This is a genomic window from Streptomyces erythrochromogenes (assembly GCF_040684695.1).
Classification (GTDB): domain Bacteria; phylum Actinomycetota; class Actinomycetes; order Streptomycetales; family Streptomycetaceae; genus Streptomyces; species Streptomyces erythrochromogenes_C.
Window position 1 is genome coordinate 226,743 of sequence record NZ_JBFBGM010000006.1, and the last position, 92,725, is coordinate 319,467.

Sequence of the window (92,725 nt, forward strand, 5' to 3'; positions counted from 1 at the left end):
GTGGCGGGAATGAGCTGTCAAGAGGCTGGAATTGCCACAATAGTTGACACTCGAATGAAGTCGGTAGCAGGATCGCCACACGGAAATGAAGATCCAGACCGGAGGAGGGGGAGCTCTCAGTGCCACATCTCGCAGCGGTGGGCCCGTCCGATGGACTCGCCCGAGCCGGTGAAGAACGCCTGGCGGGCGAGGAGTCCGCGCGCGGCGCCGTGCGGTCGGAGCGACGCAAGGAGATTTTGCGCCAGCGCCGCGAGGAGCTGGGGCTGAGCCAGGAGGACCTCGCCGCCCGGCTCCGCATCAGCGTGCGCGCGTACGGCAACTGGGAACGCGGACTGGTCAAGGAGTGGACGGACCGCAAGCTCCTCGCCCTGGCCGAGGCCCTGGAGATGAGCGAGCGCCAGTGCTTCTGGCTCTTCCGCGTCATGGTCGACCGCGACCCGCCGCCCACGTGGCGGGCCTCCGACGAGAACCGGCTCCCCGAGGACCCGGCGCAGCGCGACTACCTGTGCGACTACGCGGCCCTCATGGAAGCCGTGCCCTACCCGAGCTTCCTGGTGGACCACCGGTGGGACGTCGCCCTCACCAATTCGGCCTTCGACCAGCTCTTCCAGACGGTACGGCCGCACCCGACGGCCCTGCCGGACGACAACTTCCTGCGCTTCGTGCTGTTCCACCCGGACGCCGCGGCCGTGCTGGAGGACCACGAACCGGCCTGGTGCGTACCGCTGCTCGCGCAGTTCGCGGCGGCGCTGGCCGAGGCCCCGGAGGACGAGGGGCTGTGCAGCATCCGCCAGGAGGTGGCCCGTGACCCGTTCATGGAGGCGGCCTACCGCTACGGGGTGCCCCACTGGCTGAGCAAGCGCGGGCCGGAGGCCGCCGAACAGGACGGGGCGGTGCGCACCGTGCGCCACCCCGACCCGCGGTGGGGCCTGGTGCGCTGCCGGATGGTGGCCGAGACCAGCCGCATGCTCGACGCGATGGGGCTCACCCGGATCACCCTGATCCTGTCCGGCCCGCTGGGCGTGCCGACGGGACCCGCGCGGGGCGGCGTCACGGCCGTCCCCCAGCAGCAGGGAGCCAGACTGCGCGCCGTGCCGTCGCTGGGAGAGTGACCGGGCGGGGCAGACTGGTGCGGGCGGACGTCGGCCGCGGTCCCGCGCCCCGGCCGGTGCCACAGCCGGCGCCAGAGCTCGTGTCACCGATCGTGGCACGGACCGTGGCACGGGTCGTGGCACCCGGATCCGGGCGGGCATCCGTCCGGGCGGGCATCCGCACCGGCACCTGCACTGGAATCTGCGCTGGCGAAGGGCGGTAGGGGCGTGCGGCTGACGATCCTCGGCGGAGGCGGCTTCCGCGTACCGCTCGTCTACGGAGCACTGCTCGGGGACCACGCCGAGGGGCGGGTGTCCCACGTGACGCTGTACGACGAGGACCCCGCGCGGCTCGACGCCATGGCCCGGGTCCTCACGGACCTCGCCGCGGCCGCGAAGGTGCCCGACGCCCCGGCCGTCACGGCCACCCGGGACCTCGACGAGGCCCTGCGCGGGGCCGACTTCGTCTTCTCCGCCATCCGTGTCGGCGGCCTCGACGGACGCGCCGCGGACGAGCGCGTCGCCCTGGCCGAAGGCGTCCTGGGCCAGGAGACGGTGGGCGCGGGCGGGGTCGCGTACGGTCTGCGGACCGTCCCCGTGGCCCGCCGCATCGCCCGCAGGATCGCCCGCGTCGCCCCCGGGGCCTGGGCCATCAACTTCACCAACCCGGCCGGCCTGGTCACCGAGGCCATGGCCGAGGAGCTCGGCGACCGGGTGATCGGCATCTGCGACTCGCCCGTGGGCCTCGGCCGGCGCATCGCCCGCCTGCTGGGCGCCCGGCCGCAGGACGCCTGGATCGACTACGTGGGCCTCAACCACCTGGGCTGGGTCCGCGGGCTGCGCATCGGCGGCCGCGACGAACTGCCGAGGCTGCTGGCCGACACCGAGGCACTGGAGTCCTTCGAGGAGGGCCGCCTCTTCGGCGCCGAGTGGCTGCGCTCGCTCGGCGCGATCCCCAACGAGTACCTGCACTACTACTACTTCAACCGTGACACCGTACGGGCGTACCAGGAGGCCGCGCAGACCCGCGGGGCCTTCCTGCGCGACCAGCAGCGCGGCTTCTACGCCGAGGCGGGCCGGGCCGGGCTGCCGGCCGGCGCGGCCCTGGCCGCCTGGGACCGGACCCGGGCCGAGCGCGAGGCCACGTACATGGCCGAGAACCGCGAGGCGGCCGGAGTGGGCGCGCGCGATGCGAGCGACCTGGAGTCCGGGGGCTACGAGAAGGTCGCCCTCGCGCTGATGCGGGCCATCGCCCGGGACGAGCGGGCGACCCTGATCCTGAACGTCCGCAACGGCTCGACGCTCTCCGTCCTGGACGCCGGAGCGGTCATCGAGGTGCCCTGCCTGGTCGACGCGAACGGCGCCCACCCCATGGGCGTCGAGCAGCTGCCGCTGCATGCGGTGGGGCTGGTGACGGCCGTCAAGGCCGTGGAGCGGGAGATCCTGGCGGCCGCCGCGAGCGGTGCGCGGGCGGACGCCGTGAAGGCCTTCGCGCTCCACCCGCTGGTCGACTCGGTGGCCGTGGCCCGGCGGCTGGTGGACGGCTACGCGACGGCCCATCCGGGCCTGGCCCACCTGCGCTGACCCGCCCCGCCCGTCCCCGGCCCGGGCCGCGGGCGGGGCCGTTCGGGGGTCCCTCCGACGGCCCAGCGCCGCATGCGGTGCGGCGGACGTGCTGTGAGAGTGCGAGGTGTGACCACTGCCCCCGCCGCAGCCGCGGCGCCCCCCGTGCTCGACCGGCGGCGGCGCAATGTCGTCTTCGGCACGATCATGCTGGGCGTGCTGCTGGCGGCCCTCGACCAGACGATCGTCGGAACCGCCCTGCCCACGATCGTGGGGGACCTGGGCGGCGGGGACCACATGTCGTGGGTGGTGACCTCCTACCTGCTCGCGGAGACCGTGGCGACGGTCCTGGTCGGCAAGTTCGGCGACCTCTTCGGCCGAAAACTGATCTTCCAGATCTCCGCCATCGTCTTCATCAGCGGCTCCTTCCTGTGCGGCCTGTCGAGCAACATGACGCTCCTGATCGTGTGGCGCGGGGTCCAGGGCGTCGGCGCCGGCGGCCTGATGGTCACCGCGATGGCGCTGATCGCCGACGTCGTGCCCCTGCGCGAACGCGGCAAGTACCAGGGCGCGATCGGCGCGGTCTTCGGCGTCGCCACCGTGATCGGGCCGCTGCTCGGCGGCTTCTTCACCGACCAGCTGACCTGGCGCTGGTGCTTCTACGTCAACGTCCCGATCGCCATCCTGGTGGTCGTCGCGGCCGCCAGGACGATCCCGTCGGTGCGCGCCTCGGGCAAGCCGGTCATCGACTACCTCGGCATCGCCCTGGTGGCCGTCGGATCGAGCGCCCTGATCCTGGCCACCAGCTGGGGCGGCAACGAGTACGCCTGGACCTCGCCCGTGATCATCGGCCTGTTCGCGGGCGGTGCGGTCGCGCTGGCGCTGTTCTGCCTGGCCGAGACGCGGGCCGTCGAGCCGATGATCCCGATGCGGCTCTTCCGCAACCCGGTCTTCGCCGTGTGCTCCGTACTGAGCTTCGTCGTCGGGTTCGCGATGCTCGGCGCGCTGACGTTCCTGCCGACCTACCTGCAGTACGTCGACGGGGACTCGGCCACGATCTCGGGCGTCCGCACCCTGCCCATGGTCTTCGGCCTGCTGATCGCCTCCGTCTTCAGCGGCAACGTCGTCAGCAAGACCGGCCACTACCGGATCTTCCCGATCGTCGGCAACGCGGTCATGGGCGTCGGCCTGTACCTGCTGTCGCGGATGGAACCGGGCACCAACAGCCTGCTGGAATCGCTCTACATGTTCGTGCTCGGCACCGGCATCGGCCTGTCCATGCAGGTGCTGACCATCGCCGTGCAGAACACCGTCGACTACGCCGACCTCGGCACGGCCACGTCCGGAGTCACCTTCTTCCGTACGCTCGGCAGCGCCTTCGGGACGGCCGTCTTCGGAACCATCTACGCCAACCAGCTGGGACCCGCCCTGAAGGAGGCGGTCGCGGACGTGGCGAGGACGACCGGGGCGGACCCGGCGGAACTGGCCAGGGCCGCCTCGACCCCGCAAGGGGTGCACAAACTCGATCCGGCCGCCGCCGCGCCGGTCGTCGACGCCTACGCCGACGCCCTGCAGACCGTGTTCCTGTGGACCGTGCCGGTGGCGGTGTTCGGATTCGTCGTGGCGCTCTTCCTCAAGCAGGTCAAGCTGCGCGACAGCGCCCGGGCCGCGTCCACGGACATGGGCGACGGCTTCGGCTCGCCGGCCACGGCCTCGGGCGACTCGGCCAAGCTGCTGGAGCTGGCGGTCGGCAAACTCGTACGGAACATGGGGGCGGACACGGCGCGGGGGATCGTCGAGGCCTCCGACACCCGCCTGGACATCGCGGGCGCGTGGACGGTGATGCAGGTGGAACTGATGACCAGGACGATCGGCTACTCCAGCATCGGCCTGGTGGCCGGGCGGCGTTCGCTGCCGCCGGAGGTGCTGCTCCCGGTGTTCGACCGGATGGTCGAGGAGGGCTTCCTCAGCCGCGACGGCGCCTTCTTCAGCCTCACGCCCGCCGGTCAGCGGGAGGCCGACGTCATCTCGGCGGCCTGGGGCACGTGGCTGGGCGACCAGTTGGAGAAGGACCGGGGCCGGCCGCGCAGCGCCGAACTGCGGGTCGCGGCGGACGCGATCGCCAAGCGGCTGCTGGCCGAGGACCTGGGCGAGGGGAGCTTCGCGCCGAAGGTGGTCGTGCGGCACTAGCGGAGGCCCTGTCGATCATGCCGGTCGTGCCGGTCGGGTGCGGAACTCCGGTGCGGTCTCCGGTCGTCATACCCTTCGAGATGCACAATGACCTGGGGGGACGCACATGGGGACGACGATCACGCTGGCCGAGGAGCTCGTGCTCCTGTCGCTGGACGACGAGTCCGGGGCGGTGAGGCAGCGCCAGGCGCTGGCGCCCGCCCTGGCGGGGGCGATCCTGCTCGAACTGGTCCTGGCGGAACGGGTGTCGATCTCGGGCAAGCACCTGGAGCTCAGGAGCACCGAACCGATCGGGGAGCCCCTGCTCGACGGCCGGCTCCGGCTGATCGAGACCTGGCTGCACCGCCTCGGCCGGCGCCGGGTGGCGGACTGGCTGATGAAGGACTACATGAAGGCGACCACCCCCGTGCTGGAACGCCTCTGTGAGCGGGGGCTGGTGGCGGAGCAGGTGCGCAAGGTGCTGGGGGTGTTCCCCCAGCGGCGCTACCCCGAGGTCGACGGCACGGTCGAGCGCGCCCTGCGGGAGCGGCTGGCCGCGGCGGTCCTCGGTAACGCCCGGCCCGACGACCGCACGGCGGGCCTCATCGCCCTGCTCCACGGAGCGAAACTGCACCGCCTGGCCTTCCCCGACCACAGCCCCGCCGCGGTGAAGCCGAGGATGGCGGAGATAGCCGACGGCCAGTGGGCGGCCGAGGGCGTCCGTGCGGCCGTCCGCGACATGCAGGCCGCCATGGTGGTGATCATGGCGGCCACGGCCGCCGCGGTCAGCTGAGCCGCGTCCGACCCCCGGAAGGCGCCGTTCCCCGGCCGGGGCCGGGGCCGGGGGAAGGGTCTGGCTGTCCGGCGTCCGGCTCCGGCCTCAGGTACCGGCCCCAGATCCGGGCCTTGCGGTAGGGCCCTTGCCCGTCGCTGTCGTACTGCGGGTCGTCGAAGGCGACCCAGTACAGCAGTTCGCCGCCGAGCGCCTGGGCGTGTTCGTTGGGTTCGGGTGCGCCCATGGCATCGATCGTTCCGCGGAACTCCACCTGCCAGGGGCCGTCCCAGTCCGGATCGCGGACCACGGTGACGCGGCTGCCCGGTGGGAGGGCGTCCGAGGGCCAGGACCGCGCCAGAGGCCGGCCGAGAACGTGTTCCACCGCCCGGCGGGCGTCATCCGTGGCGGTGCGGGAGGGGAGCGAGTCGTCCGTCATGGGGCCAGCCTGCCGCACCGCGGCGGACGGGAGCGGGCCGGCCGGCCCGGTGCGGGTCAGTGGGCGCCGGGGAGGGAGAGGCCCGCGTAGACCTGGTCGAGGACGGTCGGCACCATGGCGTTGGCCGTCGTCCGCCCGTCGGGCGCCACGGGCAGGTTCGTCCAGACGACGAGCGTGACGTCGTTGTCCGGGTCGTGCCCCACGAAGGAGTTGAAGCCCGGCAGTTCACCGCCGTGGAAGTACATCGCCGCCTTCGGGCCGAAGCGCTGGTAGGCGATCCCGTACCCGTACTTCTGTCCGTCCGGTGCGGCCGGGTCCTGGGCGCGGGGGCTGTCGAGCCACTGCTTCTGGAGGGCGGGACCCAGCACCTTGCCCGTCGTCAGGGACCGGATCCAGGTGGCCAGGTTCTCGGCGGTGGAGACGGCGCCGCCCGCGGCGTACGCGTAGGACGGGTTCTGGTGGGTGTAGTCCAGCGGCTTGAGCTTCCCGGACTCGGCCGCCTCCCGGACGTCGGCGGGATACGGCTTGTCCGTCAGCGCGTAGGCCGTACCGCCGTACATGTAGCCGTGGGAGGAGGGCGCGGGCAGGGAGGTGTCGTGGATGTCCGGCAGGGAGGTGCCCTTCAGTGCCAGCGGGCCGGTCAGCCGCTCCCGGAACTGCCGCGCCAGGGGCTGCCCGCCCGCCTTCTCCGCGACGAGCCCCAGCAGCACGTAGTTGGTGTTGCTGTACTCGTACGCCGTTCCGGGCGGGAAGTTCGGCGGACGAGAGAAGGCGATCGCCAGCATCTCCCGCGGTGTGCGGGCCTCGGCCGGTTCGGCGTCCAGGGAGGCCGACAGCTGCGGCGCGTCGGTGTAGTTGTAGAGCCCGCTGCGCATCGTGAGCAGCTGGGCGATGGTGATGTGCTGCCCGTTCGGCACACCCGGGACGTAGTCGGACACGGGGTCCGCCAGTCTGAGCCTGCCGTCCTGGGCGAGCAGCAGGACCAGCGCCGACGTCAGGGTCTTGGTGTTGGAGGCGATCCGGAAGCGGGTGTCCGTGGCGGGCGGGTCGGCGGCGCCGAGTTCGGTCGCGCCGACGCTCGCCCGGAAGGTGCCCTGCGGGGTGCGCAGCAGGACCATGGCACCGGGGACCTTCAGCTCCTCGGCCGCGCGTTCCACAGCGGCCTGGAGCGCGTCCGGGTCGATCTGCTTCAGCGCGGACCCGCCGGGGTCCGGGGAGGGGGCGGCCCCCGTCGCCGCCGGTGGGGCGGGCGACGCGGCGCGCGCCTCGGACGGCGCAGCGGAGCCGGGGTCCGGGGGGAGCGCGAACCCTGCCACGAGCAGCGCCGCACACGGCGTCAGCAGAAGGGTGCGGCGGGCGGCTGCTCGTGGTTTCCTCATGTCGGCGTCACGGTCCTCGTGCTCGACGATGAAACGACCGGACAATTCGCCCATTTTATCAGCGGACGGGCCGGCGGGCCCGAGCCGGCCGGCGGGCGTGCGGTGGCTTCCGGCTTCTGGTTTCCGGCCTCTCAGGCGGTCGGTGCCGGGCCCGCCGTCGGGTAGTCGTACGAGGGGACGTGCGGCAGGTCGGTGAGGTCGGGGCGCCAGGCGCGGAGGACCGCCGCCGAGGGGGCGTACAGCGCCGGCGGGATCTCGGCGGGCGAGAACCACTCCCAGCGGGCGATCTTGTGGGGCTCGGTGACGGCGGGTACGCCCTCCGCCGTGGTGGTGACGGCGGCAGCCGTCAGCCGGGTCAGGCCGGACTTCGCGTCGATCTGGACGCACAGGACGCGGACCCCCTCGGGGGCCACCCGCAGGTCCGTCTCCTCCGCGAGCTCCCGGGCGGCGGCCTGCTCGAAGCCCTCCCCGGGGTCGACCTTGCCGCCGGGCAGCTCCCAGCGGCCGTCGTGCGCCTGGCCGAGCAGCACCCGGCCGTCCCGGCCGATGACGACGAGGCCGACGCCGACGACGGCGTTCGGCTGCGGAACGGCCCGCTCGGGCCGCTCGGAGCCGTCGGGCCGCTCGGAGCGTTCGGGGCCTTCGGGGCTTTCGGAGCGTGCGGCGCCGGTGGTGGTCATGGACGTCCTTCCGGAGGAGTGGTGGGCCGGGCGCGGACATGGATCCGCTCGCCCTGGGGGCCGAAGAGGCTGAGGAACTCCGCGGGCTGCGGTCCGGCGTTGCAGAAGGCGTGCGGGGTGCGCGTGTCGAATTCGGCCGCCTCTCCGGGGCCGAGCACGAGGTCGTGTTCCCCGAGGAGCAGCCGGACCCGCCCGGACAGGACGTACAGCCACTCGTAGCCCTCGTGGACCTTCAGCTCGGGTACCGGCGGCGTGCCCTCGACGGGCGGCAGGATCTGCTTGAAGGCGTGCACCCCGCCGAAGTTGCGGGTCAGCGGCACGTAGGTGTGGCCGTGCCGGACGAAGGGGCGCGGGCGGATCCGCGGATCGCCCGTCTCCGGCGCGCCGACCAGCTCGTCGAGCGCCACCCGGTGCGCCTTGGCCAGCGGAAGCAGCAGCTCCAGCGTCGGCCGGCGCTGCCCGGACTCCAGCCGCGAGAGCGTGGAGAGCGAGATGCCGGTGGTCTCGCTGAGCTGGGCCAAGGTGGTGCCGCGCTGCCGGCGCAGGGCCCTCAGCCGCGGGCCCACGGCCGTGAGCACGTCGGCGAGTTCCTCGTCCTGCTTCTCCTGGGCCATGGGTCCATTTGCCGCTTCGGCAAGAACATTTGTCAAATGGCGCATTCGGGCAGACCCTCGCAGACATGGACAACGCAAGGGAAGACTCGTTCGACGTGGTCGTCGTCGGTGGCGGTGCGGCCGGGCTGGCCGGGGCGCTCACCCTGGTCCGTGCACGCCGTTCGGTGCTCGTCATCGACTCCGGCAGCCCGCGCAACGCCCCGGCCGCGCACATGCACGGCTACCTCGGCCTGGACGGGGCGAGCCCGGCCGAGCTGCTCGCCCGAGGACGCGCGGAGGTGGAGGGCTACGGCGGACGGATCCGGCCGGGCACGGCCGTCGCCGCGGACCGGCTGCCCGACGGGAGCTTCCTGGTCCGCTGCGGGGACGGCTCGACCGTGCGGGCGGGGCGGCTGCTGGTCGCCACCGGCCTGGTGGACGAGCTGCCGCCGGTTCCGGGGCTCGGGGAGCGCTGGGGGCGGGACGTGCTGCACTGCCCGTACTGCCACGGCTGGGAGGTCGGTGACGGGCCGGTAGCGGTGCTGGCCGACGGCCCCATGGCCGTGCACCAGGCGCAGATGTGGCGGCACTGGAGCGGGCGGACCACGCTGCTGGCGCACACCTGGCCGCTGGGGGAGGAGGACCGGGAGCTGCTGGAGGCCCTGGGGATCCCGGTCGTCGAGGGCGAGGTGACCGGGCTGGCCGTCGAGGACGACCGGCTGACCGGGGTGACCCTGGCCGGCGGGGCCGAGGTGGAGTGCCGGGCGCTGGTGGTGGCACCGCGGTTCGCCGCCCGTTCGGGAGTCCTGACGAGCCTTGGCCTGCCGACCACGGACGTGACGCGGGACGGCCATGTGATCGGCCGGTGCGTCGAGTCCGATCCGGCCACCGGGGCCACCGCGCTCCGCGGGGTCTGGGCGGCGGGCAACGTGACCGCGCCGCTGGAGAAGGTCGCGGGGGCGGCCGCCCAGGGCGCGCAGGCGGCCGCTGCCATCAACGCCGACCTGATCGAGGAGCGGACCCGGCGGGCGCTGGAGGCCCACCGCGCGGGCGCGGCAGCGCGTGCGGGGGAGGGCGCGGGTGCGGGCGGCCGTGCGGCGGGCTGAGAGTAGGCCGCGGCTGAGGGTACGGGCCGGGGCTGAGGGTACGGGCCGGGGCTGACGGTTCGGGCCGGGGCTGACGGCTCGGGCCGCGGCTTACCGTGCGGGCCTCGGCAGGGCGCGGACCACGCCGCGGCAGCGGCGCGCCGGACAGGTGTGCGGGTTTCGGCCCGCCCCCGTACGCGCAGGCTCTGGGCGGTGTGATCGTCGTACGGTCCAACGGTTCGGGGGGACGTTCCATGGCACATGTACTGGTCATCGGCGGCGGTGTCGGCGGGCTCGCCACCGCCCTGCTCGCGGCGCGGCGCGGACACACGGCAGAGCTGTTCGAGCGCGATGCGCGCGCCCCCGGTACCGCGCTCGACCGTGACTTCTTCGGCTGGCGGCGGCCGACCGTACCGCAGGCGGCCCAGCCGCACGCGCTGCTGGGCGCCGCCCGCAACGTCCTGCGGGACGATCTGCCCGACGTGTACGCCGAGATGCTCCGGCTCGGCGCCCGCGAGCGCCACGAGCTGGACTGGTTCGAGGCACGGCCGCCGGCACGGCCCGGTGACGAGGACCTCGTCATGCTCCAGGCGCGGCGCATCGTGCTGGAGAGCGCGCTGGCCACGGCGCTGCGCGGGGAGCCCGGGGTGGTCGTCCGCCACGGTGAGCCGGTCACGGGACTCACCACCGCGTCCCGGGCCGGGGGTGACCTGGCCGAGGACGCCCCTGGTGCGGGCGACGCGGGCGACGCGGGCGACGCGGGCGACGCGGGCGACGGGATCCGCGTGACCGGAGTGACCACGGGGGCGGGGAGCTACCAGGGGGACCTCGTCGTGGACGCGGGCGGCCGCCGCGGCGGCATCGAGCGCAGGCTCGGCGCGGTGGGCTGCAGGCCGCCCGTCGTGGAACGGCACCGCACGGGGCTCGCCTACTTCTGCCGCTGGTACCGGCTGCCCGAGGGGTTGGACGAGGGGCCGCGGCGGCCCTGGGCGGTGACGGGTGGAGCCTTCGCCGGGTGCGCGGTCTTCCCGGCCGACAACAGGGTCTTCGCCGTGACGCTGTTCGTCCACACCGCCGACACCACGCGCTCGGCGCTGCGCGACCCCGCCGTCTTCGAGCGGGCGGCCCGTTCCTTCCCGCCCGGCGCGGCCTGGCTGGCGCTGGGCGCCGAGCCGCTCTCGGGCGTACTGGCCACGGCGAGCCTGGACAACCGCTGGAGTGCGCTCGTCGACGAGCGCGGTCCGGTGGTGACCGGGCTGGTGCCGGTCGGCGACTCGATCACGCACACCAACCCGACCCTCGGGCAGGGCACCTCCCTCGCGCTGTGGGCGGCCCGCAGGGTGGCCCGTACAGCGCACCGGGACCCGGGGTCGGACCGGTTCGCCGTGGACCACCACGCGTGGGCGGTGCGGACCCTGAAGCCGTGGTTCGACTTCCAGGTGGTCGCCGACGCCGCCATCGGCGAGCGCTTCGCGACGCGGGCGGGGCGTACGGGAACGGCGCGCGAGGTGGCCGCGCTGTTCGACTGCGCGCTGGAGGACCCCGAGGTGATGCGGGCGCGGGCACGGGTCCGGCACCTGGCGGAGCCCCCGGAGCGGGCGTACGCGGATCCGGAGATCCGGGCCCGGGTGGCCCGCTGGCTGGCCGCGCGGCCCGACTACGCGCCGAACGAGGTGGGGCCGGACCGGGAGGAGTGGGAGAAGCTCACGGCGGGCTGACCCGCCGTGCCGGGGGCCGGCGCCCGGCACCCGCTACCCGGCGCCCGGCCTCAGCCGTCCCCCGCCGCCCGCGGGCCTCAGCCGCCCTGTCCGAGCACCTCGGCGAGGTCGTAGCCCACGACCTCCTCCAACTGGGCGTACGTGCAGCTCTCGGGCGTCCGGTCGGTCCGCCAGCGCCGGAACTGCGCGGTGTGCCGGAAGCGGTCCCCCTCCATGTGGTCGTACGCGACCTCGATGACGCGCTCCGGGCGCAGCGGCACCCACGAGAGGTCCTTCTTGCCCGTCCAGCGGCTCTGCGCGCCGGGGAGCCGGGCGCTCTCGTGCGCGGACTCCTCGGCCCAGGCGGCCCAGGGGTGTCCGGTCGGGTCGGGCATCCGCAGGGGTTCGAGCTCCTCCACCATCTCGGCCCGGCGCTTCATGGGGAAGGCGGCGCAGACGCCCACGTGCTGGAGCGTGCCCCGGTCGTCGTGCAGGCCGAGCAGGAGCGATCCGACAATCGGACCGCTCTTGTGGAAACGGAAACCGGCGACGACGACATCGGCGGTACGTTCGTGCTTGATCTTGTACATGAGGCGGGCATCGGGCCGGTAGGGGAGATCGAGCGGTTTGGCGATCACCCCGTCGAGCCCGGCGCCCTCGAACCGCTCGAACCACTCCTGCGCGAGCGCGGGGTCGGTGGTCGCGGGCGCGAGGTGGACGGGGGGCCGTGCGGTGGAGAGGGAGTCGACCAGGGCGGAACGGCGGTCGGTGAGCGGGGCGTCGAGGAGGGCCTTGTCGCCGAGGGCGAGCAGATCGAAGGCGATGAAGCTGGCCGGGGTCGTCTCGGCCAGAAGGGCGACACGGGACTGCGCGGGGTGGATCCGCTCGGTCAGCCGGTCGAAGTCCAGACGTCCGTCGTGGACGATCACGATCTCGCCGTCCACGACGCAGCGGGCGGGCAGATTCGCCCTCAGGGCCTCCACCAGCTCGGGAAAGTACCTGGTCAAGGACTTGCCCGTGCGGCTGCCCACCTCGACCTCGTCGCCGTCGCGGTGCACGACCGCCCGGAAGCCGTCCCACTTGGCCTCGTACTGCATGCCGGGCGGGATCTTCGCCACCGACTTGGCGAGCATGGGCTTGACCGGAGGCATCACTGGCAGATCCATGCCCTCGATTCTGCGGTGGTACGTCCGGACCCGCCCGGTATGCGCCGACGGTCCGGCCCGCCTACGGTGGCGCACATGGGTGCTGCTGGCAATGCGATCGAGCTGGAGGCGGCCGGGCGGACGGTCCGGCTGTCCAACCCGGACAAGGTCTACTTCCCGGAGCGCGGGCTCACCAAGCGGCACGTGGCCGAGTACTACCTGGCGGTCGCGGACGGCATCCTCCGCGCTCTCCGCGACCGGCCGACGACCCTGGAGCGCTATCCCGACGGGGTGGAGGGCGAGTCCTTCTTCCAGAAGCGGGCCCCGAAGAACCTCCCCGACTGGATCCCGACCGCCCACATCGCCTTCCCGAGCGGGCGCACGGCCGACGAGATCTGCCCGACCGAACCCGCCGCCGTGCTGTGGGCGGCCAACCTGGGCTGCCTCACCTTCCACCCCTGGCCCGTACGCCGTGCGGACACCGACCGGCCCGACGAACTGCGCATCGACCTCGACCCCCAGCCGGGCACCGACTACCACCACGCGGTGGCCGCCGCCCACCAACTGCGCGCCCTCCTGGAGGAACTGGGCCTGCGCGGCTGGCCCAAGACCTCCGGCGGCCGGGGCCTGCACGTCTTCGTCCCGATCGAGCCGCGCTGGACCTTCACCGAGGTGCGCCGCTGCGCGATCGCCCTCGGCCGGGAACTGGAGCGCCGCATGCCGGGCAAGGTCACGACGGCCTGGTGGAAGGAGGAACGCGGCGAGCGGATCTTCGTCGACTACAACCAGACGGCGCGGGACCGCACGATCGCCTCCGCCTACTCGGTCCGCCCCCGCCCGCACGCCCCGGTCTCGGCGCCGCTGCGCTGGGACGAGGTGGACGACGCGGAGCCGCGGGACTTCGACATCGTCACGATGCCGGCCCGCTTCGCGGAACTGGGCGATGTGCACGCGGACATGGAGGACCACGCCTTCACCCTGGACGCCGTCCTGGAACTCGCAGCGCGCGACGAACACGAACACGGCCTGGGCGACATGCCGTACCCCCCGGACTACCCGAAGATGCCGGGCGAACCCAAACGAGTCCAGCCCAGCCGCGCCAAACACAAGGACTGACCCACCCGCCGCGGGGGGCCGTTGTCAGTGCGGGATGCGATGCTCCGGAAGGGCTGCATACGGCATGTTGATCAGGCGTATAGCGGACGTCCATCCGCGCTGACCAGTATCGGCGGCATGTCTACGAACACCTCTACCGCAACCACCGACACCTCCGCCTGGTACGAACTCGCCCTGTGCGCCCAGACCGGCCCGGGCTTCTTCTTCCCGGAGCCGGGCTCCTCATTGCGCGATGCGAAGCGGTTGTGCGGGGCGTGCGAGGGGCGGGCGGCATGCCTGGAGTACGCCCTGGCCAATGACGAGCGCTTCGGAGTCTGGGGCGGCCTGTCGGAGTCGGAACGCCTCGCGCTGCGCCGCCGCTGACTCAGGTCCGCGTGGCCTTCCCGCTGGCACGGACCAACCCCACCCGCCGCGCGAGGTCGAACCCCTCGCCACCACACTCCTCGCGCCGCGGCGTGTGGGGCACGACCCGCACGGGGTAATGCCCCCCGACGGGCGACACGACCCCACCGAAACGGGGGTCGCCCGCGAACCAGATCCGGTCCGGGTGGTCGTTCTCCAACTGCGCGAGCGCAATGGGGAACGGAAGGATCCGCAGCGTGGCTGTGAAGTCCTCCCGAAACGGAATGGCGATCGTCGCCGGGCTCCCGGTCACATAGCGGGGATACCGGCACGGCCACTCGCACCAGGGGTAAGCCCGTAGTACGGCCTTGACACGGTGCCGTCTGAAGTAGGCGATGCCCACCCACGGAAGGAAGGTGACCCCGATGATCATGATCATGAGGAAGACGGCCGTCGCCTGGCGCAGGGTTCCGAGTAGAAGGCACGCCAGCGCGATGAGGAAGGGCACGCCGATAGCGCCGAACCAGAGAGCCCTGCGGGTCGTCAGCCGCTTGTACCCGCTTGCTGTTGCGGGGTGATCCCATGCAGCTTTGGCACTCATGAGCTTCACAGGAGCACCTCCAGGATCCGTGAGGCCTGCGGCATGACGGCAGGACCCGGGTTGGGATCGGAGAAGCTGATGGTGTGGGTGATCGCCTCAATGATGTCGGTGTACGCGTCCGCTTGATGGACTGCCGCGCTCGTCAGGTCGAGGACCAGGGCGTGCTGCCCATCCGCATGCCCCGTGACCACTTTGGCTTGAAACAGCTGCTGACCCGTGATCGGGAGGGCGATGGTTCCCGCGGTCAAGTAACAGGGGAGCGCGGAGGGCAGGTCCATCAGTTTCCGCACCGAGGCGGTCCACAACGAGGAATTGGCGACGGCGAGTGCCGTACGGGCCAGGCTGGGGTTGAAATCGCCCCGCCCGGCGGATCGGATCGTCAATGAGAAGAAGGACGTACACACCCCGGTCGGATCGTCCGGGTGCAGTCCGAGCGCAGTGTGCACGACATGATGACCGGTGAGTTCCTCCAGGTCGTCCATGAGCTGCCCGATTGCTCGTTGAGAGTCGGGGTTGCCCAGTGCGCAGACCATCTCGTCCAGGGCTGCTCGATCGTTTGGTGAGACATCATGGAATCCGGGTGGGAGCCGGAACCACACAGCCGGCGGCGCGGCGTCGGGTGTCATGGCCTGACCACCGACCAGGCGAGCTTGGACTTCGCAATGGCAGAGGGAGTGTCGTCCACGACGCCTCGGATGCCGTCCGTTGCGGTCGACGCATGTTCGACGGTCTCGCTGTCAGGGCCATAGTCGAGCACGGCCGTCGTGAACCCTGCAGCGGGCGCTGCCATATTCACAGAGTTCCTCGCAGTGGCGTTCGTCGTATCACGCAGTGCCCAGGTGGCCAGCGGGCTTTCAACTTCCTGAATGGCGAGGCCCGTCGACCACGTCGTACTACGGAAGGTCGTCGCCCCAGCCCCCAGACCCGTCAGCGCACTGGCCTCGGGCGCTGCGGCCATCGCCGCACGGGCGGCTGCAGTGCCCGCCTTGGCGCCGGAAGCGACAGCCGCCACTCCCGGCACTGCTCCGACGGTGTCCCCGAGAAGCGTCACGCTGCTCTTCCAGAAGTCCGCGTCGAACTGGCCCTTGGTGAAACCGTCGGTGAGGGACTTCCGAAATTTCGGGTCGGACGCATGCATGGTCAGCGCCGCCAGGCTCAGGCCTCCCGCAACCAGCATCACGGCGAGGCCAGCCGGGGGGAAGAAGAGGGCTACGCCGGCGCCGATCGCGCCCAGGATCGCCGAGGCGTTGGAGAGGGCGTCCGCCGGGTCTTCGGTGATCTTGTGCCAGATCGAGGCCAGGAGGCCCGGTTCCTTCGGGGCCAGTTTGTCCGTCGCGGCGTTCAGCGTGGCGGCCACGCGGCGGGCCGCCGCCGCGTGTTCGGCGGCGAGTTCGCGGGCCAGGCGGCGGGTGTCGGCGAGGGCCTCCTCCGTCTTGGCCGCCGCGGCGCGGGCCTCGTACCGCGCGGCCAGTTCGCGGTGCGCGACCAGGGTGTCGTGCCAGCCCGTGAGCCGGCGGGCGGCCTCCGCCAGGGAGGTGTGGGCCGAGGCCAGGTAGCGGGGGAGGTCCCGGGAGAGGGAGGCACGGAAGGCGGTCGCCGCCTCGCCCTGCCAGGACGAGCTGTGCGAGACCAGGTCCGTCACCACGCGGGCGGCCTCGTCCAGCGACTTCGCCGACGCGCCGAGCTTCTTCGTCAGGGCGAGGACCGCGCCGGGGTTGCCCGGGGCCGGGTCGAAGCCCAGCGCCGCGTGCTCAGCCATGGGCGGCCGCCGCCCGGAGGAAGGCCGCACGGACGGCCTGCTCCAGCTCGGCGTACTCCGCCGCGCTGCGGTCCACGCCCTCCCGTACGGCCTTGACCCGCTTGGCCAGCTCCCGGGTGCCGTGGGCCCACCGCTCCTGGAAGCCGTCGCACGCCGCATCGAGGTCCGCCGTGCCCAGCTGGTCGGGCCGTACGTGGTCCAGTGCCCGCCGGGCCTCCCGCAGGGAGCTCAGCGAGGAGTCCAGGGCGCGGGTCAAGCGGGTCAACTGGTCGATGTCCACCTGCAGTGACGTCATGACGCGAAACCCTGGCAGAGCGCGGCTCTGCCAGGGCAATCGGCGTCACTCGCCCGAGCGGGCGGAAATCGGTCAGCCCTTGCGGGCGGCGAGACGCGCGGCGCGGGCGGCCAGCTTCTCGTCGAACTTGGTGGCCTCGGTGTTCAGACCGTCCATGAACAGGCCGAGCTCGTCCTGGGCCTTCTGGCCCTCCGGACCGAGGTCCGCGATGTCCATGACCTTGAGGAAGCGCAGGACCGGCGCCAGCACGTCGTCGTGGTGGATCCGCAGGTTGTAGACGCCGCCGATGGCCATCTGCGCGGCCATGCGCTCGAAGCCGGGCATGCCGTGTCCGGGCATCCGGAAGTTGACGACGACGTCCCGCACCGCCTGCATGGTCAGGTCCGGGGCGATCTCGAAGGCCGCGCCCAGCAGGTTGCGGTAGAAGATCATGTGCAGGTTCTCGTCCTGCGCGATGCGCGCCAGCATGCGGTCGCAGACCGGGTCACCGGACTGGTGGCCGGTGTTGCGGTGCGAGATGCGCGTGGCGAGTTCCTGGAAGGCCACGTACGCGACCGAGTGCAGCATGGAGTGCCGGTTGTCGGACTCGAAGCCCTCCGACATGTGCTGCATGCGGAACGCTTCCAGCTTGTCCGGGTCGACGGCGCGCGAGGCCAGCAGGTAGTCGCGCATCACGATGCCGTGGCGGCCCTCCTCGGCCGTCCAGCGGTGCACCCAGGTGCCCCACGCGCCGTTGCGGCCGAAGAGCGTCGCGATCTCGTGGTGGTAGCTGGGGAGGTTGTCCTCGGTCAGCAGGTTCACGACCAGCGCGATCTTGCCGATGTCGGTGACCTTGGACTGCTGCGGGTCCCAGGCTTCGCCGTCCTCGAAGAAGCCCGGGAAGTTCCGGCCCTCGCTCCACGGGACGTACTCGTGGGGCATCCAGTCCTTGGTCACCTTCAGGTGGCGGTTGAGTTCCTTCTCGACCACCTCTTCCAGCGCGTACAGCAGCTTGGCGTCGGTCCACGCCTCCGAGCTGCCGAGGTGGGGAGAGGTGATCGTCACGGGTACTCCTGGGTGCAAAGCGAATTACCTACGGTTCCGTAGCCTACGGAGTCGTAGGTTAAGCGCGACATCAAGGCCAGCCAAGCCCCCAGTGTCTCTATGTCCAGTTACGTCCGGTTATATATGCAGTTTAAGGGGGTCCGTGAGGGGAAGCGACAGGGCGGAATCACGCCAGGAGGTGGTCGGCCGCCCCCGCCTTGACGGCCGACACCAGCGCGCGGAGGGCCTCGACGGAGTCGGACACGTGCGCATCGGACCCCGTCGTTCCGATGTACGCCCGCCCCGCCGCGTCGCGGCCGAAGCGGAAGCAGTTGGCGCCCTCGCTGCAGAACGGCTCCGACCAGGCGATGTCCGTACGGGCGGCCGCGGCCGCAGCCACCTCCGCCTCGAACTCGAAAGTTGTCATGCTCGCTCTCTGGTCTCCTCGGTCTGGCTCGCCGGATGCGGATGCGCACCCGGGTCCCGTCACAGGTCCCGCACGACGGAGTGGATGAAATCGCGGGAGGCGTCCGCCGGCAGCGCCAGGGACCGCAGCCGCCCCAGCAGTCCCCGGTAGCGCGTCAGCTCCGGGTCCGAGCCGACCAGCACCGATCCGTGCGCGCTGTCCAGCTGCACGGTGTCCAGCCGGCTCAGCGCCGCCGCGGCGTACGTGAAGGACTGCCCGGACCCCGGGAGGCCGCCCGCGCTGAACGGGATGACCCGCACCGTCGTGCGTTCCCGCTCCGACTGCCCGAGTACGTGCTCCAGCTGCTGCCTGACCACGCCGGGCCCGCCGAACCGCATCCGCAGCGCCGCCTCGTGCACCAGTGCCTCGTACAGCGGCGGCCGCTCCCGCGCGAACACCTGCTGGCGGCCCATCCGCAGCGCCAGCCGGGCATGCAGCTCAGACGCCGGCAGCGGCGGGTCGGCGGCGCCGAAGACGGCCCGCGCGTGCGCCTCGGTCTGGAGCAGTCCGGGTATGTGCGTGGTCACCGCGGTGTGCAGCCCCGCCGCGTGGTGCTCCAGCTCGCAGATGTCGAGCAGCCCGGGTGGCAGCCCCGGCCTCCGGTGCGGCTCCCACCAGCCCTTCTCCCGCTCCCGCGCCATCGCCGCGAGCAGGTCCACGAGCTCGGGGTCCGGGCAGCCGTAGTGGCCGGCGAGGGTGCGGACGCGTTCGGCGCTGATGCCGATCCGGCCCGACTCGATGTTCGGGATCCGGGTGCGGTCGACCCCGAGCAGCACCGCGGCCCGCTGGACCGAGGTGCCCGACTCCTCGCGGAGTCTGCGCAGCTCCGAGCCGAGGCGCCGCTGCCGGGCGGTGGGTGTGCTCCTGGGTGGCACGGTTCCCCTTCCCGCTGCACCGAGTTCCGCTACGACCTGTAGCGTAAGTCTCACACGGGGCGACCGTCGCGCCCCGTATGACTCACCTCGTGCGGGAAGGGAACCCGCGAACGCCACACCCGGTCACCCGGTCACCCGGTCACCGTGGCACCCGGTCACCGTGTCACCCGGCAGCCGGTGACACGGTCGCCCCGTCAGCCGTGCCACAGTGCCTCCCGGACCTCCTCGGCCGTGGTCGGCCGCAGTTCGCCGTCCAGCATCAGCCAGCGCGTGACCCCGATCGACTCCAGGAACGGCACGTCGTGGCTCGCCACGACGAGAGCGCCCCGGTACGACTCCAGCGCGTCGGTCAGCTGCCGCACGCTCGACAGGTCGAGGTTGTTCGTCGGCTCGTCCAGCATGAGCAGCTGCGGGGCCGGCTCCGCCAGCAGCAGTGCCGCCAGCGCCGCCCGGAACCGTTCGCCCCCCGACAGGGTGCCGGCCGGCCGGTCCGCGCGCCCGCCCCGGAAGAGGAAGTGCGCGAGCCGGGCACGGATCACGTTGTTGGTGGCCTGCGGGGCGAACCGCGCCACGTTCTCCACGACCGAGCGGTCCTCGTCCAGCACGTCGAGCCGTTGCGGCAGGAACCGCGTGGTCACATGGGTCTCGGCCGTCCCGGACTCCGGTGCGAGCTGCCCCGCGATCGTGCGCAGCAGCGTGGTCTTGCCCGAGCCGTTGCGGCCCACCAGCGCGATCCGCTCCGGGCCCCGCACCTCCCACTCGCCCCGTACGCGGGCCCCGTGCGGCAGGTGCAGATCGCCGAGGGTCAGGACGCGCCGCCCGGGCGGGACCAGTGTGGCGGGCAGTTCGATGCGGATCTCGGCGTCGTCGCGGACCGCCTCCACCGCCTGGTCCAGCCGCTCCTTCGCCTGGGCCAGCTTCTCGGTGTGCATGATCCGGTGCTTGCCGGCCGATTCCTGTGCCGCGCGCTTGCGCGCGCCCATCACGATCTTCGGCTCGCGCTTGTTCTCGTACATCTTCTGGCCGTACCGCTTGCGCCGGGCCAGTTTGACCTGGGCGTCGGCCAGTTCGCGCTTCTGCCGCTGCACGTCGGCCTCGGCGACCCGGACCATGCGCTCGGCCGCGTCCTGTTCGGCGGCGAGCATCTCCTCGTAGTCGGTGAAGTTCCCGCCGTACCAGCGGACTTCGCCGTCGCGCAGGTCGGCGATCTGGTCGACCCGCTCCAGCAGCTCGCGGTCATGGCTGACCAGGAGCATCACCCCGGACCAGGACTCGACGGCCGCGTACAGGCGGCTCCGGGCGCGCAGGTCCAGGTTGTTGGTCGGCTCGTCCAGCAGCAGGACGTCGGGACGCTCCAGCAGCAGGGCGGCCAGGCGCAGCAGGACGGATTCGCCGCCCGAGAGCTCGCCGACGGTGCGGTCCAGGCCGATCCGGGCGAGCCCGAGCTGGTCGAGCGTGGCCAGGGCCCGCTCCTCCACGTCCCAGTCGTCGCCGACGGCGGCGAAGTTCGCCTCCGTGGCCTCGCCCGCCTCAATGGCGTGGAGCGCGGCGCGGGCGGTGTGGATGCCGAGCGCCTCGTCCACGCGCAGCGCGGTGTCGAGGGTGACCGTCTGGGGGAGGTGGCCGACCGAGCCGGCGACGGAGGACTGACCGTCGGACGGGGTCAGTTCACCGGCGATCAGCTTCAACAGGGTGGACTTGCCGCTCCCGTTGAGGCCGATCAGGCCGGTGCGTCCGGGGCCGACGGCCAGCTGGAACCCGTCGAACACGGGGGTGCCGTCGGGCCAGTCGAAGGACAGGGCGGAACAGGTGATGAATGCAGGGGCGTGGCTCATGGAGGCCTCCAGGTTGCGTGAGTGGTGCGTGCAACGCGGGGAGACAGCCGACGCTCGGATCGCGGACGCGATCGCGACAGGGGTGGTGGCGGGGGCGGGGACCGTGGCCGTGATGTCGAGGATCACGGGGGTTCTTCACGGTCGCGCCGACCGCGGTGGTCGCGGTGTCGCGGGTGGTCGCGGTGGTCGCGCTGGTCGGTGTCTCGGACCTCAGAAGAGCAACGTCCTGCTCCGTTCGACGGCAATGGGGCGTCAACGAAGCTACGGGCGGCCCCGGCCGCCCGCAAACGAATTACGGCGGGTCAGCAGCTGTCGCGCATGAGCTCGGCCAGGCTGTGGTCCATGTCGAGGTAGAGGTGCTCCAGGCCGGGCGGGACCACCGCCGCGGCCCGCTCCAGGAAGCGGTGCAGCTCGGCGGTCAGCATCAGGACGATCGCGACGCCCTCCACCGCGTGGAACTCGATCGTGGTCCGGTCCCCGTCGTACGGCCGCACCCGCACGTCACCGCAGCCGGACGGGCGGTCCAGCCCGGACTCCAGCAGTTCGCGCGAGAACGTCCACGAGACCTCGACGCCCTCCAGCGTGGCCGGGGCGGGGAAGGCCATGCGCACGGCGAACGGATCCGCCCGGTCGTAACAGAGGGTGACGGGAACGGTCTCGACCTTCGGCGCGGTGGCGACCAGACGGGCCTGCGCGGCCTGCTCGATGACAGTGATCAAGGCTCACTCCCTTGCGGCGGATCTGCTGCCGGACGGCGGGGTGGGGCCCGGCAACCCGATAGACGCCGGAATCGGCAAATCCGTGCATGGGCGTTTGAGTGAGCTGTGTCACCGACTGGCCGGAACCCGTCTGTGTGATCGCACAGAGTGACCGGGTGGGTGGAGGTGCGCGAAGGCGGGGCGGCGTGCTGAGCGATGCCCGGGGGCTCGCCAGAAGGGCCGGTTGTCGCTCACTCCACAGGAGCAACGCTCGGCAGGAAGGGCCGGTGCGGGAGTGGGCGGTGAGGCGGAGGCGTGGCGGCCGGGACGCCCTCTGGACGGGCGGATCGGGGGTGCGTTAGCTTCCGGCGCCATGAGACTTCTGGATGCTGGAATTGGCATGTGCGCGGCAATTCTTGCGGTCGGGGTGCTCGCCGGCCCCGCGCACGCCGAAGAGCAGGGCCCGGGAGAACGGCAGGGCCCGGGAGAACGGCAGGGCCTGGGACAGGACGTGCGCGCGGCCGGCTGGGCGCTCAAGGACACCGGCCGGACCGCCCGCTTCCGGGGACTCGCCGCGGTCAGCCGGACGACGGCCTGGGTCGCCGGCTCCCGGGGGACCGTGCTGCGCACGCTCGACGGCGGCCGCAGCTGGCAGGACGTCTCGCCGCCCGGTGCGGTCGCGGAGCAGCTCGAACTGCGCGACATCGAGGCCTTTGACGCCCGCCGCGCGGTGGCCCTGTCCATCGGCGAGGGCGAGGCGTCCCGGGTGCTGCGCACCGAGGACGGGGGCGCCACCTGGACCGAGACCTTCCGCAACCCTGACCCGCGTGCCTTCTACGACTGCCTGACCTTCTTCGACGCCCGGCACGGGCTGGCCATGAGCGATCCGGTGGACGGGAAGTTCCGCATCCTGTCCACGGACGACGGCGGCCGCACCTGGCGGGTGCTGCCCGGCGCGGGCATGCCCGACGCCCTGCCGGGCGAGGCGGGCTTCGCCGCGAGCGGCCAGTGCCTGGTCAGCGCGGGCCCGCGCGATGTCTGGCTGGCCACCGGCGGCGGGGCGAGCGCACGGGTCCTGCACTCCGCGGACCGCGGCCGGACCTGGCGGGTGGCCGACTCCACCGTTCCGGCGGGAGATCCCGCACGAGGGGTCTTCGCGCTCGCCTTCCGGGACCGGACGAGGGGCCTCGCCGTGGGCGGCGACTACCGCACCGCAGAGGCCTCCCCGCGGGCCGCGGCGGTCTCCGCGGACGGGGGCCGCACCTGGCGCCAGGCGAAGACCCCGCCGCCGGCGTACCGTTCGGGCGCGGCCTGGTACCCGTACAGTGCGGGGACGGCCCTCGCGGTCGGGCCCACGGGAACGGACGTGACCACGGACGGGGGCCGCACCTGGCGCCCGCTGGACGCCGGATCCTTCGACACCGTCGACTGCGCGGCCGACACGGGCTGTTGGGCGGCGGGGGAGAAGGGCCGGGTGGCACGGCTGGAACGCCGCTGACCCGCCGACGCCGGATCCGGTCTAGGTGACCGGGTTCTCCCGGACCGTCGCGAGGTCCGCCGAGGTCTTCGTGGCGAGGAACTCGGTGATGCGGTAGGCGCAGACGCCCGCGACCGCGAAGGGGTCCTCGGTCGCGATCTTCTCGATCTCGGCCCGGGACACCCCCGCGGCGAGGATGACGCCCCCCTCGCGCGGGACCTTGCGTCCCGACGCGAGGAAGACGCCGGCGGCGTAGTAGCCGTCCAGCCAGGCGATGTGGGCGTCCATCTGCTCCTCGACGGCTTCGAGGGGCGCGGTGTAGGTGAGCTCCATGACGAACATGATCGCCAGGCTACCCTCGGTCCATCATGACGAGTGTGAAGACCCCCGCCGACGAGGCCGAGGCCCGGGCGATACAGGACGAACTGCGCCACCGCGTCGTGCTCGGCGAGCCCGGCCCACCGCCCGGCCGCGGGCTGGTGGCCGGGGTGGACGTCGCCTACGACGACGCGCGCGACCTGGTCGCCGCCGCGGCCGTGGTGCTCGACGCCGCCACCCTGGAGGTCGTCGAGGAGGCCACCGCCGTCGGGCACGTCAGCTTCCCCTACGTGCCGGGGCTGCTCGCCTTCCGCGAGCTGCCGACCGTACTGGCCGCCCTCGACGCCCTGACCGCCGAGCCCGCCCTCGTGGTCTGCGACGGCTACGGCCTCGCCCACCCGCGCGGCTTCGGCCTCGCGTGCCACCTGGGGGTGGTCACCGGGCTCCCCACCATCGGCGTCGCGAAGAACCCGTTCACCTTCACCTACGAGGAGCCGGGCACCCGGCGGGGCGAGGCCTCCGCGCTGGTCGCCGCCGACGGCGCCGAGGTCGGGCGGGCCCTGCGCACGCAGGACGCGGTCAAGCCGGTGTACGTCTCCGTCGGGCACAAGGTGTCGCTCGACAACGCCTGTGCGCACGCGCTGGCCCTGAGCCCTCGCTTCCGGATCCCGGAGACCACCCGCCACGCCGACTCGCTGTGCCGCAGGGCGCTGCGGGAGGCCTCCTGACCCGGCCCGTCAGCGGGCGTCGGCCACCCGGAAGACGATCCCCGCCTTCTGCAGGCGGTCGATGAGGGCGTCGCCCATCGCGACGGCGGTCGTCACCTGCCCGGCGGTCTCCGGCAGGGCGTCGTGGGCCAGGCAGAGCGCCGACTCCGCCAGCATCTTCGCGGTCTCGCCATAGCCCGGGTCGCCGCCCGACACCTCGGTGAGGACGCGCCGGCCGCCGCCCTCGCCCACGAACCGCACGGTGAACCAGCTGCGCGCCCGCCGCTCCGCGTCCGGACCCCGGCCGGGCTCCCAGCGGTTCATCAGCCACCGCCGGGCCGGCGGCACCTGTGCCAGGGCCGCCGTCGCGCCGACCGCCGCCGTGCCGCCCAGTGCGACGGGCAGGTGCTTGACGGAGGCGTAGTGCCGGTAGCGGAAGTCCGGGCCGTAGCGCTCCAGTGCGGCCGCCGACCGGGTCACGATCCGAGGGTCCAGCGAGGGCAGCGGAAGCGCCCAGGTGCCGGTTTCGCGGCTGAACCGCGGCACGCCCAGCGGGCCGCGCGCCCGGCGCCCCAGCAGCCGCGGCTCGTGCAGGCGGCGGGCCTGCGCGGCCGACAGGGTCTGGGGGCCGCGGCCCAGCGCGGTCAGCGCGGAGGCCAGGGTCCCGCCGGAGAAGAAGGCGTTGGACCGCATGAACCCGTCGACCGCCAGCGGGACCCCCTGCGGCAGCTGCCGGACCGTGAAGTACGCGCCGAGGTCGGCCGGGATCGAGTCGAAGCCGCAGGCGTGCACGAGCCGGGCGCCGCTCTCGCGGGCCCGCGCGTCGTGCTCCACGTACATCCGGTCCACGAACTCCGGCTCGCCGGTGAGGTCGACGTAGTCCGTGCCCGCCTCGGCGCAGGCGGCCACGAGCCCGGCCCCGTACCAGACGTACGGTCCCACGGTCGTGGCCAGCACCCGGGTGGACGCGGCCAGTTCGCGTACGGCGGCGTCCTGGGCGTCGGCCCGCAGCAGCGGCACTGCGGCGCACGCGGGATCGATTGCGGCCAGCCGCTCGCGCAGCCGCTCCAGCTTCGTGAGGTCCCGGCCGGCGAGGGCCCACCGGCAGCCGGCCGGCGCGTGGGCGGCGAGGTACTCGGCGGTCAGCGCCCCGACGAACCCGGTGGCGCCGAAGAGCACGACGTCGTAGGCCCGTTCCGGTCGGTCCTGCGGGACCCCTGCGTTCATGAGAGCTCCTCCGAGTGGTGGTGTGGGGGTGGTGCGGGTGGCCGAGGCTAGCGCGCGGATCGGGCGTCCGCGCGGGCAGGTGTCGGCCAGATGTCGGCAGGTGCCGCACGGCTGCGGCGGGACGCCGGCCGGGTGTGGCGGGACGCCGGACGGCCCGTCACGACGACGGCGCCCCGGGAACGGCCGTGCGGCCGCGCCCGGGGCGCCGTGGGGTCCACCTGTCGGTGGATCAGTGGATCAGTCCTGCTGGTACAGCCCGAAGAGGTCGACGATCAGGTCGACGTCGTCCCAGCCCCGGTTCCAGAGGTCGATGATGCCGTTGCTGCCGGTGCTCGCCTGGACCAGGTTCGGGACGGTGGCGCCCTTCGTCCAGTTCAGGTTGGAGGAGTTCGGCGGCGTCGGCCACATCTCCGTCTCGTTGATGTAGTCGTCGAGGGAGTTCGGGTCCGGGGTGACCGTGAGGTACCCGTCGCCCTCCGGGTTGGTGACCGTGGAGTTCAGCACGAAGCCCGTGATGCTCGGGTCGTCGTACGACAGCGGCATGTAGATGTAGCTCTGGCCCCACAGCTTCCCGTAGACCGGGTCCTGGGGGTCGCGGGTGTCCAGCAGACGCTCGGGCGTGAACGGCCGGAAGGCGCCCTTGCTGTCGGCGCTGTAGTAGCCGACGACGTCGACGATGACGTCGGTGCCCGCCCAGGCGCCGTTGAAGACGCTGATCTTGCCGTCCCCGCTGACGGGGACGATCACCGAGTTGGCGATCGTCTGGCCCGGGGTGAAGTTCAGGTTGGACGCGGTCGGGGTGGCGCCGCCGCCCGGGAAGACCGACAGGTGGCCGGCCTCCTTCGGGTTGGTGACCGTCACGTTCAGCGCGACGGCGCTGATGCCGCTCGGCACGCCGCGCAGGCCGCTGATCTGGGTGGAGAAGGTCTTGCGGCCGCCGAGCTGGCCCCGCGCGGTGCCGAGGCCCTCGCGGGTGTCGACGAAGCGGGACGGGGTGACCGGCGTGTAACCGCTGGACTCGGTCTTGGAGAAGTAGCCGGTGACGTCGGCGATCAGGTCGACCGGGGCGCCGCCGCGGTTGGCGATCTCGACGTAGCCGTTCTTGCCGACCTTCACGATGACCAGGTTCGGAACGCTCTGGCGGGCCTTGTAGTTGACGTTCGACGTGGTCGGACGCTCGGTGCCCTCGGGGAAGGCGGTGATGTGGCCTTCGGTCGAGGTGTTGGTGACCGTGATGTTGAGGACGACGGCGGTGACGTTGGCAGGGATCCCGCCGTTGCCGCCGACCTTCACACGGGTCGAGCTGTACGGCTGGACCATGCCCATCGGCGCGCCGGTCCCGTTGCGGGTGTCCAGCAGGCGGGTGGGGGCGTACGGGGTGAAGTCCGCGCCGACGGTGACGAAGACGACCTCGTTGACGGCCGAGACGTTGTTCGCGGCGTCCGTCACGGTGACCTTCACCGTGTAGGAGCCGACCTCGGCGTAGGTGTGGGCCGTGGTCCGGTTGTCGGATCCGAAGGCGTCGAAGACGTCCGACTTGCCGTCGCCCCAGCTGACGGTGACCTTGAGCGCGGTGTCCGCGCTCGTGATGGCGGTGTCCACCTCGGCACCGTGCGCCGTGACGCCGTAGGCGGTCAGGCCGACCGCGAGGTTCGGGTTGGCGGAGGCGTCGGACTGCGCCGCGGCCGCACCGGTCTTGGCGGACGGGGCGGCGGCCTTGCGGACCGTGCGGTCCGCGGGGCTGCTGAACGTGTTGTTCTTGGACGTCGCCTCCTTGCCGAGGCCGAGGTCCAGGTCCGGCGCGGTGGTGCCGCGTGCGTCCGGCTTGGCCGGGTCTGCCTGGGCGACGCCCGGAATGAGACCAACGCCTGCCGCGATCGCGGCAGCGGAAATTACAAGACGGCGACGGCGCACCGATCCCCCACTTATCTGATTGAACGCTTGATCAGCTCGAAAGCTCGTTCAGAGTACAGAGTCACGGGACGATCTATCAGGGGGGTGCGCCCCCGGATCCCGGGCTCTTCCCGGAGAACTGGAACTGCTGCTTCCGGCCGATCCCGCCGGAGCCCGGCCCGGGGGCTTGTGCTCGGTGGAACACGTTCCTAGCATCACCGGTGTTACATCAGTTGTGTCACACAGCCGCACGCCAGGCGCACCAGGCACACCACCCACACCGCAGACGATGGGGGCTCGATGGCAGTGACAGGGAACGGGGCCGCCACGGGCGCGGGCAAGGGCCCGGACGCGGGCACGGGTGCCGGGACGGCGAGCGCCGGCGGCCCGCTCGCCGGAGTGCGCGTCGTCGAGCTGGCCGGCATCGGCCCGGGACCCTTCGCCGCCATGCTCCTCGCCGACCTGGGGGCGGACGTCGTACGGGTGGACCGGCCCGGCGGCGGCGGACTCGCCGTCGACCCCGCCTACGACATCACCAACCGCGGCAAGCGCTCCGTCCTGGTCGACCTCAAGTCCGCCGACGGGCCCGCCCGCGTACTGGACCTGGTCGAGCGGGCCGACGTCCTCGTCGAGGGCTTCCGGCCCGGGGTCGCAGAGCGGCTCGGCGTGGGCCCGGCCGAGTGCCACGCCCGCAACCCCCGCCTCGTCTACGGGCGGATGACCGGCTGGGGCCAGGAGGGCCCGCTCGCGCACACCGCGGGCCACGACATCGCCTACATCGCCGTCACCGGGGCCCTCGGCATGATCGGCGCCCCCGGAGAGCCCCCCGCCGTCCCGGCCAACCTGGTCGGGGACTACGCGGGAGGCTCGCTCTACCTGGTGATCGGCGTCCTCGCCGCCCTCCAGCACGCCCGGGCCACCGGCACCGGCCAGGTCGTCGACGCGGCCATCGTCGACGGCACCGCCCACCTCACCGCCATGATCCACGGGATGATGGCGGCGGGCGGCTGGCAGGACCGCCGCGGCGCCAACCTCCTCGACGGCGGCTGCCCCTTCTACGGCACCTACGAGACCTCCGACGGCGGGTACATGGCGGTCGGAGCGCTGGAGCAGCAGTTCTACGACACCTTCACGGAACTCCTCGGCATCGCCGAAGGGGCACCGGCCCGCAAGGACGTCGCCCGCTGGGGCGAGCTGCGCGAGGCCGTCGCCGCACGCTTCCGGACCCGTACGCGCGAGGAGTGGACGGCGGTCTTCGAGGGCACCGACGCCTGCGTGGCCCCGGTGCTGTCGCTGCGCGAGGCTCCCGGCCACCCCCACCTCGCCGCCCGGGGCACCTTCACGGACTTCGGCGGGATCGTCCAGCCCGCACCCGCCCCGCGGTTCTCCGCGACCCCCGCCGCCGTCACCACGGGCCCCGCCCTGCCGGGCGCCCACACCGAGTCGGTGGCGGCCGACTGGGACGTACCGGCCCTGCTCCCGAAAGAGGCCTGATGGAACTGTCGATGATGCTCGACTACGCGGGGGACCCGCGCCGGGCCGCGGACGAGGCGGCCGCGCTGGAGTCCGCCGGCCTCGACGCCGTGTGGGTGGCCGAGGCCTGGGGCTTCGACTCCCCGACGATCATGGGCTACCTCGCCGCCCGCACCGAGCGGCTGAAGATCGGCTCGGCGATCATCAACGTCTACTCGCGAACCCCCGGGCTGATCGCGCAGACGGCCGCCGGACTGGACGCCCTCTCGGGCGGCCGGGCGATCCTCGGGCTCGGGGCCTCGGGCCCGCAGGTCGTCGAGGGCTGGCACGGGAAGCCGTACGACAAGCCGCTCGGCCGCACCCGCGAGACGGTCGAGCTGTGCCGGCGCATCTGGCGCCGCGAGACGATCGACCACCACGGCATCACGGACATGCCGCTGCCGCCGGAGAAGGGCGGCCGGCACGGCAAACCGCTGAAGATCCTCACCCGGCCCGTGCGCGACGCGATCCCCGTCCACATCGCCTCGCTCGGCCCGGCCAATGTCGCGCTGACCGCCGAGATCGCGGACGGCTGGCTGCCCACGCTCTTCATCCCCGAGAAGGCCGCCGCGGTGTGGGGCGGCCCGCTCGCGGAGGGGACGGCCCGGCGGTCGCCGGAACTCGGCCCGCTGCAGACCGTCGCGGGCGGACTGCTCGCCATCGGGGAGGACGCGGCCGCCGTACGGGAACGCGCCCGCCCGCAGATCGCCCTCTACGTCGGCGGCATGGGCGCGGTCGGCAAGAACTTCTACAACGACCTCGCGGTCGCCTACGGCTACGAGGAGGAGGCCCGGAAGATCCAGGAGCTCTACCTCGCCGGACGCACGCGCGACGCCGCGGCCGCCGTCCCCGAGGAGTTCTGCGAGCTGATGACGCTGTGCGGGCCCGAGGGCTACGTGCGCGAGCGCGTCGAGGCCTTCCGCGAGGCGGGCGTCACCATGCTCAACGTCACACCCGTCGGCCCCGAGCCGGCCCGTCTGATCGAAACCGTCAAGAGCTGGCTCTAGGGGGCCCCGATGCAACGCCGCATCTTCGACGCCGACCACGAGGCGTTCCGCGAGACCGTCCGCACCTTCCTCGCCAAGGAGGTGCTGCCGCACTACGAGCAGTGGGAGAAGGACGGCATCGTCAGCCGTGAGGCGTGGCGGGCCGCCGGCCGCCAGGGACTGCTCGGGCTCGCCGTCCCCGAGGAGTACGGGGGCGGAGGGAACAGCGACTTCCGCTACGCCGCCGTGATCGCCGAGGAGTTCACCCGCGCGGGTGCCCCCGGCCTGGCCATCGGACTGCACAACGACATCATCGGGCCGTACCTGACCTCGCTCGCCACCGAGGAGCAGAAGCGCCGCTGGCTGCCCGGCTTCTGTTCCGGCGAGACCATCACCGCCATAGCGATGACCGAGCCGGGCGCGGGCTCCGACCTCCAGGGGATCCGGACCACCGCCGAGGACCGCGGCGACCACTGGGTGCTGAACGGCTCCAAGACCTTCATCTCCAACGGCATCCTCGCCGACCTGGTGATCGTGGTGGCCAAGACCACCCCCGAGGGCGGGGCGCACGGCCTGTCGCTGCTGGTCGTCGAGCGCGGCGCGGAGGGTTTCGAGCGCGGCCGCAACCTCGACAAGATCGGCCAGAAGGCGCAGGACACCGCCGAGCTGTTCTTCCACGACGTGCGGGTCCCCAAGGAGAACCTGCTCGGCGAACTCAACGGCGCCTTCGTCCACCTGATGACCAATCTCGCGCAGGAGCGGATGGGCATCGCGATGGCCGGGATCGCCGCCGCCGAGCACCTGCTGGAGATCACCACCCAGTACGTGAAGGAGCGCGAGGCCTTCGGGCGCCCGCTGTCCAAGCTCCAGCACATCCGCTTCGAGATCGCGGAGATGGCCACCGAGGTCGCCGTCACCCGGACCTTCCTCGACCGGTGCATCACCGACCACTCGAACGGCGAACTGGACCACGTGCACGCCTCGATGGCCAAGTGGTGGGCCACCGAGCTGCAAAAACGCGTGGCGGACCGCTGCCTGCAGCTCCACGGAGGGTACGGGTACATGACCGAGTACCGGGTGGCCCGGGCCTTCACCGACGGCCGCATCCAGACGATCTACGGCGGCACGACCGAGATCATGAAGGAGATCATCGGCCGGTCCCTCCTCAGCTGAACCCCTCGCTCCGGCCCCTCGCCCCGCCCCCTCGCCCCGCTCTCCTGCTCCGCCCCTCGTCCCGCCCCGCGGCCCCGCCGAGGGCCCCTCCCGGACCTTCCAGCACACCGAAAGGCTTGACCAGTGAGCACCGAAGCTTACGTATACGACGCGATCCGCACCCCGCGCGGCCGCGGCAAGGCCAATGGCTCCCTGCACGGCACCAAGCCGATCGACCTGGTCGTCGGACTCATCGACGCGCTGCGCGAGCGCAACCCCGGCCTGGACCCCGCCACCATCGACGACATCGTGCTCGGCGTCGTCGGCCCGGTCGGCGACCAGGGCTCCGACATCGCCCGTATCGCCGCCATCGCCGCCGGGCTCCCGGACACGGTGGCCGGCGTACAGGAGAACCGGTTCTGCGCCTCCGGCCTGGAGGCCGTCAACCTGGCCGCCGCGAAGGTCCGTTCCGGCTGGGAGGACCTGGTCCTCGCGGGCGGCGTGGAGTCCATGTCCCGCGTCCCGATGGCCTCGGACGGCGGCGCCTGGTTCGCCGACCCGATGACCAACTGGGACACCGGCTTCGTGCCGCAGGGCATCGGCGCCGACCTGATCGCCACCATCGAGGGCTTCTCCCGCCGCGACGTCGACGAGTACGCGGCCCTCTCGCAGGAGCGCGCCGCCGCCGCGATCAAGGACGGCCGCTTCGCGAAGTCCGTCGTCCCGGTCACCGACCGCAACGGCCTGATCGTCCTGGACCACGACGAGTTCGTCCGCCCCGGCACCACCGCCGACACCCTCGCCAAGCTCAAGCCCTCCTTCGCGGACATCGGCGAGCTCGGCGGCTTCGACGCGGTCGCGCTGCAGAAGTACCACTGGATCGAGAAGATCGACCACGTCCACCACGCGGGCAACTCCTCCGGCATCGTCGACGGCGCCTCGCTCGTCGCGATCGGCTCCCGCGAGGCGGGGGAGCGCAACGGTCTCACCCCGCGCGCCCGGATCGTCTCGGCGGCCGTCTCCGGCTCCGAGCCCACCATCATGCTCACCGGCCCCGCCCCGGCCACCCGCAAGGCCCTCGCCAAGGCCGGTCTGACCATCGACGACATCGACCTGGTCGAGATCAACGAGGCCTTCGCCGGCGTCGTCCTGCGCTTCGTCAAGGACATGGGCCTCTCCCTCGACAAGGTCAACGTCAACGGCGGCGCCATCGCGCTCGGCCACCCGCTCGGCGCCACCGGCGCGATGATCCTCGGCACGATCGTCGACGAGCTGGAGCGCCAGGACAAGCGCTACGGGCTCGTCACCCTCTGCGTCGGCGGCGGCATGGGCGTCGCCACCATCGTCGAACGCCTCTGAACCGTCCTGTATCCCCCGACCCCTCCGACACGGAAGTAGCGAACATGAGCGAGTCCACCACGATCCGCTGGGAACAGGACGAGACCGGCGTCGTCACCCTGGTCCTCGACGACCCGGGCCAGTCCGCCAACACGATGAACCAGTCCTTCAAGGACTCCATCGCCGCGGTCGCCGACCGCGCCGAGGCCGAGAAGGACTCCATCCGCGGCATCATCTACACCTCCGCCAAGAAGACCTTCTTCGCCGGCGGAGACCTCAAGGACATGATCCGGCTGCGCCCCGAGCACGCACAGCTCGCCTTCGACACCGGCACCGAGATCAAGCGGTCCCTGCGCCGCATCGAGACCCTCGGCAAGCCCGTCGTCGCCGCCATCAACGGCGCGGCGCTCGGCGGCGGTTACGAGATCGCCCTCGCCTCCCACCACCGCGTCGCCCTCGACGCGCCCGGCTCCAAGATCGGCCTGCCCGAGGTCACCCTCGGCCTCCTCCCGGCGGGCGGCGGCGTCACCCGCACCGTACGCCTGATGGGCATCGCCGACGCGCTGCTGAAGGTGCTGCTCCAGGGCACCCAGTACAGCCCGCAGCGCGCCCTCGACAACGGCCTCGTGCACGAACTGGCCGCCACGCCCGAGGAGATGCTGGCCAAGGCCCATGCGTTCATCGACGCCAACCCCCAGTCGCAGCAGCCCTGGGACGTCCCCGGCTACAAGATCCCCGGCGGTACGCCGTCCAACCCGCGCTTCGCCGCGAACCTCCCGGCCTTCCCGGCCAACCTGAAGAAGCAGCTGAACGGGGCCCCGTACCCGGCGCCGCGCAACATCCTGGCCTGCGCCGTCGAGGGCTCCCAGGTGGACTTCGAGACCGCGCTGACCATCGAGGCCCGCTACTTCACCGAGCTGGTCACCGGACAGACCGCCAAGAACATGATCCAGGCGTTCTTCTTCGACCTCCAGGCCGTCAACGCCGGCCGCAGCCGCCCGCAGGGCATCGAACCGCGGCGGGTCCGCAAGGTCGCCGTCCTCGGCGCCGGCATGATGGGCGCCGGCATCGCCTACTCCTGTGCCCGCGCGGGCATCGAGGTGGTCCTCAAGGACGTCACCGCCGAGGCCGCCGCCAAGGGCAAGGCGTACTCCGAGAAGCTGCTCGACAAGGCGCTGTCGCGCGGCCGGACCACCGAGGCGGCGCGCGCCGAGCTGCTCGCCCGGATCACCCCGACCGCCGACGCCGCCGACCTCGCGGGCTGCGACGCCGTCATCGAGGCCGTCTTCGAGGACACCGCCCTCAAGCACACGGTGTTCCAGGAGATCCAGGACGTCATCGCGCCCGACGCCCTCCTGTGCTCCAACACCTCGACCCTGCCCATCACCGGGCTCGCCGAGGGCGTCAAGCGGCCCGCCGACTTCATCGGACTGCACTTCTTCTCGCCCGTCGACAAGATGCCGCTCGTCGAGATCATCAAGGGGGAGCGGACCGGGGACGAGGCCATCGCCCGCGCCTTCGACCTGGTCCGCCAGATCAACAAGACCCCGATCGTGGTCAACGACTCGCGCGGCTTCTTCACCTCACGCGTCATCGGCCAGTTCATCAACGAGGGCGTGGCGATGGTCGGCGAGGGCATCGAGCCCGCCTCGATCGAGCAGGCCGCCGCCCAGGCCGGCTACCCGGCCAAGGTCCTCTCCCTGATGGACGAGCTCACCCTGACGCTGCCGCGCAAGATCCGCAACGAGAGCCGCAAGGCCTTCGAGGCGGAGGGCCGCACGTGGACCGAGCACCCCGCCGACACCGTCATCGACCGGATGGTCGACGAGTTCGGCCGCCCCGGCCGCAGCGGCGGCGCCGGCTTCTACGAGTACGACGAGTCCGGCAGGCGTGCCGGCATCTGGCCGGGCCTGCGCGAGCACTTCGCCACGCCGGGCCACGAGGTCCCCTTCGAGGACATGAAGGAGCGGATGCTCTTCTCCGAGGCCCTGGACACCGTCCGCTGCCTCGACGAGGGCGTCCTCACCTCGGTCGCCGACGCCAACATCGGCTCCATCATGGGCATCGGCTTCCCGGCCTGGACCGGCGGCGTGATCCAGTACATCAACGGCTACGAGGGCGGCCCGGCCGGCTTCGTCGCCCGCGCCCGCGAGCTCGCCGGGAAGTACGGCGAGCGGTTCACCCCGCCCGCCTCCCTCGTGGCGAAGGCCGAGCGGGGCGAGACCTACGCCGACTGAGCATGTGCGTACGGACGCCCCGGCCTGCCCGCCCCTTCGGGAGCGGGTAGGCCGGGGCGTCCGCCCTCTAGGCCTTCTCCGCGCGCAGGACCGCGAACACCCCGCGCTGCTCGGCGCCGTCCGCGTCCGTCCAGCGGGTGAGCAGCTGCCCCAGGGCGGACCCGTCGGTGACGGCGGGCCCGGGGGTCAGCACGCGCGACAGGGACAGGGCGAGGGGCAGGGCCGGCTCCCGTCCGGCAGGTCCGACGCCGACGACGGTCGCGTCGGAGGCGTCCGTCACCGCCCCCGGCCCGAGCAGCCCCGCGGGCACGCCCGCATCCCCGGCGAGCACCTCGACCGTCGGGTCGGGGGCGTCGCTCGCGTTCTGGTCCTGGGCGGTCGTACGGCCCGCCAGCAGAGCGAGCAACTGCTCGACCAGGACGACGTCGTGGGCCCCGTCGTAGATCCAGCGGCGGCCCAGCACACCGTGCTCGGAGGTGCCGATCAGGCCGTCCGCGGCGGATGCCAGGGGCGCACCGCGGTAGGTCATCGGGACCTGGTAGGTGACCGGGGAGTCGCCGGAGGTGTCGGTGACCACCATGAACTCGATGCCCACCTCGCCCTCGGGGTCGTCGAGCCGGAAACCGCCGGCCTTGGTGAGCAGCGGCGCGTCCCCACCCCGGTACCAGGGCTTCGACGGCATCCAGGCGGCGAGGAGTTCGAGCTTGCCGGGCGACATGGTGGTGCGGTGAATGACTGCCATGATCGTCAACCTACCCGGGCGGCGCGGGCGTTGACCTGCGGCACGGCCGGGCCCTGCCCGGCCCGGGTCACGCGGGTGCCGTCACGGGGTGTTCCCGGACGGCGATCCTGGCCAGCTTCGTCAGCATCATGCCGTTGCGCACGGCCACGAGGTAGTCCACCGGCAGTCCGTGCATACGGGTGCCGGGACCGCGCAGCGGATGCCAGTCGAGGGTGAAGAGCGTGTTCGCGCCCCACGGGGCCAGGTTCATGGCGATGCGGGCCGCGCCGAAGGGTTCGGCCCGCGCCTCCAGCTCCAGGCGCCGCTGGGGTTCGCAGACGCGGACGACGCACGTGTCGTCGAGGGTGAGCGGACCGACGCCGACGCGGACCCGCAGCCGGGCACCCACCTCGGGCCAGTGCGGATCCGCGGCGAGGACCTGCCGGGTGCCCGTCACCCACTCCCCGTAGCGGTGTCCGTCGGCCAGGAGGCGCCAGACCTCGGCGGGCGGGCTCAGGATCAGGCGGCGGTTGCGCGCCACGGCGGTCACGCTCCTTCCGGACGGTGGCCGGGCCGTCGCGCCGCCCTGCCCACCCCCAGCCTCCCGCCGTACGCCCGCCCCCGCAGTCCGGCAGACCCGAACGGCTGTCACGGCCGCCGCCGGGCAGCCCGGCCGGACCGGTGCAGGACCGGTGCAGGACCGGTGCAGGACCGGAGCCGGACCGGAGCCGGACCGGTGTGGGACCCCGGGCTTATCCGGAGCCGGACCCGGGTCCTGTCCGCAGCCGGACCCGGGCCGGAGCAGGGCTCGCCCCCCGACCCAGCCCGGAACCCGTCACCCCGGCTCCGAGACGAAGGCCGCCCGCAGCTCCTCCCGCAGCGACCGCTGGAACGCGGTCACCAGCGCCTGCACCACCATCGGCTGCATGTGCGCCGACAGCGCCTTCATCGACTCCACCCGCTCGGGATCGCTCTCGCCCTCCGTGAACGGCCCCCACACCTCGTCCCGGAACAGCGCCGTCAGCTCGTGCGCCGCCGACCGCGTGTGCTCCACCAGCACCGTGCGCGCCGCCAGGATCGTCTCGTGCGCGATCGGCACGTCGAGCAGCGCGACCCCCAGCCGCAGCAGCCCCACGTCCACCCGGAACCCGTCGCCCGAGGCGGCCAGCACGTTCATCGCCGTCAGCCGCCGCACGTCGGTGTCCGACAGGCTCCGCCCGGCCCGCTTCTCCAGCTCCTCCCGCGAGACCTCCCGGGCCGCGTCCGGGGCCCAACTGGCCACCATCGCCCGGTGGATCGCGAGGTCGTGCGCGCTCAGGTCGTCGGGCAGCGCGTCCAGGTACCGCTCGATCGCGGACAGCGTCATGCCCTGGTGCTGCAGTTCCTCGATCAGGGCCAGCCGCGACAGGTGCTCCGGCCCGTAGTGCCCCACCCGACGCGGACCGATCACGGGAGGGGGCAAAAGCCCGCGGGTGCTGTAGAACCGTACCGTGCGCACGGTGACGCCCGCCCGGGCCGCCAGCTCGTCGACGGTGAGCATCGGCTCGGGTGCCTGGTCGGCCATCGTCTGCGCCTCGCTCTCTGCTCCACAGCTTGGGTTCAACAGTATTGCTGTCGCACCAACGATGTGAAACGGCCAGGAGCTGCCCATGACCACGAACCTGCGACTGCCCGGACGACCCGAAGAGATCACCTTCTCCACCCTGCTGGCCCGCAACGCCGCCGAGCACGGGGACCTCCCCGCCCTCTCCTGGCGCACCGGCCCCGACGCGGCCGGGTGGACGACGCTCACCTGGAGCGAGGTCCGCCACAAGGTCGCCGTCCTCGCCGCCGGCTACGCGGCCCTCGGCGTCGGGCGCGGCGAGCACGTCCTGATGATGATGGGCAACCGCCCCGAGCACTGGCTCAGCGACCTCGCCCTCTTCCACCTCGGCGCCGTGCCCGTCACCGTGTACGGGACCTCCGCGCCCGAGCAGATCGCGCACATCGCCCGCCACAGCCGGGCCCGCGTCGCCGTCGTCGAGGGCGCCCGCGAACTCGCCCGCTGGGAGCCGCTGCTGGACGCCGCCGACGTCCCCCTGGAGCGCCTCGTCGTCGCCGAGGCCGCGGACGCGGGCCGCCACGGCACGTACGGCTCCCTCTACGCGAGCGGCGCCCGGATCCACCGCGCCGACGCCTTCGAGAAGGCCTGGCAGGAGACCCGCCCCGAGGACCCGCTCACCGTCGTCTACACCTCGGGCACCACCGGAGACCCCAAGGGCGTGCGCCTGACCCACCGCAACCTGATCCTTCAGGCGGTCCGCCTCGACCGGGGCGTGGACCTGCCCGAGCACGCCGAGCACATCTGCTACCTGCCCTTCGCGCACATCGCCGAGCGGGTCCTGGGCATCTACCTGCCCCTGCTGCGGGCCGCGCACGTCATGCTGTGCGCCGATCCCACCGCCGTCTCGGCGGCCGTCCGCGAACTGCGCCCGGTGCAGTTCTTCGGGGTCCCCCGGGTGTGGGAGAAGCTCGCCGCCTCCGTCCGCGCGGTCCTCGCCCAGCTCCCCGAGGAGCAGCGGGCCGCCATCGAGGCCGCCAACGACCTCGCCCGCGCCCGGGCGGGCCACCACGAGCGGGGCGAGGAGGTGCCGGCCGACCTCGAAGCCTCGTACGCCGCGGCCAAGGAACGGACGCTGGACCCGCTGCTGCGGCTGGCGGGCATGGACCGGCTCGCGTGGACGGCCAGTGCCACCGCGCCGATGCCCCTCGACGTCGTCCGCTTCTGGGCCGGCTGGGGCATCACGATCATGGACGCCTGGGGGCTCACCGAGACCTCGGGCGTGTGCACGCTCAACAGCCCCGGGGGCTTCCGGCTGGGCTCGGTGGGCCGCCCGATCGAGGGGCTGGAGCTGCGGATCGCCGAGGACGGGGAGGTCTTCACCCGCGGTGCGACCGTCTTCGGCGGCTACCTGCTGCCGGACGGCTCGGTGGAGAGCGCCTCCGACGCACTGGGCTGGTTCCCCACGGGGGACGTGGGCCGGATCGACGAGGACGGCTTCCTCTGGATCACCGACCGCAAGAAGGAACTGATCATCACGTCCACGGGCAAGAACGTCTCGCCGGCGCTGGTGGAGAACACGGTCAAGGAGCACCCCCTGATCGGCCAGGCCCTGGTGCACGGCGACGGCCGCTCCTACCTCGTCGCCCTGCTCGTCCTGGACGCCGAGCTTGCCCCGGTCTGGGCGGCCGCCCGGGGCATCGAGGCGGGCTCGGCGAGCGCGCTCGCCGAACACCCCGCGGTCCGGGAGGAGATCGCCCGCGCGGTCGAGGCGGCCAACGCCCGGCTCAACCGGACCGAGCAGATCAAGCGCTACCGGCTGCTCACCGAGGAATGGGGCCCCGAGACGGGCGAACTCACCCCCTCCCTCAAGCTCCGCCGCCGGATCGTCCGCGACAAGTACGGCGCCCTGATCGACGGCCTGTACGAGGAGCCGCACGAAACGGCGTGACCCGAACGCCCCTGCCGGCGGGCGGTGTTCGCGCCCACCGGCAGGGACGGGGGAGCCGGCGGGTCAGCGGCCGATCAGCGGGTAGTGGTCGCTGAGGTTGGTGTAGGTGTAGGAGGTGCCCCAGCTGGAGACCGTCCAGGGCGCCGACTCCTCCTTGACCACGTTGTTCTCCCAGCCCGCAGGGCGGGCGTTGCCCTTGCGGTAGAGCACGTAGTCCAGGTCCTCGCGCGGGTCCGTCGGGTAGCGGTACTTCGCTATCGAGTTCAGCGCGGTGTCGAAGGAGTACGGGTGGCCCGTGCGCGTGTCGGAGTCCGCCAGGTCGGCGTTGGCGAGCATGCTCGCGTACTCGGGGGTGCGCGAGTCGACGTTGAGGTCGCCCGCCAGGATGACCTGCTCGTTCGCCGGGATGTTCTTGCCGTCCAGGAAGGCGTCGACGGCCCGGAACTGGCGGGCGCGCATCTCCGCCGCCTCGCCCGCGCCGCAGCCCGGGTCGGTGGACTGCGCGTGCGTGCCGACCACGTGCACCTTCGTGCCGTTCACGTTCAGCACGACGTAGGCGAAGCCCTTGTTGGACCACCAGTCCGCGCCGCAGGCGTCCTTGTAGACGTACTGCTCCTTGCGGACGATCGGCCACTTGCTGAGGATCGTGACGCCGCCGTCCTCCGGGGTGGTGGAGGAGTAGGAGCCGCCCGTGGCGTCCCAGCCGCTCTTGCTGCGGCCGACGACCGGGGTCTGGTACGGGTACTGCGCGGCGGAGTTCGCCTTCAGGGCGTCCGAGGAGCTGTTGTCGAAGGCCTCCTGGAGCACGACCACGTCGTGGCCCTTGTAGAAGGAGGTCTTGGGGATCTCCGCGGCCCGGTGGTCCTGGCCCCAGTTCGGGTAGAGGTTCTTGCTCATCAGGAACACGTTGTACGACAGGACGCTGAGCCGGGGGGCGGCGGCGTTCTCCGCGGCCGTGGCGGCGGGCGCGGTGGTGGTGGCCAGTGCGCCTGCGGCGACCGCGGCGACGGCCGTGGCGGCGGCGCGGCGCGAGCGGGTCGTGGAAAGCAGCATGAAGGTCTCCGTCATTCCTGCGGGGGAAGATCGACGCCGTCATACAAGCAGCAGCAGTTACCTCTGGGTAACACCCGTGCAGAGACTTTCTGTCCGCCAGACGGCCGTCCGGTGCTCGCATACTTGTCATATGACGAAGACGGACTCGGCACACCCCACCGGACCTGCGGCCACGCGCCGCACCGACCCCGAGCCGCCCCCGCCGGGCGGGGTGCTGTGGACCATCGCCGGCGACGTCCGCGCGCTGCTGATGCTGCCCGCCGCCTTCACGATGCAGGTCGCGCACCCGGCCATCGCGGCCGGCGTCGACGAGTACTCCGTCTTCCGCACCGACCCCTGGGGCCGCGGCGAGCGCTCCCTGCGCTCGGTCCAGCTGTGGGTGTACGGCGGCGAGGGCGCCGCCGAGGAGGGCCGCCGGGTCCGCCGCCTGCACAAGGACATCCAGGGCACCGACACCCGCGGCCGGCGCTACCACTCCCTCGACCCCGCCTGCTACGCGTGGGTCCACGCCACCGGCTTCCCGGTCTACCTCTACGCCGGGCGCTACCTGCTGCGCCGCTTCACCCCCGCCCAGGAGCAGCAGCTCTACCGCGAGTGGCTCCAGGTCGGCCGGATCCTCGGCCTGCGCGACCGGGACATGCCGCAGACCATCGAGGAGTACTGGACCTACTGGGGCCGGATGCTGGCCGAGGAGATCGGGCCCACCGCGGTCGCCCGCGAGCTGGTCGCCACCGACGTGCCGCTGCCCCGGCCCGAGGGCGGCCCGCTGCCCGTACGGCTGCTGCTGCGGCTGACCTGGCCCGCGCTGCGGGCCGCGTTCCTGCGCCTGCGGGCCTTCGTCACCGCCGGGTACATGCCGCCCGAGGCGCGCGCGGCGATCGGGCTGGAGTGGAGCCCGGCCCAGGAGCGCAGGCTCCGCCGGTTCAGCACGGCCGTGCGGATCCTCGTACCGCTGCTGCCCGAGCGGCTGCGCTACCTGCCGATCGCCTACCGGGCGCGGGCCGCCTGGCACGCGGGCCGCTGCTGACGGCACCCGGTGCGTGCGCGGCCCCCGCGGGATGCGGGGGCCGCGTACGGGGCGCCGGGCCGGTGCGGACTCAGTGCCGGTGGCCGGGACCGGAGCCGTGCTCGGTGTCGTGGATCGTGTTGGTCTCCGCGATCTTCTTCCAGGACTTGGGCTCCGCGGCGGGCTTCGCCGGGGCGGCCTGCTGCGCCGAGCGGGCCGAGGGCCCCGCCGCCGACGGCTTGGCCGCCGACGGGTTCAGTGCCGAGGCGGCGGGCTTGCCCGGGGTGTACAGCCAGGTCTCGAAGAGCTGCGCGAGGGGCTTCTTCGAGACCTTCTCGGCGTACCGGACGAAGTCCCCGACCTTGGCGTTGCCGTAGGCCCGCTCGGTCGGCCAGCCCTTGAGGATCTCGAAGAACTTCTCGTCGCCGATCTCGTTGCGCAGCGCCTGCAGGGCGATCGCGCCGCGGTCGTAGACGGCCCCGTGGAACTGGTTCTCCGGACCGGGGTCACCCGGCTTGACCTGCCAGAACGCGTCCTCCGCCGGGCGCAGGGAGTAGGCCCAGTCGGCCAGCTCCTGAGCGGTGCCCTCGCCCTCCTTCTCCGACCACAGCCACTGGCTGTAGCGGGCGAAGCCCTCGTTGATCCAGATGTCCTTCCAGCCCTCCACGGACACGCTGTCGCCGTACCACTGGTGCGCCAGCTCGTGCACGACCACCGAGACGTTGGCGCCGTTGCGGAACTGGGCCGGGCCGTAGAACGGCCGCGTCTGGGTCTCCAGGGCGAAACCGGCGGTCACGTTCGGCACGTACCCGCCCAGCGCGTTGAAGGGGTACGGCCCGAAGACCCCCTCCAGCCACTCGGTCACCTCGCCGGTCCGCTCCACGCTGGCGCGCGCCGCGCCCGCGTTGTCGCCGAGGTCCTTGCTGTACGCGTTGAGGATCGGCAGTCCGCTCGCCGTCCTGTCGGTGGTGATGTCGAACTTGCCGACGGCGAGGGTGGCCAGGTAGGTGGCCTGCGGCTTGTTGGAGCGCCAGTTGTACCGGGTCCAGCCGAGCCGCGAGGTCTGCGACTGCAGCACGCCGTTGCTGATCGCCTGGGTGCCGTCGGGAACGTTGACGGACACGTCGAAGGTGGCCTTGTCCAGCGGGTGGTCGTTGCTCGGGAACCACCAGACCGCCGAGTCCGGCTCCTGCGCCGCGACCGCGCCGTCGGGCGTGCGCTGCCAGGCCGTCCAGCCGTCCACCTTCAGCTCCGAGGGCTTGCCGGCGTACGTGACGACGACGGTCAGCGGCGTGTTGCGGGCCAGCGGCTTGGCCGGGGTCACCTCCACCTCGTGGTCGCCCGACGTGGCGAACTTCGCCTTGGCGCCGTTGACCCGGATCTCGCTGACCTTCAGGCCGAAGTCGAGGTTGAAGCGCGACAGGTCCTGCTTGGCGGTGGCGATCAGCGTCGCGGTGCCCTCCAGCAGGTCCGTGGCCGGCTGGTACTTCAGGCGCAGGTCGTAGTGCGACACGTCGTAACCGCCGTTGCCGCTGGCCGGGTAGTAGGGATCGCCGATACCCGGGGCGCCCGGACCGGAACTCGCCGCCGACGCCGGGATCACCAGCAGGAGGGAAGCGGCGAGCACGCTCGGGACGATGACTTTGCGGTGCACGAATGACTCCAAGTGGTAGGGGAGACAGCTCGGTTCAAGGTCGTCGCTCGACCGTATTCACCCCTGGCCGCTCAGGTCATGTCCATGGCCCCTGCTGTCACACGATCGCCATTCGGCCGTCACGCGTACGCCCGCGGAACGCTGCCGGCACCCTCCGCGAGGGGTGCCCGCAGGGCTCTGCCCGCCCGCGGCGCACCCGCCCGGCCTGCGGTCCGGCCGCCCGGGGGCCTCCGCTGCGCCGGCCCGGACCGGCCCCGAGGGCGGCGCCGAGCGGCCCGCCCGGCCCCGGCCGATCGGCCGGATCGGCACGGTCGGTCGCGGCCGGGAGCCGGCCCCGCGGGCGCCGGGCCGCGCACCGCCGCCCGCGAGCCCGCGGAAACCGCCCCCGGACCCGCCCCGACCCACCCCTACCCGGCGTACCGAACAGTCGGTAGCGTGCGGCGCATGATCCTTGACACCCGCGCCGCGCGACGCTGTTGGCACACTGCGATCAACCCGCTGCACTCCACCGTCTACTTCTCGCCGGACATCGCCGAGGAGTTCGCCGGCCTCGGGATAACCGACCCCGTCGCCGTCAACCTGGCGCACCGTTCCGCCGCGATGGGGGCCGTCGGGGCCGGCACGGTCACCGCCGCCTTCTACAACTACCGGCACGACGTCGTCGCCCGGCACCTGCCCGCCGTCTGGGACACCATCACCCCCGAGCAGGCCCTCGCCGCCCGGCTGCGCGCCGCCGACGCCACCCTGACCCGGCTCCTCGGCGCCGACACCGTGAAGTCCCCCGAGGTCGCCGAAGCCGCCGACCTGGCCATGCGCGCCACCGAGGGCTGCACCCGGCACGCCCGCACCCTCTACGCCGCCCACGCCGACCTCCCCGTACCCGAGGCCCCGCACCTGCGCCTGTGGCACGCCACCACCCTGCTGCGCGAGCACCGCGGCGACGGCCACCTCGCCGCCCTGCTCCTCGCGGGCCTGGACCCGGTCGAAGCACTGGTCAGCCACACCGCCACCGGAAAGGGCATGACTCCGAAGCGGATCAAGGGCATACGCGGCTGGACGCAGGACGACCTCGACGCCGCGGCCGACCGGCTGCGCGAGCGCGGCGTCCTCGACGCCGACGGCGAGCTGACCGAGGAGGGCACGGACCTGCGCGAGCGGCTGGAGAGCGAGACCGACCGCCTCGACGCCGCCCCCTACGAGCACCTCGGCGCGGACGGCCTGGCCCGCCTCACCGAGCTCGGCGGCGCCCTCGTCGTCAAGGCCGTGACCGCCGGGGCCTTCCCGAGGGACCTCATGGGCAGGGCCTGACGGGCAGGTCTCCCGCGGTCCGCCGCGACCACCTGCCACAATTGGCAGCCTTCCAGTGCAAACGAAGGCAGGCGGGACCCGATCGTGACGATGTCCATCGAAGGCAGGATCGCCGAGGAGCTCGGCGTACGGGAGCGGCAGGTCCAGGCCGCCGTCGAGCTGCTCGACGGCGGCTCCACCGTGCCGTTCATCGCGCGCTACCGCAAGGAAGCGACCGAGATGCTCGACGACGCCCAGCTGCGCACCCTCGAGGAGCGGCTGAGGTATCTGCGCGAGCTGGAGGACCGGCGCGCGGCGATCCTGGACTCCGTACGGGAGCAGGGCAAGCTCGACGCCGAGCTGGAGGCCCGGATCAACGCGGCCGACACCAAGGCGCGCCTGGAGGACATCTACCTCCCCTTCAAGCCCAAGCGCCGCACCAAGGCGCAGATCGCCCGCGAGGCCGGCCTGGAACCGCTCGCGGACGGCCTGCTGACCGACCCGTCGGTGGACCCGGCCGCTGCCGCGGCCGCGTTCGTCGACGCCGACAAGGGCGTCGCCGACCCGGCGGCCGCCCTGGAGGGCGCCCGCGCCATCCTCACCGAGCGGTTCGCCGAGGACGCCGACCTGATCGGCGAGCTCCGCGAGCGCATGTGGGGCCGCGGCCGGCTCGCCGCGAAGGTCCGCGAGGGCAAGGAGGAGGCCGGCGCGAAGTTCGCCGACTACTTCGACTTCGCCGAGCCGTTCACCGCACTGCCCTCGCACCGGGTCCTCGCCATGCTGCGCGGCGAGAAGGAGGACGTCCTCGACCTCAACCTGGAGCCCGAGGCCCCCGAGGACGCCGACACCCCCGGCCCCTCCACGTACGAGGGCATGATCGCGCGCCGCTTCGGCGTCGCGGACCGCGGCCGCCCCGGGGACAAGTGGCTCGCGGACACGGTCCGCTGGTGCTGGCGCACCAAGGTGCAGGTGCACCTCGGCATCGACCTGCGGATGCGGCTGCGCCAGGCCGCCGAGGACGAGGCCGTACGGGTCTTCGCGTCGAACCTGCGCGACCTGCTGCTCGCGGCGCCCGCCGGCACCCGGGCCACCCTCGGCCTCGACCCGGGCTTCCGCACCGGCGTGAAGGTCGCCGTCGTGGACGCCACCGGCAAGGTCGTGGCCACCGACGTGATCCACCCGCACGTGCCCGCCAACCGGTGGGACGAGTCCCTCGCCAAGCTGGCCCGCCTCGCGAAGGAGCACGCGGTCGAACTGGTCGCCATCGGCAACGGCACCGCCTCCCGCGAGACCGACAAGCTGGCCGGGGACCTGATCACCCGCCACCCGGAGCTGGGGCTCACCAAGGTGATGGTCTCGGAGGCGGGCGCCTCCGTGTACTCGGCCTCCGCCTTCGCCTCGCAGGAACTGCCCGGCATGGACGTGTCGCTGCGCGGCGCGGTCTCCATCGCCCGCCGCCTCCAGGACCCGCTCGCCGAACTGGTCAAGATCGACCCGAAGTCCATCGGCGTCGGCCAGTACCAGCACGACCTGTCCGAGGTGAAGCTGTCGCGCTCCCTCGACGCGGTGGTCGAGGACTGTGTGAACGGCGTCGGCGTGGACGTCAACACCGCCTCCGCGCCGCTGCTGTCGCGGGTCTCCGGCATCAGCGGGACCCTCGCCGAGAACATCGTCGCCCACCGCGACGCCAACGGCCCCTTCCGTAGCCGCAAGGGCCTCAAGGACGTGGCCCGCCTCGGCCCCAAGGCGTACGAGCAGTGCGCCGGCTTCCTGCGGATCCGCGGCGGGGACGACCCGCTGGACGCCTCCTCCGTGCACCCCGAGTCCTACCCGGTGGTCCGGGCGATGGGGAAGACGGCGGGCGGCGAGGTGGCCGCGCTGATCGGCAACACCGCGGTCCTGCGCTCCCTGCGGCCCGAGCAGTTCGTCACCGAGGCCTTCGGACTGCCCACGGTCACCGACATCCTGCGCGAGCTGGAGAAGCCGGGCCGCGACCCGCGTCCGGCCTTCAAGACGGCCACCTTCAAGGAGGGCGTCGAGAAGATCGGCGACCTGGCACCGGGGATGATCCTGGAGGGCGTGGTCACCAACGTGGCCGCCTTCGGCGCCTTCATCGACATCGGCGTCCACCAGGACGGCCTGGCACACGTCTCGGCGCTGTCGAAGAACTTCGTCAAGGACCCCCGGGACGTGGTCAAGCCGGGCGACATCGTCCGCGTGAAGGTCATGGACGTGGACATCCCGCGCAAGCGGATCTCGCTGACCCTGCGCCTGGAGGACGAGGCCGGGGCCGAGCGGGGCGCCGGCGCCCCGCGCCAGCGCGAGGAGCGGCGCGGCGGCGGGCGTCCCCCGCAGCAGCGCGGCGGAGCGGGCGGCCAGGGCGGCGGCAGGAACCAGGGCGAGCGCGGCCAGGGCGAGCGCGGCCAGGGCCAGGGCGGCGGCCAGGGCCGGCGCCAGGGCGGCGGAGCCCCCGCGCCCGCGAACAGCGCGATGGCAGACGCCCTGCGCCGGGCCGGCCTCACCGGGGGCGAGGAGCGCCGCAAGCGGTGACGGAAGCGTCCCGGGTGTGCGGGAGCCTCCCGGGTGTGCGGGCGCGGTCCCGCCCACCCATGGGCGGCCCCCGGCCACCCGGCTCGTGAAGGTCCTCGTACGTGATGGCCGAATCGGTTCCCCACCTGGGGACTTGCCTTGCCAACTCCCGTACAAGATCTGTAGGCATGGTGGAACGCCCGTTCGTCACCCGGCGGACGGGCTTCCGCGTTTCCCCCCTCAGGACTGCATTGCCCGAGGCCGCCTTGAAGGCACAGGACGTCATGCCCATGCCCACACACGCCTACCGACGCTGCCCCGGAAAGGGTCCGAAGAGGGATCACATGCCCCACCGGCAACTCAGCATTCGCAAAAGGTGCGAGAACATTCTCGGCCATCTGGATCTGACCCACCCGTTCTCCCTCGACGTCCTGTGCGCACGGATTGCCGAGCAGCGCGGCCGCCCCATCCGGCTCCACCCGCTCCCCAAGGAGGCGGCGGAATCCGGGGTCTGCGGCCTGTGGGTGGGCACCGCCAGCGTCGACTACGTCTTCTACGAGGCGCAGACCACCCCGCTGCACCGGGAGCACATCGTCCTGCACGAGCTCGGCCACATCCTCTTCGGGCACAACTCGCTGGAGGGCGAGGAGACCGACGGCAACGCCCCCGTCGTCCTCGGCCGCACCAACTACACCACCCGCCAGGAGCAGGAGGCGGAGATGCTCGCCAGCATGATCCGCATCCGGACCGCGAACGCCGGCCCGCGCACCCCCGCCCGGGAGCGGGGCACCCTGGCCCGGCTGGAGTCCGCCATGGGGTACGAGCGGGGCACCGATGGCGGCTGACCTCACCGACTTCGGCAACTGGCTCGCCGTCCCCAGCGTGGTCTGCCTGTGGCTCGCCGTCCTGCTGCGCGCCCCCGGCGCCCTGCGCTCGCCCCAGCAGCGCGGCCTGTGGCTGGCCGTCGCGACCGCCGCCGCCGCGATGACCCTGAACCTGCCGGACGTCGTCACCTACGCGATGACCCGCGGCGCCGCCTACGCCCACACCATCGGGCTCGTCCGCAACCTCATCGGGGTGCTGTCGGCGGGCGCCGTCCTCTACTTCGTCGCCGCCGCCACCCGCGGCCGCCGCCTCCAGCTCGCCTCCTGCGCCGCCACCGCGGCCTGGCTGGGCGCACTCGTCGCCCTGGACGCCGCCGCGCCCGGCCACGGCACCCACACCATGCCCCCGGTCGGCGACCCGGTGCCGTCCCTCGCGTACTGGCTCGTGCTGATCTCGGCCCACGTGATCGCCAACACCGTCTGCGTGGCCCTGTGCTGGCGCTACAGCCGGCGCACCGAGAGCCGGGGACTCGCCGCCGGCCTGCGCCTCTTCGGCCTCGGCACCGCGCTCGCCGGACTGTTCTGGCTGGCCTACCTGCTCAAGGCCCTCTTCGCCAGCACCTGGGCGATGCCCGCCCTGCCGCTGCTGATGAACCTGCACGGCCTGCTGCGCGCCGCCGCGATCCTCGTGCCCACCCTGTTCACCCTCCGCCGCACCTTCGCCGACATCGCCACCGCCTGGCGGCTCTGGCCGCTGTGGCGCGACCTGGTCGAGGCGGTCCCGCACGTCGCCCTCAACAAGCCGCGCTCGGGCCGGGTGACGGAGCTGCTGTGGCCGCCGGTCCCGCGCAACCTGCTCGTCTACCGCAAGGTCATCGAGACGCGCGACGCCATCCTGATCCTGGGGGAGTACGTCCGCCCGGGCGCCCTGGAGCAGGCCCGCGACCACGTCGCCGGCCACGGGATCCCCGAGCAGCGGCGCACCGCGGCCGCGCTGGCCCGGGTACTGAAGGACGCCCGGCGGGCCAAGCTCGCCGGACTGCCCGGACAGACGGGCGAGGCGGCCGGGCTGGAACTGCCCGCGGCCATCCAGAGTTCGAACGAAGGCGGGGACCTGGCGGACGAGGCCCGGTTCCTCGTCGACGTCGCCGAGGCCTACACCTCGCCGGCCACCACCGAGGAAGTGAAAGCGCCGTGACCACCGTACTGATCACCGGAGCCAGCGCCGGACTGGGCGCCGCCTTCGCCCGGGGATTCGCCGCCAAGGGCTGCGACCTGGTCCTCGTCGCCCGCGACAAGGACCGGCTCGACGACGTCGCCGGTGCGCTGGCCCGCGAATACGGCACCGCCTGCGAGGTGCTGCCCGCGGACCTGCTGGACGCGGGCGGCCTCGCGGCGGTCGCCGAGCGGCTCGACGAGCGCGCCCGGCCCGTGGACATCCTGGTCAACAACGCCGGCTTCGGGCTCCCCGCGCCCTTCCCGTACAGCCCCATCGAGGACGAGGAACGGATGCTCGACCTCCTCGTCAAGGTCCCGCTGCGCCTCACCCACGCCGCGCTGCCCGGTCTGCGCGAGCGCCGCCGCGGGGCCGTCGTCAACGTCTCCTCCGTGGCCGGACTGCTGCCCACCGGCACCTACGGCGCCGCCAAGGCCTGGGTCACCGCCTTCAGCGAGTCCCTCCGGGTGGACATGGGGCCGTACAACGTCCGGGTGCTGGCCGTCGTCCCCGGCTTCACCCGCACCGAGTTCCAGGAACGCGCCGGAATGGACGTCAGCGCGCTGCGCGACGCGGTCTGGCTGGAACCGGAGGCCGTCGTCGAGCAGGCGCTGAGGGACCTCGCCCTGCGCCGCCCGGTCAGCATCACCGGCCGCCGCTACCAGGCCTACGCCCTCGCCGCCCGCCACCTCCCGCGCGCCTTCGTCGCCCGGAAGATGGCCCGCAAGCGCCGGCCGCCGGCCGGGCCGGCCACGTGAACGGGCCGGTGGAGCGGGCCCGCGAGGCCCTGGCGTCCGGTCTGCCGCCTGTGGAGGTGTACGCCGCACTCGCGGTCGGTGCCGACTTCCGGGCCACCGCCCTGGCGGTGTGCGACGCGCTCGGCATCCCGCGCGCGGACGCGGAGCACCGGCTGCGCGGCACCGAGGAACTGTGGGGCGACTTCGCCCCCGGCGACGAGGAGTTCCTCGGGGAACTCCTCGACCTCGCCGCCGTGTTCGACGTCCACGTGACGCTGGACGAGCCCGGCGAACAGGTCCGCCGCCTCATGGACCGGTCCATGAGCGCCCTGGGCGGCATCGGCAGCGGCGCTGCCTTCGGCATCAGCCGGAAGCTGGCCACCGGCCGCCTGCCCGAGGCGTACACCGTCCTCGTCGGCCTGCCGGTCCGTGAGCGCGGTGACCCGGCCCGCTACCGGGCGGAGCTGATCGCGGCCGGGGAGCTGCTCGCCGACTGGCTGCCGCCCGACGACCAGGAGGCCGCCGGACGGGTGCGCGAGGCACGCGAGCGCTGCGCCCGGCGGGACGCCTCGGGGCGCCGCCCGGCTTCCGACACCGGCTAGAGCTCGGTGACCCTGCCGCCGGAGACTTCCAGGCGGCGGGTCACCTGGACCGCGTCGAGCATCCGGCGGTCGTGCGTGACCAGCAGGAGGGTGCCCTCGTAGGACTCCAGGGCGGACTCCAGCTGCTCGATCGCCGGCAGGTCGAGGTGGTTGGTCGGCTCGTCCAGGACCAGCAGGTTCACCCCGCGGCCCTGGAGCAGTGCGAGCGCGGCGCGGGTGCGCTCACCGGGGGAGAGGGTCGCCGCCGGGCGCAGGACGTGGGCCGCCTTGAGGCCGAACTTGGCCAGCAGGGTGCGCACTTCGGCCGGCTCGGTGTCGGGGACGGCCGCGCAGAACGCCTCCAGCAGGGGCTCGTCCCCGAGGAACAGCCCGCGGGCCTGGTCGACCTCGCCGACCAGGACGCCGGAGCCGAGCACGGCGGAGCCGGAGTCCGGGGCCAGCCGGCCCAGGAGCACGGCGAGGAGGGTGGACTTGCCGGCGCCGTTGGCCCCGGTGATCGCCACCCGGTCCGCCCAGTCGATCTGCAGGCTCGCCGGGCCGAAGGAGAAGTCCCCGCGCTTGACGGCCGCCTCGCGCAGGGTCGCCACCACGGAGCCCGAGCGGGGGGCCGCAGCGATCTCCATGCGCAGCTCCCACTCCTTGCGGGGCTCCTCGACGACCTCCAGCCGTTCGATCGCACGCTGCGTCTGGCGGGCCTTCGCGGCCTGCTTCTCGCTGGACTCCCCGCGCAGCGACTTGCCGATCTTGTCGTTGTCGGTGGACTTGCGACGGGCGTTGCGCACGCCCTTGTCCATCCAGTTGCGCTGCATCTGGGCCCGGCCCTCCAGCGCGGCCTTCTTGTCCGCGTACTCCTCGAACTCCTCGCGCGCGTGGCTGCGGGCCCGCGCGCGCTCCTCCAGGTAGGAGTCGTAGCCGCCGCCGTAGAGATTGATCTGCTGCTGCGCCAGGTCGAGTTCGAGCACCTTGGTCACGGTCCGCGTCAGGAACTCGCGGTCGTGGCTGATCACGACGGTCCCGGCGCGCAACCCCTTCACGAAGCGCTCCAGCCGCTCCAGACCGTCCAGGTCCAGGTCGTTGGTGGGCTCGTCGAGCAGGAAGACGTCGTAGCGGGAGAGGAGGAGCGAGGCCAGGCCCGCACGGGCCGCCTGGCCGCCGGACAGCGCCGTCATCGGCAGGTCGAGGCCGACCGACAGGCCGAGGTCGTCGGCGACCTCCTCGGCGCGCTCGTCGAGGTCGGCGCCGCCGAGGTCCAGCCAGCGGTCGAGCGCGGTCGCGTACGCGTCGTCCGCGCCCGGCGTACCGTCCACCAGGCCCTGGGTCGCCGCGTCGAGCTCCGCCTGCGCGGCGGCCACGCCGGTGCGCCGGGCCAGGAACTCCCGGACCGACTCCTCGGGCCGGCGCTCCGGCTCCTGCGGGAGGTGGCCGACGGCGGCGGTGGGCGGCGAGAGCCGCAGCTCCCCGGTCTCGGGGGTGTCCAGCCCGGCGAGCAGGCGCAGCAGGGTCGACTTCCCGGCGCCGTTCACGCCGACGAGGCCGATGACGTCGCCGGGCGCGACGACGAGGTCGAGATCGGCGAACAGCGTGCGTTCACCGTGCGCGGCGGTGAGCTTCTTGGCGACGAGGGTTGCAGTCATGATGTGCCGATCCTATCGGCGCGCGGGCCGGGCCCCGGCGTGGCCGGATAGGTGGGAAGCACGTCATTGCGGCCATCGCGGGGGCGGCCCACCATGAAGCCATGGGGTCATCGCCGCGCAACGTCCTCGTCCTCCTCTACGACGGGGTCCAGAGCCTGGACGTGACCGGCCCGGTGGAGGTGTTCGCCGCGCTCGCCCACTTTCCCGGGCGGGCCGGCTACACGATCCGGACGGTGTCGCCGGGAGGGGAGCAGGTCCGCACCGGCAGCGGGCTGACGCTGGTGCCGGACGGGGAGCTGGAGGGCGCCCGCCCGGGACCGGGGACCACGGTGCTCGTGCCCGGGGGACGCCACACCGCCGACTTCGAGCCCGCTCTCACCGACTGGCTCCGTACCCACGGGGGTGGCGCGGAGCGGCTGGTGTCCGTGTGCACGGGAGGGCTGCTGCTGGCCGAGGCCGGGCTGCTGGACGGGCGGCGGGCCACGACGCACTGGAACGCCTGCGAGCGGATGGCGCGGGACTACCCGGCCGTCGCCGTCGAGCCGGACCCGATCTACGTACGGGACGGGCCGGTGGCCACCTCCGCCGGGGTGACGGCCGGTATCGACCTCGCGCTGGCGCTGGTGGAGGAGGACCACGGGCAGGACGTCGCCCTGACGATCGCCCGGCACCTGGTGGTCTTCCTGCGCAGGCCCGGCAACCAGGCGCAGTTCAGTGCCCAGCTCGCGGCCCAGACGGCCCGCCGGGACCCGCTGCGGGACGTGCAGCAGTGGATCACCGAGCACCCGGGGGAGGACCTGGGCGTCGAGCACCTCGCCGCCCGCGCCCGGCTGTCGCCGCGCCACTTCGCCCGGGCCTTCCGGGCCGAGACCGGGGTCACGCCCGGCCGGTACGTCGAACGGGTGCGGGTGGACCACGCCCGGCGGCTGCTGGAGGAGAGCGGGGAAGGGATCGCACAGATCGCCCGGGCCTGCGGGTACGGGACCCCGGAGGCGCTGCGCCGGGCCTTCCTGCGGGCCCTCGGCCAGCCGCCCGCCGAGTACCGGCGCCGGTTCGGTGTGTCCCGCCCCTGAGGGCGGGACCGCGCACACCCCGAAGAAGACCGCGCACACCCGAAGAAGACTGCGCACACCCGAAGAAGAGGCCGCCCCGCCGGGGCCGAGCCGTGTTCCGACCGACGTTTTCGGAGTAGCCATGCAGATCGCCGTACTTCTCTACGACCACTTCACCGCACTCGACGCCATCGGACCCTTCGACACCCTGGGCCGGCTGACCGACGCCGAGGTCGTCTTCGTCTCCGAGCGGCCCGGGCCCGTGCGCACCGACAACGGGGCGCTCGCGCTCGTCGCCGACAAGGGGCTCGACGAGGTCACCCGGCCCGACGTCGTCATCGTGCCGGGCGGCCCGCATCCCGAGCGGGAGATGGCCAATCCCGTGGTCCTGGACTGGCTGCGCACGGTCGACGCCACCACCACGTGGACCACCTCGGTGTGCACCGGATCCCTGCTGCTGGCCGCCGCCGGACTGCTCGACGGCCGCAGGGCCACCAGTCACTGGCTGTACCTGGACCGGCTACCGGAGCACGGGGCCGAGCCCACCGGCGAGCGCGTGGTGTTCGACGGAAAGTACGTCACCGCCGCCGGCGTCTCCTCCGGCATCGACATGGGGCTCACCCTGCTCGGCCGGATCGCCGGCGACCACTTCGCCCGGGCGGTGCAGCTGATGACCGAGTACGACCCCCAGCCGCCCTACGACGCCGGCTCGCCCGAGAAGGCCCCGGCCGCCCTCGTGGAGATGCTGCGGGGGCACCACCTGCCCGCCGTCTGAGGGCCCTCCGGTCAGGGGGTCCAGGCGAAACGGGGCGACCGGCGCTCCAGGAACGCGGCGACCCCCTCGGCGGTGTCGTCGCTTCCGGCCGCCTGCTCCTCCCAGTACCCGTCGCGGTCGGTGCGGCCGTCGGCGAACTCCTTGGCCGCCGCCTGCGTCAGCTGCGAGCGGGCGGCCAGGACCGCCGTGAACTCGGCCACGCGCTCGTCCAGCCGGCCGGCCGGCAGCAGCTCGTTCAGGAACCCGGCGCGCAGCGCCTGCTCCGCGTCCATCAGCTCCGCGGAGAAGAGGAGGTACTTGGCCCAGGCCGGGCCGACCAGGGAGGCGAGCCTGCGGGTGGAGGACGCCGGGTAGACGATGCCCAGCTTCGCCGGGGTCACCCCGAAGGACGCCCCCTCCTCGGCGAACCGCAGGTCGCAGGCGGCGGCCAGCTGGCTGCCGCCGCCCACGCAGAACCCGCGGACGGCCGCCAGGGTCGGCTTCGGGAAGGCCGCCAGGGCCTCCTCGGCCGCGACGGCGAGGGCCCGCGGGTCCTCGTCCCCGGTGAGGGAGGAGATGTCGGCGCCCGCGCAGAACGTCGGCCCGGCGCCGGTGAGGACGAGCACCCGAACGGCCGGGTCGGCCGCAAGGCCGTCCAGCAGCCCGGGGAGCGCCCGCCACATCGCGGCGGTCATGGCGTTGCGCTTGGCCGGGTGCGAGACGACGACGGTGGCGACCCCGTCGGAGACCGTGTGCAGGAGGGTTGCGTCCAGGGCTGCGTCCATGCGCCGGATGCTATCCCGGGCGGCGAAACCTATGATCAAGGGAGTCCGTCGGGGGCCGTCGGGGGTGCGAGGAGGTGGCACGTCCATGGCCGAGGACCGCCGGGAGAAGAAGAAGGTCAACCGCAGCTTCGGGCTGATGGCCGTGCTCGGGGTGCTCCTCGTGCTGGCGGGCCTGGTCGGTCTGGTCTACACGGGCCTGGCCACCCTCACCTCGATGTTCCTCTTCGGCTGGCTGCTGCTCATCGGCGGCGTGGTCGGCCTGGTGCAGGCCGTGCAGTCGCGGGGGAGCAACTACTTCTGGCTCGCCGTCATCGTCGCCGCGATCAACATCGCGGCGGGCTTCGTGATCCTGCGCCGCCCCGAGGCGAGCGCCGAGGCGCTGACCATGTTCGCGGCCCTGCTCTTCCTCACCGGGGGACTGTTCCGGCTGGTCGGCGCGCTGGTGGTGCGCGGAGCCAACTTCGGGCTCGCGCTCGTCCAGGGTGCCTTCGGCGTGCTGCTGGGCTTCCTGATCCTCTCCAACTGGCCCGGCAACAGTCTGTACGTGATCGGAACCTTCTTCTCGCTCGCCCTGCTGTTCGACGGCCTGAGCCTCATCGCGATGGGCATGGGGGCGCGCCGCATCCTGGGGTTGGTCAGGGAAGACGAGCCGGGGGCGGAGGCCGGCGCCGTACGGGGGACGCGCGAGGCGGCCGAGAAGCGCCCGGCAGAAGATCAGGAACAGACCAACAACTGACGCCGTCATACGCCGACGGTCAGAAAGTGTCCGATTGACGCTGACTTCTGGTCAGCAGTCCGGTCCGGACCTACCCCTTCCCCACTCTTGTCGCGTGGAGACGATCGAGCGTGAAGACGGGGGCCGGAAGATGGACGACAGCGGGAGCGGCCCACGGGCCGGGGACGGGGGGCCCGGGGCCCCGGCCGCCCCCCTCGCCTACGAGGGCGTGTGGAGGTTCACCGCTCCCGCAGTAGAAGAATCCGTTCCGCAGGCCCGCCGGGCCGTCCGGGACCTGCTCGGGCGCCAGGGGGTGCCGGCCCATCAGGACCTCGTGTACTCCCTGCTCCTGATCGTCTCCGAACTGGTGACGAACTCCGTCCGGCACGCCGCCCTGCTCTCGCCCGAGGTTGCGGTCGAGGTCGCCATCGGCCGCGAGTGGGTACGGGTGGCCGTCGAGGACAACCACCCCTACCGCCCCAAGGCGCTGGAGGCCGACTTCGGCCAGACCGGCGGCCGCGGCCTGCTGCTCGTCCGGGAGGTCACCCTGGAGGCCGGCGGGGTCTGCGACGTCGAGCACACCTCGACCGGCGGCAAGGTCATCTGGGCGGCCCTCCCGCTCGCCGCCCCGCCGACCGCCCGCTGAGCGCGGACGGCGGGGGAAGGGGCGAGGGCGGCGCAGGGGCTACCAGCCCGCCGCGTCGCCGGTCAGCTCGCGGATCGCGGGCCGCGCCGCGTCCAGCACCGTCATGAACCAGGCCGAGAACGGCACCTCGGCGTGACGCTTGGCCAGCTCCTCGGCGGTGACGAAGGCGGTGTCCTCGACCTCGTCCGGGTCCGGCCGCACGGCGGCCTGCGCAAGTCCCACGAACAGGTGATTGAACTCCTGCTCCACGAGGCCCGACGCGGGGTCCGGGTGGTTGTAGCGAACCGTTCCCGCCTGCGCGAGCAGCGAGGGCGACAGCCCCAGCTCCTCGTGGGTCCGCCGGGCCGCGGCCGCGAACGGCGACTCCCCGGGGTACGGGTGGCCGCAACAGGTGTTCGACCAGACGCCCGGCGAGTGGTACTTCCCGAGGGCCCGCTGCTGGAGCAGCAGACGGCCCTGCTCGTCGAACAGGAACACGGAGAACGCCCGGTGCAGCTGCCCGGGGGCCTGATGGGCGGAGAGCTTCTCCGCCGTGCCGATGGTGTTGCCGGACTCGTCGACCAGTTCGAGCATGATCGGTTCTTGAGTACCGGTGCCGTTGGACGCGCTGTTCGCGGCGGTGGCTGGTGTGGTCGGCATACCCATCCTTCGCTTCGGACTTCGGCCTTCAGTCTGCCGTACAAAAGAGGCTTGTCCCCACTTCGGACATCCGTGCATGTCCGCCCCCCGCCGCGTGCTAGGCGGGGGGCGGACCACTGCGGATCACCTCATACGGCGCTCACGCGCGTCAGACTCCGAACGGGGCCGGATACGTGATCGTGCCCGCCGGGACGGGGACGGAAGCGTCCAGCACCAGTGCCATCATCGCCTCGTCCGGGACCTCGAACGGCGCCCGGATCCCGAACCGCGACGCCGCCGTGAAGCCGAAGCGCGGGTAGTACGCCGGGTGCCCCAGGACGAGAACCAGCGACTCCCCGCGCTCCCGGGCGGCCGCGAGCAGCGCCCGTACGACCGAGCTGCCGGCCCCCGAGCGCTGGTGCGCCGGATCGACGGCCACCGGGGCGAGCGCCAGCGCCGGAGCGCCGCCGACCTCGCACCGGGTGAGCAGGGCATGCGCCGCGACCGACCCGTCGGGGGCCTCGGCCACGTACGACAGCCCGGGCAGCCAGGAGCCGTCCGCGCGCAGCGCGTCCACGAGGTCCGCCTCCAGCGGGGTCTCGAAGGCCGCCAGGTTGACCGCCCGCACGGCGGCGGTGTCCGCCGCCGTCTCCGGACGCGCCGGCCAGGCGTCGCCCTTCCCGGCCTCCACCGGGCGCAGGACGTAGCCGGTGTAGCCGTACTCGTGCCCGTGGCGGGCCCGTACGCCGAGCTCCTCGCGGGTGGCGGCCACCGCCCGCGCCATGGCGGGGGAGTCGTCCCCGCCGAGGTCGCGGACCCTCTCGGCGAGCGGCCCGTAGTACTCGTCCCAGTCGGAGTCGGGCAGCGGGTGCACGCCCAGGACCCGGTAGCCGGCGGCCTGGGCGGCCGCCACGTTGGCGGCGGTGGTGCGCAGGGGGTACTGCGCGTCCCAGAAGGCGCGCGCTCCGGCGGACGGCTCCGCGGTCGTCCACTCGCACTCGGTCAGCACGAGCGTGCCGCCCGGGGCGATCAGCCGCTTCCACCGCGCGAGCGCGGTGTCGAAGCCCGCGATGTAGGCGGATCCCTCCGCCCAGACGAGGTCGAAGGAGCCGTCCCCGACCTCCTCGGCGGGGAGTGCGTTCATGTCCGCCTCGACGGTGCGGACCCGGTCGGCGAGCCCGCGGGCCGCGGCGGCCGTGCGGAGCTCGTCGAGGAAGGGGCCGTGCAGGTCCACGGCGGTCACCTCGGCGCCGCCGTCCGGCCCGTTGCCACCCGCCTCGGCGGCGAGCAGCAGCGCGCTGCGGCCCGGGCCGCAGCCCAGGTCGAGGACGCGGGGCCGCTCGGGCAGGGGTCCGCACAGGGACAGCAGGGCGCGGGTGCTCGCGTCGGAGCCCGGAGCCTGCCGGGGCAGTCCGCGGTGGAGAGTGAGAAATGCCTCGAAGAAGGCATTGCCGGTGTTGTCGGTGTTGCTGGTGTCGTTGAAGTCGTCGGTCAACGTGAACCCTTGGAAAAGGGGCTCCGGCCGATCTGCGGGTCCCCCTCGGCCCGTGCCGGGGGAAACGGTGGATCAGGCCCGGCCGGTCGCCCGGGGGAAATGGGAGATGCACCGGAGTTCGCAGCCCACGGCCGCGACCACTGCGACGGTCATCAACCCACCTCGTTTCCACTCGACACCTTCAGGAGCGTGTCCACCGTAACATCCAGGCCGTTTGTGGTACCGCGCCGTGATCACCGATGATGATCGCGACCCGGCCCGGAGCCCGGATATTCGGCTTATCGGGGCGTAAACGGGTGATGAACCCCTGCTTCCATTCATCCGATAGCCTCTGCCGACGTGCCGCCCCACGGGTGCGCCCGTTCGGAATCCGTCACAAGGAGTGAGTTCGTCTGCCGACCGTCATCCTCACCGGCCTGCCGGTCCCCGGATCGCCGCTCGCGGACGAGCTCCGCTCACTCGGCTTCGAGGTCCGCCCGGCCGCCGGTCCCCAGGACGCCGCCGCCGCACTGGCCGGCGTACCCGCCGACCAGCGGGTGGCCGTCGTGGACAGCGCCTTCGTCGGGCACGTGCACGCGCTGCGGCTCGCGCTGACCGACCCGCGCTTCGACGCCTGCGCCGTCACCGGCGCCCTCTCCGTACAGGCGGGTGCCCGCGAGGCCCTCGACAAGGCCGTCGCCACCGAGGGCCCGCACGGACCCGGCCCCTACGCCGACCGGCTCGCCGCGGCCGTCGAGGCCACCGGGACCGCCGTCCAGCGCCCCGAGCTCGGCAGCCTGGTCGCCGCCGTCCCCGCCGGCGCCGACGAGCGCGCGGCGGCCTCCGCCGCCGTCGCCGCCGTGGACGAGGAGGCCGTCCGGCTGCGCTCCGCCGTGAAGTCCCGCGACGGGTTCTTCACCACCTTCGCCATCAGCCCGTACTCCCGCTACATCGCCCGCTGGTGCGCGCGCCGCGGTCTGACCCCGAACCAGGTCACCACCGCCTCGCTGATCACCGCGCTGATCGCGGCCGGCTGCGCCGCCACCGGCGAGCGCTGGGGCTACGTCGCGGCCGGCGTGCTCCTCATCGTCTCCTTCGTCCTGGACTGCACCGACGGGCAGCTCGCCCGCTACTCCCTGCAGTACTCGACGATGGGCGCCTGGCTGGACGCGACCTTCGACCGGGCCAAGGAGTACTCCTTCTACGCCGGCCTCGCGCTCGGAGCCGCCCGCAACGGGGACGACGTCTGGGGCCTCGCCCTCGGCGCCATGATCCTGATGACCTGCCGCCACGTCGTGGACTTCTCCTTCAACGAGGCGAACCACGACGCCACCGCCAACACGAGCCCGACGGCCGCCCTCTCGGACCGGCTCGACAGCGTCGGCTGGACGGTCTGGGTCCGGCGCATGATCATCCTGCCGATCGGCGAGCGCTGGGCCATGATCGCGGTCCTGACCGCCTTCACCACCCCCCGGATCGTCTTCTACGCCCTGATCGCCGGCTGCGCCTTCGGCGCGCTCTACACCACCGCCGGCCGCGTCCTGCGGTCCCTGACCCGCAAGGCCCGGCGCACCGACCGCGCCGCCCAGGCCCTCGCCGACCTCACCGACTCCGGTCCGCTCGCCGAGCTCCAGGCCCGCCTGCTGCGCGGCCGGGCCGGCTCCTTCGGCTCGGTGTACGTCGCCGCCCTCGGCACCGTGCTGATGGCCGCGGCCGCCCTGTACCTCCCCTTCGGCGACCCGCGGCTCATCGCCGTCGCCGTGATCTACGTCATGACCGCCGGCCTCGCCGTCGCGGCCCCCCTCAAGGGCGCGCTCGACTGGCTGATCCCGCCGCTGTTCCGCGCGGCCGAATACGTGACGGTCCTCGCGCTCGCCGCCAAAGCGGACGTCCCCGGGGCCCTTCCGGCGGCATTCGGCCTGATCGCGGCGGTCGCCTACCATCACTACGACACGGTGTACCGCATTCGCGGCGGCACCGGCGCGCCCCCGCACTGGCTGGTGCGGACGATCGGCGGCCACGAGGGACGGGTCCTGCTGACCACGGTCCTCGCCGCCGTCCTCGTGGACCGCGCATCGGACTTCCCCGTCGCGCTCACGGTCCTGGCCGTGTTCGTGGCACTCGTGGTGCTCGCGGAGAGCATCCGCTTCTGGGTCTCCTCCGGGGCACCCGCCGTACATGACGAAGGAGAACCAGCATGATCGGCCTTGTCCTCGCTGCCGGTGCGGGACGCCGCCTGCGTCCCTACACCGACACCCTGCCCAAGGCCCTCGTGCCCGTCGGCCCCGAGGGCGACGAGGAGAGCCTGACGGTCCTCGACCTGACCCTCGGCAACTTCGCCGCGGTCGGTCTGACCGAGGTCGCGATCGTCGTCGGCTACCGCAAGGAGGCCGTCTACGCGCGCCAGGCCGCGCTGGAGGCCAAGTACGGCCTGAAGATCACGCTGATCGACAACGACAAGGCCGAGGAGTGGAACAACGCCTACTCCCTGTGGTGCGCCCGCGAGGTCATCAAGCACGGTGTGATCCTCGCCAACGGCGACACCGTCCACCCGGTCTCCGTCGAGGAGACCCTCCTCGCCGCCCGCGGCAACGGCCGGAAGATCATCCTCGCCCTGGACACCGTCAAGGTCCTGGCCGACGAGGAGATGAAGGTCGTCGTCGGCGACACCGGCGTCCAGAAGATCACCAAGCTGATGGACCCCGCCGACGCCACCGGTGAGTACATCGGTGTCACCCTCATCGAGCCCGAGGCGGCCGAGGCCCTCGCCGAGGCGCTGAAGACCACCTTCGAGCGCGACCCGGACCTGTACTACGAGGACGGCTACCAGCAGCTCGTCAACGACGGCTTCGTGGTCGACGTGGCCCCCATCGGCGACGTCAAGTGGGTCGAGATCGACAACCACGACGACCTCGCCAAGGGCCGGACGATCGCATGCCAGTACTGACGAGGCTCATCCCCTCGCCCGTCGTCGTCGACATCAGTCGCGGGGCGATGGACGACCTGGCCGGCCTCCTGGCCGACCAGCGGATCTCCGCCTCCGGCAAGCTCGCCATCGCGATCAGCGGGGGCTCCGGCGTGGCGCTGCGCGCCAAGCTGGAGCCCGTGCTCCCGCACGCCGACTGGTACGCCGTCGTCGACGGCACCATCGACTCCGCGGTCAAGCTGGCCGACGACATAAAGGGCCGCCGCTACGACGCCGTCGTGGGCCTGGGCGGCGGCAAGATCATCGACGTGGCCAAGTACGCCGCGGCGCGGGTCGGGCTGCCCATGGTGGCCGTCGCCACCAACCTCTCGCACGACGGCATCTGCTCGCCGGTGTCCATCCTGGACAACGACAACGGCCGCGGCTCCTACGGCGTACCGACCCCGATCGCCATGGTGATCGACCTCGACGTCATCAAGGAAGCACCCGTCCGGTTCATCCGCGCCGGCATCGGCGACGCGATCTCCAACATCTCGGCGATCGCCGACTGGGAGCTCTCGCACCGGACCACCGGCGAGCCCGTCGACGGCCTGGCCGCCGCCATGGCCCGTACCGCGGGCGAGTCCGTGCTGCGCCACCCGGGCGGCTGCGGTGACGACGAGTTCCTCAAGGTGCTCTCCGAGGCGCTCGTGCTCTCCGGCATCGCCATGTCGATCAGCGGGGACTCCCGCCCCTCCTCCGGCGCCTGCCACGAGATCAGCCACGCCTTCGACCTGCTGTACCCGGGGCGCTCCGCGCTCCACGGCGAGCAGGTCGGCATCGGCGCGGCCTTCGCGATGCACCTGCGCGGAGCCGCGGACGCCGCCGGGCACTTCGTCGAGGTGCTGCGCCGGCACGGCCTGCCGGTCGCACCCGAGGAGATCGGCTTCAGCATCGACGAGTTCGTCGCGGCCGTCGAGTACGCCCCCCAGACCCGCCCGGGACGCTTCACGATCCTGGAGCACCTCAACCTGTCCGCCGCCGAGATCAGGGACGCATACGCCGACTATGCCAAGACCATCCGTAGCTGAACTGAGGCCCGTCGTCCACCCCGCGGGCGTGAAGGACCGGGTCAGCGGCGAGCACTGGGGCGGACGCCTCTACATGCGCGAGATCTCCCTGCGCATCACCCGCGTCCTGGTCACCACCAAGGTCACGCCCAACCAGCTGACCTACCTGATGACCCTCGCCGGCGTCCTCGCCCTGCCCGCCCTGCTGGTGCCGGGCATATGGGGCGCCGTCCTCGGCGTGGTCGCGGTCCAGATGTACCTGCTCCTCGACTGCGTCGACGGCGAGGTCGCCCGCTGGAAGAAGCAGTACTCGCTCTCCGGGGTCTACCTGGACCGGGTCGGCGCCTACCTGTGCGACGCGGCGGTCCTGGTCGGCTTCGGCCTGCGTGCCGCCGACCTGTGGGGCACCGGGGCCGTCGACTGGCTGTGGGCCTTCCTCGGCACGCTCGCCGCGCTCGGCGCCATCCTGATCAAGGCCGAGACCGACCTGGTCGGCGTCGCCCGCCACCAGGCCGGCAAGCCCGTGGTCAAGGACGCGGCCGCCGAGCCGCGCGCCAAGGGCATGGCCCTCGCCCGCCGGGCCGCCGCCGCGCTCAAGTTCCACCGCCTGATCCTCGGCATCGAGGCCTCGCTGCTCATCCTGTTCCTGGCCGTCCTGGACCAGATGCGCGGCGACCTGTACTGGTCCCGGGTCGGCGTCGCCGTGCTCGCGGGCATCGCGATGCTGCAGACCGTGCTGCACCTGGTGTCGATCCTCGCCTCCAGCAGGCTCAAGTGAGCGCCCCGATGCGGCTGGGCGCCGTGATCATCACCATGGGCAACCGGCCCGAGGAGCTCAAGGCGCTCCTGGACTCGGTGGCCCGCCAGGACGGCGACCCGGTCGAGGTCGTCGTCGTGGGCCAGGGCGTGAAGGTCTCCGAGGTGGCGGACCTGCCGCCCGGGGTCCGCTCCGTCGACCTGCCCGAGAACCTGGGCATCCCGGGCGGCCGCAACGTCGGCATCGAGGCCTTCGGCCCCGGCGGCCGTGACGTGGACGTGCTGCTCTTCCTCGACGACGACGGGCTGCTGGAGCGCACCGACACCGCCGAGCTGTGCCGGCAGGCCTTCGCCGAGGACCCCGCGCTCGGGATCATCAGCTTCCGGATCGCCGATCCCGACACCGGGCAGACCCAGCGGCGCCACGTCCCGCGGCTGCGGGCCTCGGACCCGATGCGGTCCTCGCGCGTGACCACCTTCCTGGGCGGCGCCAACGCCGTCCGCACGAAGGTGTTCGAGCAGGCCGGAGTCCTGCCGGGGGAGTTCTTCTACGCTCACGAGGAGACCGATCTGGCCTGGCGCGCGCTCGACGCGGGGTGGCTGATCGACTACCGGGCGGACATGGTGCTGCTCCACCCGACAACTGCCCCCTCCCGGCACGCGGTCTACCACCGTATGGTGGCCCGTAACCGGGTGTGGCTCGCCCGCCGCAACCTGCCCGCACCGCTGGTACCGGTCTACCTGGGCGTCTGGCTCCTGCTGACGCTTCTACGGAAGCCCTCGGGACCCGCGCTCAAGGCCTGGTTCGGCGGATTCCGCGAGGGATGGACCACTCCCTGCGGACCCCGCCGCCCGATGAGATGGCGTACGGTCTGGCGGTTGACCCGTCTGGGCCGACCTCCCGTCATCTGACCAGCCCGCGTCTGGGAACATGGCGCGATCACGGGCCTCGAGCCACCAGCCTGATGCCCACCTGGCCGCATCTTGAAGACGAAAGTTTCAACTTGTGAGTGACACAACCCACGACGGCGCCCTCGCCACGAGCAGGCCGCCGTCCGCAGACGCGGGGCTCAGCGCCGCCGAGCTCGCCAGGAAGTACGGCCTGTCGGTCAGCGGCGCCCGGCCCGGTCTGGGCGAGTACGTGCGGCAGCTCTGGGGCAGGCGCCACTTCATCCTGGCCTTCTCCCGGGCCAAGCTGGTCGCGCAGTACAGCCAGGCGAAGCTCGGCCAGGTCTGGCAGGTGGCGACCCCGCTGCTGAACGCGCTGGTCTACTGGCTGATCTTCGGCCTGATCCTCGGCGCGGGCAAGGAGATGCCCAAGGACGTCTACGTCCCGTTCCTCGTGATGGGCATCTTCGTCTTCACCTTCACGCAGAGCTCGGTGATGGCGGGCGTCCGGGCGATCTCCGGGAACCTCGGGCTGGTGCGCGCCCTGCACTTCCCGCGCGCCTCCCTGCCGGTGTCGTTCTCGCTCCAGCAGCTCCAGCAGCTGCTGTACTCGATGATCGTCGTCTTCGTGATCGCCGTCTCGTTCGGCAACTACCCGCGGCTGTCCTGGCTGCTGGTGGTCCCGACCCTGGCGCTGCAGTTCGTCTTCAACACCGGCCTCGCCATGATCTTCGCGCGGATGGGTTCCAAGACCCCCGACCTGGCGCAGCTGATGCCGTTCGTGATGCGTACCTGGATGTACGCCTCCGGCGTCATGTTCCCGATCGGGATCTACCTCAAGGACCACCCGCAGTGGATCAGCGACGTGCTGCTGTGGAACCCGGTCGCGATCTACATGGACCTGATCCGGTTCGCGCTGATCGACGACTACGGGAGCAGCAACCTGCCCCCGCACGTGTGGCTCTTCGCCGTGGGCTGGGCCGCCGTGATCGGCCTCGGCGGCTTCGTGTACTTCTGGAAGTCTGAGGAGCGTTACGGCCGTGGCTGACAACTCCCAGGGGCGCGTCCCCACCGTGATCGCGGACGGCGTCCACATCGTCTACCGCGTCAACACCGGCAGCAGCGGCAAGGGCGCGGCCACCGCCGCGCTGAGCAAGATAGTCCGCCGGAAGAAGGGCGACGCGCCCGGTGTGCGCCGCGTCCACGCGGTGCGCGGGGTCTCCTTCACCGCCTACCGCGGCGAGGCCATCGGCCTCATCGGCTCCAACGGCTCCGGCAAGTCCACCCTGCTGCGCGCCATCGCCGGCCTGCTGCCCTGCGAGGAGGGCAAGGTCTACACCGACGGCCAGCCCTCGCTGCTGGGCGTGAACGCCGCACTGATGAACGACCTCACCGGTGAGCGCAACATCGTCCTCGGCGGTCTCGCCATGGGGATGAGCCGCGAGCAGATCAAGCAGCGCTACCAGAGCATCGTCGACTTCTCGGGCATCAACGAGAAGGGCGATTTCGTCTCGCTGCCGATGCGCACCTACTCCTCCGGCATGGCGGCGCGACTGCGGTTCTCCATCGCGGCGGCCAAGGACCACGACGTCCTGATGATCGACGAGGCCCTGGCCACCGGTGACCGCTCCTTCCAGGTGCGTTCGGAGAACCGAATCAAGGAACTCCGGGAGAAGGCCGGCACGGTCTTCCTGGTCAGCCACAACAACAAGTCCATCCGCGACACGTGCGACCGGGTGCTGTGGCTGGAGAAGGGCGAGCTCCTGATGGACGGGCCCACGGAGGAAGTCGTCTCGGCATACGAGAAGGCCACCAACGGCTGACCTCCGGGCCGCGCGGCGCCCGACCGGGGCGCTTCCCCGCTTCACCGAAGGCCCCCGCCGCTCAGCGCGGCGGGGGCCTTAAGCATGTACGTGGATTACGCCGCATGCGCGTTCTCGTATTGCGCGGCGACATTCGCGGGCGCGGTGAATACCCGAGCGGCCTCCGCGACGTTCTACAGCGTAAGCTGATGCGGTCCTGAATCGCAGCAAGAGGGGACGATTCCCCGCAGGTGAACGGCCCTGGGGCAGCCCCGGCAAAACCCCGGCGGCGTGTCCGAAATAGGATGTAATGGGTCGGCAGTGTAGAACGGGAGATGTGACGGCAATGGCTACGGGAATTCTCCGTCCCCCAGGGACGGCGGCCGTCCCCGCCCCGGGCGGCGGGCGGTGAACCCGGGGCACGGCATCCGACCCCTGTCCGACACGGTCCACGTGAGCGCCACCCTCGACAAGGCGGCGGCGGAGAACTTCCCCGTCGCCCCCGCCTTCCTGCCCCGCGCCTGGCGCGACGGGCTGACGGCCGTCTACGGATACGCCCGCCTCGTCGACGACATCGGCGACGGCGACCTCGCCCCCGGCGGGCACGACGCCGTCCTCCTCGGCCTCGAACCCGAGGCGGTGGACGACCCGCTCGCCATGCTCGACGCCTTCGAGACCGACCTGCTGCGCGTGTTCGGCTCCGCGGACGGCCCCCCGCGCCACCCCCTGCTGCTCGCCCTGCAGCCCGTCGTGCGCGACCACGGCCTGACCCCCGAGCCGTTCCTCGGACTCATCGAGGCCAACCGCCAGGACCAGCGGGTCACGCGCTACGAGACCTACGCGGACCTCGCCGCGTACTGCGAGCTGTCCGCCAACCCGGTCGGCCGTCTCGTGCTGTCCCTCACCGGCACCAGCACCCCCGAACGGATCCGCCTCTCCGACTCCGTCTGCACCGCCCTCCAGATCGTCGAGCACGTCCAGGACGTCGCCGAGGACCTGGGACGCGACCGGATCTACCTGCCCGCCGAGGACATGCGGCGCTTCCACGTGTCCGAGGCGGACCTGGCGGCCCCGTCCGCCGGCGCCTCCGTGCGCTCCCTGACCGCCTTCGAGGCCGAGCGCGCACGCGCGTTGCTGGACGAAGGCGTCCCGCTCGTGGGCAGTGTCCACGGCCGGCTCCGGCTGCTGCTCGCCGGCTTCGTGGGAGGGGGGCGCGCCGCCCTGCGAGCCGTCACCGCCGCCGGCTTCGACGTACTGCCCGGCCCGCCCAAACCCACCAAGAGCGGCCTGCTCCGCGAGGTTGCCGCCGTCCTGCGCACAGCGCCGAGAAAGGGGTGAGCCCGACCGTGGAGGGCCCCACACACGCGTCCGCACAGACCGCGGTCTCCGCACCGGTATCGGCGGCCTACAGCTACTGCGAGGCCGTCACCGGTTCACAGGCGCGCAATTTCGCGTACGGGATCCGGCTGCTGCCCACCGACAAGCGGCAGGCGATGTCCGCGCTCTACGCCTTCTCCCGGCGGGTCGACGACATCGGCGACGGCACGCTGCCCACCGAGGCGAAGTTCACGCGCCTGGAGGAGACCCGCGCCGTCCTCGGGCGGATCCGGGCCGGCGAGGTCGACGAGGACGACACCGACCCGGTCGCCGTCGCCCTCGCGCACGCCGCCCGCCGCTTCCCGATCCCGCTCGGCGGCCTCGACGAACTCATCGACGGCGTGCTGATGGACGTCCGCGGCGAGACCTACGAGACCTGGGACGACCTCAAGACCTACTGCCGCTGCGTGGCCGGGGCCATCGGCCGGCTCTCGCTCGGCGTCTTCGGCACGGTCGCGCCGGGCACGCCCGACGCGGCGCGCGCCTCCGAGTACGCCGACACGCTCGGCCTCGCCCTGCAACTCACCAACATCCTCCGCGACGTCCGCGAGGACGCGGGCAACGGACGCACCTACCTGCCCGCCGAGGACCTCGCCAAGTTCGGCTGCTCGGAAGGCTTCCGGGCCGGCCGGCTGTCCCCGGGGGCCGATTTCGCCGGGCTGGTCCACCACGAGGTCCGGCGCGCCCGCTCCCTGTTCGCCGAGGGCTACCGGCTGCTGCCGATGCTCGACCGGCGCAGCGGTGCCTGCGTGGCCGCCATGGCCGGCATCTACCGGCGCCTCCTCGACCGCATCGAGCGGGAGCCGGAGGCGGTCCTGCGCGGCCGCGTCTCGCTGCCGCCGCACGAGAAGGCCTACGTGGCCGTGCGCGGCCTGTCCGGGCTCGACGCGCGCACCGTCTCCCGCCAGGCCGTCCGGAGGCGGATGTGACGACCCGGACGAAGGCGGCCGCGCCCCGCGCCGCCGCCGCCCGCCGGCACGCCACGGCTCTGCCGACCCCGTGCCCGGCCGGCCCGGCCGCCGCCGCGGCCCGGCCCACCGCCCCCGCGGGCGCACGCACCGGTGAGGGCACCCCCGCGCGCGTCGCGGGCGGGGCCGCGGACCGGCCCGGCGCTCGGGGGACGACCCCGGGAGCCCACCCGGCGTGCGCCGGCGGCGCCCAGCGCCCGGGGGCGGCGCACCACACCGGCCGCACGCCGGCCCGGGCAACCACGCCGACGGCGGGCGCGTCCCTTCCTGCGGACCGCGGCCGGACCGCGCGGGAGCCGGGGGGAGAGGTCCTGCCCGCCCGGGGCCCGCACACCGGCCCGGAGGGCGACCGCACCACGGGGGAGGGCGCATGACGGGCACGGACCAGCACGCCGTCGTCGTCGGCGGCGGACTCGCCGGTGTCACCACCGCCCTCGAACTGGCCGACGCCGGGCTCCGCGTCACCCTGCTCGAAGGCCGCCCCCGGCTCGGCGGGCTCGCCTTCTCCTTCAAGCGCGGCGACCTCGACGTCGACAACGGCCAGCACGTCTACCTGCGGTGCTGCACGGCCTACCGGTGGTTCCTCGACCGCGTCGACGGGGCCGCGCTCGCCCCGCTCCAGGACCGGCTCGACGTCCCCGTCCTCGACGTCGCCCACCCCGGCGGGCCGCGCCTGGGACGGCTGCGCCGCGGCGGCCTGCCCGTGCCCCTGCACCTCGCCGGAGCACTCGCCCGCTACCCGCACCTGTCGCTCGCCGAGCGCGCGAGCGTCGGCCGCGCGGCCCTCGCCCTGCGCCGCCTCGACCCGGCGGACCCGGCCCTGGACGGCCTGGACTTCGCCACCTGGCTCAGCCGCTACGGGCAGTCCGCCCGCACCATCGAGGCCCTGTGGGACCTCGTCGGCATCGCCACCCTCAACGCCACCGCGCAACACTCCTCGCTGGGCCTGGCCGCCATGGTCTTCAAGACCGGCCTGCTCTCCGACAAGAGCGCGGCCGACATCGGCTGGGCCCACGTACCGCTCGGCGAACTCCACGACACCCTCGCCCGCAAGCAGCTCGACGCGGCCGGGGTGCGGACGCGGCTGCGCACCCGGGTCACGGCCGTGACCCGTACGCCCGAAGGGGCCTGGCGCGTCGACACCGAAGAGGAGTCGCTCGACGCCGGGACCGTCGTCCTCGCCGTACCGCAGCGCGAGGCGCACGGGCTGCTGCCCGCCGGCGCCCTCGCCGACCCCGACAAGCTCCTCGACATCGGCACCGCACCGATCCTGAACGTCCACGTCGTCTACGACCGCAAGGTGCTCAGGCAGCCCTTCTTCGCGGCCCTCGGCTCCCCGGTGCAGTGGGTCTTCGACCGCACCGCATCCTCCGGGCTCCCCGACGGCGGCCAGTACCTCGCGCTGTCGCAGTCCGCCGCCCAGGACGACATCGACGAGCCCGTCTCGGTGCTGCGCGCCAAGTACCTGCCCGAACTGGAGCGGCTGCTGCCCGCCGCGCGCGGGGCCAAGGTGCGGGACTTCTTCGTCACCCGGGAGCGGACTGCGACCTTCGCGCCCACGCCCGGAGTCGGCCGGCTGCGCCCCGGGGCGCGGACCGACACGCCGGGGCTCTATCTGGCCGGTGCGTGGACTGCCACGGGTTGGCCCGCGACCATGGAGGGCGCCGTCCGGAGCGGACTGAGCGCGGCCCAGGCCGCACTCGCCGCGCTCGGCCGCCACCGCGAACACCCTCTGCAGGAGGCGGCATGACGACCACCACCACGACGACGACCGGCACCACCGGTGTCACGAGCACCACGAGCACCACGAGCACAGCACGTACAGGAACAAGAGGAGAGCCAGTGAACCCGGGGAATCCGGCTGTCGAGAACACGGATGCCAGTGTGGGCGCAGCCGGAAGGGGCGTGGAGAAGGCCGACACCGTCGCCCTCCTGGAACGCGGCCGTACGATGTCGACCCCCGCGCTCCGCGCGGCCGTGGACCGGCTCGCCGCGCCCATGGACACCGTCGCCGCCTATCACTTCGGCTGGATCGACGCCCAGGGCCACCCGGCCGACGGCGACGGCGGCAAGGCCGTCCGCCCCGCCCTCGCGCTGCTCTCCGCGGAGGCCGCGGGCGCCGCACCGGAGGTCGGCATCCCCGGCGCCGTCGCCGTCGAACTCGTGCACAACTTCTCCCTGCTCCACGACGACCTGATGGACGGCGACGAGCAGCGCCGCCACCGCGACACCGTGTGGAAGGTGCACGGACCGGCGCAGGCCATCCTGGTCGGCGACGCCCTCTTCGCCCTCGCCAACGAGGTCCTGCTGGAGCTCGGCACCGTCGAGGCGGGCCGCGCCACCCGCCGCCTGACCACCGCCAGCCGCAAGCTCATCGACGGCCAGGCCCAGGACATCTCCTACGAGCACCGCGAGCGCGTCAGCGTCGAGGAGTGCCTGGAGATGGAGGGCAACAAGACCGGCGCCCTGCTCGCCTGCGCGGTCTCCATCGGCGCCGTGCTCGGCGGCGCGGACGACCGTACGGCCGACAAGCTGGAGGAGTACGGCTACCACCTCGGCCTCGCCTTCCAGGCCGTCGACGACCTGCTCGGCATCTGGGGCGACCCGGAGTCCACCGGCAAGCAGACCTGGAGCGACCTGCGCCAGCGCAAGAAGTCCCTGCCGGTGGTCGCCGCCCTCGCCGCCGGCGGGCCGGCCTCCGAGCAGCTCGCCGAACTCCTCGCCGCCGACGCCAAGAGCAGCGACTTCGAGAACTTCTCGGAGGAGGAGTTCGCGGCCCGCGCGGCGCTCATCGAGGAAGCCGGCGGCCGCCAGTGGACCGCGGACGAGGCGCGCCGCCAGCACGCCGTCGCGATCCGGGCCCTGGACGACGTCGACATGCCCCAGCGGGTGCGCGAGCAGCTCGTGGACCTCGCCGACTTCGTCGTCGTACGCAAGAGGTGACCGCCACCCGGCAGCGGATATGAATCGCGAGTCGCCGGCCGGCGCCGCCACCTGAGCGTGGCGCGCACCGGCCGACGGCAGACCCCAGCACAGCACAGGACACTGTTCTAAGGGGAAGCCATGACAGCGACGACCGACGGCAGCGCGGAGAGCGCCGGCGCCGGCAGCGAATCCACCCCGGGCGCCCTGCCGCCCGGCCCCGCCGGGACGGCCGTCCCGGGGACCGAGTACGGGCTCGCCGGCCCGCCCGACCCGGCGGCCGCGGCCGGGCCCGCGGCCGGCGGCGCGCCCGCCGCGCCGGTGGCGGTCACGGAGCGGTTCACCGCCCCGCCCGACCCCGCCCGGCGCCCCGGCCCGCCGCCCGCCTACCGGCAACCGGGTGCGCCCGGCGCGGGACGCACCGCCGCGGACCTGCCCGAACCACCGGACGGCAGCCCGCGCGAGGTGTACGAGGCCACCGCGCGCGCGACCCGGCACCTCCTGGACCGCCAGGACCCGGCGGGCTGGTGGAAGGGCGACCTGGAGACCAACGTCACCATGGACGCCGAGGACCTCCTGCTGCGCCAGTTCCTCGGCATCCGGGACGAGGCCACCACGTACGCCGCCGCCCTGTTCATCCGCGGCGAGCAGCGCGAGGACGGCACCTGGGCCACCTTCCACGGCGGACCGCCCGAACTGTCCGCCACCATCGAGGCCTACGTCGCCCTGCGCCTCGCCGGGGACCCGCCGGACGCCCCGCACATGAGCCGCGCCTCGGCCTGGATCCGGGCCCACGGCGGGATCGCCGCCGCCCGCGTCTTCACCCGGATCTGGCTCGCCCTCTTCGGCTGGTGGAACTGGGACCACCTGCCCGAACTTCCGCCCGAGCTGGTGTTCCTGCCGTCCTGGGTGCCCCTGAACATCTACGACTTCGGCTGCTGGGCCCGCCAGACGATCGTCCCGCTCACCGTGGTCTCCGCCCTGCGCCCGGTCCGCCCGGCCCCCTTCGCCCTCGACGAGCTGCACACCGACGCGCGGACGCCCTTCCCCGCACCCCGCCTGGCTCCGCTGACCAGTTGGGAGGGCGCGTTCCAGCGGATGGACCGGGCCCTGCACGTCTACCGGCGGTTCGCCCCGCGCCGGCTGCGCAAGGCGGCCATGGGCACCGCCGCCCGGTGGATCGTCGAGCGCCAGGAGAACGACGGCTGCTGGGGCGGGATCCAGCCGCCCGCCGTGTACTCCGTCATCGCGCTGCACCTGCTCGGCTACGACCTCGGTCACCCGGTGATGCGCGCGGGACTGGAATCCCTCGACCGGTTCGCCGTGCGCCGCGAGGACGGCGCCCGGATGATCGAGGCCTGCCAGTCCCCGGTGTGGGACACCTGCCTCGCCGCGATCGCGCTCGCCGACGCGGGCGTACGGGCCGACCATCCGGCCCTGGTGAAGGCCGCGGACTGGATGCTCGGCGAGGAGATCACCCGCACCGGCGACTGGGCGGTGCGCAGGCCCGGCCTGGCCCCCGGGGGCTGGGCGTTCGAGTTCCACAACGACACCTACCCCGACATCGACGACACCGCCGAAGTCGTCCTCGCCCTGCGCCGGATCAGACACCCCGACCCGGTCCGGGTCGACGCGGCCATCGCCCGGGGCGTGTCCTGGAACCTCGGCATGCAGTCGAAGGACGGCGCGTGGGGCGCCTTCGACGCCGACAACACCAGCCCGTTCCCGAACAAGCTGCCCTTCTGCGACTTCGGCGAGGTCATCGACCCGCCGTCGGCCGACGTCACCGCCCACGTGGTGGAGATGCTCGCCTTCGAGGGCCGGGCGGGCGACGCCCGCACCCGGCGCGGCATCGCCTGGCTGCTCGACGCACAGGAACCGGACGGCAGCTGGTTCGGCCGCTGGGGCACCAACTACGTCTACGGCACCGGGTCGGTGGTGCCCGCGCTCACCGCGGCCGGCATCGCCCCGGGACACCCCGCCGTCCGGCGGGCCGTGCGCTGGCTGGAATCCGTACAGAACGACGACGGCGGCTGGGGCGAGGACCAGCGCTCCTACCAGGACCGCTCGTGGGCCGGGAAGGGCGCCTCCACCCCCTCGCAGACCGCGTGGGCGCTCATGGCCCTGCTGTCGGCCGGGGAACGGGACGGCGAGGCCGTCGAACGCGGCATCGCCCACCTGGTCCGCACCCAGCGGGAGGACGGCTCCTGGGACGAGCCCTACTTCACCGGCACCGGCTTCCCCTGGGACTTCTCCATCAACTACCACCTGTACCGGCAGGTGTTCCCGCTGACCGCGCTCGGCCGCTACCTGTACGGGGAACCGTCGGTCCCGGCCGGCTCACCCGCCGGGGGCCCCTGATGTCCGCCCCGGGCGACCGGGCGGACCGGGCCGGCCCGCTGCTCGTCGCGTGCGCCCTGCGCATCGAACAGGTGGCGCTGCGCAGCGCGGGGCACGGCCGCGCACGCGGTACGGAGCACGCGCGGGCCGGGGCGTACACCCTGCTGCGCACCGGGATGGGCCCGCGCGCGGCCGAACGGGCGCTGCGCAGCGCCCTGGACCGGCCCGCGACGGAGCGGGCCGCCGTCCTCGCCACCGGGTTCTGCGCCGGGCTCGTCCCCGGCATGAGCCCGGGCGACCTCGTCGTCGCGGAGGAGACCCGCGACCCGCGGGGGACCGTCCCCTGCACCGGGACCGCGCTGCTGGCCGAGGCGCTGGCCCGGGCCGTCCCCGGCCGGACCGTGCACACCGGCCCGCTGACCGGGTCCGACCACGTCGTCCGCGGCCAGGAACGCGCACAGCTGCGCGCCACGGGCGCCGTCGCGGTCGACATGGAGTCCGCGGCGACCCTCTGGGCCGCCGTCCGGGGCGGCGCCCGGCCCGTTGCGGCCGTCCGGGTGATCGTGGACGCCCCGGAGCACGAGCTCGTCCGTATCGGCACGGTGCGCGGGGGAATATCGGCCTTCCGTGTTCTGCGTGCCGTACTGCCCGCGTTCTACGAATGGCACCGTTCTTCGCTGCTCCCCAGGAGGTGAGCCAGATGGCCATGCCGCTGCGCCAGACCATCAGGGTCGGGACCTATCTGCTCGAACAGAAGCTCCGCAAGCGGGAGAAGTTCCCGCTGATCGTGGAGCTTGAGCCCCTCTACGCGTGCAACCTGGCCTGTGAGGGGTGCGGGAAGATCCAGCACCCGGCAGGGGTGCTCAAGCAGCGCATGCCGGTGGCCCAGGCGGTCGGGGCCGTGCTGGAGTCCGGTGCGCCCATGGTGTCCATCGCGGGCGGGGAGCCCTTGATGCACCCGCAGATCCACGAGATCGTGCGGCAATTGGTGGCCCGGCGGAAGTACGTCTTCCTCTGCACCAACGCGCTGCTGCTGCGCAAGAAGATCGAGAAGTTCACGCCCTCCCCGTACTTCGCCTTCGCCGTGCACATCGACGGCCTGCGCGAGCGCCACGACGAATCGGTGGCGAAGGAGGGCGTCTTCGACGAGGCGGTGGAGGCCATCAAGGAGGCCAAGAGGCGTGGATTCCGGGTGACCACGAACTCCACCTTCTTCAACACCGACACCCCGCAGACGATCATCGAGGTCCTCAACTTCCTCAATGACGACCTGCAGGTGGACGAGATGATGATCTCGCCCGCCTACGCCTATGAAAAGGCACCGGACCAGGAGCACTTCCTGGGCGTCGAGCAGACCCGCGAACTCTTCAGGAAGGCGTTCGCGGGCGGCAACCGGCGGCGCTGGCGGCTCAACCACTCCCCGCTCTTCCTGGACTTCCTGGAAGGAAAGGCCGATTTCCCCTGCACGGCCTGGGCCATTCCGAATTACTCCCTCTTCGGCTGGCAGCGCCCTTGCTATCTGATGAGCGACGGCTATGTGCCGACGTACCGGGAACTCGTGGAAGACACCGACTGGAACAAGTACGGCCGCGGAAAGGACCCGCGCTGTGCGAACTGCATGGCGCACTGCGGCTACGAGCCCACCGCCGTCCTCGCCACCATGGGCTCCCTCAAGGAATCCCTGCGGGCCGCCCGGGAGACGGTCGGAGGCAACCGGGACAGGTCGGCATGAGTCCGGCGGAAGAGGGGCGGGGCGCCGGGTTCGACCTCGGCGCCCTGCTGGCGGCGCGCGGGGCGGAGCGGTACGAGCTGCACGCCCGCCACCTCAACCACCAACTGCCCCGGATGCTGCGCACCATCGGCTTCGACAAGGTCTACGAGCGCGCCGAAGGCGCCCACTTCTGGGACGCCGAGGGCAACGACTACCTCGACATGCTCGCCGGTTTCGGGGTGATGGGCCTGGGCCGCCATCACCCCGTGGTCCGCCGGGCGCTGCACGACGTGCTGGACGCCCAGCTCGCCGACCTCACCCGCTTCGACTGCCAGCCGCTGCCCGGGCTGCTGGCCGAGAAGCTCCTCTCGTACAGCCCCCACCTGGACCGGGTCTTCTTCGGCAACAGCGGCACCGAGGCGGTGGAGACCGCCCTGAAGTTCGCCCGGTACGCCACGGGCCGGCCCAGGATCCTCTACTGCGACCACGCCTTCCACGGGCTGACCACCGGCTCGCTGTCGGTGAACGGCGAGGGCGGGTTCCGGGACGGCTTCGCACCGCTGCTGCCCGACACCAAGGTGGCGCTGGGCGACCTGGCCGCCCTGGAGCGGGAGCTGAAGCGCGGGGACGTCGCCGCCTTCGTCGTCGAGCCGATCCAGGGCAAGGGGGTCCTCGCGGCCCCGCCGGGATTCCTGCTCGCGGCGCAGGAGCTGCTGCACCGGCACAAGGCGCTGCTGATCGCGGACGAGGTGCAGACCGGCCTGGGGCGTACCGGGGACTTCTACGCGTACCAGCACGAGCCGGGTGTGGAGCCCGACCTGGTGTGTGTGGCCAAGGCGCTGTCGGGCGGCTACGTGCCCGTCGGAGCGACCCTGGGCAAGGACTGGATCTTCAAGAAGGTCTACTCGTCCATGGACCGGGTGCTCGTGCACTCCGCGAGCTTCGGGTCCAACGCCCAGGCGATGGCGGCCGGGCTGGCGGTGCTGTCCGTCATGGAGGACGAGGACCTCGTGGCCCGCGCCCGGGCCACCGGCGACCTGCTGCGCGGGCGGCTCGCGGCCCTGGTGGACGAGTACGAGCTGCTGCACGAGGTGCGCGGGCGCGGGCTGATGATCGGCATCGAGTTCGGGCGGCCCTCCTCGCTGGGGCTGCGCAGCCGCTGGACCATGCTCCAGGCGGCCCGCAAGGGCCTCTTCGCGCAGATGGTCGTGGTGCCGCTGCTGCAGAAGCACCGGATCCTCACCCAGGTCTCCGGGGACCACCTGGAGGTGATCAAGCTGATTCCGCCGCTGGTCCTGGACGAGCAGGACGTGGACCGGTTCGTCGGGGCCTTCCGCGAGGTCATGGACGAGGCCCACGGCGGGTCCGGTCTGATGTGGGACTTCGGCAGGACCCTGGTGAAGCAGGCCGTCGCCGCGCGCTGACGGCCCGCCTCCCCCCGCCCAGGCAACGGGTTCCGGATCAGACCAACAGCCGGTCCCGGAGCCGGTCGAGGGTCTCGGGCGCCAGCCCGAGGCCCTCCGCCAGGTAGCGGTCCACCCCGCCCCAGACCTCGTCGATGGTGTCGAAGGCGGCGGTCAGGTACTCGGCGCGGGCGTCGAAGAGCGGCGCGAGCAGCTCCATCACCTCGGGCGAGCGGGCCTCGGCCGACGCGGAGCTGCGGCGCACCCGGTAGCGGCGGTGCGGGGCGTTGGACTCCAGGTAGTCCGCCACGATCGCCTCGCGCTCGACGCCGAGCGCGAGCAGGGTGACGGCGACGGAGAGGCCGGCCCGGTCCTTGCCGGCCGCGCAGTGCAGCAGGGCGGGGACGCTGTCCTCGGCGATGGCGTGGACGACCCGGCTGTGCTCGGCGGTGCGGGTCCGGATGATCCCGCGGTAGGAGTTCGCCATCCGGGCGGCGGCCTTGCCGTCGCCGAGGATCGAGCGGAGCTGGTCGAGGTCGCCGTCGCGCACCAGCCGCCAGAACTCCCGGCCGTCCGCCGGGTCCGAGAGCGGGATGTTGACGTTCCGTACGCCGGGCAGTTCGACGTCCGGGCCCTCCAGGGCGTGGTCGGCGCCGTTGCGGAAGTCGAAGACGGTGTGGAGGCCGAGCGAAGCGAGGAACTCTGCATCGGTTTCGGTGGCATGTGCGAGATGTCCGCTTCGGAAGAGTCGTCCCGACCCGACCCTTCGTCCATCAGAAGTCGGCAATCCGCCCACATCGCGGAAATTGCGCACTCCGGTCAGCTCCGGCTCCTGTATCTGCTGGGTCACGGGAACTCCTCCGCCTTCTCTTGGGGCGTCTGTCCGAATTGAGATGTTTGGCGCCAACTTGCCATATCCGGAGGCGAGATCGGGCACCGCCCCGTGAGCCAGATCATACGGTGACCGTGAGTGCCTGATCGTCAATGCCGAATGGCCCGGTGGGAACGGCTGTTGACGGAACGGAATGGACGGAGGGTGACCGGAATTCCGGCGGCCCCTCATACCTGTGAATCCGTCAGGGAATTCGCGGCTTGTTCGGCGTGCCCGCAAGGGATTACCTTCGCGATCGATCCGGGTGGATCGCCGAATCCTGCCGCCTCCCGGAAACCGCAACCGAACCATTTCGCGCGGCAGGAGCGGGGGAACCAGGTAAGCCGCTGTGTCGGAGATCTTTTCTCCGACACGGCTCGGGGTGAAGTCGTTCATGTCCCGTACATGTACGGCCGGACATCTCCAGTCCGAACCCGACAGCTCACCTCGCAGGCGCCGGAGAGGAATGCGTCATGCCTGCAAAGGGTAAGCACCGCCGTCCCAAGTCCCTTTCCATTTCCCGCGGATTCGCGGTCGCAGGCACCGGCGGCGCGGCCCTCGCCCTGCCGCTGATCGGCGCGGCCGGCGCCCACGCGGCCGGCACCCCGGCCGCGGCCCCCGCCGTCGCCCCCGCGGTGGCCCCGCAGCTCCCCGCCGCCCTCCAGGCGGCCCCGGAGGCCCCGGCGGCCCCCGTGCAGGCCGCGCCGACCGTCTACACGGTCGTCCCGGGCGACTGCCTCTCCGAGATCGCCGCCGAGCGCAACCTGTCCGGCGGCTGGCAGCGCCTGTACGAGCAGAACCGCGAGGCGGTCGGCAGCGACCCGTCGCTGATCCACCCCGGCCTGAAGCTGACCCTCGGAGGCCGCGGCGAGGCCGCCCCGGCCGACGCCGTCGCCGCGCCGCGCACCGCCCCCGAGTCCGCGCCCAAGGCGGCTCCGAAGGCCGCCCCCAAGGCGGAGTCGAAGCGGGCCGGACAGCCCGCCGCCCCCGAGGCGCGGCAGGAGTCCGCCCCCGAGGCGCCCGCCGCCCCCGCCGAGGCGCCCGCAGCGCAGCCGGCCGCCTCCGGATTCGTGGCCCCGGTCGGCGGTGGCATCTCCACCCAGTACAAGGTCGCGGGCGCCATGTGGTCCTCCGGCTACCACACCGGTGTCGACTTCATCGCCCCCATGGGCACCACCGTCAAGGCCGTCGGCGCGGGCACCGTGGTCTCCGCCGGCTGGAGCGGCTCGTACGGCAACGAGGTCGTCATCCGGCACGCGGACGGCAAGTACTCCCAGTACGCCCACCTGTCCCAGCTGTCCGTCTCCTCCGGCCAGAGCGTCACCGCCGGCCAGAGCATCGGCCTCTCCGGCTCCACCGGCAATTCGACCGGCCCGCACCTGCACTTCGAGATCCGCACGAGCCCCTCCTACGGCTCGGACATGGACCCGATCGCCTACCTCCGCTCGAAGGGCGCCAGCCTCTGACGGCAGCCGCCGACGGGGCGCCGACACGCGTGGGGCCGGGACCCGAGGGGGGTCCCGGCCCCATGTGTACTTATTCCTTATCTCTCGCGTGGTATAGATCACGGCCCGTCAACCCCTCATTACGTTGGCGTAGGTTGGTTACGGGAGTGAAGGATGGGTTCTCGTGGCAGCGACGACGACGAAACTCAAGACCATCGGCTCGTACGCGGCGATCGGGGACAGCTTCACAGAGGGCGTGGGGGACCCGGGGCCGGGGGATTCTTTTCTCGGCTGGGCGGACCGGCTCGCCGTGCTCCTGGCCGATCAGCGCGACGAGCACGACTTCCGGTATGCGAATCTCGCGGTGCGCGGGAAGCTGCTCGACCAGATCGTGGCGGACCAGGTACCGAGAGCCAAGGCCCTCGCTCCGGACCTGGTCACCTTCTGCGCGGGCGGCAACGACATCATCCGTCCCGGCAGTGACCCGGACGACGTGGCGGAACGGTTCGAGGCGGCCGTCGCCGACCTCACCGGAGCCGTCGGCCACGTCATGATCACCACCGGTTTCGACACCCGCGGGGTGCCGGTCCTCAAGCACATCCGGGGCAAGGTCGCGACGTACAGCGCGCACGTGCGCGCCATCGCCGACCGCTACGGCTGCCCGGTGCTCGACCTGTGGTCGCTGAAGTCCGTACAGGACCGGCGCGCCTGGGACGCCGACCGGCTGCACCTCTCGCCCGAGGGCCACACCCGCGTCGCCCTGCGCGCCGCGCAGGTGCTCGGCCTGGAGGTGCCGGCCGACCCCGACCAGCCCTGGCCGCAGCTGCGCCCGCGCGGCTCGGTGGACGTGACCCGCGACAACATCCAGTGGGCCCGCGAGTACCTGGTGCCGTGGATCGGCCGGCGGCTGCGCGGCGAGTCCTCCGGCGACCACGTCGAGGCGAAGCGGCCCGACCTGCTGCCGCTGTAGCCGGCGGACGACGGGGCGGAAGGGACGGACGGAGGGGGACGGGCGCAGGGGACGGGCGGAGGGGACGGAGAGGCGGGCGGAATCCTTCGGGACCGGTGTGCGTTGGGATGGTCGTAGCGATACGACCGCACCGACCCCATCCTCCCTGGAGGCGCTTTGACCGGCTCCCGTCCCCTCCGTCCTCGGCTGCGCGCCCTGCGGCCCGAAGCCTTCGGCGCGGACCCGTCCGGCGCCAGGCTGGAGCGGATCCGCCGCTCGCCGAACTTCGCCGACGGCGTCTTCCAGAACCCGGTCGGGGCCCGGAACAGGCCCTCGGGCTCGATGACGGAGTTCGCGAAGATCTACTTCCACCGCGAGCAGCGGATCCGGCGCAGCCCCGCGGGGGCCATCCCGGTGCACCCGACCACCCTCGCGGACCTGGCGAAGCCTCCCGTGAGCGGTCTGCGCCTGACCTGGATGGGCCACTCCAGCGTGCTCGCCGAGATCGACGGGCACCGGGTGCTGTTCGACCCGGTGTGGGGCGAGCGCTGCTCCCCCTTCCCCTTCGCCGGCCCCAAGCGGCTGCACCCCGTACCGGTCCCGCTGGCCGCACTGGGCGAGGTGGACGTCGTGGTCATCTCGCACGACCACTACGACCACCTCGACCTGCCGACGATCAAGGCGCTGGCCGGTACGGACACGCTCTTCGCCGTCCCGCTCGGGGTCGGCGCGCACCTGGAGCGCTGGGGCGTGTCGCCCGACCGGCTGCGCGAGCTCGACTGGAACGAGACCACCAAGATCGCCGGGCTGTCCCTCACGGCGACCCCCGCCCGGCACTTCTGCGGCCGCGGCCTGCGCAACCAGCAGCACACCCTGTGGGCGTCCTGGGTGGTCGCGGGCGACGAGCACCGGATCTACCACAGCGGCGACACCGGCTACTTCCCCGGCTTCGCGGAGATCGGCGCCGCGCACGGCCCCTTCGACGCCACGATGATCCAGATCGGGGCCTACTCGGAGTACTGGCCCGACATCCACATGACCCCCGAGGAGGGCATGCGCGCCCACCTCGACCTCCAGGGCGGCACCCCGCACGGCACGATGCTGCCGATCCACTGGGGCACCTTCAACCTGGCCCTGCACCCCTGGGACGAGCCCGGCGAGGGCACCCTCGCCGCCGCCGAGGGGTCCGGGTCGGCCGTCGCGCTGCCGATCCCCGGCCAGCCGTTCGAGCCCGGCGCCGAGGGGGCGCCCGGTGAGCCGTGGTGGCGCCCGTTCGTCGCGGGCGGAGCCGCACCCGCTCCCGCCGCGGCCCCCCGGACGACGCTCCCCGGCCGCACCCCGGCGGTCGGCCGCGAGGAGCCCGAAGCCGTCGGGTCGTAGCGGGGCCGCCCGCCGGCCGCCCGATCCGCCGCGTCGGCCCGCGTCTGCCCGCGGCGGCCGGGAAACGGGCCGGCCGCAGGGCCCGGCGCGGGGCGCCGCCGGGCGGCCGCAGCGGCCTGACCGGCGCATTCGGGCTGCTGTACGAGCGCTCCATCGGGAGCGGGAAGCACCCCCGTGAAGTTCCCCAACTGGCAGTCCGGGGCGGGAGAGCGGGGTCTAGCGTGGGTATTCGGTGATCAACACCGGGCCCCGGGAATGCTGGGGGCCGGGCCCCACGTACCGAGGACGCCGATGTCCGGACTCCGCGCCGCCCGCCACGCCCCGTCGAGACACGCCGTCACCGGTCCCGCCCGGCAGATACGCCCCCAGCTGGTGCGCGCCGCCCTCCTGCCCACGCTCGCCGCCGCCCTCAGCGGAGCCGCCGCGGTGATCTTCACTCTGCAGCTCGGCGGCGGGGCCGGCGACCGCGACGCCCGGCTCTGGCCGGTGCTCACCGGCTGCGCCCTCCTCACCGCGGGCGCCCTCGCCGCCGCCCTGCTCGGGGCCCAGCGCGCCGCCAAGGCCGTACGGGACCGGTGCGAGGCGCTGCGCCGCTCCAGCGTGCGCGGCCGCCAGGAGCTGCGGACGGCCGCCGAACGGCTGGAGCGCGGCGAGGCGCCGCCGCGGCCGGTCCGGGGCGGCCCGAACGCGCCGCTCACCGGGGGCGACCCGGCCGGTGTGGACGAGTTCTGGCTGCTCTCCCAGGAGCTGCGCGGCGCCCGCGAACAGGCCCACACGACCCTGGTACGGCTGGCCGGACCGGCCGCCCCGACCGACAGCGAGCGCAAGCTCGAGGTCTTCGTCAACCTCGCGCGCCGGCTCCAGTCCCTCGTCCACCGCGAGATCTCGCTGCTGGACGACCTGGAGGACACGGTCGAGGACCCGGACCTGCTCAAGGAGCTCTTCCACGTCGACCACCTGGCCACCCGGATCCGCCGCCACGCCGAGAACCTCGCGGTGCTGGGCGGTGCGGCCTCCCGCCGCCAGTGGACCCGGCCGATCGACCTGAGCGAGGTGCTCCGCTCCTCGGTCGCGGAGGTCGAGCAGTACACCCGGGTCAAGGTGGTGCCGCCGGCGGGCGGCACCGTACGCGGACACGCCGTCGCCGACGTGGTGCACCTGCTGGCCGAACTCGTCGAGAACGCCACGGTGTTCTCCGCCCCCGACACCGATGTGGTGCTGCGCGCCGAGCGCGTCACCGCCGGCATCGCGGTCGAGGTGGAGGACCGGGGACTGGGCATGCCGGCCGAGGAGCAGCACCGGATGAACACCCTGCTCGGGGACCCCGAGCAGGTCAGCGTCCGGAGCCTGCTCGCGGACGGGCGGATCGGCCTGTACGTGGTCTCGGCGCTGGCCCGGCGGCACGGGATCGCCGTCGAGCTCAAGTCGAACATCTACGGCGGCGTCCTCGCGGTGCTGGTGCTGCCGCAGGAGCTGCTGGGGGCGGCCGAGGCGGCCGATGCGGCCGGGGGCTCGCGGGTGACGCCGCCGCTGGAGCCGGCCCGTATGCCGCTGCCCCGCAGGGCGGGCCCGACCGTTCCCGCCCCCCGCCCCGGACCCGCGGGTTCCTGGGGTGCGACCACGACGGGCACCGGCGGCCCGCCGGGGGAGCCCGGCACCGCGACGGCGACGCTGCCGGAGCCACTGGACGACCCGCCGCCCGGGCCCGTGGCCGGGGTGGATCCCGGGGCCGGGACGGTGTCCGGGGCCCTGGCGGACCCGTGGGACGGGACCGAGAGCCCGTCCGGGCTCTGGGACGCGACCGGCACCACCGGTGCACCGGCGGACGCCTGGCCGGGAGTGCCGGCCGATGCCTGGACCGTGCCCGGGCCGGGGCCCGGTACCGCGGTGGACACCCGGTCCGCGCCGGCGGGCGATACCGGCTCCGTGGTGGACACGTGGCTGTCGGTCGGGTCCGCAGCGGATCCGGGCCCCGATTCCGCGGCCGCGGGCGAGCGGCCCGTACTGCCCCGGCGCCAGGCCCAGCAGCACCTCGCGCCCCAGCTGCGCGAGGCACCGGCCCCGCGGCGCCCCGCGGACACCGAGCAACCCGTGCACGACCCCGGCCTCATGGCCGCCTTCCAGCGGGGCTTCGGGCTCGCGCAGTCGGAGAACCAGGCATGACCTACAGCACCACCGGTACCACCGGCATCACCGGCACCCCCACGACCCCCGGCAAGGAGCGCACCCCCATGAGCGGCGACATGGCGACGACGACCGGCGGCCGGCTCTCCGACCTCGACTGGCTGCTCGGCGGCCTGGTCCAACGCGTGCCGTACACCCGCAGTGCCGTACTGCTCACCGCCGACGGGCTCGTGACCTGCGTGCACGGTATGGACCCCGACAGTGCCGACCACATGGCGGCCCTCGCCTCCGGCCTCTACTCGCTCGGCCGCAGCGCCGGCGCCCGCTTCGGCGACGGGGCCGAGGTCCGGCAGGTCGTCGTCGAACTCGACACCGCGCTCCTCTTCGTCTCCGCGGCCGGATCCGGGACCTGCCTGGCCGTCCTCGCCGACCGGGAGGCCGACGCCGGCGTCCTCGGCTACGAGATGGCGATGCTGGTCAAGAGCGTCCGCCCGTACCTCGCGGCCGCGCCCCGGCGGCCCGCCGCGAACGCGGAGCGATGAGGGCCCACGGCAGGGGGGCGTACGGGAGAGGGCGGGACACACCATGGCTCGACGACTCGGCGGGGCGGGTGATGCGCCCGTACACCGCCAGCGGCGGCCGGACCAGACCGGGCATCGCGCTCGACCTGCTGTCGCTGATGACCGCGACCGGCGTGCGCCCGCGCATCCCGCTCGGGGCCGAGCACACCCTCGCGCTGCGGTTGTGCGCCGGCTCGGCGGCGGTCACCGTCGCCGAGCTGGCGGGCCAGCTGCGCCTCCCCGCCGCGGTGGTCAAGGTGCTGCTCTGCGACCTCATGGACCACGGGGCCGTGATGGCGCAGTCGCCGCGGTTCCCGGGCGGAAGGTCGTTCGCCGCCGATGACCAGTCCCTCCTCCTGGCGGTGCTCGATGGCCTACGCAGACGACTGTGACACCCCCGCGACGTTGAAGGTGCTGGTCGCGGGGGGTTTCGGGGCGGGGAAGACCACCTTCGTGAGCGCGGTGAGCGAGATCGAGCCGCTGAGCACGGAGGAGCTCCTCAGCGACCTCGGCGCCGGCGCCGACCCACTGCACGGGGTCGAGGCCAAGACCACGACGACCGTCGCGCTCGACTTCGGCCGGATCACCCTGGACGACCGCCACGTGCTCTACCTCTTCGGCACGCCCGGCCAGCACCGCTTCTGGTTCCTGTGGGAGGAGCTGTGCGCGGGCGCGCTCGGCGCGGTGGTGCTCGCGGACACCCGCCGCCTCGCCGACTGCTTCCCGGCCGTGGACTTCTTCGAGCGGCGCGGGATCGGCTTCATCGTCGCCGTCAACGAGTTCGACGGCTGCCACCGCTACTCGCCCGACGAGGTCCGGGACGCGGTGGGCCTGGGGCCCGAGGTGCCCGTCGTACGGTGCGACGCGCGCCTGACCGCCTCCGGGACGGTGACGCTCGCCGCCCTGGTCCGTCACCTGCTGTGCACGTCCGCGGCCCGATCACCATCGACCACATCGACGCCGTTGTTACCAGAGTCGGGGGAAACGTGATGCTCTACTACGAATCGACCGGACACCTGCTGCTCACGCCCGTGGACCGGGAGGCGCCCGCGCGCGCCGTGCGGCTGCGCGAAATGGGGCTGGGGGAGCGGGTGGACACCGAGCTGGACGCCTTCGCCCGGCGTGTGGCGGACGTCCTCGACGCCCCTTACGCGGGGGTGAACTTCGTCGGCGAGGAACGCCAGTTCTTCGCGGGCCTGCACCACGCGCCCGATGCCCCCGAGAGCGGCTACCCGGCACGGGTGCTGGCCCGCGACCACGGCTACTGCCCGCACGTGGTGGTGCGCAGGCGTGCGCTGGTACTGGAGGACGTGCGGGACTTCGCCCGCTTCGCCGGCAACGCGGTGGTGGACGGGAGCGGGGTCCGTTCCTACCTGGGGGCGCCGCTGACGGACCGGCGCGGGATCGTCCTGGGCACGGTGTGCGCGGTGGACGTGGTGCCGCGGCGGTGGGGGACCGACGGGCTCGCCACCGTGAAGGAGCTGGCGGCGGAGCTGGTGGCCCTGCTGCACGAGCGGGAGGACCGGCGCGCGTGAGCGCCGTTGTCGGTGGCGGGGGCTACGGTCGTCGGACGAGGAACCACCGGAGCCGGAGACCGGAGAGGAGTCCCGGGGATGGCCACTACCGTGCAGGACGTCCGCCTGATCGCACTGTCCCTCCCGGACAGCACCGAGAAACCGGCATGGGGCATGCCGACCTTCCGGGTGGGCGGGAAGATCTTCGCCGCGCTCGCCGACGACGACACCTCGATCGGGGTGAAATGCCCCAAGGAGGAACGGGCCGAGCTGATCGCGGCGGAGCCGGAGAAGTTCTTCGTGCGCGCGGGCCACGACGACAACTACGCGTGGATCCGGGTCCGCCTGGCAGCGGTGCAGGACGAGGCCGAGCTGCGCTCGATCCTGACCGACTCCTGGCTCCAGGCGGCTCCGAAGCGCCTGATCGCGGCCCATCCGGAGCTGACCACCGGAACCGCCTGACCTGATCGCGGACCGGTGACGGAAAGGCGCGCGCGACCACCCACAGAAATGCGGTATCGTTCTCATGCGCGTTCGGCCAGGGGAAACCCCAGGTCAGCGGGTATCGGGACGTGGCGCAGCTTGGTAGCGCACTTGACTGGGGGTCAAGGGGTCGCAGGTTCAAATCCTGTCGTCCCGACTGTGCTTTTCGCACGTCGGAGGCCGTTCTCTCGTTCACGGGAGAGCGGCCTTTCGCATGTCCGCCGACCTGGGCCACCGCCGCAGACGGGCTCGCAGGCGCCGTACGACGTTCCGCGGGCCGTTCCAGAGCGCTCTGGAACGGCCTCCGGCGTGTCGGGGAACCGGGGTCAGGCCGCGCTGTCGGGGGTGTCGGGGATCCAGGATCCGTGGAGGCCGGCGGTGACGCGGTGGGGGAGGTGGACGGTGGCGACGGTGCTCAGGCCGGCGGCGTCCAGGACCAGGAGTTGCGAGGCGTCCTGCTTGAGGTCGGAGACGACGGTGAGGAGGTAGCCGTCGTCCTCGTTGGTGGCGCCCTGGGCGGGGACGTAGACGGCTTCGCTGGGCAGGCGGGCGTCGCCGACCTGGTGGATGCGGCGGGCGCCGGTGGTGCGGTCGTACTTGACGAGGCCGTAGCCGCCGAGGCCGTTCTCGTCGGGGAAGGCGATGGCGTACTGGTAGCGGTTCTCGGCGCCGAGGTACTCCTCGTTGAGGGTGGGGAACTCGACGGGGAGGTCGTCGATGATGCGTTCGTCGACGGTGCCGGCCTGCATGTCGATGGTCCAGCGGCGGGTGTAGGAGCGGGAGACGGGTTCGCTGCCGCGGCCGGGGGCGCCGGTCCACCAGTTCCAGGAGAGGCGGAAGCCCTCGCGGTCGACGGTGGGGCCCTCCAGGACGATGCGGCCCTGGCCGTCCTCGTAGGCGTTGGAGACGTGGAGCATGTTGCCGGGTTCGATGGAGTACCAGCGGACGTGGTGGTGTCCGTCGGTGCCGCGCGGCATCACGCCGATGCGGGAGGGCTGCTGGTCGCTCCAGCCGTAGGGGATGCCGGAGTGCTCGGTGGGGTCGAAGGTGACGTTGCCCTCGATGAAGACGACGTGCCGGCGGGTGAGGGCGAAGTCGTGCTTGAGGGAGGCGGTGGCTCCCGGGACCTCGGCGGTGTGGACGAGGGTGCCCGTGGCGTCGGCGACGTGGTAGGTGAGGAACGGGGGGAAGGGGGAGGAGGCGAAGAAGTGGAGTTCGCCGGTGACCGGGTCCTCCTTGGGGTGGGCGGTCATGGCGGTGCGGAGCTTGCCGTCGAAGTCGTAGGCGCCGACCGTGCCGAGTTCGGGGTCGAGCTCGAACGGCAGGTTGGCCTCGCACAGGGCCAGGAGCCGGCCGGCGTGTTCGATGATGTGGGTGCCGGCGGCGCTGGCCGTGAGGTCGGGGCCCTTGTCGGTCATGTAGGGGGCGCCGTCGAGGGCGGGGGTGTGGACCCAGCGGTTGCGGTACCACTCGGCGCGGCCGTCCTGCAGCCGGATGCCGTGGACCATGCCGCTGCCCTTGAACCAGTGGGTGGGCGTGACGCCGGGCTTCGGGTTGTGGCTGTTGCGCAGCAGCCGTCCGGACAGCTCCGGCGGCAGGGTGCCCTCGACACGGAGGCCGGTGGCGGTGACCTCCTGCGCGACAGGGGTGAAATGGCCGGTCAGGTAGGGCGGCTTCGCGGTGGTCATGACGAGATCTCTTTCTCGAGGTGGGTGGGCCCGGCGCGTACGCCGTCCACGGCGGGTGCACCGGGGCCGGCCGCGGGCGATGCTCCGCCCCGGGCCGGCTGCCCCGCGTCCCGGCCCCGGGCCGGACCCGGCCCGCGGGGCCGGTCCGGCGCCCGGTCCGTCCGGGTGCGTACGGCGTTCATGGCGCACAGACTCGCCCCGACCGCTGTCCACTCTCCAGGCCCGGCGGGGGCGGGGGGTGTCCACTGCTGTCCGCACCTGTCCACCCCGTCCCGCCGGGCGCCCCTCCACGGGCGCGGGCCTACGGGCGCGGGCCCCGGAGCTCCAGCTCCCACAGCGCCTCGCCGAGCAGGTCGAGGCCCTGGCGCAGATGGCGGCGGTAGGTGCCGTACGGGAGGCCGAGGCGGCGGGCCGCACCCTCCTGGGTCGGCACGCCGGAGAAGTACCCCGTGGTCAGGGCCTCGCGGGCGCGCACCCCGCGCGGGTCGCGGGCGAGGTCGTCGACGGTCCGGCGCAGGAGTGCGCGCAGCTCCTCGACGGGATCCCCGAGATCGGCGGCGAGCCGGGTGCGCATCAGGGCGCAGGCGGCGAAGGCGCTCGGGTCGCGCCAGTGCGCCAGCGCTTCGCGCACGGCCTGGTCGAAGGCGGTGCGCGAGACGGCCGCCGGACCCGCCGGGACCGGGACCTCGGGGGCCGATATGAAGTGGAACAGCCAGGTCTCCACGGGGACCTCGCGCCAGTCGACGCCGAACACCCCGTAGGTGTGAGCGCCGACGCGGGGGCGCTCCCCGGTGTCGCGCAGGGTGCCCCCGACCCGCTCGGCCCAGGCCTCGGCGTCGCGGAAGACGGCGAAGCCGAAGGCGCGGCCGCGGGCCCGGGCCGCCTCCGCCTGGGCCCGGGAGCTGCTCAGGTCGATGACCCGCGAGGGCACCTGGTACTGCTCGGGGTAGACCGAGAAGCGGCTGATCCCGATGTGCTCGCCCGGGCTCACCGGTGCGGTGGACTCGGTGTACCGCCATGCGGCCGCGACCACGGGATCGGCGGCGAGGTCCTCGGGGTCGGCAGGGGCCGGCAGGGCGAGCCGGGCCGTGAAGGCGACGATCCGGCCGGTGCTCACGAGGCGGTAGACGCTGAAGGCCTGCGGCTGGCGCCGCGCCCAGTAGCGGACCAGTTCCGCCGATTCGGGCCCCTCGGTCTCCTCGGCCATCCGCAGGACGACGTCCATGTCGTCCGGGTGCAGGGGGCGGTCGTGCAGTTCCTCGTCGCGGGACCAGGTGCGCAGCCGGGACAGGGTCTCGCCCTCCCGGAAGAGGTAGAAGAGCTCGTCGGTGACGGTCCACACCCGCTCCTCGGGCGCCTCGCGCAGGATGCGCAGGTACTCGTCCGCCAGGCGCCCCCGGATCGCCTCGAAGGCGTTGGGGGCGCGCCAGCGCAGGTCGGCGGCGAGCGTCTCGCGGGCGGCGTCGTGCGGGTGGAGGCCGCGGTGCGTGGACTCCATGAAGGGCAGGTCCCGCAGCCAGGAGAACAGCAGGTGGGCGTCCTCTCCGGGCAGTACGCAGGACAGCAGCTCCTCGGACGTGGAGTGGGCCTGGGCCGCCACTTCCAGGGCGCGTCGGTGGGCGGCCGTCGGGACCTCCCCGACCAGCCCGGCCAGCAGTGTGCGCAGGACGTCCGCCGACGGGGCCCAGATCTCCTCCCGGGCGCAGCCCGCCGATCCCGCCGCGGCGGCGAGGGACAGGGCCAGCGGGTTGCCGCCGGCGAAGCGGAGCACCCGGTCGCGCAGTTCGGGCCGGATCCGCGCCGCGACCAGCAGGCTGCGGGCCTGGTCCTCGGAGAACGGCTCCAGTTCGCTCACGTGCAGCAGCCCGGACCAGGCAGGGTCGGCGGTCCACTGGGGCTGCGGGGCGCGCCGTCCGGCCAGTACGACCAGGGTGTCGTCCGCGGCGCGGGGCAGGAAGTGGTGCCACAGCCAGCTCTCCAGCCACTGGCAGTGGTCGAAGGAGTCCACGAACAGGACCGTGCCCGGTACGTCGAGGAACGGTCCGGCGGCGTGCTCGAAGTCGATCGGGTCCCGGCTGACGAACCGGCCGTCGAGTTCGACGAGCAGCCGCCCCGCCTCGCGGGCGTGGTCGGCCAGCCGCCTCAGCAGCGTGGACTTCCCGATGCCGCCCGGCCCGCACACGTAGAACGCGAACGGGGCCTGCGCATCGCCGTCCAGCGCCTGCCCGAAGAGCCCGAGTTGTTCCTCCCGGCCGATGAAGGCCTGCACCCGGGCCCTGCTGAGTCTTTCCCCTACGGACGCCATGAAGTGTCCCCTCCTCCTTGTTTCCGGCACCGGCGCTCTGTGAGCCCGCGGATGCGGAGAGCGCTCTCTTTCGCTTCGGACCGCCTCGTCGGAGCTCCTGACGGAGCCCCCGTTCGCGTCACTTGACGCTGCCGAGGTTCCCGTCGTCGGGGTGGCCGGTGACCAGGAGGGTGGTCTCCTCGACGCTCTGGAACCGGCCGTCGGGGGCCATGCGGGCGAAGAGGTAGACCTCGGTGCGGGAGGTGCGTCCGTTGTGCTGGGTGATGGTGACGGTGTGGCGGTCGGCATAGCGCGGCCCGTCGCGCAGTTCGTCGTGGACCTCGATGTCCCCGCTGCGGACCAGGGTGCGCAGACGCGTCATGTGCTGGACGAAGGAGGCCCGGTCGCCCCACACGCCGTCGGTACGCTGGCGGTAGTCGGGGGTGAAGTGCCGCTCGACGGCCTCGTCGAGGTCGAGGCCGGGGGTGAACAGCAGGTCGTTGATGGCTCTGGTGATGTCGGTCGTTGTCATCGTCGTCTTCGCCTCGGGGAGTGGGGGGTGTGCGGTAACAGGCCTGTGGAGACCGGGGAGTACGGGGCTTCGCCGCCCCCGGCCGGGGCCGCCCTGCAAGACGGCCGTCAGCCGCGGCGGGTTCCACCCGCGCGGACGGGAGTGAAGTCCAGCGACAGCGAGACCGGGCCGCGCGTGTACAGGCCGGTCTCCCGGTAGCGGAACCCGGGGCTGTAGCGGACCTCGTCCAGCAGGGGCAGGAGCAGCGCGGCGACGGTCTCGATCTCGGCACGGGCGAAGGCCGCGCCGACGCACTGGTGGAGTCCGGCCCCGAACGCCAGGTGCTGGGCGGCGGCGGTGAACGAGCGGGCCGTGCCCAGGTCCGCGCGGTGGATGTCGAAGGTGTCCGGGTCGGCGAACGCGTCCGGATCGCGGTTGGCCGCGCCGATCATGCAGAAGACGGTGGCGCCCGCCGGGACGGCGGTGCCCGCGAGGACGGTGGTCTCCTGCGTCTGGCGGGGGATGAGCTGGACGGGCGGGGTGAGGCGCAGGGTCTCGGCGATCGCGGCGGCCAGCAGGTCCGGGTCCCGGCGGACCTGTGCCATCTGCCCGGGGTGGTCGATCAGGTGCTTGAAGAGCAGGGCGATGGTCTTGTCCGCGGGCTCGGCGGCCGCCACCAGCACGTTGATGATCAGCGCGGTGACGTCGCGGTCGCTCATGGTGACGCCGTCGAACTCGGCGGTGCACAGCTTCGACACCAGGTCATCGCCGGGCCGGCTGCGCCGCCGCCGGATCACGGGGGCGAGGTAGGCCTCCAATCGCTCCGCGCAGTCCAGGCAGTGCCGGCGGCGCTCGGGGGTGAGGTTCAGGCCCGTCACGAACTCGGCGACCCCGGCGTGCCAGTCGGCCACCTGTTGCCAGTCGGCTCTGTCCAGGCCGAGGACGTCCAGGGCCACGTGCACGGCGAACGGCTTGCCGAAGTCGTTGACCAGGTCCACCCGGCCCCGGGGGAGGAACGGGGCGATGAGCTCCGCGGCGTTGGCGTGGATGGCGCGTATCTGGTCCTGGAGGGCGGATCCGGTGAATCCCCGGATGACGATCTTCCGCTTGGCGGTGTGCTCGGCGCCGGTCATCTGGGCGAGGACCCGCCCGCGCATCACGGGCTCCGCACGCACCTGCAGCATCTCGGTCGTGAACGCCTCGTGGTCGGTCAGCACCCGCTTCACGTCCTCGTGGCGGGAGAGGAACCAGCTGTCGATCGCCGGCTCGTAGTGCACCGGAGCCTGCTCCCGCAGCCGGGAGTAGAAGGGGTGGGGCGCGGCGGCGAACTCGTCGGACAGGACGCTGAAGGACGGATGTGCCAGGGGCATGTTTCGGACTGCCTCTCGAAAGGTGCGCATCGCACGAAGCGGGGGGTGGGGGTGCGCTCGGCGATCCGGCCGAGGACGGTGCCGCCGCCCGTCGACCGGCCCGCGGCGCAGGCGAACGCCCATCCGACCACGGCCCGTGCCGCGCGCGGAAGTTCGACGGATATTACCGATGCCGGACGAACGGCCGGTCCGTCGCCGCCTACCGGTGGTCCGCCGCCCCCCGTGGCACTGTGGCCCCATGGCCATCGAAGTCCGCCCCGCATCGGTCATCGAGGACGTGCGCACCCTGCTCGGCCCGAAGTCCCCCGGGGCCAACGTCTGCTGGTGCCTCAGCTACCGGGTCCCCTCGAAGCTCAACAACGCCCTCCGCGGCCCTGCCCGGGGCGAGTACGTCGCCGAGCTGTGCCGCGGCGCGATCCCCCCGGGGGTCCTCGCCCACGAGGACGGCGAGCCCGTCGGCTGGGCGGCCGTGGCGCCGCGCGCCGACACCTCCTTCGCCCGCAGCCGTACGATCCCGCACGTCGACGACCTGCCGGTCTGGTCGCTGTGGTGCGTCCGGGTGCGCCCCGGCCACCGCAGGAAGGGCATCTCGCACGCCCTCATCGCGGGCGCGGTCGAGTTCGCCCGCGCCCACGGCGCACCCGCGATCGAGGCCTACCCCCTCGACAACGGCGAGGCCCGGGCCGACCCGACGATGGCGTACGCGGGCCTGCGCAAGAACTTCGAACGCGCCGGCTTCGTGCACGCCGCCGACACCACCTCCGTACTGGCCGGTCACCCCCGGGTCCTGATGCGCCTCGACCTGCGCTGAGCGGGCGGGAACGGGCGGGGCACCGGACGCCGCCGCCCGCCCCGCCCGCAGCCTCCCGCTAGTGCGGCCGCGCCATCACGGCGTGCGGGGCGGTCCGGCCGGCCGGGCCCCGAGGGGCCTCCCACTCGCGGCGCGGCCGGGCCGCGGGCGGAGGCAGCTTCGACAGGTTGGCGCTGACCATCGCCGCCGTACGGACGGCGGCCTCTCCCAGCGGGGCGACCTGCCTGCCGTCCAGCGAGGTAGCCGCCACGGCCGCCACCACCTGCCCCGTCCCGGCGTACACCGGAGCCGCCACGCACGACAGCTCGCTCACGCAGCTCCCGTACTGGAAGGCCATCCCCTGCTCCCGGGCCCGTGCCACCTCCCGCGACCACGCGGCCCGGGACCACCCCTGCGCAGGGCCCGCCTCGGGAGCCGACGCCGTCAGGACCAGCTCGGCCGCGCTCCCGGGCGGCAGGACGACACCGGGATACAGCGCGAACACGTCGTCCACCTCGCTGCGCGTGCTCCCGACGACCAGGGCGTGCCCCGCCTCGGGCACCGACAGGCTGACGCTCAGCCTCCCACCCCCGACGGCGGCGAGTTCACGCAACGGCCGCGCCGACGCGGCCCGCAGCGCCCGCGCCGGATGCCACGCCTGCCCCAGCCGGAACGTCCTCGGGCCCAGCCGGTAGCGGCCCGAAACGCTCTGGACGGCGCCCAGCGCGACCAGCTGCCCCAGCAGCCGGTGCGCCGTGGCCTTCGGCAGTTCGGCGTCCGCCGCCAGCCTGGTCAGGCCGACTTCGTCGCCCTGCGCGAGCACCTCCATCAGCGCGAACGCGCCCTCCAGAACTCCCCGCCCCTCAGTGCCGGATCTGGCCATGAGCGGATCCCCCTCTCGCACGGACGCCATCGGTCGGATGGTGCCCGTAACTCCCCGTTCGTCCCGGCTCATCAGCAAGAACGGTGGTGCCGCCCTCCGCTTCCGCCGGTCCGTTGAACGGACCCGATCATTGCCCGCAACACCACGATCGCGCCAGGGTGTTGTCACCCAGGGACGAGCGGATCAGCCCCTCACGGAGCACGGAACGCCCGTCCGCCAGGAGCGACACAAGGAGGATCCGATGAGCGCGATCAAGACCGGCGCCAAGCAGTTCAAGTACGTCATGGGCGCCATGACGGCCGTCTTCTTCGGTTCTTGTTCTGCCAGCTGACGCAGATTCGGGGGGTGGGGGGGGGGGGGCCCCCCCCCCCCCCCCGCCCCCCCCGGGGGCCCCCCCGCGGGGGCGGGGGCCGGGGGGGGCCGGGCGGCCGGGGATTAGTTTTGCCCCCAGTGTGGGTCTAGG

85 protein-coding genes, 1 tRNA gene and 1 riboswitch are annotated in these 92,725 nt (G+C 72.9%); of the genes, 54 read left to right on the plus strand and 32 right to left on the minus strand.

The window, feature by feature from the left end:
• The first annotated feature begins 119 nt into the window (after nucleotides 1–119).
• The 4 genes from AB0O53_RS12920 (at nucleotide 120) to AB0O53_RS12935 (ending at nucleotide 5,616) form a co-directional block, all read left to right on the plus strand.
• Nucleotides 120–1,112: a helix-turn-helix domain-containing protein gene (locus AB0O53_RS12920; RefSeq protein ID WP_365195100.1), complete on the plus strand. Its 993-nt coding sequence runs from the start codon at nucleotides 120–122 to the stop codon at nucleotides 1,110–1,112.
• A gap of 207 nt (nucleotides 1,113–1,319) precedes the next feature.
• Nucleotides 1,320–2,675, plus strand: coding sequence for a family 4 glycosyl hydrolase (locus AB0O53_RS12925; protein ID WP_365195102.1), 1,356 nt, complete (start codon nucleotides 1,320–1,322; stop codon nucleotides 2,673–2,675).
• Between the two features lie 72 nt (nucleotides 2,676–2,747).
• Nucleotides 2,748–4,844: an MDR family MFS transporter gene (locus tag AB0O53_RS12930; RefSeq protein ID WP_350992141.1), complete on the plus strand. Its 2,097-nt coding sequence runs from the start codon at nucleotides 2,748–2,750 to the stop codon at nucleotides 4,842–4,844.
• 106 nt (nucleotides 4,845–4,950) lie between these two features.
• Entirely contained in the window at nucleotides 4,951–5,616 is a 666-nt protein-coding gene (locus AB0O53_RS12935) for a GOLPH3/VPS74 family protein (RefSeq protein ID WP_350992139.1), read from the plus strand.
• Here AB0O53_RS12935 and AB0O53_RS12940 read toward each other — a convergent pair.
• From AB0O53_RS12940 to AB0O53_RS12955, 4 genes are all read right to left on the minus strand, one after another.
• Entirely contained in the window at nucleotides 5,609–6,034 is a 426-nt protein-coding gene (locus tag AB0O53_RS12940; RefSeq protein WP_365195106.1) for a ferrous iron transport protein A, read from the minus strand. The genes AB0O53_RS12935 and AB0O53_RS12940 overlap by 8 nt on opposite strands.
• Before the next feature lie 56 nt (nucleotides 6,035–6,090).
• Complete coding sequence (locus AB0O53_RS12945; protein WP_365195109.1) at nucleotides 6,091–7,458, minus strand: serine hydrolase domain-containing protein; 1,368 nt, start codon at nucleotides 7,456–7,458, stop codon at nucleotides 6,091–6,093.
• An 86-nt stretch (nucleotides 7,459–7,544) separates the two neighbouring features.
• On the minus strand, nucleotides 7,545–8,093 hold the full coding sequence (locus AB0O53_RS12950) for a nucleotide triphosphate diphosphatase NUDT15 (RefSeq protein ID WP_350992133.1): 549 nt from the start codon (nucleotides 8,091–8,093) through the stop codon (nucleotides 7,545–7,547).
• A complete protein-coding gene (locus AB0O53_RS12955; RefSeq protein ID WP_350992131.1) occupies nucleotides 8,090–8,707 on the minus strand; it encodes a helix-turn-helix domain-containing protein in 618 nt (205 codons plus the stop codon). The genes AB0O53_RS12950 and AB0O53_RS12955 overlap by 4 nt, the downstream gene beginning before the upstream one ends.
• Nucleotides 8,708–8,772: 65 nt before the next feature.
• Between AB0O53_RS12955 and AB0O53_RS12960 the strand changes: the two genes are divergently transcribed.
• Both AB0O53_RS12960 and AB0O53_RS12965 read left to right on the plus strand, forming a co-directional pair.
• Complete coding sequence (locus tag AB0O53_RS12960) at nucleotides 8,773–9,792, plus strand: NAD(P)/FAD-dependent oxidoreductase (RefSeq protein ID WP_365195112.1); 1,020 nt, start codon at nucleotides 8,773–8,775, stop codon at nucleotides 9,790–9,792.
• A 233-nt stretch (nucleotides 9,793–10,025) separates the two neighbouring features.
• Nucleotides 10,026–11,489, plus strand: coding sequence for an NAD(P)-binding protein (locus AB0O53_RS12965; protein WP_365195114.1), 1,464 nt, complete (start codon nucleotides 10,026–10,028; stop codon nucleotides 11,487–11,489).
• Nucleotides 11,490–11,566: 77 nt separating this feature from the next.
• On the opposite strand, the gene AB0O53_RS12970 is transcribed toward AB0O53_RS12965, so the two are convergent.
• Nucleotides 11,567–12,634 carry an ATP-dependent DNA ligase gene (locus AB0O53_RS12970; protein ID WP_365195117.1) on the minus strand — a complete coding sequence of 356 codons (1,068 nt, stop codon included), beginning with the start codon at nucleotides 12,632–12,634 and terminating at the stop codon, nucleotides 11,567–11,569.
• Between the two features lie 75 nt (nucleotides 12,635–12,709).
• On the opposite strand from AB0O53_RS12970, the gene ligD reads away from it, so the two are divergent.
• Nucleotides 12,710–13,729 carry a non-homologous end-joining DNA ligase gene (ligD, locus tag AB0O53_RS12975; RefSeq protein WP_350992125.1) on the plus strand — a complete coding sequence of 340 codons (1,020 nt, stop codon included), beginning with the start codon at nucleotides 12,710–12,712 and terminating at the stop codon, nucleotides 13,727–13,729.
• 117 nt (nucleotides 13,730–13,846) lie between these two features.
• Entirely contained in the window at nucleotides 13,847–14,092 is a 246-nt protein-coding gene (locus AB0O53_RS12980; protein WP_350992123.1) for a WhiB family transcriptional regulator, read from the plus strand.
• A gap of 1 nt (nucleotide 14,093) precedes the next feature.
• Here AB0O53_RS12980 and AB0O53_RS12985 read toward each other — a convergent pair whose 3' ends face one another.
• The 9 genes from AB0O53_RS12985 to ssgD all read right to left on the minus strand — a co-directional run bounded on the left by AB0O53_RS12985 (nucleotide 14,094) and on the right by ssgD (nucleotide 21,644).
• Nucleotides 14,094–14,681, minus strand: a complete 588-nt coding sequence (locus tag AB0O53_RS12985) for a hypothetical protein (RefSeq protein ID WP_365195121.1) — start codon at nucleotides 14,679–14,681, stop codon at nucleotides 14,094–14,096.
• Nucleotides 14,678–15,298: a hypothetical protein gene (locus AB0O53_RS12990; protein WP_365195124.1), complete on the minus strand. Its 621-nt coding sequence runs from the start codon at nucleotides 15,296–15,298 to the stop codon at nucleotides 14,678–14,680. Before AB0O53_RS12990 ends, AB0O53_RS12985 begins: the two co-directional genes overlap by 4 nt.
• The gene (locus tag AB0O53_RS12995; RefSeq protein ID WP_365195127.1) at nucleotides 15,295–16,431 is read right to left on the minus strand and encodes a hypothetical protein; all 1,137 of its coding nucleotides are present in this window, start codon (nucleotides 16,429–16,431) and stop codon (nucleotides 15,295–15,297) included. Before AB0O53_RS12995 ends, AB0O53_RS12990 begins: the two co-directional genes overlap by 4 nt.
• The gene (locus tag AB0O53_RS13000) at nucleotides 16,424–16,726 is read right to left on the minus strand and encodes a DUF6317 family protein (protein WP_365195130.1); all 303 of its coding nucleotides are present in this window, start codon (nucleotides 16,724–16,726) and stop codon (nucleotides 16,424–16,426) included. The genes AB0O53_RS12995 and AB0O53_RS13000 overlap by 8 nt, the downstream gene beginning before the upstream one ends.
• 72 nt (nucleotides 16,727–16,798) lie before the next feature.
• Nucleotides 16,799–17,770 (minus strand): acyl-ACP desaturase, encoded by a 972-nt coding sequence (locus AB0O53_RS13005; protein ID WP_350992113.1) that lies wholly within the window; start codon nucleotides 17,768–17,770, stop codon nucleotides 16,799–16,801.
• A 166-nt stretch (nucleotides 17,771–17,936) separates the two neighbouring features.
• A complete protein-coding gene (locus AB0O53_RS13010) occupies nucleotides 17,937–18,176 on the minus strand; it encodes a hypothetical protein (protein WP_350992111.1) in 240 nt (79 codons plus the stop codon).
• A gap of 59 nt (nucleotides 18,177–18,235) precedes the next feature.
• Complete coding sequence (locus AB0O53_RS13015) at nucleotides 18,236–19,090, minus strand: helix-turn-helix domain-containing protein (protein ID WP_350992109.1); 855 nt, start codon at nucleotides 19,088–19,090, stop codon at nucleotides 18,236–18,238.
• Nucleotides 19,091–19,284: 194 nt separating this feature from the next.
• On the minus strand, nucleotides 19,285–20,925 hold the full coding sequence (locus tag AB0O53_RS13020) for an ABC-F family ATP-binding cassette domain-containing protein (RefSeq protein ID WP_365195134.1): 1,641 nt from the start codon (nucleotides 20,923–20,925) through the stop codon (nucleotides 19,285–19,287).
• Between the two features lie 302 nt (nucleotides 20,926–21,227).
• Entirely contained in the window at nucleotides 21,228–21,644 is a 417-nt protein-coding gene (gene ssgD, locus AB0O53_RS13025) for a spore wall synthesis regulator SsgD (protein ID WP_350992105.1), read from the minus strand.
• A gap of 379 nt (nucleotides 21,645–22,023) precedes the next feature.
• On the opposite strand from ssgD, the gene AB0O53_RS13030 reads away from it, so the two are divergent.
• Nucleotides 22,024–23,121, plus strand: coding sequence for a WD40/YVTN/BNR-like repeat-containing protein (locus AB0O53_RS13030; protein ID WP_403137089.1), 1,098 nt, complete (start codon nucleotides 22,024–22,026; stop codon nucleotides 23,119–23,121).
• A gap of 21 nt (nucleotides 23,122–23,142) precedes the next feature.
• Here AB0O53_RS13030 and AB0O53_RS13035 read toward each other — a convergent pair whose 3' ends face one another.
• Nucleotides 23,143–23,442: a YciI family protein gene (locus tag AB0O53_RS13035; protein WP_365195138.1), complete on the minus strand. Its 300-nt coding sequence runs from the start codon at nucleotides 23,440–23,442 to the stop codon at nucleotides 23,143–23,145.
• A gap of 26 nt (nucleotides 23,443–23,468) precedes the next feature.
• Between AB0O53_RS13035 and AB0O53_RS13040 the strand changes: the two genes are divergently transcribed.
• Nucleotides 23,469–24,146 (plus strand): endonuclease V, encoded by a 678-nt coding sequence (locus AB0O53_RS13040; protein WP_365195140.1) that lies wholly within the window; start codon nucleotides 23,469–23,471, stop codon nucleotides 24,144–24,146.
• Between the two features lie 9 nt (nucleotides 24,147–24,155).
• Here the strand turns inward: AB0O53_RS13040 and AB0O53_RS13045 are convergent, their stop codons facing one another.
• Nucleotides 24,156–25,352: a saccharopine dehydrogenase family protein gene (locus tag AB0O53_RS13045; RefSeq protein ID WP_365195143.1), complete on the minus strand. Its 1,197-nt coding sequence runs from the start codon at nucleotides 25,350–25,352 to the stop codon at nucleotides 24,156–24,158.
• 237 nt (nucleotides 25,353–25,589) lie between these two features.
• The gene (locus tag AB0O53_RS13050; protein WP_365195145.1) at nucleotides 25,590–27,266 is read right to left on the minus strand and encodes a PKD domain-containing protein; all 1,677 of its coding nucleotides are present in this window, start codon (nucleotides 27,264–27,266) and stop codon (nucleotides 25,590–25,592) included.
• A 279-nt stretch (nucleotides 27,267–27,545) separates the two neighbouring features.
• Here AB0O53_RS13050 and AB0O53_RS13055 point away from each other — a divergent pair, with 279 nt between their 5' ends.
• The 5 genes from AB0O53_RS13055 to AB0O53_RS13075 all read left to right on the plus strand — a co-directional run bounded on the left by AB0O53_RS13055 (nucleotide 27,546) and on the right by AB0O53_RS13075 (nucleotide 34,470).
• On the plus strand, nucleotides 27,546–28,739 hold the full coding sequence (locus tag AB0O53_RS13055) for a CaiB/BaiF CoA transferase family protein (protein WP_365195148.1): 1,194 nt from the start codon (nucleotides 27,546–27,548) through the stop codon (nucleotides 28,737–28,739).
• Nucleotides 28,739–29,764 (plus strand): LLM class F420-dependent oxidoreductase, encoded by a 1,026-nt coding sequence (locus AB0O53_RS13060; protein ID WP_350992092.1) that lies wholly within the window; start codon nucleotides 28,739–28,741, stop codon nucleotides 29,762–29,764. The genes AB0O53_RS13055 and AB0O53_RS13060 overlap by 1 nt, the downstream gene beginning before the upstream one ends.
• 9 nt (nucleotides 29,765–29,773) lie before the next feature.
• On the plus strand, nucleotides 29,774–30,916 hold the full coding sequence (locus AB0O53_RS13065) for an acyl-CoA dehydrogenase family protein (RefSeq protein ID WP_350992090.1): 1,143 nt from the start codon (nucleotides 29,774–29,776) through the stop codon (nucleotides 30,914–30,916).
• A 123-nt stretch (nucleotides 30,917–31,039) separates the two neighbouring features.
• A complete protein-coding gene (locus AB0O53_RS13070) occupies nucleotides 31,040–32,254 on the plus strand; it encodes an acetyl-CoA C-acetyltransferase (protein ID WP_365195152.1) in 1,215 nt (404 codons plus the stop codon).
• 44 nt (nucleotides 32,255–32,298) lie between these two features.
• The gene (locus AB0O53_RS13075; RefSeq protein WP_365195155.1) at nucleotides 32,299–34,470 is read left to right on the plus strand and encodes a 3-hydroxyacyl-CoA dehydrogenase NAD-binding domain-containing protein; all 2,172 of its coding nucleotides are present in this window, start codon (nucleotides 32,299–32,301) and stop codon (nucleotides 34,468–34,470) included.
• A 67-nt stretch (nucleotides 34,471–34,537) separates the two neighbouring features.
• Here the strand turns inward: AB0O53_RS13075 and AB0O53_RS13080 are convergent, their stop codons facing one another.
• The 3 genes from AB0O53_RS13080 to AB0O53_RS13090 form a co-directional block, all read right to left on the minus strand.
• Nucleotides 34,538–35,212: a maltokinase N-terminal cap-like domain-containing protein gene (locus AB0O53_RS13080; protein WP_365195158.1), complete on the minus strand. Its 675-nt coding sequence runs from the start codon at nucleotides 35,210–35,212 to the stop codon at nucleotides 34,538–34,540.
• Between the two features lie 67 nt (nucleotides 35,213–35,279).
• Nucleotides 35,280–35,732: an SRPBCC family protein gene (locus AB0O53_RS13085; protein ID WP_350991470.1), complete on the minus strand. Its 453-nt coding sequence runs from the start codon at nucleotides 35,730–35,732 to the stop codon at nucleotides 35,280–35,282.
• Nucleotides 35,733–36,026: 294 nt separating this feature from the next.
• On the minus strand, nucleotides 36,027–36,755 hold the full coding sequence (locus AB0O53_RS13090; RefSeq protein WP_350991472.1) for a MerR family transcriptional regulator: 729 nt from the start codon (nucleotides 36,753–36,755) through the stop codon (nucleotides 36,027–36,029).
• Between the two features lie 85 nt (nucleotides 36,756–36,840).
• Between AB0O53_RS13090 and AB0O53_RS13095 the strand changes: the two genes are divergently transcribed.
• The gene (locus AB0O53_RS13095; RefSeq protein WP_350991474.1) at nucleotides 36,841–38,682 is read left to right on the plus strand and encodes an AMP-dependent synthetase/ligase; all 1,842 of its coding nucleotides are present in this window, start codon (nucleotides 36,841–36,843) and stop codon (nucleotides 38,680–38,682) included.
• 63 nt (nucleotides 38,683–38,745) lie between these two features.
• Here AB0O53_RS13095 and sph read toward each other — a convergent pair whose 3' ends face one another.
• Entirely contained in the window at nucleotides 38,746–39,735 is a 990-nt protein-coding gene (gene sph, locus AB0O53_RS13100) for a sphingomyelin phosphodiesterase (protein WP_350991476.1), read from the minus strand.
• A 130-nt stretch (nucleotides 39,736–39,865) separates the two neighbouring features.
• Between sph and AB0O53_RS13105 the strand changes: the two genes are divergently transcribed.
• Nucleotides 39,866–40,762: an oxygenase MpaB family protein gene (locus tag AB0O53_RS13105; RefSeq protein ID WP_365195162.1), complete on the plus strand. Its 897-nt coding sequence runs from the start codon at nucleotides 39,866–39,868 to the stop codon at nucleotides 40,760–40,762.
• A gap of 70 nt (nucleotides 40,763–40,832) precedes the next feature.
• On the opposite strand, the gene AB0O53_RS13110 is transcribed toward AB0O53_RS13105, so the two are convergent.
• The gene (locus AB0O53_RS13110) at nucleotides 40,833–42,395 is read right to left on the minus strand and encodes a M1 family metallopeptidase (RefSeq protein ID WP_350991480.1); all 1,563 of its coding nucleotides are present in this window, start codon (nucleotides 42,393–42,395) and stop codon (nucleotides 40,833–40,835) included.
• Between the two features lie 444 nt (nucleotides 42,396–42,839).
• Here AB0O53_RS13110 and AB0O53_RS13115 point away from each other — a divergent pair, with 444 nt between their 5' ends.
• From AB0O53_RS13115 to AB0O53_RS13140, 6 genes are all read left to right on the plus strand, one after another.
• Nucleotides 42,840–43,703: an SCO6745 family protein gene (locus AB0O53_RS13115; RefSeq protein ID WP_350991482.1), complete on the plus strand. Its 864-nt coding sequence runs from the start codon at nucleotides 42,840–42,842 to the stop codon at nucleotides 43,701–43,703.
• Between the two features lie 84 nt (nucleotides 43,704–43,787).
• A complete protein-coding gene (locus AB0O53_RS13120) occupies nucleotides 43,788–46,232 on the plus strand; it encodes a Tex family protein (RefSeq protein WP_350991484.1) in 2,445 nt (814 codons plus the stop codon).
• Nucleotides 46,233–46,555: 323 nt separating this feature from the next.
• Nucleotides 46,556–47,056, plus strand: a complete 501-nt coding sequence (locus AB0O53_RS13125; protein ID WP_350991486.1) for a hypothetical protein — start codon at nucleotides 46,556–46,558, stop codon at nucleotides 47,054–47,056.
• Nucleotides 47,046–48,233, plus strand: coding sequence for an MAB_1171c family putative transporter (locus AB0O53_RS13130; RefSeq protein ID WP_350991488.1), 1,188 nt, complete (start codon nucleotides 47,046–47,048; stop codon nucleotides 48,231–48,233). The genes AB0O53_RS13125 and AB0O53_RS13130 overlap by 11 nt, the downstream gene beginning before the upstream one ends.
• Nucleotides 48,230–49,009, plus strand: a complete 780-nt coding sequence (locus AB0O53_RS13135; RefSeq protein ID WP_365195167.1) for an SDR family NAD(P)-dependent oxidoreductase — start codon at nucleotides 48,230–48,232, stop codon at nucleotides 49,007–49,009. Before AB0O53_RS13130 ends, AB0O53_RS13135 begins: the two co-directional genes overlap by 4 nt.
• Nucleotides 49,006–49,590, plus strand: a complete 585-nt coding sequence (locus tag AB0O53_RS13140) for a hypothetical protein (protein ID WP_365195169.1) — start codon at nucleotides 49,006–49,008, stop codon at nucleotides 49,588–49,590. Before AB0O53_RS13135 ends, AB0O53_RS13140 begins: the two co-directional genes overlap by 4 nt.
• Here the strand turns inward: AB0O53_RS13140 and AB0O53_RS13145 are convergent.
• Entirely contained in the window at nucleotides 49,587–51,224 is a 1,638-nt protein-coding gene (locus AB0O53_RS13145; protein ID WP_350991492.1) for an ABC-F family ATP-binding cassette domain-containing protein, read from the minus strand. The genes AB0O53_RS13140 and AB0O53_RS13145 overlap by 4 nt on opposite strands.
• 101 nt (nucleotides 51,225–51,325) lie before the next feature.
• Between AB0O53_RS13145 and AB0O53_RS13150 the strand changes: the two genes are divergently transcribed.
• Nucleotides 51,326–52,297 (plus strand): GlxA family transcriptional regulator, encoded by a 972-nt coding sequence (locus AB0O53_RS13150; RefSeq protein ID WP_365195173.1) that lies wholly within the window; start codon nucleotides 51,326–51,328, stop codon nucleotides 52,295–52,297.
• 121 nt (nucleotides 52,298–52,418) lie between these two features.
• Entirely contained in the window at nucleotides 52,419–53,051 is a 633-nt protein-coding gene (locus tag AB0O53_RS13155; RefSeq protein WP_365195175.1) for a DJ-1/PfpI family protein, read from the plus strand.
• 11 nt (nucleotides 53,052–53,062) lie between these two features.
• Here AB0O53_RS13155 and AB0O53_RS13160 read toward each other — a convergent pair whose 3' ends face one another.
• Nucleotides 53,063–53,803, minus strand: a complete 741-nt coding sequence (locus AB0O53_RS13160; protein WP_350992047.1) for an enoyl-CoA hydratase/isomerase family protein — start codon at nucleotides 53,801–53,803, stop codon at nucleotides 53,063–53,065.
• Between the two features lie 97 nt (nucleotides 53,804–53,900).
• Here AB0O53_RS13160 and AB0O53_RS13165 point away from each other — a divergent pair, with 97 nt between their 5' ends.
• Nucleotides 53,901–54,551, plus strand: coding sequence for an HdeD family acid-resistance protein (locus tag AB0O53_RS13165; RefSeq protein ID WP_350991497.1), 651 nt, complete (start codon nucleotides 53,901–53,903; stop codon nucleotides 54,549–54,551).
• A 130-nt stretch (nucleotides 54,552–54,681) separates the two neighbouring features.
• Complete coding sequence (locus tag AB0O53_RS13170; RefSeq protein ID WP_403137290.1) at nucleotides 54,682–55,176, plus strand: ATP-binding protein; 495 nt, start codon at nucleotides 54,682–54,684, stop codon at nucleotides 55,174–55,176.
• Nucleotides 55,177–55,215: 39 nt separating this feature from the next.
• Here AB0O53_RS13170 and idi read toward each other — a convergent pair whose 3' ends face one another.
• Complete coding sequence (gene idi, locus AB0O53_RS13175; protein ID WP_350991501.1) at nucleotides 55,216–55,815, minus strand: isopentenyl-diphosphate Delta-isomerase; 600 nt, start codon at nucleotides 55,813–55,815, stop codon at nucleotides 55,216–55,218.
• A 148-nt stretch (nucleotides 55,816–55,963) separates the two neighbouring features.
• Nucleotides 55,964–57,289: a GNAT family N-acetyltransferase gene (locus tag AB0O53_RS13180; RefSeq protein WP_365195179.1), complete on the minus strand. Its 1,326-nt coding sequence runs from the start codon at nucleotides 57,287–57,289 to the stop codon at nucleotides 55,964–55,966.
• Between the two features lie 545 nt (nucleotides 57,290–57,834).
• Here AB0O53_RS13180 and AB0O53_RS13185 point away from each other — a divergent pair.
• The 16 genes from AB0O53_RS13185 to AB0O53_RS13260 all read left to right on the plus strand — a co-directional run bounded on the left by AB0O53_RS13185 (nucleotide 57,835) and on the right by AB0O53_RS13260 (nucleotide 75,431).
• A complete protein-coding gene (locus tag AB0O53_RS13185; protein WP_365195181.1) occupies nucleotides 57,835–59,469 on the plus strand; it encodes a DUF5941 domain-containing protein in 1,635 nt (544 codons plus the stop codon).
• On the plus strand, nucleotides 59,466–60,215 hold the full coding sequence (locus tag AB0O53_RS13190; protein ID WP_365195184.1) for a phosphocholine cytidylyltransferase family protein: 750 nt from the start codon (nucleotides 59,466–59,468) through the stop codon (nucleotides 60,213–60,215). The genes AB0O53_RS13185 and AB0O53_RS13190 overlap by 4 nt, the downstream gene beginning before the upstream one ends.
• Complete coding sequence (locus AB0O53_RS13195) at nucleotides 60,203–61,264, plus strand: iron-containing alcohol dehydrogenase family protein (protein ID WP_365195187.1); 1,062 nt, start codon at nucleotides 60,203–60,205, stop codon at nucleotides 61,262–61,264. The genes AB0O53_RS13190 and AB0O53_RS13195 overlap by 13 nt, the downstream gene beginning before the upstream one ends.
• Nucleotides 61,242–62,021 carry a CDP-alcohol phosphatidyltransferase family protein gene (locus tag AB0O53_RS13200; protein ID WP_365195189.1) on the plus strand — a complete coding sequence of 260 codons (780 nt, stop codon included), beginning with the start codon at nucleotides 61,242–61,244 and terminating at the stop codon, nucleotides 62,019–62,021. Before AB0O53_RS13195 ends, AB0O53_RS13200 begins: the two co-directional genes overlap by 23 nt.
• 8 nt (nucleotides 62,022–62,029) lie before the next feature.
• Nucleotides 62,030–62,911: a glycosyltransferase family 2 protein gene (locus AB0O53_RS13205; RefSeq protein ID WP_435886649.1), complete on the plus strand. Its 882-nt coding sequence runs from the start codon at nucleotides 62,030–62,032 to the stop codon at nucleotides 62,909–62,911.
• A 94-nt stretch (nucleotides 62,912–63,005) separates the two neighbouring features.
• Nucleotides 63,006–63,935, plus strand: coding sequence for an ABC transporter permease (locus tag AB0O53_RS13210; protein ID WP_350991513.1), 930 nt, complete (start codon nucleotides 63,006–63,008; stop codon nucleotides 63,933–63,935).
• Nucleotides 63,928–64,710 (plus strand): ABC transporter ATP-binding protein, encoded by a 783-nt coding sequence (locus tag AB0O53_RS13215; RefSeq protein WP_030763369.1) that lies wholly within the window; start codon nucleotides 63,928–63,930, stop codon nucleotides 64,708–64,710. The genes AB0O53_RS13210 and AB0O53_RS13215 overlap by 8 nt, the downstream gene beginning before the upstream one ends.
• A gap of 432 nt (nucleotides 64,711–65,142) precedes the next feature.
• Complete coding sequence (gene hpnC / locus AB0O53_RS13220; RefSeq protein WP_350991515.1) at nucleotides 65,143–66,027, plus strand: squalene synthase HpnC; 885 nt, start codon at nucleotides 65,143–65,145, stop codon at nucleotides 66,025–66,027.
• Nucleotides 66,024–66,995 carry a presqualene diphosphate synthase HpnD gene (hpnD, locus tag AB0O53_RS13225; protein WP_350991517.1) on the plus strand — a complete coding sequence of 324 codons (972 nt, stop codon included), beginning with the start codon at nucleotides 66,024–66,026 and terminating at the stop codon, nucleotides 66,993–66,995. Before hpnC ends, hpnD begins: the two co-directional genes overlap by 4 nt.
• On the plus strand, nucleotides 66,992–67,408 hold the full coding sequence (locus AB0O53_RS13230) for a hypothetical protein (protein ID WP_365195197.1): 417 nt from the start codon (nucleotides 66,992–66,994) through the stop codon (nucleotides 67,406–67,408). The genes hpnD and AB0O53_RS13230 overlap by 4 nt, the downstream gene beginning before the upstream one ends.
• Nucleotides 67,405–68,784, plus strand: a complete 1,380-nt coding sequence (hpnE, locus tag AB0O53_RS13235; RefSeq protein WP_350991521.1) for a hydroxysqualene dehydroxylase HpnE — start codon at nucleotides 67,405–67,407, stop codon at nucleotides 68,782–68,784. Before AB0O53_RS13230 ends, hpnE begins: the two co-directional genes overlap by 4 nt.
• Before the next feature lie 92 nt (nucleotides 68,785–68,876).
• A complete protein-coding gene (locus AB0O53_RS13240; RefSeq protein ID WP_076042988.1) occupies nucleotides 68,877–69,977 on the plus strand; it encodes a polyprenyl synthetase family protein in 1,101 nt (366 codons plus the stop codon).
• Nucleotides 69,978–70,097: 120 nt separating this feature from the next.
• Nucleotides 70,098–72,317: a squalene--hopene cyclase gene (gene shc / locus AB0O53_RS13245; RefSeq protein WP_350991523.1), complete on the plus strand. Its 2,220-nt coding sequence runs from the start codon at nucleotides 70,098–70,100 to the stop codon at nucleotides 72,315–72,317.
• Entirely contained in the window at nucleotides 72,317–72,991 is a 675-nt protein-coding gene (locus tag AB0O53_RS13250; protein WP_350991525.1) for a phosphorylase family protein, read from the plus strand. The genes shc and AB0O53_RS13250 overlap by 1 nt, the downstream gene beginning before the upstream one ends.
• A gap of 5 nt (nucleotides 72,992–72,996) precedes the next feature.
• On the plus strand, nucleotides 72,997–74,028 hold the full coding sequence (gene hpnH / locus AB0O53_RS13255; protein ID WP_350991527.1) for an adenosyl-hopene transferase HpnH: 1,032 nt from the start codon (nucleotides 72,997–72,999) through the stop codon (nucleotides 74,026–74,028).
• The gene (locus tag AB0O53_RS13260) at nucleotides 74,025–75,431 is read left to right on the plus strand and encodes an aspartate aminotransferase family protein (protein WP_365195202.1); all 1,407 of its coding nucleotides are present in this window, start codon (nucleotides 74,025–74,027) and stop codon (nucleotides 75,429–75,431) included. Before hpnH ends, AB0O53_RS13260 begins: the two co-directional genes overlap by 4 nt.
• Nucleotides 75,432–75,468: 37 nt before the next feature.
• Here the strand turns inward: AB0O53_RS13260 and AB0O53_RS13265 are convergent, their stop codons facing one another.
• Nucleotides 75,469–76,260, minus strand: a complete 792-nt coding sequence (locus tag AB0O53_RS13265) for a tyrosine-protein phosphatase (protein ID WP_350991531.1) — start codon at nucleotides 76,258–76,260, stop codon at nucleotides 75,469–75,471.
• Nucleotides 76,261–76,572: 312 nt separating this feature from the next.
• A riboswitch (cyclic di-AMP (ydaO/yuaA leader) is annotated at nucleotides 76,573–76,752 on the plus strand.
• Nucleotides 76,753–76,754: 2 nt separating this feature from the next.
• Here AB0O53_RS13265 and AB0O53_RS13270 point away from each other — a divergent pair.
• The 10 genes from AB0O53_RS13270 to AB0O53_RS13315 all read left to right on the plus strand — a co-directional run bounded on the left by AB0O53_RS13270 (nucleotide 76,755) and on the right by AB0O53_RS13315 (nucleotide 84,893).
• Entirely contained in the window at nucleotides 76,755–77,747 is a 993-nt protein-coding gene (locus AB0O53_RS13270) for a M23 family metallopeptidase (RefSeq protein ID WP_365195205.1), read from the plus strand.
• 163 nt (nucleotides 77,748–77,910) lie between these two features.
• Nucleotides 77,911–78,696, plus strand: coding sequence for an SGNH/GDSL hydrolase family protein (locus AB0O53_RS13275; protein ID WP_350991535.1), 786 nt, complete (start codon nucleotides 77,911–77,913; stop codon nucleotides 78,694–78,696).
• A 156-nt stretch (nucleotides 78,697–78,852) separates the two neighbouring features.
• A complete protein-coding gene (locus AB0O53_RS13280; protein ID WP_350991537.1) occupies nucleotides 78,853–80,055 on the plus strand; it encodes an MBL fold metallo-hydrolase in 1,203 nt (400 codons plus the stop codon).
• Between the two features lie 291 nt (nucleotides 80,056–80,346).
• Nucleotides 80,347–82,218, plus strand: a complete 1,872-nt coding sequence (locus tag AB0O53_RS13285) for an ATP-binding protein (RefSeq protein WP_350991539.1) — start codon at nucleotides 80,347–80,349, stop codon at nucleotides 82,216–82,218.
• 68 nt (nucleotides 82,219–82,286) lie between these two features.
• Entirely contained in the window at nucleotides 82,287–82,721 is a 435-nt protein-coding gene (locus AB0O53_RS13290; protein ID WP_350992051.1) for a roadblock/LC7 domain-containing protein, read from the plus strand.
• A gap of 71 nt (nucleotides 82,722–82,792) precedes the next feature.
• Nucleotides 82,793–83,131 (plus strand): DUF742 domain-containing protein, encoded by a 339-nt coding sequence (locus AB0O53_RS13295; protein WP_350991541.1) that lies wholly within the window; start codon nucleotides 82,793–82,795, stop codon nucleotides 83,129–83,131.
• A complete protein-coding gene (locus tag AB0O53_RS13300) occupies nucleotides 83,109–83,729 on the plus strand; it encodes a GTP-binding protein (protein ID WP_350991543.1) in 621 nt (206 codons plus the stop codon). The genes AB0O53_RS13295 and AB0O53_RS13300 overlap by 23 nt, the downstream gene beginning before the upstream one ends.
• Complete coding sequence (locus AB0O53_RS13305) at nucleotides 83,729–84,274, plus strand: GAF domain-containing protein (RefSeq protein WP_350992053.1); 546 nt, start codon at nucleotides 83,729–83,731, stop codon at nucleotides 84,272–84,274. Before AB0O53_RS13300 ends, AB0O53_RS13305 begins: the two co-directional genes overlap by 1 nt.
• A gap of 78 nt (nucleotides 84,275–84,352) precedes the next feature.
• Nucleotides 84,353–84,715 carry an MmcQ/YjbR family DNA-binding protein gene (locus AB0O53_RS13310; protein ID WP_350991545.1) on the plus strand — a complete coding sequence of 121 codons (363 nt, stop codon included), beginning with the start codon at nucleotides 84,353–84,355 and terminating at the stop codon, nucleotides 84,713–84,715.
• A gap of 104 nt (nucleotides 84,716–84,819) precedes the next feature.
• Nucleotides 84,820–84,893, plus strand: a tRNA-Pro gene (locus AB0O53_RS13315).
• Nucleotides 84,894–85,062: 169 nt separating this feature from the next.
• Here the strand turns inward: AB0O53_RS13315 and AB0O53_RS13320 are convergent.
• The 4 genes from AB0O53_RS13320 to AB0O53_RS13335 form a co-directional block, all read right to left on the minus strand.
• Nucleotides 85,063–86,424 (minus strand): carotenoid oxygenase family protein, encoded by a 1,362-nt coding sequence (locus AB0O53_RS13320; RefSeq protein WP_350991547.1) that lies wholly within the window; start codon nucleotides 86,422–86,424, stop codon nucleotides 85,063–85,065.
• Between the two features lie 301 nt (nucleotides 86,425–86,725).
• Nucleotides 86,726–88,729, minus strand: coding sequence for an AAA family ATPase (locus AB0O53_RS13325; RefSeq protein WP_365195211.1), 2,004 nt, complete (start codon nucleotides 88,727–88,729; stop codon nucleotides 86,726–86,728).
• Between the two features lie 118 nt (nucleotides 88,730–88,847).
• Nucleotides 88,848–89,240 carry a nuclear transport factor 2 family protein gene (locus AB0O53_RS13330; RefSeq protein ID WP_350991551.1) on the minus strand — a complete coding sequence of 131 codons (393 nt, stop codon included), beginning with the start codon at nucleotides 89,238–89,240 and terminating at the stop codon, nucleotides 88,848–88,850.
• Nucleotides 89,241–89,347: 107 nt separating this feature from the next.
• Nucleotides 89,348–90,589 (minus strand): cytochrome P450, cyclodipeptide synthase-associated, encoded by a 1,242-nt coding sequence (locus tag AB0O53_RS13335; protein WP_365195214.1) that lies wholly within the window; start codon nucleotides 90,587–90,589, stop codon nucleotides 89,348–89,350.
• A gap of 238 nt (nucleotides 90,590–90,827) precedes the next feature.
• On the opposite strand from AB0O53_RS13335, the gene AB0O53_RS13340 reads away from it, so the two are divergent.
• A complete protein-coding gene (locus tag AB0O53_RS13340; RefSeq protein WP_365195217.1) occupies nucleotides 90,828–91,400 on the plus strand; it encodes a GNAT family N-acetyltransferase in 573 nt (190 codons plus the stop codon).
• A gap of 58 nt (nucleotides 91,401–91,458) precedes the next feature.
• Here the strand turns inward: AB0O53_RS13340 and AB0O53_RS13345 are convergent, their stop codons facing one another.
• On the minus strand, nucleotides 91,459–92,262 hold the full coding sequence (locus AB0O53_RS13345) for an IclR family transcriptional regulator (protein ID WP_350991557.1): 804 nt from the start codon (nucleotides 92,260–92,262) through the stop codon (nucleotides 91,459–91,461).
• Nucleotides 92,263–92,725: the final 463 nt, after the last annotated feature.

Bases quoted from the DNA above. Each gene is read 5' to 3' on its own strand.
- AB0O53_RS12930 (WP_350992141.1), top strand. From the start codon at position 2,748: ATGCGGTGCGGCGGACGTGCTGTGAGAGTGCGAGGTGTGACCACTGCC.
- AB0O53_RS12935 (WP_350992139.1), top strand. From the start codon at position 4,951: ATGGGGACGACGATCACGCTGGCCGAGGAGCTCGTGCTCCTGTCGCTG.
- AB0O53_RS12940 (WP_365195106.1), bottom strand. From the start codon at position 6,034: ATGACGGACGACTCGCTCCCCTCCCGCACCGCCACGGATGACGCCCGC.
- AB0O53_RS12950 (WP_350992133.1), bottom strand. From the start codon at position 8,093: ATGACCACCACCGGCGCCGCACGCTCCGAAAGCCCCGAAGGCCCCGAA.
- AB0O53_RS12955 (WP_350992131.1), bottom strand. From the start codon at position 8,707: ATGGCCCAGGAGAAGCAGGACGAGGAACTCGCCGACGTGCTCACGGCC.
- AB0O53_RS12960 (WP_365195112.1), top strand. From the start codon at position 8,773: ATGGACAACGCAAGGGAAGACTCGTTCGACGTGGTCGTCGTCGGTGGC.
- AB0O53_RS12965 (WP_365195114.1), top strand. From the start codon at position 10,026: ATGGCACATGTACTGGTCATCGGCGGCGGTGTCGGCGGGCTCGCCACC.
- AB0O53_RS12970 (WP_365195117.1), bottom strand. From the start codon at position 12,634: ATGGATCTGCCAGTGATGCCTCCGGTCAAGCCCATGCTCGCCAAGTCG.
- ligD (WP_350992125.1), top strand. From the start codon at position 12,710: ATGGGTGCTGCTGGCAATGCGATCGAGCTGGAGGCGGCCGGGCGGACG.
- AB0O53_RS12980 (WP_350992123.1), top strand. From the start codon at position 13,847: ATGTCTACGAACACCTCTACCGCAACCACCGACACCTCCGCCTGGTAC.
- AB0O53_RS12990 (WP_365195124.1), bottom strand. From the start codon at position 15,298: ATGACACCCGACGCCGCGCCGCCGGCTGTGTGGTTCCGGCTCCCACCC.
- AB0O53_RS12995 (WP_365195127.1), bottom strand. From the start codon at position 16,431: ATGGCTGAGCACGCGGCGCTGGGCTTCGACCCGGCCCCGGGCAACCCC.
- AB0O53_RS13000 (WP_365195130.1), bottom strand. From the start codon at position 16,726: ATGACGTCACTGCAGGTGGACATCGACCAGTTGACCCGCTTGACCCGC.
- AB0O53_RS13010 (WP_350992111.1), bottom strand. From the start codon at position 18,176: ATGACAACTTTCGAGTTCGAGGCGGAGGTGGCTGCGGCCGCGGCCGCC.
- AB0O53_RS13020 (WP_365195134.1), bottom strand. From the start codon at position 20,925: ATGAGCCACGCCCCTGCATTCATCACCTGTTCCGCCCTGTCCTTCGAC.
- AB0O53_RS13030 (WP_403137089.1), top strand. From the start codon at position 22,024: ATGTGCGCGGCAATTCTTGCGGTCGGGGTGCTCGCCGGCCCCGCGCAC.
- AB0O53_RS13035 (WP_365195138.1), bottom strand. From the start codon at position 23,442: ATGTTCGTCATGGAGCTCACCTACACCGCGCCCCTCGAAGCCGTCGAG.
- AB0O53_RS13040 (WP_365195140.1), top strand. From the start codon at position 23,469: ATGACGAGTGTGAAGACCCCCGCCGACGAGGCCGAGGCCCGGGCGATA.
- AB0O53_RS13045 (WP_365195143.1), bottom strand. From the start codon at position 25,352: ATGAACGCAGGGGTCCCGCAGGACCGACCGGAACGGGCCTACGACGTC.
- AB0O53_RS13055 (WP_365195148.1), top strand. From the start codon at position 27,546: ATGGCAGTGACAGGGAACGGGGCCGCCACGGGCGCGGGCAAGGGCCCG.
- AB0O53_RS13060 (WP_350992092.1), top strand. From the start codon at position 28,739: ATGGAACTGTCGATGATGCTCGACTACGCGGGGGACCCGCGCCGGGCC.
- AB0O53_RS13065 (WP_350992090.1), top strand. From the start codon at position 29,774: ATGCAACGCCGCATCTTCGACGCCGACCACGAGGCGTTCCGCGAGACC.
- AB0O53_RS13075 (WP_365195155.1), top strand. From the start codon at position 32,299: ATGAGCGAGTCCACCACGATCCGCTGGGAACAGGACGAGACCGGCGTC.
- AB0O53_RS13080 (WP_365195158.1), bottom strand. From the start codon at position 35,212: ATGGCAGTCATTCACCGCACCACCATGTCGCCCGGCAAGCTCGAACTC.
- AB0O53_RS13090 (WP_350991472.1), bottom strand. From the start codon at position 36,755: ATGGCCGACCAGGCACCCGAGCCGATGCTCACCGTCGACGAGCTGGCG.
- AB0O53_RS13095 (WP_350991474.1), top strand. From the start codon at position 36,841: ATGACCACGAACCTGCGACTGCCCGGACGACCCGAAGAGATCACCTTC.
- sph (WP_350991476.1), bottom strand. From the start codon at position 39,735: ATGCTGCTTTCCACGACCCGCTCGCGCCGCGCCGCCGCCACGGCCGTC.
- AB0O53_RS13105 (WP_365195162.1), top strand. From the start codon at position 39,866: ATGACGAAGACGGACTCGGCACACCCCACCGGACCTGCGGCCACGCGC.
- AB0O53_RS13115 (WP_350991482.1), top strand. From the start codon at position 42,840: ATGATCCTTGACACCCGCGCCGCGCGACGCTGTTGGCACACTGCGATC.
- AB0O53_RS13125 (WP_350991486.1), top strand. From the start codon at position 46,556: ATGCCCCACCGGCAACTCAGCATTCGCAAAAGGTGCGAGAACATTCTC.
- AB0O53_RS13130 (WP_350991488.1), top strand. From the start codon at position 47,046: ATGGCGGCTGACCTCACCGACTTCGGCAACTGGCTCGCCGTCCCCAGC.
- AB0O53_RS13145 (WP_350991492.1), bottom strand. From the start codon at position 51,224: ATGACTGCAACCCTCGTCGCCAAGAAGCTCACCGCCGCGCACGGTGAA.
- AB0O53_RS13150 (WP_365195173.1), top strand. From the start codon at position 51,326: ATGGGGTCATCGCCGCGCAACGTCCTCGTCCTCCTCTACGACGGGGTC.
- AB0O53_RS13155 (WP_365195175.1), top strand. From the start codon at position 52,419: ATGCAGATCGCCGTACTTCTCTACGACCACTTCACCGCACTCGACGCC.
- AB0O53_RS13165 (WP_350991497.1), top strand. From the start codon at position 53,901: ATGGCCGAGGACCGCCGGGAGAAGAAGAAGGTCAACCGCAGCTTCGGG.
- AB0O53_RS13170 (WP_403137290.1), top strand. From the start codon at position 54,682: ATGGACGACAGCGGGAGCGGCCCACGGGCCGGGGACGGGGGGCCCGGG.
- idi (WP_350991501.1), bottom strand. From the start codon at position 55,815: ATGCCGACCACACCAGCCACCGCCGCGAACAGCGCGTCCAACGGCACC.
- AB0O53_RS13190 (WP_365195184.1), top strand. From the start codon at position 59,466: ATGATCGGCCTTGTCCTCGCTGCCGGTGCGGGACGCCGCCTGCGTCCC.
- AB0O53_RS13195 (WP_365195187.1), top strand. From the start codon at position 60,203: ATGCCAGTACTGACGAGGCTCATCCCCTCGCCCGTCGTCGTCGACATC.
- AB0O53_RS13200 (WP_365195189.1), top strand. From the start codon at position 61,242: ATGCCAAGACCATCCGTAGCTGAACTGAGGCCCGTCGTCCACCCCGCG.
- AB0O53_RS13205 (WP_435886649.1), top strand. From the start codon at position 62,030: ATGCGGCTGGGCGCCGTGATCATCACCATGGGCAACCGGCCCGAGGAG.
- hpnE (WP_350991521.1), top strand. From the start codon at position 67,405: ATGACGGGCACGGACCAGCACGCCGTCGTCGTCGGCGGCGGACTCGCC.
- shc (WP_350991523.1), top strand. From the start codon at position 70,098: ATGACAGCGACGACCGACGGCAGCGCGGAGAGCGCCGGCGCCGGCAGC.
- AB0O53_RS13250 (WP_350991525.1), top strand. From the start codon at position 72,317: ATGTCCGCCCCGGGCGACCGGGCGGACCGGGCCGGCCCGCTGCTCGTC.
- hpnH (WP_350991527.1), top strand. From the start codon at position 72,997: ATGGCCATGCCGCTGCGCCAGACCATCAGGGTCGGGACCTATCTGCTC.
- AB0O53_RS13260 (WP_365195202.1), top strand. From the start codon at position 74,025: ATGAGTCCGGCGGAAGAGGGGCGGGGCGCCGGGTTCGACCTCGGCGCC.
- AB0O53_RS13270 (WP_365195205.1), top strand. From the start codon at position 76,755: ATGCCTGCAAAGGGTAAGCACCGCCGTCCCAAGTCCCTTTCCATTTCC.
- AB0O53_RS13285 (WP_350991539.1), top strand. From the start codon at position 80,347: ATGTCCGGACTCCGCGCCGCCCGCCACGCCCCGTCGAGACACGCCGTC.
- AB0O53_RS13290 (WP_350992051.1), top strand. From the start codon at position 82,287: ATGAGCGGCGACATGGCGACGACGACCGGCGGCCGGCTCTCCGACCTC.
- AB0O53_RS13295 (WP_350991541.1), top strand. From the start codon at position 82,793: ATGCGCCCGTACACCGCCAGCGGCGGCCGGACCAGACCGGGCATCGCG.
- AB0O53_RS13300 (WP_350991543.1), top strand. From the start codon at position 83,109: ATGGCCTACGCAGACGACTGTGACACCCCCGCGACGTTGAAGGTGCTG.
- AB0O53_RS13305 (WP_350992053.1), top strand. From the start codon at position 83,729: ATGCTCTACTACGAATCGACCGGACACCTGCTGCTCACGCCCGTGGAC.
- AB0O53_RS13310 (WP_350991545.1), top strand. From the start codon at position 84,353: ATGGCCACTACCGTGCAGGACGTCCGCCTGATCGCACTGTCCCTCCCG.
- AB0O53_RS13320 (WP_350991547.1), bottom strand. From the start codon at position 86,424: ATGACCACCGCGAAGCCGCCCTACCTGACCGGCCATTTCACCCCTGTC.
- AB0O53_RS13325 (WP_365195211.1), bottom strand. From the start codon at position 88,729: ATGGCGTCCGTAGGGGAAAGACTCAGCAGGGCCCGGGTGCAGGCCTTC.
- AB0O53_RS13330 (WP_350991551.1), bottom strand. From the start codon at position 89,240: ATGACAACGACCGACATCACCAGAGCCATCAACGACCTGCTGTTCACC.
- AB0O53_RS13335 (WP_365195214.1), bottom strand. From the start codon at position 90,589: ATGCCCCTGGCACATCCGTCCTTCAGCGTCCTGTCCGACGAGTTCGCC.
- AB0O53_RS13340 (WP_365195217.1), top strand. From the start codon at position 90,828: ATGGCCATCGAAGTCCGCCCCGCATCGGTCATCGAGGACGTGCGCACC.
- AB0O53_RS13345 (WP_350991557.1), bottom strand. From the start codon at position 92,262: ATGGCCAGATCCGGCACTGAGGGGCGGGGAGTTCTGGAGGGCGCGTTC.